This is a genomic window from Streptomyces griseoluteus, from assembly GCF_004784465.1.
Lineage (GTDB): Bacteria > Actinomycetota > Actinomycetes > Streptomycetales > Streptomycetaceae > Streptomyces > Streptomyces griseoluteus.
On record NZ_SRRU01000006.1, the window covers coordinates 401837 to 494159 of the forward strand.

A 92323-nucleotide genomic window follows, 5' to 3' on the forward strand; every position below is an offset into this window, starting at 1 on the left:
GGTGAGCGGCACCAGATCCCCGTGCCGGGGCCAGTCGGTGAGCCGGCGCCACGCCTCGGCGAGCGAGAGGGGGACGGTGCGTTCGAGCGTGAAGAGAGACACGCCCCGATCGTAGGGAATCGCCGTCCGCCACCTGGGGGTTCACCCCGGCGGGTCACCTGCCCGGCGGATGGACCGGAGTGCCGCCGGCGCACGCGGGGACCCGCACGCCCACCGGCACGCCCCCAGGAGTGACCCCTGCGGACCATGGATAGGGAGGCGCTGCGGGCCGCTCGTGGTGGCTCGCAGCGCCCCCCTGGTCATGCACCCGAGCGTGCTCGGGAAGTCTTCCGGGTCACGAGTTGACCTGCGCGGTCACCAGGCTGGAGAAGGTGGTCAGCCGGGTGTAGACCCCCGGGTAACCGGCCTCCGCGCAGCCCTCGCCCCAGGAAGTGATCCCTGCCAGGACGCCCCCGATGATCAGGGGACCGCCGCTGTCGCCCTGGCAGGTGTCGACGCCACCGGAGGTGAGTCCGGCGCAGACCATGTCGGACTGGACGAAGTCCGAACCGTAGGAGTTGCGGCAGCTGGAGTCGGACACGGTCGGCACCGTCGCGGTCCGGAGCTGGTTGGAGGAGCTGCCGCTCTCCGAGGTGGTGCCCCAGCCGAGGATGCGGGCGGTGGTGCCCGCCGCGTACACGCCGGTCTGGGAGGGGGAGACGTAGGACACCGGGGTGTACGGCATCGACGTCGACAGGGTCAGGACGGCCACGTCGTCGCCGCGGGTGGCGTCGGTGTAGTCCGGGTTGATCCAGATCTTGCTGACGCGGCTCACCGTGCCGTTGGTGCCGTTCAGGTAGGTGCGGCCACCGACCACCCGGACGCTGCTCGTGGACTCGCCGACCATGCAGTGGGCCGCCGTGACCACCTTCTTGGCGGACACCAGGGTGCCGCCGCAGAACTGGCTGCCGGACGCGTCCGTGATCTGCATGACGTACGGGTACGCGGTCGTGGTGGTGGTCGTGCCGCCCACGATGGGCTGGGGAGCGGCGCTCGCCGCGGGAGCGGCCACGAGCGCGGTCGCCGCGGCGGCGGCGGTCGCCAGCACGGTCACGGCGGTCTTTCTGGCACGTCTGAGCCCGAACATGAGTCTCCTCAGTGGGGGTTGCCGGTGGGGGTCGCGCGGGTGTGGGGGTGGTGCACGAGAACGGGGCACCCCCGGCTCCGGTGGAGCGGAGAGGGGCGGGATTCCGAACCCGTGTGCCCGGCGAGCGGCACGCCCCTCACGCTAGGACCCGGAACTCCCGCCTCCCAATGAGGGAACCCCCTAGGGGGTCAGGGGAGGGAAAACCCTCGGTCCGGCTCAGTTAACCGGGGGCGCCGTCACTTTGCGCGGCGACCTGCGGCCAATCGGACGATGTCCACCCGTGAGCGGATACCCAGCTTCCGGTAGACCCGGGTCAGGGTCGCCTCCACCGTCTTCACGCTCACGAACAGCCGTGCTGCTATTTCCCGGTTGGTGGCGCCCTCCATCACCAGCGCGGCCACCTGACGCTCCATCGCGGCCAGCCCCGCCAGCGCGTCCAGCGTCTCCGGGGCGTCCGGCACGGGCACCGGCGGCGCGGGCTCCGGCGCGCTGCGGGCCTCGTCCACCTGGCCCAGCCAGGGCAGCGCCCGGCAGCGCCGGAACAGCCGGGTCGCCTCGTCGTACACGGTGCCCCTGCGGCGGGCCCCCTCCGGGGAACGGGCGCGGAGCTGGGCCAGGGCGAACGCGGCGCGGGCCGCCTCCAGCCCGTAGCCCAGTCCCGTGAGCCGGTCCTGAGCGGACGTCAGCCGGGCCTGCGCGCCCTCCTGGTCGCCGCGGGCCGCCCGCACCAGGGCCTCCGCCCGGTCCAGGACCGCGAGCACGCTCGCCCGGCCGAGGCGCTCGGCGTGCTCCCGGCTGGTGTCGATGAGGTCCTGCGCCTCGGCGGGTTCACCGATGCGGACCAGCGCCTCCGCGAGGTCCCCCTGCCAACGGCCGCGCGCCGGGTCGGTGATGCCGAGGTCCTGCTCCAGACGGCGTACCCGGCGCAGCGCGCGCACCGTCCCGGCCGCGTCCCCGGCCACCAGTTGGGCGTATCCGAGGGCGGCGAGCGCCCGCGAGAGGTACATCTGGTCGCCGTCCTGCTCGGCGTGCTCCACCGCCTCGTGGGCGAGCGACAGCGCCCGGCCCACGTCCCCGCCGGACGCCTCGGCCATCGAGGTCAGCATGGCGGAGGCGGTCTCCCCGATCCCGGAGTCCCGCGCGAGCCTGAGCGCCTCCCGGGCCAGCTCCAGGGCGCGCCCGCAGTGCCCGGCGTGCAGCTCGGTCTCCGCGAGCCCGCGCAGGAAGTGCACCTCGCTCTCCACCGAACCCCGCCGCCGCACCTCGCCCAGCAGCGCGGTCACCGTGCCGCGCGCCTCGTCCAGCCGGTCGCCCATGACCAGCCAGCGGAACCGCGCGCTGCCCGCCCCGTTGTGATGGCACGCCACCGACGCGTCCTGGGGCTCGCGCAGCGCCCGCTTGATGGTGCGGGGTGCCTCCGGATGGCCCATCAGGGTCTCCGTCTGCGCCTGGAAGGCCAGCGCCATCAGCTCGGTTCGCCGGTCCCCGCCGTGCTCGGCCAGCGCGGCCGCGTGCGCGGCGGCGGTACGGGCCTCGGTGAAGTCGCCCTGCACGATCAGCGCCCGCCAGGCGAGCTGGTAGTTGACCAGGGCCAGCAGCCGGGGGTCCTGCCCGGCGTCGGCGAGCGCCTGCGGGAAGACGGCGTCGACCTCGGCCATGGTGTGCCCGGCGGTGTCGATGACGACGATCCAGGCCCGCACCCGTTCGGCGGCCACGGCGGTACGGCTCAGCACCTCGCGGGCGATGTCCCGGGCGAGGTCGACCTCGCCGGCCGTGATCGCGTCCTCGGCGGCCGTCAGCCGCCGCTCCTCGGCGCCGGGCACGCCGTCGGCCGGGGTGCGGCGCGCGGCCAGCAGGCCGAGCTGGGCGGCGACCGAGGGCGCGCCCCGGTCGCGGGCGAGGGTCGCGGCCCCGGCGAGCTTCGCCGCCACCTCCGGGTCGGTACCGGTGGTGGCGAGCGCCAGGTGGCGGGCGCGCTCGATCGGGTCGGAGGCGGCGGTGGACAGTGCCGCGTGCGCGGCCCGCCGCTCCGGCGCGGGTGCCTCGGCGTACAGGGCCGCGGAGATCAAGGGGTGCGCGAACCGGACGGCCGGGGCCTCCGGCTCGGTGGCGAGCAGGCCGAGTTCGGCGGCCTGGGCGCACTCCGCCTCGGCGTTCTCCCGGCCGGCCGCGTGCAGCAGGGCCGGGGTGGGGCGGGCGCCCGCACTGGCCACCAGCAGGGTGCGGCGGGCCTCCACCGAGAGCATGTCCAGCCGGCTGAGGACCAGGGCGCGCAGCGAGGTCGGCACCGGCAGCGGCTCGCCGGGCCGGGGCGGGGTCGGGCTGTCGGCGAGCGCGCGGCTCAGCTCCAGCGCGAACAGCGGGTTGCCGCCGCTGGTGCGGTGGATCTCGCGGACCGTGGAGCGGGGGAGCGCGCCGTGGCCCCGGTGGTCGAGCAGCCGGGCCACCTGGGTGCGGTTGAGGGGGCCGAGGCGGACGGCGGCGGTGTCCGGGGGACAGGCGCGCAGATGTCGGTCGTACTCCTGGCTCTCCGGACCCTCGGTGCGTACCGCGCACAGCAGTTGCACCGGGGTGCCGCCCAGGCGGCGGGCGGCGAAGCCGAGGAGTTCGGCGCTGGCCGGGTCGAGCCACTGGAGGTCGTCGGCGACCAGCAGGACCGGGCCGCGCGCGGCGAGGGCGCGCAGGGCGGAGAGCACCGCCAGGCGCAGGGCGAGACCGTCGCGCTGGAGGCTGGACTCGCCCCGGCCGGTGAGCGCCGACTCCAGCGCGGTCAGCTGGGCCGAGGGGAGGTGCGGCGCGATCTCGTCCAGGACCAGCCCGAGGAGGTCGGCCAGGGCGAGGAAGGGCAGATGCGATTCGGACTCGGTGGCCGAGCAGCGCAACACGGTGTGCGCGGTGGCACCGTATTCCTCGGCCAATGCCCGCAGGAAGGTCGATTTCCCTATTCCGGCCGGGCCGTGCACCAGCACGCTGCCGCCCGAGGCGAGCTGTTCCCTCGCGTCGGCGAACAGTTCCTCGCGGCCGATGAGCAGGTCGGGGCGGCATCGGGCAGGCTCCTGGAAGTCCCGTCGCACGGTTCGCCCGCTCCCCTCGTGTGTCGTGTCCGGGCCAAATTCTAGGCAACGGAGCCCGGAATTCGTCGAGAAGTCGTGGTGAGGGAAATAACAGCCCGTCAAGCATCGTCAAATTCAAAGCGGGCCTATGTGAATGGCATGTTTCGCCGGCGGTTGCCGGGGGACCGGAGTGTCCGGTTCCGGCCCCTAGGGAAGAACCCCGGCCCGGCGAGCCGCCGTCACCGCCTCCCCCCGGGTGTGCGCGCCAAGTTTGCGCATCGCCGCGCGCAGATAGCCCTTCACCGTCTCCGGGCGCAGGCCCAGCCGGTCGGCGACGGCCGCGTTGGTGGCGCCGGTCGCCACCCAGGTCAGCACGTCCAGCTCACGCGGGGCCAGCGCCGGACTTCCTTGCGGAGCCGGTGCGGTCAGCAGGGCGCAGGCCGCCAGCAGTTCGGCGCGCAGCTCCGGGTCCGCGATGCGCGGGGCCAGCGCCCGCAGCGCCGCGTGCGCCTCCCGTACGTCCTCCTGGCGGGCCCCCGGTTCCGGTACGGCGGGCCGGAGCGCGGCCAGCAGACCCCGCGCCTCGTCCCGTACCGCGAGCGCCCGCTCGACCTGACGCGCCGCCGCCACCGCACCGCCGAGCGCCCGGTCGCCCAGGGGCTGAGCCGAGCGCAGCGCGCCGTACAGCACCCCCCGCACCCGGTGCCGTACCACCAGCGGCACCGCGAGCACCGAGCGCAGGCCCTCGGCGGCCACCGGGGCGTCGTACTCGTGGCTGATCCGCCGGGAACTGGAGTAGTCCGGCACCGCGCAGGCCCGGCCCAGCGCCACAGCCCGGCCGCCGAGTCCGGTGCCGGAGGTCACCACCAGCGAGCGCAGCGCGGCCGTGGCGGTGCCGCTCAGCTCGCTGATCCGGATCTGCGCCGCGCCGGGGCCGACCGCTCCGCCGAACGCGACCGGCAGTCCCGTCGCGCGCCGCAGCCCGGCCAGCGCACCCCGAATCTCCGCCGTCGCCACGGCATCTGCTGCCACCTTCTCGCTCCTTCGTGCCGCCACCCCCGTTCGGGGGTGGTGAGACCCGCATCACGGATTAGACGATGGGGGAGAGCCGCCCGGCAATGGTCCGGGACGCGGGAGTGCGCCGGCGGTGGACGGCCGCGGCAGCGAGGAGGACACGGATGACGACCCCGACGGAGCTGCTCCGCAGCGCCCGCGATTTCCTGCTGGAGCACCGGGAGGACTACCAGGGTGCCTGTGACGGCTTCCGCTGGCCCGAGTTCGAGCACTTCAACTGGGCGCTGGACTGGTTCGACGTGATCGCGCAGGGCAACGACCGCACCGCCCTGCACATCGTGGAGGAGGACGGGAGCGAGACCCGGCTCTCCTTCGCCGAACTGTCCGACCGCTCCGACCGGGTGGCCAACCACTTCAAGGCGCTGGGCGTCGGCGCGGGGGACCGGGTCCTCGTCATGCTCGGCAACCAGGCCGAGCTGTGGGAGACCATGCTCGCCGCGATGAAGCTGCGTGCCGTGGTCATCCCGGCCACCCCGCTGCTCGGCCCCGCCGATCTGCGGGACCGGGTCGACCGGGGCGAGGTCGCGCATGTGATCGCGCGCGCCGAGGACACCGCCAAGTTCGACGAGGTCCCCGGCACCTACACCCGGATCTCGGTCGGCGGGCTGCCCGAGGAGGCGTGGGAGCCGTACGAGGACGCCTACGCGGTGCCCGGCGGGTTCCTGCCCGACGGGCCGACCCTCGCCGGCGACCCGCTGATGCTCTACTTCACCTCCGGGACCACCGCCCGCCCCAAGCTGGTCGAGCACACCCACACCTCGTACCCGGTCGGTCATCTCGCCACCCTGTACTGGATCGGCCTCCGGCCCGGCGACGTCCACCTCAACATCTCCTCGCCCGGCTGGGCCAAGCACGCCTGGTCCAACCTGTTCGCACCCTGGAACGCCGAGGCGACCGTCTTCGTCGTCAACTACTCCCGCTTCGACGCCGCCCGGCTGATGGCCGAGATGGACCGGGCCCGGGTCACCACCTTCTGCGCACCGCCCACCGTGTGGCGGATGCTGATCCAGGCCGACCTGACCCAGCTCGCCACCCCGCCCCGCGAGGCCGTCGCCGCCGGGGAGCCGCTCAACCCCGAGGTGGTCGAACAGGTCCGGCGGGCCTGGGGCGTGACCGTACGGGACGGGTTCGGGCAGACCGAGACGGCCGTGCAGATCTCCAACAGCCCCGGCCAGGAGCTGCGTTCGGGCTCCATGGGCCGGCCCAGCCCCGGCTACCGCGTCGAACTCCTCGACCCGGTGACCGGCACGCCCGGCGCCGCGGAGGGCGAGATCGCGCTCGACCTCTCCGCGCGGCCCGTCGGCCTGATGACCGGCTACCACGGCGACCCCGAGCGCACCGCCGAGGCGATGGCCGGCGGCTACTACCGCACCGGCGACATCGGCTCCCGCGATGCCGACGGGTACGTCTACTACACGGGCCGAAGCGATGACGTCTTCAAGGCCAGTGACTACAAGATCAGTCCCTTCGAGCTGGAGAGCGCGCTGCTGGAGCACGAGGCGGTGGCCGAGGCGGCGGTGGTGCCCGCGCCCGACGACCTCCGGCTCGCGGTGCCGAAGGCGTACGTGGTGCTCGCCGAGGGCTGGGAGCCCGGACCCGGTACCGCGAAGGCGCTCTTCGAGCACTCCCGTGAGGTGCTCGCGCCGTACAAGCGGCTGCGCAGGCTGGAGTTCGGGCCGCTGCCCAAGACCGTGTCCGGCAAGATCCGCCGCATCGAGCTGCGCGAGGCCACGGCCGCGGGCTCGGCGGACGAGTACCGCGAGGAGGACTTCCGGTGACCCTCTCCTACACGCACGGCACCGGCGGCACCGCCCTGCTCGGTGACACCATCGGCGCCAACCTCGCGCGTACGGCGGCCATGTGGCCGGAGAGGGAGGCCCTGGTCGACGTGCCCGCCGGGCTCCGGTGGACCTACGCCGAGTTCGCCGCCGACGTCGAGCGGCTGGCGTGCGCGCTGCTCGCCTCCGGGGTGGCCAAGGGCGACCGGGTGGGCGTCTGGGCGGTCAACCGGGCGGAGTGGGTGCTCGTCCAGTACGCCACCGCGCAGGTCGGCGCGATCATGGTCAACGTCAACCCGGCCTACCGCACCCACGAGGTGGAGTACGTCCTCCGGCAGGCCGGCGTCTCCCTGCTGTTCGCCTCCACCGAGCACAAGGGCAGCGACTACCGGGCCATGGTGGACGAAGTGCGCCCCAAGCTGCCGGAACTGCGGCGGACGGTGTACTTCGGGGAGCCGGGCTGGGAGGAGTTCACCGCGCTCGGTGCCGACGTCTCCGCACAGCGACTGCGCGCCCGGGAAGCCGAGTTGTCCTGCGACGACCCGATCAACATCCAGTACACCTCGGGCACCACCGGCTTCCCGAAGGGCGCCACCCTCTCCCACCACAACATCCTCAACAACGGCTTCTTCGTGGGGGAGTTGGTCGCCTACACCGAGCAGGACCGGATCTGCGTACCCGTCCCGTTCTACCACTGCTTCGGCATGGTGATGGGCAACCTCGCGGCCACCTCCCACGGCGCCTGCATCGTCATCCCGGCCCCCTCCTTCGAGCCCGGCGCCTCCCTGGAGGCGGTCCAGCGGGAGCGGTGCACCTCGCTGTACGGGGTGCCCACGATGTTCATCGCGGAGCTGAACCTCCCGGAGTTCGCGGAGTACGACCTCTCCACCCTGCGCACCGGCATCATGGCGGGCTCGCCCTGCCCGGTGGAGGTGATGAAGCGGGTGGTCGCCGAGATGCACATGGCCGAGGTGTCCATCTGCTACGGCATGACCGAGACCTCCCCGGTCTCCTTGCAGACCCGCGTCGAGGACGACCTGGAGCACCGCACCGGGACGGTCGGCCGCGTCCTGCCGCACCTGGAGGTCAAGGTGGTCGATCCGGCCACCGGTGTCACCCTGCCCCGCGGCGAGGCCGGCGAGCTGTGCACCCGTGGCTACAGCGTCATGCTCGGCTACTGGGAGGAGCCCGAGAAGAGCGCCGAGGCCATCGACACCGGCCGCTGGATGCACACCGGCGACCTCGCCGTCATGCGGGAGGACGGCTATGTGGAGATCGTCGGGCGCATCAAGGACATGATCATCCGGGGTGGCGAGAACATCTACCCCCGCGAGATCGAGGAGTTCCTCTACGCCCACCCCAAGATCCGGGACGTCCAGGTGGTCGGCGTGCCGCACGAGCGGTACGGCGAGGAGGTCCTCGCCTGTGTCATCCCGCTCGACCCGGCCGACCCGCTCACGCTGGACGAACTGCGGGCCTTCTGCCGGGACCGGCTGGCCCACTACAAGATCCCGAGCCGGCTCCAGCTCCTGGACGCCTTCCCGATGACGGTGTCGGGCAAGATCCGCAAGGTGGAGCTGCGCCGCAGCCACGGCTCCTGACGTGCTTGCGGGGCGCGGTCGCCCCCGTTGCCTTCCGGCCGAGACCGCGCCCCACAAGTCCCCCGTCCGCAAGGCCCGCCACCCCCGTCCCGGCGGGACCTCGCACTCTCAATCTGCCCTCTCCCGGCGGCGGTTGAAGCCTTTCGGGCGGTCTTCAGAGGTTGATTTGAGGTTGGCCCCCCGGAGCCGGGCGCCCCACGACTCGAGTCGCCCGGTGTCTCACAGCTCGTGCTCCGACAGCCCCGGCCAGTCGTCCGGGCCGCCGCCCACCCAGTCGATCAGGTCGCTCTCCTCGACCTCGATGCGGTCGAGGTCGGCCAGGCGGAGGATCTCGATCACGTCGTCCAGATGGGAGGCGAGGCCGAGGGTGACCTCACCCTCGGTGACCCGGCGGGAGCCGTCGAGCGCCGGGGGGTGGACCACGATGTGCGGATACCGCGTCGGATCGGCCATGGGTTCAGCGTCCTGCGGATCGGGCGGCGCCGCTACTCGACGGCGGTCCCGGGAATTCGCCCGGGATTCACCGGCCGCCGCCCCTGCCCTCTTCCCCGGCACCGGCCGGGCTTCTGGGGGTCTTTCTTCCGGATCAGGCCGGCTCCAGCCGACGGCGCCCTCTCAGATGACTCGAGCGGGGGCTGGTGCGTGCAGCTGCAAGGCGGAGGAGGGAGTCGACGCGATGGGGTCCCCCCGCGAGCGCAGCCGCGTGCGGGGCCGGTGCGCAGGGGGTGTCCACTAGGGTCGTAGGACCGAGAGCTGGGGGCAGAGTTGAGACTGCGAGTGGAGTTCACCACCGAACCCTTCGACCTGGACGTCCCGCCCGCGCACGCGGTGGCGGCCCGCGAGGTCGTGGAGGGCGGCGGGCTGGACACGGTGGACGTGGGGCCGTTCGGCACCATGGCCGAGGGTGGTGCGGACGGGGTGCTCAGTGCCGTGGACGCGCTGCTGCGGCGGAGCCTGGAGGCCGGGGCGACGCGGATATCCCTGCAGGTCAACGTGGTCGGGGAGGGCGGTAGATGACCGCCGTGGAGTCCTTCGTCGCCGCCGTGCGCCCTCTCGTGGACGCCATGGGCGGTGAACTCCTTCCGCCGGGCGAGGCGGGCCCGGACGACGTGGTGCTGGCCTGGGAGGGCGCCGAGGTCGTCGCCGTACGGCTGCCGCAGCTCGCGGAGTCCCTCGACCACATCCTCACCGCGCTGGAGCGCCGGGAGGGGCGGCCGCTGGCCGAGCTGGACCGCAAGGCCAAGCAGGGAATCGTCCGGACGCTGGAGGCGCGGGGCGCCTTCGCCGTGCGGCACGGCGTGGAGACCGTGGCGGGGGCGCTGGGCGTCAGCCGCTTCACCATCTACAACTACCTCAACCGGGACAAGAGCCGCTGAGGCCGCCCGGTAACCCAGAATTTTCAACAAAGTGTTGACGTGCCGTCGCGGTGAGGCGTTAGCTGACGGCACCCCGTCCGGCACGACGGCCCTCGCGGCCACGGAGGCGCCCGTGACATCGCCCGCCACCCCTCTGGGCCTGGCCCGGTTCAACGCTCTCGGGGACGAGGCCGCGCTCGCCGCCCTGCACGAGGTGTGCGCCTCCACCGCATGGGGCCGCCTGCTCCTGGTCGCACGCCCGTACGCCACCCCGGACGACCTGTACCTCGCCGCCGACGCGGCCCTCGCCGGACTCGGCGCCGACGACCTGGCCGAGGCGATGGCGGGCCACCCCCCGATCGGCCGCCCCAAGCCCGGCGACCCCGCCTCCACGCGGGAGCAGCGCGGCATGGCCGACGCCTCCGACGCCCTGCGCGCCGAGATGCTCGAACTGAACCTCGCCTACCAGGACCGCTTCGGCCATGTCTTCCTGATCTGTGCCACCAGCCTGACCGGCGAGCAGATGCGCGACGCCCTGACGGAGCGGCTCGGCAACACGCCGGAGCGGGAACGGGAGATCGCCCGCGCCGAACTGGGCAGGATCAACCGCATCCGCCTGGCCCGACTCGTCGCCTGAAGGACGCCCGCACCATGACCAGCACCGCCTCCGTGTCCACCCACATCCTGGACACCTCGCTCGGCCGCCCCGCGCGGGGCGTCACCGTCCGCCTCTCGGCCCGCACCGCGTCCGGCGCCGACTGGCGCCCGCTCGGCGAGGGAACCACCGACGCCGACGGCCGCTGCCGGGATCTGCCGGCCCCGCCCGGGGACACGGCGCGGGTACGGCTCGACTTCGCCGTGGAGCCGTACCTGCGGGAGAGAGGGGACGCGTTCTTCCCGGAGGTGACCGTCACCTTCGCCGTACGGGCCGGGGAGCACTACCACGTCCCGCTGCTGCTCAGCCCGTTCGGCTACTCCGTATACCGAGGGAGCTAGCTTTCATGGCAGAAACGTCCCGCCCGGCCGGGCCCGCGATCCTGGCGCAGAACCAGTACGGCAAGGCCGAGAACCGGGTCGTCCGGATCACGCGCGACGGCGCCACCCACCACATCAAGGACCTCAACGTCTCCGTCACCCTCAGCGGCGACATGGACGACGTCCACTACTCCGGCTCCAACGCCCACGTCCTGCCGACCGACACCACCAAGAACACGGTGTACGCCTTCGCCAAGCGGTACGGCATCGAGTCCGCCGAGCAGTTCGGCATCCACCTCGCCCGGCACTTCGTCACCTCCCAGGAGGCGATCCGCACGGCCCGCATCCGGATCGAGGAGTACGCCTGGGACCGGATCGGCGCGGAAGACGGCGGGCACTCCTTCGTCCGCAAGGGCCAGGAGGTACGGCTCAGCCAGGTCTTCTACGACGGCACCTCCTGGCAGGTCGTCTCCGGGCTGGGGGACCTGGTGGTGCTGAACTCCACCGACTCAGAGTTCTGGGGCTACGCCAAGGACGAGTACACCACCCTCCCCGAGGCGTACGACCGGGTGCTGGCCACCGAGGTGAACGCCCGCTGGCGGTACGGCTGGACCGGCGAGGCCGACGCGCCCGACTGGGACGCCTCCTACGCCGCGACCCGGCGCCATCTGCTGGAGGCGTTCGCCGGGACCTACTCGTACTCCCTTCAGCAGACCCTGTACGAGATGGGCGCGCGGGTGATCGGAGAGCGTGCTGAGATCGACGAGATCCGGCTTTCCCTGCCGAACAAGCACCACTTCCTGGCCGACCTCACGCCCTTCGGGCTGACCAACGACAACGAGGTGTACCTCGCCGCCGACCGGCCCTACGGCCTGATCGAGGCGACCGTCCTCCGCGAGGGCCGCGAGGCGGCGATCCCGGTGGACCTCACCAACCTCTGAGAGCGAAGGACGAACCGTGGCACCAGCCGAGCGCACCGTCATCGAGAACTGCGCGATCGCCACCGTGGACGCCGACGACACCGAGTACGCCACGGGGCACCTCGTCCTCGCGGGCGACCGGATCGAGTCGGTCGGCGCCGGCCCGGCCCCCGACGGGCTCACCGGGGTCACCCGCCGGATCGACGCCGGCGGGCATCTGGCCACCCCCGGCCTGGTCAACACCCACCACCACTTCTACCAGTGGCTCACCCGTGGTCTGGCAACCGACCACAACCTCTTCGACTGGCTGACCGCCCTCTACCCGATGTGGGCGCGCATCGACGAGGACATGGTGTCCGCGGGCGCGCGGGGCTCGCTGGCGACGATGGCCCGGGGCGGGGTCACCACCGCCATGGACCACCACTACGTCTACCCGCGCGGCACCGGCGACCTGTCCGGCGCCATCGTGCGCGCCGCCCGCGACACCGGCGTCCGCTTCACCCTGGCCCGCGGCTCGATGGACCGGGGCGAGTCGGACGGCGGGCTGCCGCCGGACTTCGCGGTGGAGAGCCTGGAGGAGGCGCTGGCCGCCACCGAGGCCACCGTCGCGGAACACCACGACCCCTCCTTCGGCGCACTGACCCAGGTCGCGGTCGCGCCCTGTTCACCCTTCTCGGTGTCCACCGAACTGATGAAGCAGGGCGCGGAGCTGGCGCGGCGGCTGGGAGTGCGGCTGCACACCCACGGCTCGGAGACGGTGGAGGAGGAGAAGTTCTGCCACCAGCTGTTCGGGATGGGCCCGACCGAGTACTTCGAGTCCACCGGCTGGCTGGGGGAGGACGTGTGGATGGCGCACTGCGTCCACATGAACGACTCCGACATCGCCGCCTTCGCCCGCACCGGCACCGGCGTCGCCCACTGTCCGTCCTCCAACGCCCGGCTGGCGGCGGGGATCGCACGGGTACCGGACCTGCTGAAGGCAGGCGTCCCGGTCGGCCTGGGCGTCGACGGCACCGCCTCCAACGAGTCCGGCGAACTCCACACCGAACTGCGCAACGCCCTCCTCGTCAACCGCCTCGGCCCGCACCGCGAAGCCGCCCTCACCACCCGCCAGGCCCTCCGCCTCGGCACCTACGGCGGCGCCCGGGTCCTGGGCCGGGCAACCGAGATCGGCTCGCTGGAGCCCGGCAAACTCGCCGACCTGGTCCTCTGGCGCATGGACACCCTGGCCCACTCCTCCATCGCCGATCCGGTGGCGGCCCTGGTGCTCGGCGCCCCGGCCCCGGTCACGGCCTCCTTCGTGGGCGGCCGGCAGATCGTGGCGGACGGGGAGCTGCTGCACGTGGACGAGGACGCGATCGCCCGGACCACCCGCGAGCAGGCGCAGCGGCTCGCGCGGAGCTGACCGGGGTCACACCCGGCGCGGGGACGCCAGGAGGTGGCGGGTTCTGGTGCGGGCCTCGGTGTACTCGCCGCACTGCCAGCCCGCCGCCTCCAGCGTGGCCGCGTACGGCTGGAGAGCCGGGCCGTACACCGCGACCGCCTCCGGCTGCGGGGTCGCGCGGACACGGTAGCCGGGGGTGCCGGTGTGCTCCGGCTGGTGGCCGGCCGCTTCCAGGGCGAGGGCGGCGGCGCGGACCAGGTGGGTGCGCTCCCAGCCGCAGGGGCGGTCGGTGGCGCTGTCGTGGTTGGTCATGCGGCGCAGCTCGATCAGGCCCTGCCAGGCATCGCGCACCTCGCGTGTCCGGGAGGCGCCGGACGGTGCCTCCTCCGCGCCGCCGACCCGCGCGGCGAAGACACCGGCGGGGGCGGCGGGTGCGGGGGTGGAAGCGGGCTCCGGCCCGGCTTCGCGCAGGCGGTGGCCGGCCGGGGTCAGGAAGTGGTCGCGGGGCGGCCGGGGGTGCCGGAAGGCGAGACCGAGCCGGACCAGCGCGGCGAGCTGGGCGTCCGTGCCCCGCAGCCGCCCGGTGCCGGGATCGGCGCCCTCGATGACGCGCCGCTGGGCGGCGGTGGGCGGTCGTGCCATCGCGGTGCTCCCTCCGGTCCGCTGCTGGTCCTCGAAGCGTACGGCCGGGCACTGACAGCCCCCTGGGGAGCTACTGCCGGTACCCGCTCAGGAAGCGGCCGATCCGGCCGATGGCCGCCTCCAGGTCGTCCGCGTAGGGGAGGGTGAGGATGCGGAAATGGTCGGGGGCGGGCCAGTTGAAGCCGGTGCCCTGGACGACCTGGATCTTCTCGCGGAGCAGCAGGTCGAGGACGAACTTCTCGTCGTCGTGGATCTTGTGCACCTTCGGGTCCAGGCGCGGGAAGGCGTACAGCGCGCCCTTGGGGCGGACGCAGGAGACGCCGGGGATCTCGTTCAGCTTCTCCCAGGCCACGTTCCGCTGCTCGTACAGCCGGCCGCCGGGCGCGGTGAGTTCGTGGATGGACTGGCGGCCGCCGAGCGCGGCCTGGATGGCGTACTGGGCGGGCGCGTTGGCGCACAGCCGCATGGAGGCCAGCATGGTCAGGCCCTCCAGGTAGCTCTTGGCGTGCTGCTTGGGCCCGGTGACCACCAGCCAGCCGGAGCGGAAACCCGCCACCCGGTAGGTCTTGGAAAGACCGCAGAAGGTGAGGACGACCAGGTCGGGGGCGAGGGCGGCGGCCGAGTGGTGGACGGCGTCGTCGTAGAGGATCTGGTCGTAGATCTCGTCCGCGAACACCATCAGTCCGTGGCGGCGGGCCAGGTCGAGGATGCCCTCGACGATCTCCTTCGGGTACACCGCGCCGGTCGGGTTGTTGGGGTTGATGATGACGACGGCCTTGGTGCGGTCGGTGATCTTCGACGCCATGTCGGCCAGGTCGGGCGCCCAGTCGGACTGCTCGTCGCAGAGGTAGTGCACGGCCTTGCCGCCCGCCAGCGTGGTGACCGCCGTCCACAGCGGGAAGTCCGGTGCCGGGATGAGAACTTCGTCGCCGTCCTCCACCAGCGCCTGTACGGCCATGGAGACCAGCTCGGAGACACCGTTGCCCAGGAACACGTCGTCGACGTCCACCTCCAGGCCGAGGGTCTGGTAGCGCTGGGCCACCGCCCGGCGGGCCGAGAGGACACCGCGCGAGTCGGTGTAGCCGTGGGCGCGGGGGAGCATCCGGATCATGTCCTGGGTGATCTCCTCCGGCGCCTCGAAACCGAAGAGCGCCGGGTTGCCGGTGTTCAGGCGCAGCACGCTGTGCCCCGCCTCCTCCAGTGCGTCCGCATGCTGGATCACCGGACCGCGGATCTCGTAGCAGACCTCGCTGAGCTTGTTCGACTGCCGGAACTCCATGCGCCGCGACCCCTCCGCCAACTGGTGTTGCTTGGTTTTACCAAGTGGGAGCTTGGAAAGTCCAACAGCATGTCTAGACTGCGTCGCATGCCACCTCGCCGACGCTACGACCAGTACTGCTCCGCGGCCCGCGCCCTCGACCTCGTCGGGGACCGCTGGACCCTGCTGATCGTCCGGGAGTTGCTGGCCGGACCCCGCCGCTACACCGACCTGCACGCGGACCTCCCCGGCGTGAGCACGGACGTACTCGCCTCCCGGCTGAAGGACATGGAGCGCGACGGACTCGCCGCCCGGCGGAAGCTGCCCCCGCCCGGCGCCGCCTACGTGTACGAACTCACCCCGCGCGGGCGGGACTTGCTGCCCGTGCTGCACGCCCTGGGGGAGTGGGGGAGCCCCGAGCTGGCGGAGCTGCGGCCCACCGACGCCGTACGCGCCCACTGGTCGGCGCTGCCGCTGCTGGCGGTGCTGAGCGCGGCGGACGTCGGGGCCGGGCTGGCCGAAGTCGGCACGGAGGAAGGCGAGTTCCATCTGTACGTCGGCGCGGAGGACGGCCCGGTGTACGGGCACGGACCGGCGCCGGTGGCCGCCGATGCCCGGCTGGTGATGGACGCGGCGACCTGCGCGGAGGTGTGCCGGGGCCAGGTGGGGATCGCCGACGCGGTGCGGGCGGGGCGGGTCACGGTGACCGGTGACGGGGCCCTCGCCAAGGCGCTGCGGGAATGACGAAGGCCCGCCACCGCGGCGGGCCTTCGTCCGGGGTCAGGCGCCCGGTGGGACGTACGCCGGGCGGCCCCGGCCCCGGGTCAGCGCGTAACCGCCGATGCCCGCGAGCGCGGCCAGGGCGCCGCCGACGGCGGTCCACACCCAGCGGCTCGACCACCAGTGCGAGGACCAGCCGTCGTCCGGTTCGATCGCGGAGAGCACGGCCGACTTCGAACCGTCCTTCTCCGCCGGGGACTCGACCGCGATACCGGGGACGAGCGGCTTGCCCAGCGAGCCGTCCACGGCCGCCGCGCCGCCGATGTTCATGGAGTCCGCGCGGACTTCCGCCCGTACCGGCAGGCCGAGGTCGGCGGAGCCGAGGTTCAGCACCGTCAGCCGGACGTAGTAGGTGCCGGGCAGCGGGTCGTTGGCCCACGGCTCGGACCAGGCGCGCACCGTGCGCAGCACACAGGCCAGATCGACGGTGGCCGTGCCCTGCTCCGCGGTGCGGGTGGCCGCGCCGTACTGGCAGGACTGGTGGCGGCGCAGGCCGTCGTAGACGTCGAGCTGCCAGGTCTGCGCCGCGTGCGCGTCCGGCAGCTTCACCGTCGCCTTGACCGTCGGACGCTGCCCGGTGTCGGCCGGGAACGACCAGTACAGGTAGTCACCGGTGGACGCGGAGGCGGTGGCGGTCTGCCCCTGGTCCATCTCGGCCGCCGTACGGAACGACGTGCCCGCCTGAGTGGGGGCCTTGCCGTCCGACGAGGCACTCGGGGAGGGGGAGGAGTCGGCCGCGGCGGGGGCGGCGGCCAGGCCCAGCGTCAGCAGGGCGGCGCTCAACACACGTAGTGCACGCATCAGTTCGTCCTCCAGACCGCGACCCGCCAGCGGGACAGCCAGCCCCACAGCAGACCCGCGACGAAACCGGTCAGCACCAGCGCGGCCAGCAGCCACCAGCCGCGGCCGAGACCGAAGGCGGCCACGTCGGAGGCGGCGGAGGTGCCGTCCACCACGTCGACCGTCAGCTCCAGCGGCATGCCCGGCGTGGTCTTCACACCGGCGGCGGCAGAGAAGGAGTTGGTCACCTGGAGGCACACCGTCTCCGGGGACGCGTTGTCGTCGTCGGACTCGGGCTTCGGGTAGCGCAGGCCGGTGGAGATCGCGTCGGTACGGCCGGTGCCGGCGCTCTCGCCGCGTACGATCTCACGGCCCTGCTGGGTCACCGCCCGCAGCAGCACACCGTAGTTGGGGTTCGTCGCGCGGTCGTCGGCGACGCTCACCGAGGCGCGCAGCTCCTGGCCGGGCCGGACGTCGACCTTGTACCAGCGCTGCTTGCCGAACTCCTCGCGGTCCGTGTACAGACCGGACTTGAGCGCGGGGGCCCCGGCGCACGAGCCGGCGCCCTCGGTGGCCACCGGCGTCACCACCGGGTCGGCGGCCCGCTCGACCAACTGGCCGACCCGGTCCGTCAGTTCCTCCTTGTGCTGCACGGAGGTGTACGTGCCGCCGGTGGCGTCCGCGATGCAGCTCAACTGGTCGCGGGTCTTGGCGTCCGGCACCAGGCCCAGGGTGTCGATGGTCAGGCCGATGCCCTTGGCGGCTATCTCGCGGGCCACCTCGCAGGGGTCGAGGGGCTGGCAGGTGTCCTCGCCGTCGCTGATCAGGACGATGCGGCGGGTGCCGTCACCGTTCCCGAAGTCGTCGGCGGCCTTCAGCAGCGCCGGGCCGATGGGGGTCCAGCCGGTGGGTGCCAGGGTGGCCACGGCGGTCTTCGCCTCGGTGCGGTCCAGCGGGCCGACCGGATAGAGCCGCTCGGTGTCCTTGCAGCCCTCCCTGCGGTCGTTGCCGCGGTAGTTGGCGCCCAGCGTGCGGATGCCCAGCTCCACCTCCTCGGGCGTCGCGTCGAGCACCTCGTTGAACGCCTGCTTGGCCGCTGCCATCCGGGTACCGCCGTCGATGTCCCGCGTGCGCATGGAACCGCTGACATCCAGGACGAGTTCGACCTTCGGAGCGGGCTGCGGCTCGGTCTCGTCCGCTGCGGCCCCGCCGGGACACGCGATCCCGGCCGCCAGGGCGGCGAGCAGGGCACAGACGCCCGCCGCCAGCCGTTGTCTTCTGATCATCGGCGGATCTTATTGATCGTACGTGTCGGGCTCCAAAACGAACGGCCCGGGAAGCTCCGTCCACAGGTCGCCGGGGGTCTCCGGAGACAGCCTCATCAGGGTCAACGCCTTGACAGGCAGCGGATTTTCACACAGCGCCGCCAGGTCGGGCGTACGGGGCAGATCCGGCAGCGCGGCCCGCAGCGCGGTGCCCAGCGCCGGGCCCGAACCGGCCGTCGCCGCCAGCGCGCCGCCGACCAGCGAGCCGAACAGCTTGCGGCGCAGGGCGAGTTCGTCGTCCGTGACCAGGCGGCCCGTCAACTCGACTGCGGATATGCCGTGTCGGGCCAGCCGGGCCGGGCTCACCCGGATGTCGGCCAGGTCGCGGTAGATCAGCCGCAGAGGGGTGTCGTCCGGCGCCAGCACGACCAGGAGGTTCTGGCCATGCGCCTCCAGCGCGACCCCCAGGTCCAGCAGGCGCAGGCCGGCCGTGAGCGCGAGCCGGGTGAACGCGGCCAGCCAGCCCGGCGATCGGGGCAACGCCGTGGTGGCCAGTGCGGCCACCGGCAGCACCCGCTCGCCCGGAGCCAGGTACGCCTCCGGCGACTCGCGCAGCAGCACCGCGAGATCGGGCGAGTGGGCCGTGGCAGCGCCGATGGTGTGCGTGACCTCCAGCAGCCCGTCCATCCGCCCGACCAGCTCAGCCGCCAGCACCGACAGCGCCGCCGACGCCCGTACCGAGTACGCGGAGATGTCCCGCACCGAGGAGGTCAGCCGGGCGCTCAGCGCGGTCTTCACGTGCGGTCCGCCGGGCAGCGCCAGCGTGCGCAGCGACATCAGCGGATGCGCCGGACGCCACGGCTCGGCGGTCCGCTTGAGCACATGCGCCGCCTGCCAGGGATGCACCGGCAGCAACAGCTCGTCACCGGAACGGAGTTCGGCCGGCCACTCGCCCGACACCAGGCACTCGCCCGCCGGTACCGCCACCATGCCCAGCTCCACCACCGGCCGGTGCTCCGGCCCGTACGCCAACTGGTCGGCCACCGAGAAGCCGGGCCGGGAACGGCAGTTGGGGTGGAAGGGGTGGCCGTCCACCACCCGCTGCTCCCACTCCCAGTCCCGCTCCGGCAACCCGGCACCCGGCTCCGCGGTGTCGGCGCGGGACAGCGCCAGCGAGGCCACGCTGTTCGCCAACTCGGCGGCGAAGGCGGCCGCGTGCGGCACCGCCAGCTCCGTCATCAGCCGCGCGGGGCCCGCGTACCGCTCCCGGTCGAGACGCACCTCGCCGACGCGGTCGCCGGTCGCGTACGGGTCCGAGTACGGGCCGTGCAGCGCGCGGCCGTCCGCCAGCCGTACCGTCAGTCCGAGCGCCCCAGGCGTCCGGGACGCGACCCACGGCAGCGGTTCGTGCGCCAGCGCCCGCCACAGCCGGGTCAGCACCGCCGCGCGGGCTCCCGGCAGCGCGGCCGTGTAGCGGTCGCGCAGGGCGGGCCGTACGGCGGCCAGCTCCTCGGCGACCTCGGCCTCGGCGGTGGGGGAGTGGTACACGGTCGGCTCCTCGGAGACTGGCAGCTCAGGGCACGATTGTCGGATACCGCAGACTTACTGGGCACGGTCGGCCCCCCGGACCGGCCCCGGCACGACGAGAACGAGTGGAACGCGTGGACCTCAACCCCCCGACCGACGCCGCGCGGCGGGCCGACGCCTACGCCTCGGCGCCGCTGCTGAACTGCCTGCTGCGCGAGGTGGCCCGGCCGTGCCCGGAGAGCGGGGACCGGCCCGTGTACCGGCTGCCCGGCACCGGGCGGCTGCTCCGGGTGCGCCCCGGCCGCCGCCCGGCCGAGCCCGAAGTACGGGCGGACGGCGCCTGGCAGCGGCTGAGCCACGCCGAACTGGTCAAACTGGTCGCCGAGGAACTGCGCGCCCACACCGGGCTGCCGGGCGACGACCTGCCCGCCGAGATGCTGGACAGCCGCGACACCGTCGCCGCCCTGCTCACGGCCCGCGCCCGCGCCCTCGCCCCCGAGGACCCGTATCTGCGCTCCGAGCAGTCGCTGATCACCGGCCATCCGCACCACCCGGCTCCCAAGGCGCGCGGCGGCGGCCCGGTCGCGGCCTGGCTGCCCTACGCACCCGAGGCGCACGCCCGGTTCCCCCTGGTGCTGCTCGGCGTCCGCGAGGACCAGGTCGCCGAAGAGGGCGACACCGGCGCCCTGGACGCCCTCGGCACCGCCCCGCCCGGCTACCGGCTGCTGCCCGCCCACCCCTGGCAGCTCGGCCTCCTCGCCCACGACCTCGCCCCCGCCTTCGCCGACCGGCGCCTGATCCGGCTCGGCACCACCGAGTCCGTGGTCCGGCCCACCGCGGCCGTGCGCACGGTGTACGAGCCCGGCCGCGACCTGTTCCTCAAGTTCAGCCTGGACGTCCGCATCACCAACGACATCCGCCGGCTGTGGCGCCACGACCTGGAGAAACTCGACCGCACCGACACCGCGGCCCGTGAGGCCTTCGCCGCGATGGGACCGCCCGGGGCCTGGCTCAGCGACCGGGGCTACCGCACCGCCGCGTTCGCCTTCGAGGAACTCGCCGTCCTGGTCCGCGACGGCCTGCGCGGCCATCTCCTGCCCGGCGCCACGCCGCTGCTCGCCGCCGGGCTCGCGGAGGGATTCGACGGCAGCCCGCTCGCCGCCACGCCCGACCCGGACGCCTGGTGGGCCGCGTATCTGCGCCAGGTCGTCCCGCCCGTGCTCCACGCCTTCGACGACCACGGGGTGGTGCTGGAGGCGCACCTGCAGAACACCCTGGTCGCCGTCGACGCCGCCGGAACGCCCGTGCAGGCGCTGTTCCGGGACGCCGAGGGCGCCAAGCTGCTGTCCGACGTCAGCCGGGAGGCCGGGTGGGAGCGGCTGGTGTACTGCCTGCTCGTCAACCACCTCGGCGAGATCGCCGCCGCCCTCGCCGAGGCCCACCCCGGCCTCGACCCCTGGCCGGCCGTCCGCGCCGAGCTGTCCCGCCACCCGCTCCCGGAGACACCGGCGCTGCTCGCAGCGCCCGCCCTGCCCGGCAAGACCAACCTGCTGCTCCGCTGGACCGGCGCGGACGGGGCGGACGCCCGCTACCTGCCACTGCCGAACCCGCTGTACGAGGGCGACGTCAGGTAACGGGGACGCGGTCAGGCGTCCGGCGCCTCGGTCGCGCCCTTTCACGCCGGGCTGTCGTCAGCGGTGCCGGGGCCGGCGGCGGCCCGCACGGCGTCGTAGCGGGTGACATGGCCGGCGTGGACCCCCGGGGCGTCGACCTTCGGCAGCGCCTCGTCGTTTTGCCCGCGGGATCGGCGATGACCCGGACGTTCACGCCGTGGCGGCGGTGCTTCCGAGAGAAGCCGGCCCGGCTGTCACCGCCCCGGTCGCACTCGGCAAGCGTTCCGTCGAGCAGGACGTGATCGGGATCGGCTTCCCGCAGGGCCCGCGGCAGGCCGGGCGCCCTGCGGGCGAGGTGGCTGACGACGGCGGTGACGTAGGCGTGGGCGGTGCCGACGGATATACCGAAGCCGGCGGCGATCCGGGTGAGCGGGTCGTGCCGACGGAGGTGGATCAGGGCGATGAGAGCACGCTGGTGGGGCGGGAGCTTGCGGCGGCGCCGGCCCTCACGGGTGACGGTGAGCATGGTTACCCGCTCGACCAGGGCGTGAGGCAGGTCGAGTGAGACAGGTTGGGGAACCAACGAGGGTCCTGCGCTGATGAGTTGAGACGTCGAACCTCTCTCAACGGCACAGGGGCCTCGGGCGTTGCGGGACGGCGACCGGTCACCCGATCAGCGGCCAGTCTGAAAGAGTTCACTGACGGTACTGGGACGAGGCCGGTCCGCTTCCAACTCCCGTGCGACAAGCGACAGTCAGCACCTCTGAAAGGGCTCACGCTTCATCGTGTTGCGGGCCCAGGTACCCGGTGCGACGGTGGGAAGTGGGCGTTGCCCAGACATCGGGCCTGTAGGGAAGCCCTGCAGGCGACGATTCGCGCGTCGATACGCGGCCATATCGCGGCCCACCGTCCCAAGGCCTGGCCCCGTGTGCGTCGGCGCGCGACCATTGGTCGGGAAAATGCACAGAAAGCGGGAATTCCATGTCGAACGCACCCCTAGACAGGCGCGCCTTCGATGACCAGCCGCCCCGAGGCAATGGGGCACCGTCGGGAGGGGGCGGGGAGTACACCGGTCGGTACGTGGTCCTGCTCGACCCGGACAATCAGGAGAGCGGACTGAACGCACTGCGTTCCGCCGCCGACATCGCGCCCGTGGAGCTGGTAAGTGGCGCCGAGACCACCAACGTTGCAGAACTCCTCGAGAATCCCAACGCATCGGTGCACTTCGAAGAACTCGGTGCCGCCGTCGTCGAAGTGCGGCCCGACCAGCGCCATGCGCTGGTGACCACGGCCGAGGCCGATCCGTCGATCATCGCGGCCGAACCGGAGCGCATGGTCTACGCCTCAGTGATCACCGCCCCGGAGCAGGCACCGACCGAGTTCTTCCCGTCCTACCGCAGCGACGAGGAAGCGGTCGAACGTCACACCCAGGCCGAGATGGCAGCTGCGCAGGGCCCGGTCATTGACGAGGAGAAGTGGACCTGGGGCCTCCAGGCAATCCGGGCCAACCTGTCCGGCCTGACCGGTCGCGGCGTGAAGATCGCCGTGCTCGACACCGGTGTGGACACCGATCACCCGGACCTCGTCGGCCGGATCGAGGACACGGCCTCCTTCGTGCCCGGTGAGACTGTCGAGGACGGCCACGGCCACGGCACGCACTGCATCGGCACAGCTGCCGGCCCGGCCAGCCCTCAGCAGGGGCCCCGTTACGGTGTGGCCACCGAGGCGCGGATACTTGCCGGGAAGGTGCTCGGCAACTCCGGCAGCGGCGCCGACGGCCAGATCCTGGCGGGCATGGCCTGGGCCGTCGCCAGCGGCGCACGGGTGATCTCCATGTCGCTCGGCGCCCGTGTCCGGCCAGGCGAACTCTTCCCACTGACGTACGAGCAGCTCGCCCAGCGCGCGCTCGAGCGAGGGACCCTGATCGTCGCCGCGGCGGGAAACGAAAGTCACCGCCCCGAATTTGTGAAGCCCGTTGGCCGGCCCGCCAACTGCCCCTCCATCCTCGCGGTGGCTTCCCTCGACCAGTCGCTCATGACATCGTTCTTCTCCTGTCAGGCCATCAACGGCATGGGCGGCGAGATCAACATCGCCGCACCCGGCCGGGACGTGCACTCGGCCGCCCCCGGCGGCGGGTACAGGACGCTGTCGGGTACCAGCATGGCCACGCCACACGTCGCAGGTGTCGTCGCACTGCTTGCAGAGGTCAGCCCCAACGACAGTGCGGATGGCCTCAAGGCCAGTCTCCTGGCCGGTGCGTTCCCGTTGACGCAACCCGCCGAGGATGTCGGCTCGGGTCTGCTCCAGGCCCCGTGAGCGAGTCTTCGTCGTTCGAACCGGTCGGGGTGATCCTCGCGGTCGACCCCGACCGGTTCGCTGAAGTGGTGGAGGCCGTGCGACGGGCCGGGCTGACCGTCACTGGCGAGCAACCGATCCTCGGCACACTGTCAGGAACCATCGCCGAGAACCGGATCCAAGCTCTGAAGAAGGTCGTCGGCGTTCTAGCCGTCGATCGGGACCGCACCATCCTCCTCCCCCCACCCGACTCCCCGATCCAGTAACTGATCGGCTCAAAGTGAATCGGGCTGGGGGACTTGGCAGTTCGGGCCGTCGACGGCTCGCCGATGCGTAGGGGGCCACCTCAGAGGGGCGTGGAGCGGGACGTGCTGAAGGCGAGCGGTGGGCAGGCCCCACCGCTCGCGTGCCGTCTCCGCCGCGAGCTGGGCTTGCCGCGCGCCGGGCGGGCCCCAGCCCAGCACGGCGGCTGCCTGGGCGGGGGTGGTGAGCAGGCGGGCGAAGGGGTGGCAGTGGGAGGCGGCGCCGAAGGCCGGCCTCCACGTGCTGCGGCACACCCACGCCTCGTTCATGCTGGAGGCGGGGGAGCCAGTGGTGACGCCGGCGCGATGGCTCGGGCATTCGTCTCCGGCTGTAACGCTTGGTTACTATGCTCACTTCATGCCGGAGGCCGGAAGCAAGGGTCGCACCGCCCTCGACGGATTGCTTGAAGCACCTCGGAGGTAGTCGTGGAACGCAAGGCAAATACGCGACGGGGCCTTCGTAAGTGCTGAGAGAGGTCACTGCCATCCGCTATGTCGAGCCCTTGCGCTCGGGCGGCTCCGTGCCCGCCGTCGTCGAGGCGGACGACCTCGGCACCTACGTCGTGAAGTTCACCGGCTCCGCGCAGGGCCGCAAGGCGCTCGTCGCCGAGGTGATCGTCGGTGAGCTGGCCCGCGCCCTGGGCCTGCGCTTCCCCGAGCTGGTGCTCGTGCACTTCGATCCCGCCGTGGCCGCCGAGGAGCCGCACCAGGAGGTGCGCGACCTGCACGACGCCAGTGCGGGCGTCAACCTGGGCATGGACTACCTGCCGGGCGCCCGTGACTTCACCCCCGAGATCGCCCGGCTCTTCCCCGTGGACCCGCTGGAGGCGGGCCGGATCGTCTGGCTGGACGCGCTCACCGTCAATGTGGACCGCACCGTCCACAGCTCCAACCTTATGGTCTGGCCGACCTTCGGCACCGCGCCTCCGCGCCTGTGGCTCATCGACCACGGCGCCGCCCTCGTCTTCCACCACCGGTGGGACACCACGAACCCCGGTCGCAAGTACGACTTCCGCCACCACGCGCTCGGCCAGTACGGCCCCGACGTGCGCGCCGCCGATGCCGAGCTGGCCCCCAAGGTCACCGAGGAGCTGCTGCGCGGCATCCTCGCCGAGGTGCCCGACGCCTGGCTCACCGACGACCCCGCCTTCGCGACCCCGGAGGAGGCCCGCGCCGCCTACGTCGACCATCTGCTGGCCCGCGCACGGCTCTCCGCCGAGTGGCTGCCCACCGACTTCCCCGACCGCGCGGAACTCGCCGCCGAGGAGGCCGCCCGCGCCGAGCGGTCCCAGCGGGGGCGCCCGGACTGGCTCAAGCGGGTCCCCGACCTGCACGGTCGCCCCGCGGCGGAACAGGATTGGTCGGTACACCTGGGATGAAGGGATCTTTGTGAGTCACCGCGTCGAGATCGAGTACTGCACCCAGTGCCGCTGGCTGCCCCGCGCGGCCTGGCTGGCGCAGGAGCTGCTCACCACCTTCGAGACCGAGCTGGAGACCCTCGCGCTCAAGCCCGGCACTGGCGGCGTCTTCGTCGTCCGGGTGGACGGCGAGCCGGTCTGGGACCGCCGTGAGCAGGGCTTTCCCGAGCCCACGGCGGTCAAGCGGCTGGTGCGGGACCGGGTGGCGCCTGAGCGGTCCCTCGGTCACTCCGAGAAGTGAGCGTGTTCAGCCGGTGAGGTGACGGTAGGCCGGCAGAGTGAGGAAGTCGGCGTACTCCTCGTCCAGCGCCACGGTCAGCAGCAGGTCGTGCGCCTCCTGCCAGTGGCCGGCCGCGAACGCCTCCGCGCCGATCTCCGCCCGCACCGCCTCCAGCTCGGCCGCCGCCAGCCGGCGGGCCAGCTCGGGGGTGGCGCGCTCGCCGTTCTCGAACTCGACGCCCGCGTTGATCCACTGCCAGATCTGCGAGCGGGAGATCTCGGCGGTGGCCGCGTCCTCCATCAGGTTGAAGATGGCCACCGCGCCGAGCCCGCGCAGCCACGCCTCGATGTACCGGATGCCGACCTGCACCGCGTTGACCAGCCCGGCGTAGGTCGGCTTCGCGTCCAGCGAGCCGATGTCGATCAGGTCGGCCGCCTTCACGTGGACGTCCTCGCGCAGCCGGTCCTTCTGGTGCGGGCGGTCGCCGAGCACCTTGTCGAAGGACTCCATGGCGATCGGCACCAGGTCCGGGTGGGCCACCCAGGAGCCGTCGAAGCCGTCGGCCGCCTCGCGGTCCTTGTCCGCCCGTACCTTCTCGAACGCCACCTTGTTGACCTCGGCGTCCCTGCGGGACGGAATGAAGGCCGCCATCCCGCCGATCGCGTGCGCCCCCCGCTTGTGGCAGGTGCGCACGAGGAGTTCGGTGTACGCGCGCATGAACGGCGCCGTCATCGTGACCAGGTTGCGATCCGGCAGGACGAACTCCGGTCCTCCGTCACGGAAGTTCTTCACGATGGAGAACAGGTAGTCCCAGCGTCCCGCGTTCAACCCGGAGGCGTGGTCGCGGAGTTCGTAGAGGATCTCCTCCATCTCGTACGCGGCCGTGATCGTCTCGATCAGTACGGTGGCCCGTACGGTGCCCTGAGGGATGCCGAGTTGGTTCTGCGCGAACACGAACACGTCGTTCCACAGGCGGGCTTCGAGGTGGGACTCGGTCTTCGGCAGGTAGAAGTACGGGCCCTTGCCCAGCTCCAGCAGGCGGGCGGCGTTGTGGAAGAAGTACAGGCCGAAGTCGACCAGGGCGCCCGGAACGGGCTCGCCGTCGGCTCCCGCGAGGTGCCGCTCGTCCAGGTGCCAGCCGCGCGGCCGCATCACGACCGTCGCCAGCTCCTCCTGCGGGCGCAGCGCGTACGACTTGCCGGTGCGGGCGTCGGTGAAGTCGACGCGGCCGGCGTAGGCGTCCATCAGGTTGAGCTGGCCGAGGATCACGTTCTCCCAGGTGGGGGAGGAGGCGTCCTCGAAGTCGGCGAGCCAGATCCTGGCGCCGGAGTTGAGCGCGTTGACCGTCATCTTGCGGTCGGCCGGGCCGGTGATCTCCACCCGGCGGTCCTGCAGCGCGGGCGGCGCGGGGGCCACCCGCCAGGAGTCGTCGGCCCGCACCCCGGCCGTCTCGGGGAGGAAGTCCAGGGTGCCGGTCCGGGCGATCTCCGCGCGGCGCTCGGTCCGGCGGGCCAGGAGTTCGTTCCGGCGGGGGGTGAACCGCCGGTGCAGCTCCGCGAGGAAGTCCAGCGCCGGGCCGGTGAGGACCTCCTCCTGCCGGGGGAGCGGCTCGGCGTCGACGACGACCGGCGGGGACGCGGGTGCGGACATGAGCGGTCACTTCCTCCGTGGCGGGCTGGTCGGACTGGGCAGCGTAATTTCCTGATCGCCGAAGCTCAATGGGCCCCGCCGGGGCGCAGCCTGCCGAGGTCGGCCCCGGTGTCGACGTCGTACGCGTCGGCCACGTCCCCGCACTCCACGAGCCGGATCTCGGCGGAGTGCGCCCGCAGATACTCCCGCGCCCCCCGATCACCCCGCGCGGCCCCGGCCACACCGGCCCAGTGGGCCACCCCGAGCAGCACGGGGTGGCCGCGCCTGCCGTCGTACGCGGCCGACACGAGGGAGGCCTCGCCGCTGAAGGCGTCCAGCACCCGCGCGTACGCCTCGGGCCCGATGCCCGGCTGATCAACGAGGCCCACGAGAGCGCCGCGCGCATCCGTACCCCCGAGGGAGCGAAGCCCGGCCCGTAGGGAGGACCCCATCCCCTCGCCCCAGCCGGGGTTGTCCACGAGCACGCACCCGCTCAACTCGGCTCGCCCGCGCACCTCTTCGGCCCCAGCTCCGAGCACCACGTGCACGCGGGCACACCCGGCGTCCCACAGAGCGCGGGCCGCCCGCTCGACCAGCAGGGCGCCGTCGTGACGCAGTAGGGCCTTGGGACGCCCACCAAGCCTCCGCCCCCCTCCGGCGGCGAGCAGCAACCCGGCGACTCGGGGGTGGCTGGGGGCCTGGTCCGGTGTCATGGGACCAGCATGCCGGGATGTGGGCAGGCATGGGGGCACCTGGGGACCTCTGGCCGCCCGCGCGGACCGCATGCCGAGTCCGGTGCTCGGACCGTCAGCCCGGTGCGGCGGCTGGTCCGCGTACGCCGACGGAGTCCCGCGTCCGGCGTTCGGCTGAAGTCTGCGTGCGGGGCGGCCCCGGCGGCTCCTTTCGGCGGCAGGGCCGGGCGGGCGCGGGGCCTCCGACGGTCCTTGGCCGCCTGCGCGGACCGTGTCGTGGGTCCGGCGCCGGACGTCAGGCCTGGTGCGGGACAGACGGGGGCCACCTCACCAGGGCGCGCCTGCCCGCAGCGCCAGGGTCGCCGGGTGACGTGCGGCAACGGCTGCGGCCGATTTACCGCGAACATCCCCTCGTCCGCTCAGGCCCCGCGGCCCCAGCGACTGGCACCCTTGACTCGTGCCGGAGCGGGCGGCGAGACTCCTTCAACAGAACGTTGAAGTCCGTTACATGCGTGTTAATACCGTTTCCCGGGCGTGAACGGCTGAGAGGGGTTCGGGTGTCCGACGACGTCGAGCTGGCGTTGCGTTCCACGCGGGTCGTCACCCCGGAGGGGGTGCGGGCCGCGACGGTCACCGTCGTCGGCGGGACGATCGAGGCCGTGCTGCCGTACGAGGTGGGGGTTCCGGCCGTCGACCTGGGGGACGACGCGCTGCTGCCCGGGCTGGTCGATACGCACGTGCACGTCAATGACCCCGGCCGGGCCGAGTGGGAGGGGTTCTGGACGGCGACCCGGGCGGCGGCGGCCGGGGGTATCACCACCCTCGTCGACATGCCTTTGAACTCCCTTCCGCCGACCACCACGGTCGGCCACCTGCGTATCAAGAGGCAGGCGGCACAGGGCCGCACCCACGTCGACGTCGGCTTCTGGGGCGGTGCTCTGCCCGGCAATGTCAAGGACCTTCGCCCGCTGCACGAGGCCGGGGTGTTCGGCTTCAAGGCGTTTCTCTCGCCGTCCGGCGTGGACGAGTTCCCGCACCTGGACAGTACACAACTGGCGTGCTCCCTAGGCGAGATCGCCGGGTTCGACGGCCTGCTCATCGTGCATGCCGAAGACCCCTCCCGCCTCACGGACGCCCCCGCCGGACCGGCGTACGCGGGCTTCCTCGCCTCCCGCCCGCACGCGGCCGAGACGGACGCCATCGCCCAACTGCTGCACCTGGCCCGCAGGTCGAACGCCCGTGTGCACGTACTCCACCTCTCCTCCGCCGCCGCCCTCCCGCTCATCGCCGCCGCCCGCGCCGAAGGCGTCCGCGTCACCGTGGAGACCTGTCCGCACTACCTCACCCTGAGCGCCGAGGAAGTCCCGGACGGGGCGAGCGAGTTCAAGTGCTGCCCGCCCATCCGCGAGGCCGCCAACCGGGACCTGCTCTGGCAGGCGCTCGCGGACGGCACGATCGACTGCGTCGTCACCGACCACTCGCCCTCCACCGCCGACCTCAAGACGCCGGACTTCGCCACCGCCTGGGGCGGCATCTCCGGCCTCCAGCTCAGCCTCCCCGCGATCTGGACCGAGGCACGCGAGCGCGGGCACCAACTGACCGACGTGGTGCGGTGGATGTCCGCCCGGACCGCGGCCCTCGCCGGTCTCGACCGCAAGGGCGCCATCGCGCCGGGCCGCGACGCCGACTTCGCCGTCCTCGCCCCGGAGGACACCTTCACCGTCGACCCCGCCCGCCTCCACCACCGCAACCCGGTCACCGCGTACGCCGGAAAGACGCTGCACGGCGTGGTGAAGTCCACCTGGCTGCGCGGCCAACGGGTCTACAGCGAGGGCGAGTTCGCCGAGCCGAAGGGCCGCCTGCTCACCCGTACCGGCTGAGCCCCGTACCCCTGCCGAAAGGACCCCGATCACCGTGACGGCGCAGCAACCCTCCGACCCGCCCCGCTTCACCGGCGACGCCGCTCCCTACGGCGGCGGTGACCCCTACGCGGACTACCGCACCGCCGACTTCCCCTTCACCCACCACCCCGACCTCGCCGACCGGCGCCTGGGGGCCGGGGTGATCGCCGCCAACGACGAGTTCTTCGCCGAGCGGGAGAACCTGCTGCTGCCCCACCGCGCGGAGTTCGAGCCCGGCCGCTTCGGTCACAAGGGCAAGATCATGGACGGCTGGGAGACCCGGCGCCGGCGCGGCCCGAGCGCCGAGGACCCCTGGCCGGGCCCCGACGACCACGACTGGGCGCTGATCCGCCTCGGCACGCCCGGTGTGATCCGGGGGATCGTCGTCGACACCGCCCACTTCCGGGGCAATCACCCGGAGGCGGTCTCCGTCGAGGCCACGTCGGCGCCCGGCAACCCGTCCCCCGAGGATCTGCTCGGCGACCACGTGAAGTGGACGACGCTCGTCCCGGTCACCCCGGTCGGCGGCCACGCGGCGAACGGCTTCCTCGTCTCCGCGCCCCAGCGCTTCACCCACCTCCGGCTGAACCAGCACCCGGACGGGGGTGTCGCCCGGCTGCGCGCCTACGGTGAGATCGTCCCGGACCCGGAGTGGCTGGCCACTCTCGGCACCTTCGACGTGGCCGCGCTGGAGAACGGCGGCCGCGCCGAGGACGCCTCGGACCGCTTCTACTCCCCGGCCGCCAACACCGTACGGCCGGGCCGCTCCCAGCGGATGGACGACGGCTGGGAGACCCGGCGCCGCCGCGACCGGGGCCACGACTGGATCACGTACCGGCTGACCGAACAGGCGCTGGTACGCGCGGTGGAGATCGACACGGCCTGTCTGAAGGGGAACAGCGCGGGCTGGGCGTCGGTGTCGGTACGGGACGGCGAGAGCGGGGAGTGGACCGAGATCCTGCCGCGCACCCGGCTCCAGCCGGACACCAACCACCGCTTCCCGCTCCCGGCGCCGGCCGTCGGCACGCGCGCGCGCGTGGACATCCATCCGGACGGCGGGATCTCCCGGCTGCGCCTCTTCGGTTCGCTCACCGAGGCCGGCGCGAGCCGCCTGGCCGCGCGGTTCCGGGAGCTGGACGGCTGAGGCGACGGGGGGACCGATGAGTTGCGGTCCCGCGCGGGGTCTGCACCGTTGACAGCAGGACCCCGCACCCGGAAGAAGGCACCTCATGGGCAAGCTCGTCTCCACCGTCTTCGTCTCGCTCGACGGCGTCTACCAGGCCCCCGGCGGCCCCGAGGAGGACACCAGCGGCGGCTTCGGCCAGGGCGGCTGGACCTTCCCGTACGCCGACGACGGCTTCGGCGGCTTCGTCACGGAGAGCTTCGGCCGGGCCGGTGCCTTCCTGCTCGGCCGGCACACCTACGACATCTTCGCCGGGTACTGGCCCAAGGTGACCGACCCGGAGAACCCGGTCGCGGCCAAGCTGAACGCACTGCCGAAGTACGTCGTCTCCGCGACCGTCGAGAACCCCGAGTGGGCCGGGACCACCGTGCTCTCCGGCGACCTCGGCAAGGAGGTCCAGGCACTGAAGGAGCGCGCCGAGGGCGAGGTCCAGATCCACGGCAGCGGGGCGCTGGTCCGCTCGCTGGTGAACCTCGGCCTGATCGACACCCTGCACCTGCTGACCTTCCCCGTCGTGCTGGGCGAGGGGCGCCGGCTGTTCGTGGAGGGCGCCGTCCCCACCCGCTTCAGGCACGCGGGTGGCACCGTCACCGGCAAGGGGGTCTCCATCCAGTCCTACGACCTGGCGGGCCGCCCCGAGTACGGGTCCTTCTAGTCGGTCGACACGACGCCAACAGGAGCCCGAACGGCTCCTGTTGGGGCAGGTTAACACCGCGAGAACTCATCGGGCCTGGCGGGAAAATCCACATCCCTCTCATTGACATGAACGCGTCTACGCGCGTCATCATGAACCCATGAGATTCCCCCCACGCACCACTCGCATCGGCGCCGCGGCGGCCCTCTTCTCCGCCCTCCTCGTCGGCGGCACCGTCTCCGCCACCACCGCGGACGCGGCCACCGCGTCGGTCGGCAGCATCTGTTACGGCTCCCTGCCCTCGCAGGCGTACGACACCCTCGGCCTCATCGCCCGGGGCGGCCCGTACCCGTACTCCCAGGACGGCGCGGTCTTCCAGAACCGCGAGGGCGTCCTGCCCAGCCAGTCCTCCGGGTACTACCACGAGTACACGGTCAAGACCCCCGGCGAGTCCACCCGTGGCGCCCGCCGCATCGTCACGGGCCAGCGGACCGAGGAGGACTACTACACCTCCGACCACTACGCCACGTTCAACCTCATCAACTACGGCTGCTGACCACTCCGTTCGACCCGCCCCGCGACCCTTCCCCCACATCAGGGGTCGCGGGGCGGGGCCTTGTCCGGGGCGGATCAGACGTACGAGGACTGCACCCGGTCGGGAACCTCCGCCAGGGCGACCGCTCTTCGTTCGCGCCGGGAGATCTCGCACGCCTCCGCGATGCGCAGGGCCTGCAGGGCCTGCCAGCCGTCGCAGGGGTTGGGCTGTTCGCCGCGGACCACGTCCACGAAGGTGCAGAGTTCGGACTCGTAGGCGGTGCCGAAGCGTTCGAGGAAGCCGGGCCAGGGTTTGTCGGCCGGGGGAGGGCCCGTCGGTTCGGTGGAGGCGACCGGGGTGCGGTCGTCCAGGCCGACGACGACCGTGTCGAGTTCGCCGGACAGCTCCATGCGGACGTCGTAACCGGCGCCGTTGAGGCGGGTAGCGGTGGCCGTGGCGAGGGTGCCGTCGTCCAGGGTGAGCAGGGCCGCGCCGGTGTCGACGTCGCCGGCCTCGCGGAACATCGCAGGACCGGCGTCGGAGCCGGTCGCGTACACGTCGATCACTTCGCGGCCGGTGACCCAGCGCAGGATGTCGAAGTCGTGGATCAGGGTGTCCCGGAACAGGCCGCCGGACAGCGGCAGCCACTCGCGCGGGGGCGGCGACTGGTCGGAGGTCAGGGCGCGCACGGTGTGCAGCCGGCCCAGCCGGCCCGAGCGCACCGCCTCACGGGCGCCCACGTACCCCGCGTCGAAGCGTCGCTGGAAGCCCATCTGGAGCACGGTCCCCGCCGCCGCGACCTCGGCGAGCGCGTGCAGCGTGCCGGGCAGGTCGAGCGCGATCGGCTTCTCGCAGAACACCGGCAGCCCGGAGCGGGCCGCGCGGCCGATCAGCTCCGCGTGCGCCGCCGTCGCCGTCGTGATCACCACCGCGTCCACGCCCCACTGGAAGACCTCGTCCACGCCTGGCGCCGCCGTCTCCCCGAGCCGGTGCGCCAGCTCCTGCGCGCGTAACGGATCGGAGTCCGTCAGGATCAGCGATCCGACCTCCCGGTGGCGGCTCAGCGTGTTGGCGTGGATGGCCCCGATGCGGCCCGTCCCGATGACCCCGATGCGCATGAGAACACATTGAGGGGGAACAACGTGCACCTGTCAATCAAAATGTCAGGACAATCGGACTTCACGACTTCCCGTCATCCGGGCACCGGACTACGCTCGGGCCCGTGCCGAAACCAGATGTGGACCCGACCGCTCCGCTCGGCCTCCGCGTGGACCGAAGCTCCCCGGTGCCGCTGTACTTCCAGCTCGCCCAGCAGTTGGAGGCCGCCATCGAGCGCGGCGCCCTCACCCCCGGCAGCCTGCTCGGCAACGAGATCGAGCTGGCGGCGCGGCTCGGCCTGTCCCGGCCCACCGTCCGCCAGGCCATCCAGTCCCTCGTCGACAAGGGGCTGCTGGTACGCCGCCGCGGCGTCGGCACCCAGGTCGTGCACAGCCAGGTCAAGCGCCCGCTGGAACTGAGCAGCCTCTACGACGACCTGGAGGCGGCCGGTCAGCGGCCCGCCACCAGGGTCCTGGTCAACACGATTGTCCCGGCCACCGCCGAGATCGCCGCCGCGCTCGGCGTCACCGAGGGCCACGACGTGCACCGCGTCGAGCGGCTGCGGCTGGCGCACGGCGAGCCGATGGCGTACCTGACCAACCACCTGCCGCTCGGCCTGCTGGACCTCGACACCGCCCGGCTGGAGGCCACCGGGCTGTACCGGCTGATGCGCTCGGCCGGCATCACCCTGCACAGCGCCCGCCAGTCCATCGGCGCCCGCGGCGCCACCCCCGCCGAGGCCGACCGGCTCGCCGAGGCCGAGGGCGCCCCGCTGCTGACCATGAGGCGCGTCACGTTCGACGACACCGGCCGCGCGGTCGAGCAGGGCGATCACACCTACCGTCCGGCCCGGTATTCCTTCGAGTTCCAGCTCCTGGTGCGCCCCTGAGCCATGCCTGGCGCGTCACATTGTCCTGACAAATGCCCTGTCGGACGCGCCCCGGACGGGTAACGAGTGTTCCGTGTGTTCGATACTGAAGTGTTTGCGTCAGAACACGGCAAGCGTTCAGAACACGGCAAGAAGGGGCACGGCCTCGTGGCACGGTTTCAGAACCGGGTAGGCATGACGGTGGCAGGAGCGTTCGCACTGCTCGCCTGCGTCTCGCTGACCGCCTGCAGCAGCACCGGCGGCAAGAAGGCCGAGGACGCCCGCAAGGCCGCCACGGCCCAGGGCAGGGCAGCGGTGACCACCCCCCGCTGGACCATCGCGATGATCACCCACTCCGGCGACGGCGACACGTTCTGGGACATCGTGCAGAGCGGCGCCAAGCAGGCGGCGGTCAAGGACAACATCAACTTCCTGTACTCGCACGACGACGAGGCCCAGCAGCAGGCCCAGCTCGTGGACGCGGCGATCGACAAGAAGGTCGACGGGATCATCGTCAGCCTGGCCAAGCCCGACGCCCTCAAGGCGGCCGTGGCCCGCGCCCACAAGGCCGGCATCCCGGTGGTCACGGTCAACTCCGGCTCGGCCCAGTCCAAGGCGTTCGGCGCGCTCAGCCACATCGGCCAGGACGAGACCATCGCCGGTGAGGCGGTCGGCGAGGAGCTGAACAAGCGCGGCCGCAAGAACGCCCTGTGCGTCCTGCACGAGCAGGGCAACGTCGGCCACGAGCAGCGCTGCGACGGCGTGGAGAAGACCTTCCACGGCAAGGTCCGCAAGCTCTACGTCAACGGCACCAACATGCCCGACGTCCAGTCCGCCGTCGGCGCCAAGCTCCAGGCCGACCGGGACGTGGACGCCGTCGTCACCCTGGGCGCCCCCTACGCCGACACCGTGGTGAAGGCCAAGGCGGACGCCGGCAGCAAGGCCGAGGTCGACACCTTCGACCTCAACGCCAAGGTCGCCGCCGAGCTGAAGGACGGCACCCTCGGCTTCGCCGTCGACCAGCAGCCCTACCTCCAGGGCTACGAGGCGGTCGACCTGCTGTGGCTGTACAAGTACAACGGTGACGTCCTCGGCGGCGGCAAGCCGGTCCTGACCGGCCCGCAGATCATCACCAAGGACCAGGCGGGCGCGCTCGCGGCGTACACCGATCGGGGCACCCGATGACCACCACCGACACCCGCGCCACCGGAGGACCGGCGCCGGGCGGCGAGCGGCCCCGCGACGAGCGGCTGCTGCGCACCTCCCCGCTGCGCAAGCTGCTGTCCCGGCCCGAACTGGGCTCGGTCGTCGGCGCACTCGCGGTCCTGGTCTTCTTCGCGGTCGCCGCCGACGGCTTCCTGCGCCCATCCAGCATCAGCACCGTGCTGTACGCCTCCTCGACCATCGGCATCATGGCCGTACCCGTGGCCCTGCTGATGATCGGCGGCGAGTTCGACCTCTCCGCGGGCGTCATGGTCACGTCCTCCGCGCTGATCTCCTCGATGTTCAGCTACCAGATGACGGCCAACATCTGGGTCGGCGCGGGGGTGTCCCTGCTGGTCACCCTGGCCGTCGGCGCGTTCAACGGGTTCATGCTGACCCGCACCAAGCTGCCCAGCTTCATCGTCACGCTGGGCACCTTCCTCATGCTCACCGGCATGAACCTGGGCTTCACCAAGCTGATCGACGGCACGGTGTCCACCAAGTCGATCGGTGACATGGAGGGCTTCCCGAGCGCGCACGCCCTGTTCGCCTCGACCCTCGGCATCGGCGGGGTCGACCTCAAGGTGACCGTGCTGTGGTGGCTCGGCCTGGTCGCCCTCGCCTCCTGGGTGCTGCTGCGCACCCGCGTCGGCAACTGGATCTTCGCGGTCGGCGGCAACGAGGACGCGGCCCGCGCGGTCGGCGTCCCCGTCGCCAAGACGAAGATCGGCCTCTACATGGGCGTCGCCTTCGGCGCCTGGGTGTCCGGCCAGCACCTGCTGTTCTCCTTCGACACCGTCCAGTCCGGCGAGGGCGTCGGCAACGAGCTGATCTACATCATCGCGGCCGTCATCGGCGGCTGCCTGATCACCGGGGGCTACGGCAGCGCCGTCGGCTCGGCGGTCGGCGCCCTGCTGTTCGGCATGACCAGCAAGGGCATCGTCTTCGCCGAGTGGAACCCGGACTGGTTCAAGTTCTTCCTCGGAGCCATGCTCCTCCTGGCGACCCTGCTCAACACCTGGGTCCGCAAGCGCGCGGAGGCCACGAAATGACCGTCACCGAAGAGCGCGTGCCCCTGGTCGAGCTGACCGACGTCAGCAAGCACTACGGCAACGTCCGCGCCCTGGAGGGCGTCTCCCTCGAGGTGCACGCCGGGGAGATCACCTGTGTCCTCGGCGACAACGGCGCGGGCAAGTCCACCCTGATCAAGACCATCGCGGGGCTCCACCAGCACGACGGTGGCACCCTCCGCATCGAGGGCGAGGAGACCCGGCTCGCCTCCCCGCGCGACGCCCTGGACCGGGGCATCGCCACGGTCTACCAGGACCTCGCCGTCGTCTCCCTGATGCCGGTCTGGCGCAACTTCTTCCTCGGCTCCGAGCCCCGCAAGGGCAAGGGCCCCTTCGCGCGCCTGGACACGGACCTCATGCGCCGCACCACCCGCGAGGAACTGCTGCGCATGGGCATCGACCTGCGCGACGTCGACCAGCCCATCGGCACCCTCTCCGGTGGCGAGCGCCAGTGCGTAGCCATCGCGCGTGCCGTGCACTTCGGCGCCAAGGTGCTCGTCCTGGACGAGCCCACCGCCGCACTGGGCGTCAAGCAGTCCGGTGTGGTCCTCAAATATGTGGCCGCGGCACGTGATGCGGGCCTGGGTGTCGTGCTGATCACCCACAACCCGCACCACGCGCATCTCGTCGGCGACCGCTTCGTGCTGCTGCGGCGCGGCGCCATGGTGGGCAACCACACACGCGACGAGATCACCCTGGACGAACTGACCAAGCAGATGGCGGGCGGAGCGGACCTGGACGCTCTGCACCACGAGCTGAAGCGCGGCTGACGGGCGCGGAGCCGCGGGGATTCGCGGCTCCGCCCCCGACAGCGCCGCGCCCGGCGTGAGCGTGAGGCACAATCGAGCCCGATGAGCACCTACCGCGACCTCGCCGCCCCCATCGGCTCCCGCCGCGCCCCCGTCCTGCGCACGGTGGGCACCCGGGAACGCCGCTCCCACCTGACCGCGCCCCGCGTGCCCACGGTCGGCATCGACATCGGCGGCACCAAGGTCATGGCGGGCGTCGTGGACGCCGACGGCAACATCCTGGAGAAGCTCCGCGCGGAGACCCCGGACAAGTCCAAGAGCCCCCAGGTCGTCGAGGACACCATCGCCGAGCTGGTGCTCGACCTCTCCGACCGGCACGACGTGCACGCCGTCGGCATCGGGGCCGCCGGCTGGGTCGACGCCGACCGCAACCGCGTCCTGTTCGCCCCCCACCTTTCCTGGCGCAACGAGCCGCTGCGCGACCGTCTCGCCGCCCGGCTGTCCGTGCCCGTCCTGGTGGACAACGACGCCAACACCGCGGCCTGGGCCGAGTGGCGCTTCGGCGCCGGGCGCGGCGAGGACCACCTCGTCATGATCACCCTCGGCACCGGCATCGGGGGCGCCATCCTGGAGGACGGCCAGGTCAAGCGGGGCAAGTTCGGCGTCGCGGGCGAGTTCGGCCATATGCAGGTCGTGCCCGGCGGACACCGGTGCCCGTGCGGCAACCGCGGCTGCTGGGAGCAGTACAGCTCCGGCAACGCCCTGGTCCGCGAGGCGCGGGAGCTGGCCGCCGCCGACTCCCCGGTCGCCTACGGGATCATCGAGCACGTCAAGGGCAGCATCGGCGACATCACCGGCCCGATGATCACCGAGCTGGCCCGCGAGGGCGACGCCATGTGCATCGAGCTGCTCCAGGACATCGGCCAGTGGCTCGGCGTCGGCATCGCCAACCTCGCCGCCGCCCTCGACCCGTCCTGCTTCGTCATCGGCGGCGGGGTCAGCGCGGCGGACGACCTGCTCATCGGCCCCGCGCGGGACGCCTTCAAGCGCCACCTGACCGGCCGCGGCTACCGCCCCGAGGCCCGCATCACCCGCGCCCAGCTCGGCCCCGAGGCCGGCATGGTCGGCGCCGCGGACCTGGCCCGGCTGGTCGCCCGCCGCTTCCGCCGCGCCAAGCGCCGGCGCGTGGAGCGCTACGAACGCTACGAGCGGTACACCCAGGGCCGCCGGGACCGGGACACCGCATGACCACCTCGCTTCCGCACCAGGCGGCCGCCCCGGCCACGCCGCACCCGGCGGGGGAGGACCCGCGCCACCGCGTCAAGCGCCGCGCCCTCACCCTGCTGATCATCGTGCTGCTCATCGGCGTACCGGCCGGCTACCTGGTGATCTCCGCCAATCAGAGCCGGGACAGCGGCAAGGACAAGGAAGCGAAGTACTCGGCCACCGGCCTCACCCCCGGCTGGCCCTCCAAGGTGCAGCGCCGCCTCTACCAGGTGCCCGTACCGCACCCCGCCGACCGGCTCGCCTACTACGAGACCAACAACTGGAAGACCAGCCGTCTGTACGTCCAGTTCCGCACCAACGGCGCGGGCCTGGACAGCTTCCTCGGCACCCTCGGCATCCGCCGCGACCAGCTGAAGCAGGGCGCCGGCACCATCGGTGCCCGCGACCGCCAGGTCTCCGGCTGGAACCTCACCGGCCCCGGCCCCTGGTCCGGCTACACCCACAAGCAGAAGAACCCGGCCCCCACCCAGGACGTGGTCGTGAACATGTCCGACCCGGTCTACCCGACGGTGTACGTGGTCAGCCGCACGGTGCCCTGAGCCCCGGGCGGAACCCGTTGTCAGACCCCACCCGTACAGTCGGACACGGCTCATCCGACAGGGACGGGAGGTGACAGGACACATGAGTGACACCGCGGCCACCGCGACAGCCCGCGCGCGCACCGAGGACACGGTCCCCGCACGCCTCGCCTGCGTGTTCCTGCCCGCGCCCCTCCCGCGCGAGGCCCGCCTCGCCTTCTGGGACCCCGACGGCGAGCCCCTCCTGGACGCCACCGACGAGCTGACGGTCGTACGGCCGCACGGTACGGGCGTACGGCGCCGTCAGGTGCCCGCGCTCACCCTCTCCCTCGCCGACGCGCTGCCCCTGCTGGTCCGGGCCCGGCACGATCCGGCCGCGCATCCGGCCACCGCCTGCTGGGGGGCCGCCGCGCTGCACGCGCTGCGCCTGACCGCGCGGGGGCGCCTGCTGCCCGGGCTCACCCCCAGCGGGCACGACGCCTGGCGAGCCGGTCCGCTGGAGCCCGACGACATCGCCCACCTGCGCGCGGTGGCCGCCGCGATGCCGCCCGAGGGCCACGCCGTGCCGCTGCCCGGCCCAGGACCCCTGACCCTGCCCGAGCCCGAGGCCCTGGTCCGCTCCTTCCTGGACGCCGTCGCGGACACCCTGCCCCGCACCCCCGCCGCCCCGCACACCAGCGGGCACCCCTTCGCCGCCCGCGAGCCCCAGCCGCTGCCGGGCGCCCGGGACTGGGCGGCCGAGGTCGCCGCGGGCATGGACGCGGGCGTACGCGTCTCGCTGCGCCTGGACCTGTCCGGGTACAGCGTCTTCGACACCGGTGACGACCAGCGGGCGCGGGCGGCCGGCGCCGCCGTCGTGCAGGTCCACAGCCTGGCCGACCCCACACTGGTCGCCGACGCGGCGGCCGTGTGGGCCGGGGACGCGGACGCTTTCGGGCCCCGCGCGCACGTGGACGCCGCCCTCGCCGTCCGGCGCGCCGCGCGCGTGTGGGCGCCGCTGGACCGGCTCGCCGAGCAGGACGTGCCCGACGTGCTGGCCCTGTCCGAGGAGGAGGTCACCGACCTGCTCGGCGTGGCCGCGAGCCGGCTCGCGGCCGCCGGGGTCGCCGTGCACTGGCCCCGCGACCTCGCGAGCGACCTCGCCGCCACGGCCGAGGTCCGCACCGCCCCCGGCTCCGCGACCGACGGCACCGGATTCTTCGAGAGCGAGGAGCTGCTCAGTTTCCGCTGGCAACTGGCGCTCGGCGGCGACCCGCTCACCGAGGCCGAGATGGACGCCCTCGCCGAGGCCCACCGCCCGGTCGTCCGGCTCCGCGACCGCTGGGTCCTGGTCGATCCCGCCCTGGTCCGCAAGGCCCGCAAGCGCGAACTGGGCCTGCTCGACCCCGTCGACGCGCTCGCCGTCGCCCTCACCGGCACCGCCGAGGTCGACGGCGAGACCGTGGAGGCCGTCCCGACCGGCGCCCTCGCGGCCCTGCGCGACCGGCTCACCGCGGGCATCGCCCCCGCCGAGCCGCCCGCCGGGCTCGACGCGACCCTGCGCGACTACCAGTTGCGCGGGCTGGCCTGGCTCGACCTGATGACCTCCCTCGGCCTCGGCGGCTGCCTCGCCGACGACATGGGCCTCGGCAAGACGATCACCCTCATCGCCCTCCACCTCAAGCGCGCCCGCACCGAGCCGACCCTGGTCGTCTGTCCCGCCTCCCTGCTGGGCAACTGGCAGCGCGAGATCAGCCGCTTCGCGCCCGGCGTCCCCGTCCGCCGTTTCCACGGCGCCGACCGCACCCTCGACGGCCTCACCGACGGCTTCGTCCTCACCACCTACGGCACCATGCGCTCCGCCGCCGCCCGGCTCGCCGAGCAGCCGTGGGGCATGGTCGTCGCGGACGAGGCCCAGCACGTGAAGAACCCGTACTCCGCCACCGCGAAGGCGCTGCGCACGATCCGGACCCCCGCGCGCGTGGCGCTCACCGGCACCCCGGTGGAGAACAACCTCTCCGAGCTGTGGGCCCTGCTCGACTGGACCACGCCCGGCCTGCTCGGCCCCCTGAAGTCCTTCCGGGCCCGGCACGCGCGTGCCGTGGAGAACGGCGAGGACGCCGAGGCGGTGGAGCGGCTGGCGCGGCTCGTCCGGCCGTTCATGCTGCGCCGCAAGAAGTCCGACCCCGGCATCGTCCCCGAACTCCCGCCCAAGACCGAGACCGACCATCCGGTCCCGCTCAGCCGCGAGCAGGCCGCGCTGTACGAGGCCGTGGTGCGCGAGTCGATGCTCGCCATCGAGGACGCGAACGGCATCGCCCGCCGGGGCCTGGTCCTCAAGCTGCTCGGCGCCCTCAAGCAGATCTGCGACCACCCGGCGCTCTACCTCAAGGAGGAGCCCGCCCACCCCGACCGGCTCTCCGCCCGCTCCGGCAAACTCGCCCTGCTGGACGAGCTGCTGGACACCGTGCTCGCCGAGGACGGCTCGATCCTGGTCTTCACCCAGTACGTCGGCATGGCCCGGCTCATCACCGCCCACCTGGCCGGCCGCGCGATCCCCGTCGACCTTCTGCACGGCGGTACTCCGGTGCCCGAGCGGGAGCGGATGGTGGACCGGTTCCAGTCCGGCGAGATCCCGGTCCTGGTGCTCTCCCTCAAGGCGGCGGGCACCGGGCTGAACCTCACCCGCGCGGGACACGTCGTGCACTTCGACCGCTGGTGGAACCCCGCCGTCGAGGAACAGGCCACCGACCGCGCCTACCGCATCGGGCAGACCCAGCCCGTCCAGGTCCACCGTCTCGTCACCGAGGGCACGGTGGAGGACCGCATCGCCGAGATGCTCACCGCGAAGCGGGCTCTGGCCGACGCGATCCTCGGCTCCGGGGAGGCGGCCCTGACCGAGCTGACCGACCGCGAACTGACCGACCTGGTGTCCCTGCGGAGGCCGGAATGAGTGCCGGGGAGCGGACCCCGGCGGAGGAGGCCCGCGAGGCGCTGCGCGCGGCGCGGGCTGGTGCGTCCGGGGAACCCGCCGAGGGGGATGCGGGGTCGGCGGACGGTCCTGCGCAGGGGGTGGCGTCCGAGGCCCGGCCCGGTGAGGTGGCCCGGGCCGCGCTGCGGGCCGCTGTGGCGGCTCGGCGGCAGGGAGAGGCGGCCTCGGAGGAGGCTGATGCCGGTCCCGATGAGCCGGCCGCGCCCGCCGCCCCCCAGCCGACCCCCGCCGGCGCCCGCCCCGGCGACGCGGCCCGCGAAGCACTCCGCGCCGCCCGCCGCGAGGCCGACCGAGGGGAGCGGCGCCCCCGAAAGACCACCCCGCACCCCGCACCCGCCCCCGCCGAGGGCCGCTCCGCCCACGCCCAAGCAGCCCGCGACATGCGGAACTTCCTCAGCACCGCCTTCCGCATGCCCGACTTGGCCGACGACCCCGAGGCCGAAGCCCCGCCGCGCACCGAGACCCCGGAACCCCCCGCCGAGCACGCCCCCATGCCACCGGCGCCCAGCACCACCCCGACCCGCACCCCCGACCACCCCGCCCCGCCCCACCACCCCTCCTCCATGGCCACCCCCCACCGCGACAGCGAACTCCGCCGCACCTTCCCCCCGTTCGCGCCGCGCCCCGAGCCGCAGGACTTCGCCACCACCTGGTGGGGCCAGGCATGGGTCGACGCCCTGGAGCACACCGCGCTGGACGTCAACCGGCTGGCCCGGGGGCGCGGTTACGCGGACGCGGGCAATGTCGACGCGATCACCGTGACACCAGGACTGGTGCTGGCGTACGTGCGGGGGAGCCGCCCCCGGCCGTACCGGGTGCAGTTGCGCCTCCGGAGGCTGAGCGACGAGGACTGGGAGCGCCTCCTGGAGGCGGCGGTGGACAGCCCCGCCGACATCGCCGCGCTGCTGGACAAGGAGCTGCCGCACACCCTGGCCGACCGGGGCGTGCCCCTGCTGCCCGGCCCCGGCGACCTGATCCCGCAGTGCAGTTGCCCCGACTCCGGCCGCCCCTGCAAGCACGCGGCCGCGCTCTGCTACCAGACGGCCCGGCTGCTGGACGCCGACCCGTTCGTCCTGCTCCTGCTGCGGGGCCGGGGCGAGCGGGAGCTGCTGGACACCCTGTCCCGGCGCAGCGCGGCGAGCGCGGCCCGTGCCGCACGGGAGCGGGGCCCGGCCGCGCTGCCCGGCGTACGCGCGTCGGAGGCGCTCGCCGGACGCCCGCTGCCCCCGCTCCCGGCCCCGCTGCCCGCGCCTGCCCACCCCGAGGCGCCCCCGGCGTACCCGGCGGCGCCCGGCGGACCCGACCCGTTCGCGCTGGACCAGCTGGCCACCGACGCGGCCGCCCGCGCGCATGCCCTGCTCACCACCGGCCGCGACCCCGTGGGCGGCCTGACGCTGTGGCAGGACGCGGTGCGCCTCGCGGCCGCCCGCCCCGGCTCCGGTCTGACCGCCGCCACCCGCAGCCTGTACGCCACCCTGGCCGCCGCCGTGGACCGCACCCCCGCCGAGCTGGCCCGCGCGGTCGCCGCCTGGCGGCAGGGCGGCCTCGCGGGGCTGACCGTGCTGGAGGAGCCCTGGGACCCGCCCGCGGGCCGTTTCGACCGGGCCCGACCGCTGCTGCTCGCCGCCGACCTGCCCGCCTTCCGCCCCTGGCGCAACCACCTCACCCACCCGGCGGGCCACGCCCAACTCCGCCTGGGTCAGGACGGCTTGTGGTACGCGTACGAGTCGGAGCCCGGCCAGGAGGACTGGTGGCCGCGCGGCGCGCCCGACCTCGACCCGGTCTCCGCCCTCACGACCCTGGACATACCGGACGCCCTCTGAGTGCGGCACACCCACCGTGAAGTCCGTGGGAGAGTCCGCCGCGCTTTCCGGAGAGCCCTCTGCCACGCACCGGGCCCCCTGGCCCGGCGAGGGCGTCCGGGCCGTTGGCGTGGTGCGGTGAGTGAGGAGAAGACTCGGGCGCCGCGGAGGACGCCGGCGGCGGAGTCGGACTGCTCGTCATGAGGGTCAGCAACCCGGGCGGCCGGCGGAGACGTCCGGGCTGCCGGCCGCCCGGCAGGGGCCGACCGCTCCACGGGAGCCTCTGGCCAGACCGAGCGGACGCGCGGCGTCGGCGGTGGCCGCTGCCCGGCCCCTACCGTGGAGACAGGACCTCCGACCCCGCCCCGAGCCACGTGCCCCGAAGCCCGCGCTGATCTTCGACGACCCGCCCTCTGGGCCGGGCGGGCTCCCGCGGCAGACCGTGCCCTAGGCGCTCAGACCCACTGCTGAAGACCCATGGTGGCCACCAGGTCCAGCTTGCTGCGGGCGTCCGTGTCGGGGCGGGGCAGAAAGACCACGAGGCGCAGGTCCGCGGGCTGGATCGTCAGGACGCTGGACTCGAGGGCGATCTCTCCGGCCTGAGGGTGCACGACGATCTTGCGCGCACTCTGGAGGTCGCCCACGGTCGGTTGGGCCCACAGCGACAGGAAGCGGGGGAGACGACGCAGCTTCGTGACGAGCGCCGCCAGCGAAGGGTCCGACGGGTAACGGCTGGTGGTCGCGCGCAGGTCGGAGACGAGAGAACTCTCGAAGGCGTCCCGTTCGGTCTTGGTCAGCCGCAGTCGGCCGGGCCCAGGCCCGAACTGGGACAGCACCAGGTTGCGGCCGTCATCGTCGGAAGAACTCGGGTCACCGAAGGTCGCCGCGAAAAGTGGGTTCCAGTGCAGTAACTGCCAGGCAGCGCTGTAGACACCCAGCGGGTTGACGGCGAGTTGTTCCATCAGCCGGTGCAGGCTCGCCGGGATCAGCAGAGGAATCCGGTCCGGTCCCGCGGCGTGGCCGGCCAGGCGCATGAGGTGTGCTTGTTCGTCGTCGGACAGCTGAAGCGCGCGGCCGACAGCCGCGCAGACCTGAGGAGAGGGGGTGAGGGAACGACCCTGTTCCAGGCGTTCCACGTACTCGGCGGAGATTCCGGCCAGCATCGCCAACTCGCCGCGGCGCAGACCTGCGACGCGGCGGGGAGAGTTGTGAGGGATTCCGACGGCCTCCGGAGTCAGGCGTTCACGCCACGCCCGCAGGACTTGTCCGAGTTCATTCATGCCCCCATGTTCGCTCACCTTCGCCGTCTCAGGGTCGTACTGGCGGTACGACGAAGATCTGTGCCTTCCTGCGAGCTCGGAGCGATTACAGGATCGACGTCATGAACACCATTGCGCAGCACTGGATCAACGGACAGTGGACCGGCTCCGGCTCGGTTCTGGAATCAGTCGACCCGGCCGACGGCACAGTCGTCGGTTCCTTCTACGACGGTGGCGAGGCAGAGGCCTCGGTCGCCGTGGACGCCGCCGCCGCCGCGTTAGCGACCACCGAATGGCCGCGCACCCCCTCGCTTCGGGCGACCGCCCTCAGTCGGCTGGCCGACGCCCTCGAGGAGCGGGTACCCGAGGTCGCGGCCATGCTGTCCCGGGAGAACGGCAAGCTGCTGGGTGAGACCACGTGGGAGGTCAGCGGTGCGGTCGGGTGGCTGCGGTACGCGGCGGCGTCTGCGCGCACCCAGAACGCCGGGCGTGCCGCTGAGACGGCACCCGGCCAGTACTCTCAGTCGGTGCCCGAGCCACTCGGTGTCGCCGGCATCATCTCTCCCTGGAACTCCCCCATCATGCTGACCGTGCGGGCATTGGGCCCGGCGCTGGCCGCCGGCTGCACCGCCGTGGTCAAACTTCCGGCTCAGACGGCGCTGACCAATGAGCTTTTCGCACAGGTTCTGGCCTCGGTCCCGGAGATTCCGGCGGGTGTGGTCAACGTATTCACCGAGTCCGGCAACACCGGGGCCCCGTTCCTGGTCTCCTCGGACAAGGTCGACGTGATCAACTACACCGGCAGTACGCCGGTCGGGCGCCAGATCGCGGCCGCGGCCGCCGCCACGCTCAAGCGGCTCGGTCTGGAACTGGGCGGCAAGGCTCCGATGGTGATCTTTCCCGACGCCGATCTGGACATGGTGATCCCGACGGTGGTGCAGGCGCTGTTGCTGATGAACGGGCAGTTCTGCTGCACCGGTTCCCGTGTACTGGTTCACCGGGACGTCGCCGACGAGGTGCGCACTCGGCTCACCAGTGCGCTCGCGCAAGTGCGGCTCGGCTCGGGCGACGACGAGAAGGCCCAGCTCGGTCCGGTGATCGACCGGGCGTCCGCCCGGCGGGTGGACGCGATCGTCGAGGAAGCCGCCTCGTACGGCACCGTACTGCTGCGCGGCGGTGTGGTCACCGACGGCCCCTTGGCCGCAGGTGCGTTCTACCGGCCGAGCCTGATCGAGGTGGACCGCACCGACGTCCGGATCGTGCAGGAAGAAGTCTTCGGTCCGGTTCAGACGTTCGAGATCTTCGACGACGAGGACGACGCCGTGACGAAGGCGAACGCCACCATCTACGGTCTGGCCGCCTCGGTGTTCAGCTCGGACTCCATGAAGGCTCGCCGAATCGCCCGGCGCATCCGCACCGGCACGGTATGGATCAACACCTGGGGAGCCGTCAGCGAGGACTTCGAGGAGGGCGGCGTCAAGGGCAGCGGTTACGGCTACCTGTGCGGCCCGCGAGCGATCGAGGAGTTTCAGGCCCTCAAGGTGTACGTGGAGCAGGACTACACCCAATCCGCTCACTGATCAGATCATGGCCTGGCCCGGCGCCCACCTGGGCTCCGGGCCTTTCCCAGCATGGGAAGGATGCACCATGGCGTCGATTCTGATCACCAGAGCGACGAACGGTGCTGGTGTCGCTCTGGCCGAGACCCGACGACTCGCGGCCGAGGTCCGCCCCAAGCCGGTTGCCCCGAGACCCGTAGGTCAGGACTTGCGAGCGCGGTAGACCGTGCGGCAGCGGCTCCAGGCCCGCCGCCCACAGCGCCCCGGTGACGTCGGTGGGGTCGAAGTACCAACCGCTGAGGGTCTGGTCCACCCGCTGGACCCTCTTCCCGGTGCCGTGCGCCCCGGAGACGCGCGGCATGCCGCGGCGGGTCTCGGTGTCCCAGACGGCGGGCGCGCCATCCGTGACGGGGGGCACCGCCCGACGCCGCCGGGGGCGACAGCAAGGCCGCTCCGATCGGCATCTGATCCGCGGATCAGGTGCTGACAAGTGTCCTCGCGTCGGCCCCTGCTCCCAGGAGCAGCTTGGCCCGCGCGAGATCCCTGTTCGTGATGACCCGTTGACGATGGTCGTCGGGCAACTTTCCACCGTCCAACAGCTTCTCGCAGCACTCCAGCGATTCACGGTACTCGCCCATCCAGTACGACGACACCGCCAGCTCGTCCAGCGCCCGCCACTCGTACCAGCCATGCTCCACGAACAGGATGTCCTTCGACGGCGGGAGCTCCACCGCGCGCCGCGCGAACATGTACGCGAGTGGCCAGCGCTCCCCGTTCAGACGGTACAGACGCGCGAGCTCGCCGAGCGGTTCGACGCGTGTGGGCCGGTACTCGTGCGCGTCCAGGAAGCGGGCCGTGACCTCCGGCATCCGGCGCTTGGCGTCCATGGCCAGCCGGGCCGCATAGAGCCGGGCGCAGAACGCCTCCTCGGCGAAGCCACCCATGCCCGCGCGCCGATCGTACGCGGCGAGCGCCTTTCCGGGTTCACCGGCGTCGCGCCAGCTCTGGGCGAGGTAGAAGACGTAACGGGCGTTGTCCGGATCCTTGGCAAGCCCCTCCTTGAGGATCGCGGCATCGCGGAGGTACTTCTGTCGCTGGCTGCCCTGGAGGCGCCCACCGCCGCCCATGATGACCATGCGAGCGCCTTCGAGGGTGGCCCGGCTGAAGCGCGTGTCGCACTCCAGGTACTCGTGCAGCACACCGACGTACCGCCAAGGCAGACGGGTCGACACCATCGTCGGACGCCAGTGGACGAGGGGGCCGTGGCGCACCTCGAAGTCGTAGCAGTCATGGGTCAGTTCCGGCATCGTGAAGCCGGGACCGGTCTCCATCACGTCGTCGGCGTCGATGAACAGCAGGTAGTGCGCGCGGTCCCGGGCCAGATCGATCGCCTCGCTGCGGCTCAGGTCGAAGCCCTTCCAAGGGCTCTCGTACAGCGCCCCGGGCAGGTCGGCGAGAGTTTCCCGGATGACGTCCTGAGTGCCGTCGGTCGAGCCCGTATCAAGGATCACCCATGTGTCGATGAGGGGGCGCACAGATTCGAGGCAGCGCCGGATCACATGCGCCTCGTCCTTGACGATCATATTAAGGCAGACCGTTTTCATGACTTTTTCTTTTCTGTAATGAAGGGGATCGGTGGGCGAGTTTACCGAGTCATAGAACTCCACACCAGGACCGCCACCAGGGGCTCGGCGTCCATACAGGTGATGCTCCGACCGGATTGGCACCCCAGTCGCCTGCACCTGTGTATAAGTGAGCAGTTCCTGCTGTAACGCATGGGAGATATTTTATGGTAATCACCGCGCAACTCCCCCTTCCACGCGAAGAAATCCAGAGCTCCGAGGCGATCACACACAGAAGACAGCGGACGGGGCTGTGGCTGTGGCCGCTCATCCTGACTTTCGGCCTGACGAGCCACGGACTGACCGCTGACAGCTGACGGCAACCTCTCGTGAAACCGTCGGGTGAGACAACCTTGCGCTGCACGATGGAGCGACCTGCCGCGGTACGAGGAGCCGTTGTCGGCAATAAAGAAGATTCGTTTTTGCGCTGGCGTAGGGTCGGTTGCCCATCACCTGCTCAACCAGTCTCATGAAAAGCACAATGTCTGTGCTCTAATCGCAGCGGCCGAAGACCTCGGCCCGGTGGATGTCGTCAGCGGCAGGTTGGCCAGGGGTCCGCCGCGCCTCCGGCCGGCCACGATGGGCGTTTACGGTCGAGATTTAGACGCTCCGGGGTCCGTGCTCCCTTTTCTTCCCCGAGCCCATGAGACGAAGGTCCATCGGAGTGCTCCGGTGAGGCTTCGTCTTGAGCTCGACTGCACTTGCGCGGATGAGACGGCGGGCTACTCGTGCAGTTGGCGTTCCTCGATGGTCGGGAGGACGCCGGATTCGGGATCGCAGCCGCCAAGACGGGATCCACGAGGCGACACGGCTCCACCGGAAGCCGGGCGGGTTCTGTCGCGTGGTGGTTGATGCGGTGTGCGCTGCTCTGGACCTGGCCCGCCGCGGAGGTCGTCACCCTGCTCGGCGCGACCCCGGCGATCCCGCCCGCGGCGTCGTCCCGGCCGTCGCCTCCGCCGGCCTTCACCTCCCACCGGGTACTCGACCGGGCAGCCGACACTGTCGTGGAGCACCGAAACGCTCGCCTGTCCGCTCGAAAACCTTGCCGGGCGGCTGCGCGGCCGAGCGAGACCGGAGGAGTGCCATGGAACCGGATGACCACATCATGCGCGGGCCCGGTGAGAGGAGAGTCGCCGAGGCGGCGGAACGGATCGTGGCCGAGGGCCGGCCACGGTTGCACCGCACCTGGACGTCCTTGGTGGCCACCTCGCTGCTGGGCGGGATCGACGTCGGTGTCGGCGTCATGGCGCTGCTGTTCGTGCGGCACGAGACTGGCAGCGAGCTGCTGGCCGGGCTGGCCTTCTCCGTGGGGCTCATCGCCTTGCTGCTCGGGCACAGCGAACTGTTCACCGAGGGCTTCCTGGTGCCCGTGGCCACCGTCATCGCGGGCGCGGCCAGCTGGCTGGACCTGGTACGTATGTGGGCCACGGTGCTGGTGATGAACCTGATCGGTGGATGGGTGTTCATGTGGCTGGTGATGCGGGCCTACCCGGATCTGCATCACACCGCGGCTGCCTCGGGCGCGAAGTTCGTCGACGGTGGGTACACGCTGGGCACCTTCTGCCTCGCTGTGCTGGGTGGCGGCGTCATCACGCTCATGACCCGTATGCACCACGGCAGTGAGTCCATGACCGCGAAGATCACCGCGTCGGTCGCCACCGCGTTCGTCCTGGCCGGGTTCGGGCTGTGGCACTCGGTGCTGGATTCCCTCATCGCATTCGCCGGCCTGCACACCGGCAGCACGTCCTACGGTTACCTCGACTGGCTGCGGTGGCTGGCCTGGGCGGTTCTCGGCAACATCGTCGGCGGCCTCCTGCTGACCACGACACTGCGACTCATCCGCAGTGCCCCCGTACTGAGCGGCGACAGCGCGCAAGCCCCTGACTCCCGATGACAACCCGTCCCGGCCGGTCGCGGCCGGGATCAGATCGGCAGGGCAGGGCTGAGCTGGGAGCGGGCAGCGACAAGCCCCGGCAATTCGAGGAGACCTGGCCCCCGCGTTTGCCGTCCGCGCAAGGGGAGACCCGGCCGACCATGAGCACTACGCGATTCCGCCGCCCCCGGATGCGGCAGAGCCGCTTCCTGCGGCTGGTGGACCGCTTGGAGCGGCAGCCCAGCGCCGCGCTCACCAGCCGCGTCAAGGGGCGGCACGCCACGGCCCGGGTCTATGGCTGCCTCGGCCTGACGGCAGTCGCGCTCGGCGGCATGCTGGGCGGTCACCTGGCCAACCGCCAGGCATCCGGCGCCAACCACGCCGAACAGGTCCCGCACGCCGTGCCCCGGGGCCGGTACCGGATCGGAGCCGTGGCCGAGTTCCCGGCCGACCGGCCGGTGCGGCGCAGCGTGGACGACGTCCCGATCCTGGGCGTCCGGGAAACCGGAGGGGCGATCCACGCCCGGGCCGAAGGGCGCAGCCACCTCGCGGGTCGCTCTCCGAAGGCAAGGTCGGCGACGGGTGCGTCCTGTGCCCCTGGCAGGGCAGCGTCCTCCGGCTCTCGGACGGCTGGCGCGTCCGCGGCCCAGCCGGCCTGCGACCCCCGGATCACCGACGGCCACGTCGAGATCCGCCCGCGCCAGCAGAAGCCGGGCGGGCAGGCGCCGGGCGAGGCAGCCGTGGGACAACGGCGTACGGAGACGGAAACTCATGAACACCGCAGCTGACGGCCGCCTCCCAGGACGTCTGCACGGGCTGCTGCAGCGGACCGGAAGGCAGTACGCGGCGGAGCACGACCGGCCGCTGGGCGGCTACCTCGCAACCATGGCGGGCTTTGCCGCGTACACGACCGCCTGGGCCACCGCCGTACGGCTCCGCGGCCGGCCGCTGCCCGACCGGCCCGAGCCGTGGGACGTCGTGCTGACCTCGGTCGCCACGTTCCGGCTCAGCCGGCTGCTGACCAAGGCGTCGGTCACCAGCCCGCTGCGCGCACCCTTCACCCGGTACGTCGCCCCCCAGGGCCCGGCCGAACTGCACGAGGAGGCACAGAGCGAGGACGGCAAGCACACCGTCGGAGAACTGGCCACCTGCCCCTTCTGCATGAGCGTCTGGGTGGCGTCCACCCTGACCGCCGGCCAGCTTCTCTGGCCGCGTGAGACACGTACCGCCATGGGCGTGCTGGCCGCCCTCGCCGGGGCTGACACGCTGCAACTGGCGTACAGCGCGCTGATCGAGAAGACGACCGGCGAGTGACCCGGCAGTGGAACGCGGTGGTTCACGGGCGTCCGTGTGGGGCGGGGCACCGACCGCGCGGGTGAAGGCGGCTCCCGCGGCTGACGGCCTGAAGAATCGGGGTGCGGTCGGCTGGGCTGGGGTGGTAGGCAAGCGACGTGACAGAGAGTCTTGAGTTCTCCGCGCTGGTGCAACTGATCGACGAGCGGTCGGCTGCGTTCCGGAGTGCGGTTGCCGCCGCGCCCAGCCTTGACGCGCCGGTGCCGTCCTGCCCCGAGTGGACGGTGTTCCATCTGGTGCAGCACCTGGGTACGGGCCAGCGCTGGTGGGCCGCGATCGTCGCCGCGGGCCCGGCCGAGGCTCCGCCGGCCAAGGATGCCGCGGAGGTGCCGCACGATCTCGAGGCGCTGCTGGCCTGGTACGCCGAGTCGAACGAGCTGCTGCTGAGTGCGCTGCGCGAGGCCGGCCCGGAGCGCGAGTGCTGGGCGTGGTGGAGCCTCGGCGTGTCCCCGGCGAATGCCCGGGGCGTTGCCCGGCGCCGGGTGCACGAGGTGCTGGTGCACACCTACGACGCCCAGCTCGCCGCAGGCGCCGTGCAGCCGATGCCTGTGGACGTCGCGATCGACGGCGTGGCCGAGTTTCTCGACACCTGCAACTCCACCCCGGCTGCCTGGCCGCACGAGGCCGCCACCATCCACTACCACGCCACCGAGGGCCGCTCCTGGCTCCTCGCGCTGGACGGCACGGGCGCTTGGCCCGCACCCCTCACGGACGACGCCGCGCCCGCCTCCGCCTCGGCCACGGGCACGGCCGAGCAGCTGCTCCTCTTCGTCTGGGGCCGCCTCACCCTGAGCGACCTGAAGATCGAGGGCGACCAGCGGGTGTTCGAGCAGCTGATCGCCTGGGAGCCCGAGGAGTAGCCTGCCGATACCGTCGGCGGACAGCCTCAACGGCGATCACACTCTGGGCGGGTGTGATGACAGGCCCGCTGATTGACCCTTCGAGACTGACCGGAGGGTAATTCCCCGCTCGCTGTCCGGAGTGCAGCCACTGCTCCGGCCAAGCAGTTTGGTTGGGACGGCCATACCCGGAAACGCGGATGTCGACGTTCCTGGGAGCCACTCGATGGAGGGAGGCCACTCATGGACACCGATCCGATGGCCGACGACGTCTACCAGCCGACCAACAACGACGTGCGTGAAGAGGACGCCGCGCGGTTGGACGACCTGGAGGACGCGGTCGAGGAACCGAGCTACGACGAACTCCTCGACGAGGGGTACTCCCCGCCGGAGAAGCCGCTCGGCGTCACCAAGTACGGCACCACCGCAGCCGAGCAGCGGGCGGGCGAGAGCCTCGACCAGCGGTTGGCCCAGGAGGAGCCGGATGTCCGGGAGCCGGAGGGTGACGGGGTGGGCGACCTGCCCGGCGGTGACGGCGAGCTCATCGACCCGGAGGCGGGTGAGGCGCGCGCCGGCCGCCTGATGGCCCCGGACGAGGGCGCACATCCCGACACCGAGGCAGACGAGGTCGCCTACGACGTTGGCATCGACGGGGGAGCGGCCAGTGCCGAGGAGGCCGCCGCCCACGTCACCGACGACGACTTCTCGCCGACCGCCCACGACCCCGTCCCTTCGGACGATCCCCTGCTGTACCCCCGCCCCCGGCGTCGGCACCGGCAGGGCTGAGGAGTCGGTCCCGCAGACGATCGACCTGCCGCCGCACGCCCTGTCCCGCCTGCTCGATGTGCGCGGGCCTCCTGCTCGGTCATGCCGGTCACCGCGATCATGCGCCGCGGTGCCCGCTGGGCCTGCGCTCGAGTCTCGGCGTGCCCGTCGGCTCCCCCGACCACTCGACCCGCCGCGGATCGTCGAGCACCTGCTCCGGGTGCGGCTGAAGGCGGCAGCGCCGGAGGCAGGCAGGGCGGTGAGCCGGGACGGACCGGGAGTTCCCCGGGCGCGTCCTGGCCCGGCACCCGCGATCCCCTTGGCATGATGGCCGCCCGGGTTCCCGAGGACAGAACGGAGCCGGTGTCGTGCCCTTCGCGGAGTCGACCGGCGGCGCGTCCGGGCCCCCAGGAGCTCCGCCGGCCGTGCGGCGGTCCGTGGCGCCGCTGCTGGCCGTGTGCACGGGATACTTCATGGTCATCCTGGACGTCACGGTCATCAACGTCGCCGTGCCCGTGGTGGGCCGGGAACTGCCGGCCTCGCTCACCGGCATCCAGTGGATCACGGACGGGTACACCCTGGTCTTCGCCGGATTCCTGATGACCGGTGGCGCGCTGGGCGACCGCCTGGGCAACCGGCGCGTCTTCAGGGCGGGCGTCTCGGTGTTCACGGTGGCCTCGGCCGCCTGCGCGTTCGCGCCGAGCGCCGCCTTCCTCATCGCGGCCCGGCTGGTGGAAGGGCTCGGTGCGGCGCTGATCGTCCCCGGCTCGCTCGCCCTCCTCCAGGAGGCGTACCCGCTGCCCGCCGCACGTTCGCGGGCCTTCGGACTGTGGGGGTCGATGGCCGGTGTCGCGGCCTCCGCCGGACCGTTGCTGGGCGGGCTGCTGGTGTCCACCGTGGGCTGGCGCTGGGTCTTCCTGATCAATCTGCCCGTCGGCGTGGCCTGCCTGTTTCTGACCTGGCGGCACGTGGCACCCTCGCCGCGTCACCCCGGCCGGTCCCTGGACTGGCCGGCGCAGTGTGCCGTGGTGGTGGCGGTGGCCCTGCTGACCGGCGCGCTGAACGAGGCCGGCCGGCGCGGCTGGTCCGATCCCCTCGTGCTCGCCGGGCTGGGCCTGGTCGTGCCCGCCGTCGCGGCGTTCGTGTGGCGCGAGCGCGTCGCCCGTTCCCCCGGCCTTCCGCCGCGCCTGCTCGGCTCCCGCACGATGGTCGGCGGGGCCGTCATCGGCCTGCTGTTCAACTTCGGCTTCTACGGCATGGTGTTCACCGCCAGCCTGGACTTCCAGCACCAGCGCGGCTTCGGCGCCCTCAGGACCGGGCTGGCGCTGTTCCCGGCCGTGGCGATGACGATGTTCGCCTCCATCCTGTCCGGACGGCTCGCCCGCCGCACCGGTCACCGTCCGCTGGTGGTCTCCGGCATGTTCCTCGGCGCGCTGGGGCTGGCCGGCTGGGCCGCGGCGGGTACCGATCCGGCCTACCCCCTGCTGGTGGCCCCGATGATGGCCGCCGGGTTCGGTACGTCCTTCGCGCTCACCGGCTCGACCGCCACGGTGATGGGTGCCGCGCCCCCGGAGTACGCGGGGGCCGCCTCCGCACTGTTCAACACCGCCCGCCAGATCGGCAGCGCGACCGGGGTGGCCCTCGGCGGCAGCCTGCTGGCCACCGGCGGCGACTACGGCACCGGACTTCGCACCAGCATGGCCATCGGAGCCCTCGCCTATCTGGCCGCGGCGGCCGTCGCGTGGGTATGCGTCCCAGCCGGGCCGAAGTCACCGCCCGAACGCCCCACTTCCCCCGCGGACCGCATGTCCCGCTGACCGAACGCCCCCCCCTCGGGCCCCCCGGAAGGGTGTGCCCGGCCGCCGCTGAGAACCGGCCGACCCGTCAAGTCAGCATGGGAGCCCGGTTCTTGCGAGCCCGGTGGATGCCCAGGCCGAGGAAGCCGACCCAGACCAGAGTGAGCAGACCGACGAGGGCATCCGCGCCCCACCCGTTGACGGCGTAGAAGTGGGTGGCGTCCATGCCGAAGTAGAGCGACGGGACGGCCAGCAGGTTGATGACTCCGACGACAACGGCACCGCGCAGGGCCCAGCGTGGCACCACCGGTGACGCGGCGCTCATGAACTGCTGCGCGGCACGGGCGAACCCGAGGAAGAACATCGCGATCCACAGGTGTGCGATCGGACCGTGAGCCAAGGCCATGGCGGCCGCCAGAGGGCCGTCCGTGGTCGGGTCCATCCCCCCCTCGACGCATTGCAGGCCGGCGCGAGCGGATACCTGCTCAAAGATGTCGCGCCGCAAGAGCTCTGCCACGCGGTTCACCTTGCCGCATCGGGAGAATCCGCGTTCTCGGCGACGGTCACCCGCCAACTCGTGGCACGCCACACTCGCACAGCCGACGATTCCGCCGGCGCCAGAGCTCAGCGGACATCGGAGGCGCTCACCGAACGGGAACGTGCCGTCGCCGAGGCTGTCGCCGAAGGCGCTTCCAACGCGACAATCGCGAAGGCGCTCTTCATGAGCGAAGGCACGGTCAAGACGCACATCTCCCGCGCGCTCACCAAGACCGGCTTGGACAACCGGGTCCAGCTGGCACTCCTGGTGTTCCAGGCGCAGCAGAACTCCTGCTGAGGTTTCCAGGGCGTAAGGCTCGAAAAGCAGAGCGAAAAGTCACGCGGGTGGGCACACACCAACGTGACCGCCACCGAGCGGTGGCATGTGAAGCCTTATGCAGAGGATCTTCGCAAGGCCGCCTCAAAATGGGATGGCCTGCACGGAGTTGAGACCCCAGTGCGTGAGAAATTGTGAGATGTGAGAGCGTGAGCAGGGTGAGTGAGAGTACGTCCAGCACCCTGCAATACCGCTTTGACGGGCCGGAAGAGGCTCCCGTACTGATCTTGGGCCCCTCCCTGGGTACCACCTGGCACATGTTCGACCGCCAGGTGCCGGAACTGGTCAAGCAGTGGCGGGTCCTGCGCTTCGATCTGCCCGGCCACGGCGGGGCCCCGGCCCACCCGGCCGGTTCGGTCGCGGAGCTGGCCACGCGCCTGCTGGCCACCCTGGACAGCCTCGGCGTGCAGCGCTTCGGCTACGCGGGCTGCGCCCTCGGCGGCGCCGTCGGCATCGAGCTGGCCCTGCGTCACCCCGAGCGGCTCGCCTCGCTCGCGCTGGTCGCCGCATCGCCCCGGTTCGGCACGCCGGACGAGTTCCGTCAGCGGGGCGTGATCGTACGCACGAACGGCCTCGACCCGATCGCGCGAAGCGCGCCCGACCGCTGGTTCACCGGGGGCTTCGCCGCCGCGCAGCCCGCGATCACCGAGTGGGCGGTGCAGATGGTCCGCACCACCGACCCCGGCTGCTACATCGCCGCCTGCGAGGCGCTCGCCGCCTTCGACGTGCGTGCGGAGCTGGGCCGTATCGGCGTGCCCACGCTGGTGCTGGTCGGCTCCGAGGACCAGGTCACCGGGCCCGCCGAGGCCCGCACGCTGGTCGCCGGCATCCCGGACGCCCGGCTCGCGGTCGTGCCCGGCGCCTCCCACCTGGTGCCGGTCGAGCAGCCCGCCGCCGTCACCGACCTGCTGGTCCGGCACTTCTCCACCGCCTGGCAGCAGCCCTTCGACACCGGCCAGACCGCGCTCCCGGCCGCCGCCGCGCCCGTCACGGTCCCGGCCGCCCCCACGCCGGTCGCCATGCCCACCCCGGCCCCCGTACCCGCCCCGGCCGCAGCCCCGCGCACCGGGCCGGTAGCCGAGATCGCCCCCGCCGCCGTGCCGCCGCAGCCGGTCGCACCGCCGGACCGGTACGAGACGGGCCTCAAGATCCGCCGTGAGGTACTGGGCGACGCGCATGTCGAGGGCGTGCTCGCGCGGGCCGACGAGTTCTCCGGCGACTTCGAGGAACTCGTCACCCGTTACGCCTGGGGCGAGGTCTGGGACCGGCCGGGCCTGGACCGCAAGTCCCGCAGCTGCGTCACGCTCACCGCGCTGGTCGCGGGCGGACACCTGGAGGACCTGGCCGTCCACACCCGCGCCGCGCTCCGCAACGGCCTCACCCCGCAGGAGATCAAGGAGGTGCTGCTGCAGGCCGCCGTCTACTGCGGTGTCCCGGCGGCGAGCAGCGCCTTCCGCGTGGCCCAGCAGGTCATCCGCGAGGAGACCACGCCCGCCGAGTGAGGCCGCCGGCCGTCCGAGGCGGCACGATGGAGACGGATAGCGGACCGACGACAGGACGGGAAGTCATGAAGTTCACCAAGAAGTCCCACTCCTGCGTCCGCCTGGAGAAGGACGGCCGGACGCTCGTCATCGACCCCGGCAACTTCAGCGAGCCGGACGCGGCGGTCGGCGCGGACGTCGTCCTCGTCACCCACGAGCACCCGGACCACTTCGACGAGGGCCGGCTGCGCGCCGCGCTGGAGGCGAATCCGGAGGCCGGGATCTGGACCCTGAAGTCGGTCGCGGACCAGCTCGCGGCCGCCTTCCCCGGCCGGGTGCACACCGTCGGCCACGGCGACACCTTCACCGCCGCCGGCTTCGACGTCCAGGTCCACGGCGAACTGCACGCCGTGATCCACCCGGACATCCCGCGCATCACCAACGTCGGCTATCTGATCGACGGCGGCAAGGTCTTCCACCCCGGCGACGCCCTCACCGTCCCCGACCAGGCCGTGGAGACCCTGATGCTGCCGGTGATGGCGCCGTGGAACAAGATCTCCGAGGTGATCGAGTACGTGCGCGAGGTCGGTCCCCGCCGGGCCTACGACGTCCACGACGCCCTCCTCACCGACCTGGCCCGCCCGATCTACGACCGCCAGATCGGCGGCCTGGCCGACGCCGAGCACCTGCGCCTGGCACCGGGGACCTCCGCCCAGCTGTGAGGCCGGTTGTCACACCCGGCGGGTAGGTTGTGGGACATGCGTATCGCCACCTGGAACGTGAACTCGATCACCGCCCGTCTCCCGAGGCTGCTGGCCTGGCTGGAGAGCAGCGGCACCGACGTGCTCTGTCTCCAGGAGGCCAAGGTCGCCGAGGAGCAGTTCCCGGTCGAGGCCCTGCGCGAGCTGGGTTACGAGTCGGCGGTCCACGCCACCGGCCGGTGGAACGGCGTGGCGGTGCTCTCCCGCGTCGGCCTGGAGGACGTGGTCAAGGGCCTGCCCGGCGACCCCGGCTACGAGGGCGCCCAGGAGCCCCGCGCCGTGTCGGCCACCTGCGGCCCGGTCCGCGTCTGGTCGGTGTACGTGCCCAACGGCCGCGAGGTCGGCCACCCGCACTACGCGTACAAGCTCCAGTGGCTCGAAGCCCTGAGGACGGCTGTCGCCGGGGACGCGGCGGGCGCCCGCCCCTTCGCCGTACTCGGTGACTACAACATCGCCCCGGCCGACGACGACGTCTACGACCGTGCCGCCTTCGAGAGCGCCACCCATGTCACCCCCGCCGAGCGCGCCGCCCTGGCCGCGCTGCGCGAGAGTGGCCTGAGCGACGTGGTGCCCCGCCCGCTGAAGTACGACCACCCCTTCACGTACTGGGACTACCGCCAGCTCTGCTTCCCCAAGAACCGGGGCATGCGCATCGACCTGGTGTACGGCAACGGCCCGTTCGCCGCGGCGGTCAAGGACGCCTACGTCGACCGCGAGGAGCGCAAGGGCAAGGGCGCGTCCGATCACGCGCCGGTGGTGGTCGACCTCGACGTCTGATGCCACGCTGGGGTCCATGAACATCCCGTTCCTGGGCCCCCGGCGCGGCAAGCGCGGTGACGCGGCGCTCCCGGCCGACCCCGAGGCCATCGCCGCGCTGCTCTCCGAGTGCGAACTGCTGCGCTCCCAGGCGGACCGGGCGGGCGTCCGCCTGGACGACACCCCGGCCTCCCTGGAGGCCCTGGACCAGCTCGTCCCGCTCTGGCGCGACGACCCCGAGACGCTGCCCTGGCTCGGCCACGACGCCGGGCTCTACCTGGGCACCGTGGTCGTGCGCACCGTACCCGGCGCCGTCTGGCGCATCAGACGGGGCGGAGAACCGGTTCTGCGGCTCCCCTCCGGCCGGGAGTTCGAGGTCACCGAGCCCGGCCGTCAGTGGGCCACCAGCGGCCTTCCCGAGCTGTCCCAGCTCTACGCGGAGATCGCCGAACCCTGATCCCCGCATGGTCCCGGCGCCGCACAACCGGGCTTAAATACGGCTAATGCCCCCAAGTGCGTGTCGTCCACATGGTCCGCCATGGTCTGGATAGTTTCGGCCACTACGACTCGGCGAGAGTGAGTAGGGCTGCGGATGGCCGTCGATCCGTTGATCGAACTGCGTGACGTCAACAAGCACTTCGGGGAGCTTCATGTCCTCCAGGACATCGACCTGACCGTCGGCAAGGGGGAGGTGGTCGTGGTCATCGGCCCCTCCGGGTCGGGGAAGTCGACGCTGTGCCGGGCCATCAACCGGCTGGAGACCATCGAGTCCGGCACCATCACGCTCGACGGGCAGCCGCTCCCCGAGGAGGGCCGGGCGCTGGCCAGGATGCGAGCCGAAGTGGGCATGGTCTTCCAGTCGTTCAACCTCTTCGCCCACAAGACGGTCCTGGAGAACGTCTCCCTCGCGCAGACCAAGGTACGCGGCCGCAAGAAGGCCGACGCCGACCGCCGCTCCCGTGAACTCCTCGACCGGGTCGGGCTGTCCGCCCACGCCGACAAGTACCCCGCCCAGCTCTCCGGCGGCCAGCAGCAGCGTGTGGCCATCGCCCGCGCTCTCGCCATGGACCCCAAGGCGCTGCTCTTCGACGAGCCCACCTCCGCGCTCGACCCCGAGATGATCAACGAGGTGCTGGAGGTCATGCAGCAGCTCGCGCGCGAGGGCATGACCATGATCGTCGTCACCCACGAGATGGGCTTCGCCCGCTCCGCCGCCAACCGCGTGGTCTTCATGGCCGACGGCCGGATCGTGGAGGACCGCAGCCCCGAGGAGTTCTTCACCGCCCCGCGCAGCGAGCGGGCCAAGGACTTCCTCTCCAAGATCCTCAAGCACTGACCGGGGGAGTGCGACCCATGTCCCGCCACACCCGCGCGCCCCGCGCCATCGCCCTGCTCCTCGCCCCGCTCGTCCTGCTGGCCGCCGCCTGCGGCAAGGACGGCAGCCCGCCCGCCAAGGGCCCCGCCCCCGACCAGCTGCCGCACTACGCGGTGGACCGGAACTTCAGGCTGCCCGGCTCCCCGACCTGGACCCGCGCCAAGAAGCGCGGCCACTTCGTCGTCGGCGCCAAGGAGGACCAGCCCTACCTCGGCGAGAAGGACCCGGCGACCGGCCGGTACTCCGGCTTCGACATCGAGATCGCCAAGATGCTGTCCGCCTCCCTCGGCTTCCCCGGCGACAGCGTCCGCTTCCGCACCATCGCCTCCGCCAACCGTGAGACGGCCCTGCAGAACGGCCAGATCGACTACTACGTCGGCACCTACACCATCAACGCCAACCGCAAGAAGCTGGTGGGCTTCGCCGGCCCGTACTACATGGCCGGCCAGTCCCTGCTGGTCCGCAAGGACACCGACGACATCCACGGGCCCGAGGACCTCGCCGGCAAACGCGTCTGCTCGGCGGCCGGATCGACCCCGTACCAGCGCATCAAGGACGACTACCCGAAGGCGGTCCTGGTCGCCTACGACACCTACTCGGTCTGCGTCGACAACCTGCTCACCTACCAGGTCGACGCGGTCACCACCGACGACGCCATCCTCATCGGCTACGCGGCCAAAGCACCCGACGAACTCAAGGTCGTCGGCAAGCCGTTCTCGAAGGAGCCGTACGGCATCGGCGTCCCGCGGACCGACAACGCCCTGCGCTTCGCCCTGGACAACGCCCTCGCCGCCCGCGAGAAGAACGGCGACTGGAAGAGGGCGTACGACGCCACGCTCGGCCTGTCCGGCGTGCCCGCGCCGGAGCCGCCGCCCATCGACCGCTACCCGGCGAGCTGACCGAGGACGCCATGAACGTACTGACAGACAACTTCGCCATCTACGCCGAGGGATTCCTCGGCACGGTCGAACTGACCGTCTACGCCTCGCTGCTGGCCCTCGCGCTCGGCTTCCTGATGGCGTCCTTCCGGGTCGCGCCCGTGGCCTCGCTGCGGGCCTTCGGCACGGTGTGGGTGACCGTGCTGCGCAACACGCCGCTCACCCTGCTGTTCTTCGCGGTGCTGCTCGGGCTGCCCCGGTTCGGACTCGTGCTGCCCTTCCAGGCGTTCGCGGTCCTCGCGCTGGGCTGCTACACCTCCGCCTTCATCTGCGAGGCGCTGCGTTCCGGCATCAACACCGTGCCCAGGGGCCAGGGGGAGGCGGCCCGCAGCCTCGGCATGACCTTCGCGCAGACGCTCGGCGTGATCGTGCTCCCGCAGGCGTTCCGCTCGGTGATCCCGCCCGTCGGCTCCACCCTGATCGCGCTGGCCAAGAACTCCGCCATCGCCGGCGCCTTCAGCGTCACCGAACTGCTCGGCACCTACAAGACGTTGAGCGAGCTGGGCTACAACATCATCTGGACCTTCGTCTGGATCGCGGTCGGCTACCTGATCATCACGCTCGCCATCAGCGCCCTGTTCAACCTGCTGGAGCGCAAGTGGGGAGTGGCCCGATGACGACCCGGACCACCGCGCTCTACGACGTCCCCGGCCCCACCACCCGGCGGCGGCACGCGGTGTACGCGGTGCTGTCCACCGCCGTGTTGCTGGGCCTGGCCGCCTGGGTGCTCCATCTGCTGTTCTCCACCGGCCAGTTCACTGCCACCAAGTGGATGCCGTTCGAGTACAAGGGCATCCAGGAACTGCTGCTGCGCGGCCTCGGCAACACCCTCAAGGCGTTCGCCATGGCCGCCGTGCTCTCCCTCGCCCTCGGTGGGGTGCTCGCCGCCGGACGCCTCTCCGACCACGCGCCGGTGCGCTGGCTGGCCACGCTCGTGGTGGAGTTCTTCCGCGCGATGCCCGTACTGGTGATGATCTTCTTCATCTTCGTGGCGCTCAAGGTGCAGCCGCTGCCCGCCCTCGTCGCCGGACTGACCCTCTACAACGGCTCGGTGCTCGCCGAGGTCTTCCGCTCCGGTGTCAACGCGGTCGAACGCGGCCAGCGTGAGGCCGCGTTCGCTCTCGGCATGAGAAAAACCCAGGTCATGTCCTATGTGCTCGTACCGCAGGCGGTACGCGCCATGTTGCCAGCGATCATCAGCCAGTTGGTGGTCGCGCTGAAGGACACGTCGCTGGGCTTCCTCATCACCTACGAGGAGTTCCTCCACGCCGGGAAGCTCATCGCCTCGAACCTCGACTACGATTTGCCGTTCATCCCCGTGGTGATGGTGATCTCGCCGATCTACATCGGGATGTGCATGCTGCTCTCGTGGTTCGCCGTCTGGGTGTCCCGCCGGGAGCAGCGCAGTCCCAAGACCGAGGCCGTGGTTGTCGCCGCGCCCGGCCCTGGGGCGCCGCTGCCGGGTGGGGAGCCACCCACGGCTCCGAAGCCGTGACGAAGGCAGCGGTCCACACGGGCCATGCTCGTCCGGCGGCGGCCGGAGATCACTGCTCGCGCAGGGGGACCGACACGTACGACGGGTCGCCCTCCGGCGAGGAGAAGGTCAGCCGCGCGCCGGACGGGTTGTGCTCGATGTAGAGCGGATCGACCGTGTCGGCCACCAGGGCCAGCCGGTGCCCGGCCGGGACGTCGTAGGCCGTGGAGAACAGGTCCAGGTCCACCCCGAACGGCTGGCCGGGCGTACGGCCGTGCCAGGTCAGGGGCGCGTGGGTGACCAGCTTGCCGATGCCGAGCGGGCCCACGTCGTACAGGTAGGCCACGAAGGTGCCGCTCTCGGCGGTCGGGGTGAGCGTGGTGTGCAGCCTGGCGGTCCCGCGCACCCGTTGGGGCGCTGCGTACCGCTCCGACTGCCAGACGGCCGCCCAGCGGCGCGGGAGCAGCGGGATGGAGGCCATCGGGGGCAGCTTGGTGAACTGGTCCACGAGGCCGGAGAGCAGGACGATCCCGCCGTCCGCGCCGGAGTCGACGTTGGTGTGGATGGTGGTGCTGCCCGTCAGCGCGATCTTGCGGTCGGTGGCGGCGACCGACTTCCAGTCCGGGTAGCCCTCGTAGCCGCCGCCGGTGCGGGACTCCAGCTGGACGGGCTGCTCGCGGTCGACGCCGTTGTCCACGCCCCGGAGGTAGTGGTCGAACCAGCGGCCGGTGTCCTTCCAGACGTCGTTGGGCAGTCCGAACAGGCCGGTCAGCTCGGGGGTGGCGTGGTCGCCGGGGCGCAACTGGAGGCGCTTGGGACCGGTCAGCTTCTCGTAGAAGCTCGCGTACTGGTTGGCCGGGAAGACCGAGTCGCTCCAGGCGTTGGCGAGCATGACGGCGGGTTTGCTCGCGTTGAGCCGGTCCAGGTACGTCACGGCGGAGCGGCGCTCGCCCCAGTCGATGAGGTTCTGCTCCTGGGAGAGGTCGGAGGCGTAGAAGCGGTCGAAGACCTGCCGGAACTCCGGGCTCTGGCGGCCGGTGACCGCTCCGGCGCCGTCCAGCAGCGCGACCGCCTGGACGTGCTGGGTGCGGCCGGAGTAGATCGAGCTGATCAGGTCGGCCCAGCCGCTGAGGGCGGCCACGGCCCTGATCCGCCGGTCGTGGGCGGCGGCGAGGAGGCTGATGCCCGCGCCGTAGGAGACGCCCGCCATGCCGATGCGGGTGGAATCGGCGGGGGTGTTGGCCAGCGCCCAGTCGATCACCTTGGAGGCGTCCGCCACGTCGGGCGCCCCGGCCACCTCGATCTCGCCGCCGGACTGCCAGAAGCCGCGCACGTTGTAGGAGAGCACCACATAGCCGGAGTCGGCGAGCTTCCGGGCCTGGGCGAGGTACTCGGCCTGCGGGAAGCCCCAGCTCGTGGGCAGCACGAGCAGCGGATGGCTGCCGGAGCCCGCCGGGGTGACGACGTTCGCCTTCAGTACGGTGCCCCCGTCACCGGGAATGTCGACGAACCGTACGGCGGGGGCCGCCTGGGCCGCGGGCGCCAGCCCGACGACCGCGCCGGCGACCAGCGCCGCCGAGACGGTGCCGACGGCGCAGGTGCGCAGGGGGTTACGAGCGGATGCCATGGTCACTCCTGACGCGTGCCAGTGCGAAAGTGACCCGACAGTAAACGCTTGTTCTTACCTCAAGTAACCCGTCGGTAAGTTACGTACGGGTAACAATAATTGAAGACGGTTGCACGCTACGGGGCGGGCGTCACCTGAGCCGGCGTCTCCTCGGTCTCCGGGAACGGGGCCTGCGCCGCCCGCGTGACGTCGGCGACCAGCTCGACCAGGTCGGGGCCGTACGCCTGGGAGTTGACCACCTTCAGCAGCAGCACGAACGAGTGCGAGCCGTGCTTGCGGGCCAACCGCTCGTGGTTACGGGCCAGATAGCGCGTCGCCGCCTGGTTGGTGATCGCCCGCTGCCCGCAGAACAGGAACACCGGCCGCGTCTGCCGGCCCGCCGCGACCTTGGCCAGCAGCACGTACTCGGTCGTACCGGGCTCCATCCGGTAGGTCTCCGTACCGATCCGGAACGCGCCCCGGTTCGGCCCCTTCTCCTTCTCGGTGTTCATCCGCACCCCCGGCAGCATCGCCGACATGTGGGCGAGCATCCGCCGGTTGGAGGCCGGACCGCCCACGCAGAACTCCGTGCGCTCGCCGAAGCCCTGGTGCGACACGTCCTGCGTCATCAACTGCATGTTCGCGCCGCAGTCCTTGATGAGCGCGGACAGCTCCAGCAGCGCGAACACGTCGAACCGGTGCACCGCCGGCTCCGTCGCCCCCGGGTCCCTGTTCACGACGAACAGCGTCTCCGAGTTGTCCGGCAACCCGAAGAACTCCTGCTTCCGCCGCAGCTTCCGCCGCCACAGATAGGTCCGGGCCACCCACCCGATCGCGGCACTGATGCCGGCGGCTATGACACCCAGGACGATGTTGCGCACGTCGTCGTTCATGCGGCGGGATGCTAGCGGGTCCGGGAATACACAAGGGCGGGGCGTGGGCCTCGTGCGCGATGCTGGGCACGTGATCGAGCTGGATGCCGCGGTGCGGATCGTCGAGGAGGAGCTGGAGCGCGAGTTCCGGCGGGAGGCCGCGCTGGGGGTGCGGCCGCATGACCTGGTCGTCGTGAGCGCCGTGCGGCACGAACTGGTGTGGATCGTCGAGGTGGCGACGGCGGAGTACGTGCGGACCCGCGACACAGCCTTCCTGCTGGTCGGAGCGGGCCCGTACCTGGTCGACCGGGTGGACGGCGGGCTGCACACGGTCGGGGCCGTCTCCTGGGCGTCGGGGGCATGGGAGACCGACTACCGGGTGCGCATCCGGGGCGAGACCCTGCGGACCGCCGTGGACGACTTGGACGACGAGGTGCGGGCGGCCACAGCGGAGCAGGGCCGGATTCCCGCCGCGCGGCTGCTGCGGCAGCGGGTGCCCGTGCTGGCGCTCGGACAGGCCCTCGCGTACGTGAGCGGGCTGAGCGGGGGAGGGGCTCCGGGGGAGCTGGTGGAGGTCGTCACGCGCGAACTGGTGGCGCCGGTCGACCCCGTGATGGCCGTGGACACCATCCGGGCGGACTGAGCCGGCATGCGGGGTTCCGGGGCGCGAGGCATACTGTCGGGGGCCTTGGGGATCTGGTTACGCTGCGCGGACAGTGGTCTCGGGAGGTTCGGATGGGTCGTCCTGGTACACGGAATGCGGCGATGCTGGTGGCCTTGGCCGCCGTCGCCTCGATGGGGGCAGCCGCCCCGCCGGCAGCGGCGGGCGGGCCCGGCGGGAAGGTGCCCGTGGCGGTCGGCTACGGCGGCGCGGTCTCCAGCGTGGACGCCGACGCCAGCGCGGCCGGTATCGAGGTGCTGCGCAATGGCGGCAACGCGGTCGACGCGGCCGTGGCCACCGCCGCCGCCCTGGGCGTCACGGAGCCGTACTCGGCGGGCGTCGGCGGAGGCGGCTACTTCGTCTACTACGACGCCAAGTCCCGCACCGTGCACACCATCGACGGCCGCGAGACCGCCCCGCTCAGCGCCCGCTCCGACCTGTTCCTGGAGAACGGCAAGCCGCTGCCCTTCGCGGACGCGGTCAGCAGCGGACTGAGTGTCGGCACACCGGGTACGCCCGCCACCTGGCAGACCGCGCTGCGCAGTTGGGGCACCAGCAGCCTCGCCCGCGTGCTGCGGCCGGCCGAGCGGATCGCCCGCGACGGCTTCACCGTGGACGACACCTTCCGCTCCCAGACCGCGGCCAACGAGACCCGGTTCCGCTACTTCCCGGACACCGCACGGCTGTTCCTGCCCGGCGGCAAGCTCCCGGTGGTCGGCTCCACCCTGAAGAATCCCGACCTGGCCAAGACCTACCAGGAGTTGGGCCGCAAGGGTGCCGACGCCGTCTACCGGGGCGACCTCGGACGGGACATCGTCGCCACCGTCAACAAGCCCCCGGTCGACCCCTCCTCGGGCTGGAACGCCCGCCCGGGCAAGCTGACCGCCAAGGACCTGTCGAGCTACCGCGCCAAACTCCAGCGGCCCACCGACACCTCGTACCGCGGTCTGAAGGTGTACTCCATCGCACCCTCCTCCTCCGGCGGCACCACCGTGGGCGAGGCGCTCAACATCCTGGAGAAGAGCGACCTCGCCAAGGCCAGCGAGACCCAGTACCTGCACCGGTACATCGAGGCGAGCCGGATCGCGTTCGCCGACCGGGGCCGCTGGGTCGGGGACCCCGCCTTCGAGGACGTACCCACCGAGCAGCTGCTCTCGCAGCGGTTCGCCGACTCACGGGCCTGCCTGATCAAGGACGACGCCGTCCTGACCAGCCCGCTCGCCCCCGGCGACCCGCGCCACCCGGCCGCCTGCGCGACCAGGGGCAAGGCCGCGCCGACCACGTACGAGGGCGAGAACACCACCCACCTCACCGTCTCCGACAAGTGGGGCAACGTGGTCGCCTACACGCTCACCATCGAGCAGACCGGCGGCAGCGGCATCACCGTGCCCGGCCGGGGCTTCCTGCTCAACAACGAGCTGACCGACTTCTCCTTCGCCCCCGCGAGCCCCGGCGTCCCCGACCCCAACCTGCCCGGCCCCGGCAAGCGCCCGCGCTCCTCGATCTCCCCGACCATCGTCCTGGACCGGCACAACCGGCCCGTGGTGGCGCTCGGTTCGCCCGGCGGCGCCACCATCATCACCACCGTGCTCCAGACCCTCACCGAGTTCCTCGACCGGGGGCTCCCGCTGGTCGACGCCATCGCCGCGCCCCGCGCCAGCCAGCGCAACGCCGCCCAGACGGAACTCGAACCCGCCCTGTACGACAGCGCGTTGCGGGAGCGGCTGGAACAGCTCGGGCACAGTTTCAAGCTCAATCCGGAGATCGGCGCCGCGACCGGCGTCCAACGGCTGCCGGACGGCAAGTGGCTGGCCGCCGCCGAGACGACCCGGCGCGGCGGCGGCTCGGCCATGGTGGTGAACCCGACGGGCTGACCCCGAGGGCGCCTGAAGCCTCAACGGGCCTCAGGCGCCCTCGCGCTGCGCCTCGGCCGGCTGGGCATCCTGGCCGTGTACCCGGAAGTCCAGCCCCCCGTCGGCCACATCGACCGTCACCTCGCCGCCCTCGGCCACCGTGCCGTTCAGCAGCAGCCGCGACAACTGGTTGTCCACCTCGCGCTGGATCGTGCGGCGCAGCGGACGGGCACCGTACTCCGGCTGATGGCCGCGCTCCGCCAGCCAGTCCACGGCCGCGTCGGTGAATTCCACGCTCACGCCCCGCGCGCTGGACAGTTCGCGGGTGCCGTTGAGCAACAGGTCGGTGATCCGGCGCAGTTGCTCCGGCGTGAGCTGGCGGAACACCACGATCTCATCGATCCGGTTGAGGAACTCCGGCCGGAAGTGCTCCCGCAGCGGCCGCAGGATCTGCTCCCGCCGCGCCTCCTCGTCCGCGTCCGCGCCACCGGGACCGAAGCCGATCCCGGCACCGCGCCGGGTGATGACGTCCGAACCCAGGTTGCTGGTCATCACGATGACCGTGTTGGTGAAGTCCACCGTCCGCCCCTGGGCGTCGGTGAGCCGGCCGTCGTCCAGCACCTGGAGCAGGATGTTGAAGACGTCCGGGTGCGCCTTCTCCACCTCGTCCAGGAGCAGCAGGGAGTACGGGTTCCGGCGCACCACCTCGGTGAGCTGGCCCGCCTCCTCGTGGCCGACGTAACCGGGCGGCGCCCCGACCAGCCGGGAGACGGTGTGCCGCTCCTGGTACTCGCTCATGTCGAGCCGCACCATGCGGTCCTCGCTGCCGAACAGCGACTCCGCGAGCGCGCGGGCCAGCTCCGTCTTGCCGACCCCGGTCGGACCGAGGAACAGGAAGCTGCCGATCGGCCGGTCCGGGCTGGACAGCCCCGCGCGGGAACGCAGTACGGCGTCCGCGACCACGTTGACCGCCTCGTCCTGGCCGACCACCCGCTCGTGCAGATGCTCCTCCAGACCGAGCAGGCGCTCCTTCTCCTCCTGGGTCAGCCGGCTCACCGGCACCCCGGTCTGCCGGGACACCACCTCGGCGATGGCCTCCGCCGTCACCTCGAGGTTCTGCCCCTCGACGACCTCCCCGTCGTCGGCCACCTCCGCGATCCGCCGCTGGATGTCGGCGATACGGTCCCGCAACTGGGTGGCCTCCTCGTACTGTTCGTCCGCCACCGCCTGGTCCTTGTCCCGGACCAGTTGCTCGGCCTCGCGCTCCAGCGCGCGCACGTCCGCGCCCTTGGTCCGGGCACCGAGCCGTACCCGCGCGCCCGCCTGGTCGATCAGGTCGATCGCCTTGTCGGGCAGCCGCCGGTCGGTGAGATAGCGGTCGGACAGCTCCACGGCCGCCGCCAACGCCTCGTCCGTGTAGCGCACCTGGTGGTGGGCCTCGTAGCGGTCGCGCAGCCCGCGCAGGATCTCCAGCGCGTCCTCGACGGACGGCTCCGGCACCTGGATCGGCTGGAACCGGCGGGCCAGCGCCGCGTCCTTCTCGATCCGCCGGAACTCCTCCAGCGTGGTGGCGCCGACGATGTGGAGCTCGCCACGGGCCAGGGCGGGCTTGAGGATGTTGCCCGCGTCCATCGCGCCGCCCTCGCCGCCGGTGCCCGCGCCGACGACGGTGTGCAGCTCGTCGATGAACACGACCAGCTGGTCCGAGTGCGCGCGGATCTCCTGCACGATGTTGTTCAGGCGCTCCTCGAAGTCGCCCCGGTAGCGGGTGCCGGCCACCACCGCGGTCAGGTCCAGCGCCACCACCCGGCGCCCCTCCAGACCCTCGGGCACGTCCCCGTCCGCGATGCGCTGCGCCAGCCCCTCGACCACGGCGGTCTTGCCGACGCCCGCGTCACCGATCAGCACCGGGTTGTTCTTCCCGCGCCGGGACAGCACCTCGATGGTCTGCTCGATCTCATTCTCCCGGCCGATCACCGGGTCGATGCGGTTCTCCCGGGCCAGCTCGGTCAGATCGCGCCCGTACTTGTCCAGCGTCGGCGTGGTCGTGGGCCGGGGGCGGTCCTGGCGGCCCTGGGCGGTCTCCGGCGCCTCGGGCGGAGCCGCTTCCGCCTTGAACCGGGCCGCGTGCAGGATGTGCCCGGCGGCCGAGTCCGGGTTCATGGCGAGGGCGCTCAGCACGTGCTCGGGGCCGATGTACCCGGCGCCGCTGGCCCGTGCCATCTCGTGCGCCTCCATCAGTGCCCGCTTCACGGCCGGGGTCAGGGACAGCGCGGTCGGCGGCACCGTGCCCGGCTGGTGCTGCACGGGTCCGGCGCGGCCGTCGATCTCGGTGGCCATCGAGTCCGGGTTCGCCCCGGACCGGCTGAGCAGACTGCGGGTGGGCTCGCTGGACAGGGCGGCGCGCAGCAGGTGCTGGGTGTCGAGATCCCGGCTGCCGTGCTCCGCCGCGTACTGCGCGGCCCCCTTGACCAGCTCGCGCGCGGGCTGGCTCAGCAGGCGGCCGATGTCTACCTGGCGGGGGCCGCCGGGCTGGCCCGGATTTCCGGTGCCGCCGAAGAAGCGGGAGAAGAACTCCCCGAAGGGGTCGCCCTCGGGGCCGGTGTAGCCGCTGGTCATCGTTTCCGTCCTTCGCAGACGACGCGTGCGGAGCGGCCGGGTACCCCGGATCGGCCACTCTTGAAACGATGGCACGCCCAGGAGGGAAGGGCACCCGCAGGCTGCGCCGGCCCCGCGGGCCCCGCGTCACGACCCCGCGCCCTGCCTCACCGGCTCGCGGGCCGTCAGGACGCGGGGGCCCGCTTCCGTGACGGCCACGGTGTGCTCTGCGTGGGCCGAGCGGGAGCCGTCGTCGGTGCGCAGGGTCCAGCCGTCGGGGTCGGGGTGGTAGCCGTTCCGGCCGCCCGCGATCAGCATCGGCTCGATCGCCAGGACCATCCCGTGGCGCAGCGGCATGCCGCGGCCCGCGCGGCCCTCGTTCGGCACGCCGGGGTCCTCGTGCATCTGGCGCCCGATGCCGTGGCCGCCGAAGCCGGCGGGGATGCCGTACCCGGCGGCGCGGCACACGGTGCCGATGGCGTGGGCGATGTCGCCGATGCGGTTGCCGACGACGGCCGCCTCGATCCCGGCTGTCAGCGCCCGCTCGGCGGTGTCGATCAGGGTCAGGTCCTCGGGGCGCGGGCGGCCGACCACGAAGCTGATCGCCGAGTCACCGGCCCAGCCGTCCAGCAGGGCTCCGCAGTCCACGGAGAGGAGGTCGCTGTCGCGCAGGCGGTAGCCGGTCGGGATGCCGTGCACGATCGCGTCGTTCACCGAGGCGCAGATCACCGCCGGGAAGGGGGTCGGGGCGAAGGAGGGCCGGTAGCCGAGGAAGGGTGACGTCGCGCCCGCCTCGCCCAGGACGGCGCGGGCGACCTCGTCCAGTTCCCGCAGGCTCACGCCCACGTCGGCGGCTTTCCGTACCGCCGTCAGGGCACGCCCGACCACCTGGCCGGCCGAGTGCATGGCCTCGATGGAGGCGTCCGTCTTGAGTTCAACCATGCCAATTACTATACCGGTATTAGAATGGGCGTCATGGTGCGCACCCCCCTGACCCCCGAAGAGCGCGAGCGCGGCGAACAGCTCGGCCGGCTGCTGCGCGAGGCGCGCGGCCCGCGGAGCATGACCCAGGTCGCCGCGGTCGCCGGCATCTCCGCCGAGACCCTCCGCAAGATCGAGACCGGCCGGGCGCCGACCCCCGCGTTCTTCACCGTCGCGGCGCTGGCGCGGGCGCTCGGGCTCTCCATGGACGAGCTGGCCGTCCGCTGCGCGCCGGTCCCGGTCTGAGCCGTTCCGCAAACTGTGCGTAGCAGGCCCGTAACACGGCTGGTGTTGCCTGGCTCCCGCAGTGCTGGCGAACGGGCGGGAGCCGGTCGATGGCGGAACAACTCACGGCGGTGGCAGGGGAGTTCGGGTTCTACCTGGACGGCCTCCTGTCCCGCCTCGACCAGGACGCGGGCTGGTGCGGGGTCTTCCGGCACCGCGACCCGGACGGCATGCGCGCCTGCCGCGAGGGGCGTGAGGTACCCCCGTGGGACGTGGTCGACGCCCTGCTGCGGGATCTCGCGGCGGCGTACGGAACCGCGCCGGCCCTTGCCGAGCGCGAGCGGGCCCGCGCGCTGCACACGGCGGCCCTCGTCGCGTACGACGCCCGTCCCGGCGCCCAGGACACCCTGACCCGGCGCCTCCACGCGACCCTCCGCGAGCGCCATGAGGCGGACGAACGCGAGGCCGCGCTGGCCCACCGTCTCGCCGGGGCGAGGACGGAGGCCGAGGCGGAGGCCCTCCGCGTCGATCTGGCGTGGGCCCGGGACGCACGGCACCGGGCGACGGCCCGCTGCGCGGAGCTGCGGGACCGGCTGTCCCGGATGGACCGCTCGGCGCCGCCGGCCGCACGGGTCCCCGGCCAGGGGGCGCCCGGCCGTACCTCCCGCCCGGCCACGTCCGCCCTCGCGCCGGACGGCCCGGCAGAGGCCGCTGCCCGCGCCCCCGAGCAGGCCGAGGGGCATCCAGCCGCCGAAGCCACCCCCTCCAAGCCCCGCAAACGCCGCCGGGGCAGCGCCCGTTTCGCCGGGCTGGACGACGAGGCTCCGGTGTCGCTGGTCCTCCCCGGCACCCCGCAGGCCACCCCCGGCCTCCGGGGCGCCCGCTTCGCCGGAGCCGAGGCGGAGGCCGAGGCCGGCGGGCAGGGGACGGCCGTCCCCGTACCCCACCCCGACGACCACCGCGCCGTAACCCAGGCCGTGGCGCAGCTCGCCGCCCTCCGCGCCGCAGGCCGCAGCGGTGAGGCGTACACGCTCCTGGCGGAAGCCGCCCGCTGGCCCGCCGTACGCCTCCCCCTCCTCGCCGACGCCCTCACCCACGCCGACTGGACCACCCTCCGCTGGGAGGCAGCCGCTCTGCCCCCGGACCAAGTGGTCACCACAGCGCAGGTGTTGACGGCAGCCGGCCACCCCGAGGAAGCCCACCGCCTCCTGCGCGAAGGCGCCGCCCGCCCCCCGGAGGAAACCGGCGCCGCCGTGGCGCGACTCCAGGAAGAAGGCCGTATCCGCGACGCCCGCACCCTCCTCGACGCCTCCCTCCGCACCCGCACCCCCGAGGACGCGGCCCGCCTCGCCGCCCCGGACCCCGACCGCCTCACCCCCCTCCTCCTGGAGGCCGCCCGGCAGGTCTCCGAGGACCACCACCGGGCCCTCCTCCACGCACTCCGCGCCGCCGGGACCACCCCCTGACCGGCACCCCGCTCACCCGCAGGGGTGTGAAACGGGACCGAATCAGCGGGTTGGCGACGATGGTCTTGGCAAGGGCGTCCAAGAGGCTTACTTTCGTCCCTCTACGGCCCGTTTCTACGGGCGTAGAGGCTCGGACGCCGCGTCGAAGGAGCAGCTCATGGCCAACGTCGTACGTGCCGCACTGGTTCAGGCCACCTGGACCGGCGACACCGAGTCCATGATCGCGAAGCACGAGGAGTACGCCCGCGAGGCCGCGCGCCAGGGCGCGAAGATCATCGGCTTCCAGGAAGTCTTCAACGCCCCCTACTTCTGCCAGGTGCAGGAGCCGGAGCACTACCGCTGGGCGGAACCGGTGCCGGACGGCCCGACCGTGACCCGGATGCGGGAGCTGGCCCGCGAGACCGGCATGGTGATCGTCGTCCCGGTCTTCGAGGTCGACGGCTCCGGGTTCTACTACAACACCGCCGCCGTGATCGACGCGGACGGCAGCTACCTCGGCAAGTACCGCAAGCACCACATCCCGCAGGTCAAGGGCTTCTGGGAGAAGTACTACTTCAAACCCGGCAACCTCGGCTGGCCCGTCTTCGACACGGCGGTCGGCAAGGTCGGCGTCTACATCTGCTACGACCGCCACTTCCCCGAGGGCTGGCGCCAACTGGGACTCAACGGGGCCCAGTTGGTCTACAACCCGTCCGCCACCCACCGCGGGCTCTCCGCCCACCTCTGGCAGCTGGAGCAGCCCGCCGCGGCCGTCGCCAACGAGTACTTCGTCGCCGCCATCAACCGGGTCGGCCAGGAGGAGTACGGCGACAACGACTTCTACGGCACGTCGTACTTCGTCGACCCGCGCGGCCAGTTCGTCGGCGAGGTCGGGGACGACAAGACCGAGGAACTCCTCGTCCGCGACCTGGACTTCGACCTCATCGACGAGGTCCGGCAGCAGTGGGCGTTCTACCGCGACCGCCGCCCCGACGCCTACGAGGGGCTGGTGAACCCGTGAACGACCTGTACGCCCGCCACCGGGGCGTCATGCCCGACTGGCTCGCCCTCTACTACGACGACCCGATGGAGATCACCCACGGGGAGGGCCGACACGTCTGGGACGCCCAGGGCAACCGCTACCTGGACTTCTTCGGCGGCATCCTGACCACCATGACCGCGCACGCGCTGCCCGAGGTCACCAAGGCGGTGACCGAGCAGGCCGGGCGGATCATCCACTCCTCGACCCTCTACCTCAACCGCCCGATGGTCGAACTGGCCGAGCGCGTCGCCATGGTGAGCGGCATCCCGGACGCGCGGGTCTTCTTCACCACCTCCGGCACCGAGGCCAACGACACGGCCATGCTGCTCGCCACCACCTACCGCCAGGGCAACACGGTCGTGGCGATGCGCAACAGCTACCACGGCCGGTCCTTCGGCGCGGTCGGCATCACCGGCAACCGCACCTGGTCCCCGACCTCCCTCTCCCCGCTCCAGACCCTGTACGTGCACGGAGGCGTCCGCACCCGGGGCCCCTACGCCGACCTGGACGACCGCGCCTTCATCGACGCCTGCGTGGCCGACCTGCGCGACCTCCTCGGCCAGACCCGGCCCCCGGCCGCGCTGATCGCCGAACCCATCCAGGGCGTCGGCGGCTTCACCTCCCCGCCGGACGGCCTGTACGCGGCGTTCCGTGAAGTCCTCGACGAGCACGGCATCCTGTGGATCTCCGACGAGGTCCAGACCGGCTGGGGCCGCACCGGCGAGCACTTCTGGGGCTGGCAGGCACACGACCAGAGCGGCCCGCCGGACATCGTCACCTTCGCCAAGGGGATCGGCAACGGCATGTCCATCGGCGGGGTGATCGCGCGCGCCGAGATCATGAACTGCATCGACGCCAACAGCATCTCCACCTTCGGCGGCACCCAGATCACCATGGCCGCCGGGCTCGCCAACCTCGCCTACCACCTCGAGCACGACCTCCAGGGCAACGCCCGCCGGGTCGGCGGCCTGCTCATCGAGCTGCTGCGCGGAGTCACCGCCGGGCTGCCCGGCGTCCGCGAGGTGCGCGGCCGGGGGCTGATGATCGGCATCGAGCTGGTGAAGCCGGGCACCGACGAGGCCGACCCGGCCGCGGCCGCCGCCGTCCTGGAGACGGCCCGCAGGAACGGCCTGCTCATCGGCAAGGGCGGCGGCCACAACACCAGCGTCCTGCGCATCGCCCCGCCGCTGACGCTCACCGTCGCGGAGGCGGAGGAAGGCGCGGCGATCCTCGAGAACGCGCTGGGGAGCACGTACTAGAGACGGGGTAGAGCGGATGACCACGACCTCGGATGTCCGGCACACGTCCTGGCGGCCGGAGGAACCGGCCCTGTCCGTCCGGCAGGTGCTCACGCTGGAGCGGGTGCTCGCCGGGGAGCCCGAGGTGGTGGCCGGGGCCGACGGGCTCGACCGTGCGGTGCGCTGGGTGCACGTGGCCGAGGCCGCCGACGTGGGCGTGATGCTCACCGGCGGCGAGATGGTGCTCACCACCGGGGTGCTGCTCGCCGGGGACGAGGCCAAGCAGGCCGCGTACGTCCAGTCGCTGCACCGGGCGGAGGCCGCCGCCGTCGTCCTCGGGCTCGGGCGCGCCTTCCCCACGCCGCCCGAGGTGATGCGCCGGGCGGCCGAGCGGTGCGGGCTGCCACTGGTCGTGCTGCACCGGCCCTTTCCGTTCGCCGAACTCACCGAAGAGGTCCAGTCCCGGCTGGTCCGGGCCAAGTTCGCCGCCGTCAGCCTCTCCGAGGCCGTCCGGACGAGCCTCACCGCGCTGATCACCTCCGGTGCCCCGCTGCAACGGCTGCTGGACGAGGTCGCGCAGCATTCCGGCTGTCCGGTCGTCCTCACCAACCTCGCGCACCGGGTTCTCGCCACGGCGGGGGAGCGGCCCGCCGTGGACGACGTGCTGCGCGACTGGGAGCGCATCGCCCGGCAGGCATGGGGGCACCATCCGGGCCTTTCAGGCACTGGGGGAGGCAGTGAGGGCGACGGCTGGGTCCGCGCCGAGCTGGGCGGGCGCGGGGAGCGCTGGGGGAGGCTGCTGCTGTGCGGCTACCGGGGCGATTCGGCGAGCGGGCGCCTGCTCGCGGACCGGGCCGCCGAGGCGCTGGTGCTGCACCGGATGCTCGGCGGTGCCTCGGGCCGCACCTGGGAGGAGCAGTCCGCGCACGGCCTGCTGACCGACCTCGCCTCCGGGACCGTACCCGCCCGCCACCTGCTGCCCAGGGCGCGGGCGGCCGGACTGCCCGTCAACCGGCGGACGTTCGTGCCGCTCGTGGTGCGCGGTGCCGAGCCTGAGCGGCTCGACCGGGTGCTGCGCACGCTGGGCCTGACCGGGCTCCTCGCGGAACTGGCCGACGGGGCGACCGCCGTACTGCTCAGCCTCGCCCGCGACCAGGACGCCGAGGCGCTCACCGGTCGTCTCGCCGCCCGGCTGCGCACCCCCGAACTGCCGGACGCCGTGGTCGCCGCCGCCGACCCGCGCACCTGCTGGGACGACGTGCCCGCCGGGCTGCGGGAGGCCCGGCACGTGGCGGACGCGGTCGCGGGGGCCGCCCTGGACCGGCCGGCCGTGGTCCGGCTGCGGGACGTGCACCTGCGCGGGCTGATCCGGCTGCTGCGCGACGACCCCCAGGTGCAGTCCTTCGCCGAACGCGAGCTGGACGGCCTGCTGTGCGGCGGCGAGGGCGAGCTGCTGGACGTGCTGCGCACCTACCTGGCGACCGGCCGCAACAAGTCCCGCACCGCCCAGCTCCACCACGTCTCCCGCCCCGCGCTGTACCGCCGGCTGGAGGCCATACAGGCGCGGCTCGGGATCGACCTGGACGACTTCGAACAGGCGGCCTCCGTGCACATCGCACTCCTCGCACATGACGCGCAACAGGGCTGAAACACGCCACGACCTGCGAAAACGGCGGTGAAACATGGCCATGGCAAGACGTGACACCGTGCCACGCCCGCACCCCGCGGACGTGACACGCTGCCACTCAAACCGGCCGCGCAACCTTCTTAGGGTTTCAGGGGCGGGCGTCGGAAGCCCTGTCTGCCGGGCGACGCCCGCCCCCGCACACCGAGCGACCCGGAGGTCCCGATGAGCCGAGTGATCCGCGCCGCCCTCTTCCAGACGGCCTGGACGGGCGACAAGGAATCCATGATCCAGGTGCACGAGCAGGCGGCCCGCGACGCCGCCGCCCAGGGCGCCCAAGTGCTCTGCTTCCAGGAGCTGTTCTACGGACCCTACTTCTGCCAGGTGCAGGACAAGGCGTTCTACGAGTACGCCGAGCAGATCCCCGAGGGCCCCACCGTCCGCCGCTTCCAGGCGCTGGCGAGGGAACTGGGCATCGTCCTGGTGCTCCCCATGTACGAGGAGGAGCAGCCCGGCGTCCTGTACAACACCGCCGCCGTGATCGACGCGGACGGCTCCTACCTCGGCAAGTACCGCAAGACCCACATCCCCCAGGTCCAGGGCTTCTGGGAGAAGTTCTACTTCCGTCCCGGCAACAGCGGCTGGCCCGTCTTCGACACCGCCGTCGGCCGGATCGGCGTCTACATCTGCTACGACCGCCACTTCCCGGAGGGCTGGCGGGCGTTGGGCCTGGCCGGTGCCGAGATCGTCTTCAACCCCTCGGCCACCTCGCGCGGACTCTCCCGCTACCTCTGGCAGTTGGAGCAGCCGGCGGCGGCCGTCGCCAACGAGTACTTCGTCGGCGCCATCAACCGGGTCGGCGTGGAGGACCTGGGCGACAACGACTTCTACGGCACCACGTACTTCGTGGACCCCGAGGCCCAGTTCGTCGGCGAGGTGGCGAGCGACAAGGAGACCGAACTGGTCGTCCGCGACCTCGACATGGCCAAGCTGCGCGAGGTCCGCGACCGCTGGCAGTTCTACCGCGACCGCGAGCCGGGCACGTACGAGCCGCTGACGGCGCCGTAGAAACGTCGGCGAGCGGTATTCAGGGGCGCGGGACTGCATCGACATGCGGCTACCGCCGCGTGAGCACGACCAGCCACAGCGAACCCGCAGCAGACCACGAAGGAGAGGACCCCATGTCCCGCCGCACGCTAATCCGGAACGGCCTCCTCATCACCGCCTCCGACGAGATCCACGCCGACGTACTCATCGAGGACGGCCGTATCGCCGCCCTGGCGGCGACCGGCACCCCCGCCGCCGAGGCCTTCAGCGCGGAAACGGTCATCGATGCGACGGGGAAGTACGTCATCCCCGGCGGCGTCGACGGCCACACCCACATGGAGATGCCGTTCGGCGGCACCTACGCGGCCGACACCTTCGAGACCGGGACCCGCGCCGCCGCCTGGGGCGGCACGACCACCATCGTGGACTTCGCCATCCAGAACGTCGGCGGCACCCTGCGCGAGGGCCTGGACGCCTGGCACCAGAAGGCCGAGGGCAACTGCGCCGTCGACTACGGCTTCCACATGATCGTCTCCGATGTGAACCAGGAGACGCTCAAGGAGATGGACCTGCTGGTCGAGGAGGGCGTGACCTCGTTCAAGCAGTTCATGGCCTATCCCGGCGTCTTCTACTCCGACGACGGCCAGATCCTCCGCGCCATGCAGAGGGCCGCCGAGAACGGCGGGCTGATCATGATGCACGCCGAGAACGGCATCGCCATCGACGTCCTGGTCGAGCAGGCCCTCGCGCGCGGCGAGACCGACCCCCGCTATCACGGCGAGGTCCGCAAGGCCCTGCTGGAGGCCGAGGCCACCCACCGCGCGATCAAGCTGGCCCAGGTCGCCGGCGCGCCCCTGTACGTGGTGCACGTCTCGGCGCAGGAGGCGGTGGCCGAGCTGACGAGGGCCCGCGACGAGGGGCTGAACGTCTTCGGCGAGACCTGCCCGCAGTACCTCTTCCTGTCCACCGACAATCTCGCGGAGCCGGACTTCGAGGGCGCCAAGTACGTGTGCAGCACCCCGCTGCGGCCCCGCGAGCACCAGGCCGCCCTCTGGCGGGGCCTGCGCACCAACGACCTCCAGGTGGTCTCCACCGACCACTGCCCCTTCTGCTTCTCGGGCCAGAAGGAGCTGGGCCGGGGCGACTTCTCCAAGATCCCGAACGGCATGCCGGGCGTGGAGAACCGCATGGACCTTCTCCACCAGGCCGTGGTCGACGGCCACATCTCGCGCCGCCGCTGGATCGAGATCGCTTGCGCCACCCCGGCCCGCATGTTCGGCATGTACCCGAAGAAGGGCACCATCGCCCCCGGCGCCGACGCCGACGTGGTGATCTACGACCCGCACGCCGAACAGGTCATCTCGGCCGAGACGCACCACATGAACGTCGACTACTCGGCGTACGAGGGCAAGCGGATCACCGGCCGGGTCGAGACGGTCCTCTCGCGCGGTGTTCCCGTGATCACCGAGCGGGAGTACACCGGCCACGCCGGGCACGGCGTCTACACCCCGCGCTCCACCTGTCAGTACCTCAACTAGGAGTGGTGCCCATGGACTTCGGTCTCGTACTCCAGACCGACCCGCCCGCCTCCCGTGTCGTCGACCTGATGCGGCGGGCCGAGCGCAACGGTTTCACCTACGGCTGGACCTTCGACTCGGCCGTGCTCTGGCAGGAGCCGTTCGTCATCTACAGCCAGATCCTGGCGAACACCGACCGGCTGACCGTCGGCCCGATGGTCACCAACCCGGGCACCCGCACCTGGGAGGTCACCGCCTCCACGTTCGCCACCCTCAACGACATGTACGGCAACCGCACAGTGTGCGGCATCGGGCGCGGCGACTCCGCCATGCGCGTCGCGGGCCGAAAGCCCAACACCCTCGCCCGGATCAGCGAGGCCATGAAGGTCATCCGCGCCCTCGGCCGGGGCGAGGAGACCGACCTCGGCGGCACAACGATCCGCCTGCCCTGGGTGCAGCCCGGCGCCGAACTCCCCGTCTGGATGGCCGCGTACGGGCCCAAGGCGCTGAAGATGACCGGCGAGGAGGCCGACGGCTTCATCCTCCAGCTCGCCGACCTCTACCTCACCGAGTTCATGGTCAAGGCCGTCAAGGACGCTGCCGTCGCCGCCGGCCGCGACCCCGGTGAGGTCACCATCTGCGTGGCCGCCCCCGCCTACGTCACCGAGGACGACTCGCCCGAGGCGCTCGCCCACGCCCGCGAACAGTGCCGCTGGTTCGGCGGCATGGTCGGCAACCACGTGGCCGACCTCGTCTCCCGCTACGGCGAGCACTCCGCGCAGATCCCGGACGAGCTCACCGACTACATCAAGGCCCGCGAGGGCTACGACTACGCCCACCACGGACGCAGCGGCAACCCCGACACCCGGTTCGTACCCGACGAGATCGTGGACCGCTTCTGCCTGATCGGCCCGGTCGAGGCCCACATCCAGAAGCTGAACGCGCTCCGGGCCCTGGGCGTCGACCAGTTCGCGGTGTACGACATGCACGACGCCCAGGAGGCCACCATCGACGCCTACGGCTCGAAGGTGATCCCCGCCGTCAACGCCTGAGCACGGCAGGCGAATCGCACTCCCCCTTCCCGCCCCGCGCGCGGAAGGGGGCCAGGACGCCCGTACGGAACCCTTACGGCGCACCCCCCCCGCACGGCCTGTCCCGACCCTCCCATCCGATTGGCCTGCACCATGACCGAAACCGCACCCACGGCCATACCACCGTCCGCCCAAGTCACCCTCGCCGACGGCCGGGTGGAGATCGCCCCCGGCGCCCCCGCGCCCAGCGGTCCCTACGCCAACGAGGACCTGCTTCCCGTACCGGCCGCCAAACGGACCTGGACGACGTACAACTTCTCCGCGCTGTGGGTCGGCATGGCCCACAACACCGCCTCCTGGACGCTCGCCTCGGGCCTGATCGCGGTCGGCATGGACTGGAAACAGGCCGTGTTCACCATCGCCCTGGCCAACCTGATCGTGCTGGTGCCGATGTTGCTCACCGGGCACGCCGGACCCAAGTACGGCATCCCCTTCCCGGTGTTCGCCCGCGCCTCCTTCGGGGTGCGCGGCGCCAACCTGCCCGCTGTCGTACGGGCGTTGGTGGCCTGCGGCTGGTTCGGCATCCAGACCTGGATCGGCGGCGAGGCCATCTTCTTCCTGGCCGGCAAGCTGATCGGCGACCGCTGGTCCGGCGCCGCGCACATCGGTGGCTACGCCTGGACCATGTGGCTCTCCTTCGCCATCTTCTGGGCGCTCCAGGTGGCCATCATCCTGCGGGGCATGGAGACCATCCGCCGCTTCGAGAACTGGGCCGCGCCCTTCGTGCTGGTCGGCGCGTTCGTGATGCTGTGGTGGATGAGCGACCAGGCCGGGGGAGTCGGCCCGCTCTTCGACCAGCCGTCCAGGCTGGGCTGGGGCGGCGACTTCTGGAAGCTGTTCTGGCCCTCCCTGATGGGCATGATCGGCTTCTGGTCCACCCTCTCCCTGAACATCCCCGACTTCACCCGCTACGGCCGCAGCCAGCGGGCCCAGACCCTCGGCCAGTCTTTCGGTCTGCCCACGACCATGACCCTGTTCGCGTTCCTGTCGGTGTTGGTCACCTCGGGTTCGCAGGCGGTGTACGGCGAGCCGGTCTGGGACCCGGTCCAGCTCGCCGCCAAGACCGACAACGTGGTGGGGCTGATCTACGCCCTGGTCACCGTGCTGGTGGCGACCCTCTCCGTGAACATCGCGGCCAACCTGGTCTCCCCGGCCTTCGACTTCTCCAACGTCGCGCCGCGCAAGGTCAGTTTCCGCACCGGCGCCCTGATCACCGCCGTCCTCGCGGTGCTGATCTTCCCGTGGCGGCTGTACTCCGACCCGCAGGGCTACATCTTCACCTGGCTCGGCCTGGTCGGCGGTCTGCTCGGCACGGTCGCGGGCATCCTGGTCGCCGACTACTGGTTCCTGCGCCGCACCCGCCTCGACCTGGCCGACCTGTACCGCGCGGGCGGACGGTACTGGTACGCGGGCGGCTGGAACTGGCGGGCGGTGGTCGCCTTCGTGGTGGGCGGCGTCCTCGCCGTCGGCGGGGCCGACTTCCACCCGCTGATCGACGGCCGCCCGATCCCGGCCCTCAGCCCGCTGGCCGACTACGGCTGGGCGGTCGGCCTCGGCACCTCGCTGGTGCTGTACGTGGTGCTGACGTTGGCGAGCGGCAAGAGGCCTGCTGCCGCCTGATGAGGAAAAGCCCCGGCGGTCGTCCACCGGCTGCCGGGGCTCCCGGTTACTCGGCGCCGCTGCGCAGGGAGGCCACCGCGTCCTTGGCCGCCTTGATGGCGCCCTTGTTGATCTCGGAGGTCTCCGGAGCCTTCTTGCTCTCGAAGTCGCTGCCGCTGTACGTGACGACCACCAGGGCGTTGGCGGCACGGGCCAGCACCACGCCCTCGCGCGTCTGCTGCTTGTCCTCCGTGTTCAGGTTCACGACGGAATAGCCGCCGTCACCGAGCCCCGGCACCGCGCCGCCGCCGCTCTTCTCGGCGACCCGCTGCTGGTACTCCTTCTCCGCCGCGTCGTCGGAGGCGGTCACCTCGTAGGAGACGTCCAGCCAGCGGTAGTCGTAGCCCTTGAGCGCGTTCCACGAGCAGGTGCGGCGCAGCTTGGAGTCGGTGGACGGTATCTCCTTGCCGGCCGTCTTCGCGCCGGGCACCAGGGACTTGACGGTGGCCACGGGCACCCCGGTACAGGGCGCGGGCGCGGCGTCGTACGTCTTCACGGCGGGCGCGGCGGAGGACGCGGCCGGGGCGGCGGAGGCACCGGCGGACGCCTGACTCGTGGGCGCCGGGCCGGAGTTGGCGGTGGCGGCGGGACCCGAGCTGAGGGCCCAGCCCGCGACGGCCAGCACGACGACCGGGGACAGACGAGCGGTGAGGGCGAGCGGCAGAGGCAGAGAACTCACGGCGCACTTCTCGTGGGAGAGGGGGGTGACGGAAGGGGTCCGCAGGGACGGGGGACGCCAGTCTCACACGAGGGGTCCGTGCCACGGAAGCCCGAACTCGCTGTGTACTTGCGCCGTGACGGGGCCCGCGTGCCGAGGTGGCACAAACCGCCCATATCTCCTCCATCTTCACGTCGGTAAGAGAGGGCGTGTGATTGGCATGGACCTGTTGCAAAGGTGCCGCTAGGCTCTGCCCCGCATTGATGAGAGCGCTCTCAGAAATCGGCTGTTCCACCCCCACCTCGTTGGAACGACGAAGGGCAACTCCCCATGAGACGCAGGAAAGTCATGCGCGCCGCCGCGGCCGCACTCCTCATGCTCGGCGGTCTCTCCGCGGCGGGCACCCTCCCCGCCGCCGCGCAGAACGCCGGCGAAGCCCCCGCCTCCAAGAGCCTGCTGACCGCGATGCAGCACGACTTCGGCCTCACCAAGTCGCAGGCCGAGGCCCGCCTCAAGGCCGAACGCGCGGCCACCGACCTCGACCCGAAGGCCCGCGCGACCGCCGGCGCGGCCTACGGCGGCTCCTGGTTCGACGCCAGGAGCAACCGCCTGACGGTGGCCGTGACCGACGACGCCTCCGCCGGCGTCCGCCAGAAGCTCCGCGACGCCGGCGCCACCGTACGCACGGTGCGCCACAGCGCCCGCGAGCTGAACGCGGCCAAGGCGCGCGTCGACCGCCTCAAGGCACCCAGATCCGTGACCAGTTGGCACGTCGACCCGAGCGCCGGGTCCGTCGTGATCGACGTGGTCCGCTCCAAGGCCGCCGACAACGATGTCCAGCGCTTCCTGGCGAGCGCCCGCGAGGCGGGCCCCGTCACCGTCAACAAGGTCGCCGAGTCCGCGAGCACCCTGGCGGCCGGCACGGTCGGCGGCGACCCGTACTACACGGGCAACGTCCGCTGCTCCATCGGCTTCTCGGTGTACGGCGGCTTCGTCACCGCCGGGCACTGCGGCCAGCCGTCCGCAGCCGTGTACGGCTGGGACCGGTCCTACGTCGGCAACTTCCAGGGCTCGTCGTTCCCGGACAACGACTACGCCTGGGTCAACGTGGGCAGCGGCTGGTGGACCGTACCGGTCGTGCTCGGCTGGGGCACCACCTCCGACCAGTTGGTGCGTGGCTCCAACGTGGCGCCTCCCGGCACCTCCATCTGCCGCTCGGGCTCGACCAGCCACTGGCACTGCGGCAGCGTGCTCGCGCTGAACGAGACCGTCAACTACAGCCAGGGCGCGGTGCACCAGCTCACCAAGACCAGTGTGTGCGCCGAACCCGGCGACTCCGGCGGCGCGTTCATCAGCGGCGACCAGGCCCAGGGCGTCACCTCCGGTGGCTGGGGCAACTGCTCCAGCGGCGGCGAGACCTGGTTCCAGCCGATCAACGAGATCCTGAGCCGGTACGGGCTGACGCTGCACACGGCCTGAGTCCCGCTCTCGCACGACGGCCCCGCGGGTGCGCTTGCTCGCGGGGCCCTCTCGCGTGGTGCCTCTTGCGTCCGCCCGTCCGGAACAAGTTCCATCCTGCGTGAGTCACCGGGCGGGAAGAGCCGGTGCGCAGAGGAGCCCGTGCAGAGAAGAGGCCGTATGTTCACCACCCGTCCCACCCTCCAGGGCACCTTCGGCATGGTGTCCAGCACCCACTGGCTGGCCTCGCAGTCGGCCATGGCGGTGCTGGAGGACGGTGGCAACGCCTTCGACGCGGCCGTGGCGGGCGCGTTCGTGCTGCACGTCGTGGAGCCCCACCTGAACGGCCCGGCGGGCGAGGTGCCCATCCTGCTCGCCCCCGTCGGCGGCCAGGTCCAGGTGCTGTGCGGGCAGGGCGTCGCCCCGGCGGGCGCCACCGTCGCGCAGTACCGGGGCCTCGGACTGGACCTCGTCCCCGGCACCGGCCCCCTCGCGGCCGCCGTCCCCGGAGCCTTCGACGCCTGGCTGCTGCTTCTGCGCGACCACGGAACCAAATCTCTGGACGAGGTGCTGGAATACGCCATCGGATACGCCGAGGACGGCCACCCGCCCGTGGAGAACGTCACCGCCACGGTGGAGAGCGTGCGGGAACTGTTCGAGACCGAGTGGACCAGCTCGGCCGAGGTGTACCTGCCCGGTGGCCGCGCACCCCGCCCCGGTGAGCTGCTGCGCAATCCCGCCCTCGCCGCCACCTGGAAGCGGCTGCTGGCCGAGACCGCAGGCGCGGGCGGCCGGGAGGCCCGAATCGACGCCGCCCGCGCGGTGTGGCGTACGGGCTTCATCGCCGAGGCGCTGCTCCGCCAGTCCCGCCGCCCCACCCTCGACTCCAGCGGCGCCCGGAACACCGGCACCCTCACCGAGTCCGACCTCGCGGACTGGACGGCGACCTACGAGGCTCCGGCCACCTACGACTGGAACGGCTGGACCCTCTGCAAGGCGGGCCCCTGGAGCCAGGGCCCGGCCCTCCTCCAGCAGCTCGCCCTCCTCCCGGCCGACCTCCCGCCGTACGGCAGCCCCGACTACGTCCACCTGCTGATCGAGGGCTGCAAGCTCGCCATGGCCGACCGCGAGGCGTGGTACGGCGACGCGGACGAGGTACCCCTCACCGAGCTGCTGTCGGCGGACTACAACACCGGCCGGCGGGACCTGATCGGCGCCGACGCCTCCTGGGAGCTGCGGCCGGGGAGCCCCGGCGGGCGCACGCCCCGGCTGCCGAGGCTCGCCCACGCGCGCGTGCCGGACGGCGCCATGGGGGTGGGGGAGCCCACGGTCGCCACGGCGGGGGTGGGAGAGCCCACCGTGGTCGCCGAACCGCGTGTGAGCGCCGACGGCACCACGCGCGGGGACACCTGCCATCTCGACGTGGTCGACCGCTGGGGCAACATGATCGCCGCCACGCCCAGCGGCGGCTGGCTCCAGTCCAACCCGGTCGTGCCCGAACTGGGCTTCCCGCTCGGCACCCGGCTCCAGATGACCTGGCTGGAGGAGGGCCTGCCGAACACGCTGACGCCCGGCCGCCGCCCCCGCACGACCCTCTCCCCGTCGCTCGCCCTACGGGACGGTGTGCCGGTGCTGGCCTTCGGCACGCCCGGCGGTGACCAGCAGGACCAGTGGCAGACGCACTTCTTCCTCGCGGCGGCCCTCAGCGCACCCGTGCGGGGCGGGCTCGACCTCCAGGGCGCCATCGACGCCCCGAACTGGCACAACGACGGATTCCCCAGTTCCTTCTACCCGCGCGGCTGGCGGGCCGGCAGCGTGACCGTCGAGTCCCGGATGCCGGAGGAGGTCGTCGCCGGGCTGCGGCGGCGGGGGCACGACGTGACCGTGGGCCCGGCCTGGTCGGAGGGCCGGCTGTGCGCGGTCGCCCGCGATCCGGCCACCGGGGTGCTGTCCGCCGCCGCCAACCCGCGGGGGATGCAGGGCTACGCGGTGGGCCGCTGAGCGGTCCCGGCCTGGCCGAGCGGCCCGGCCGGGAGGTTATCCACAGCCGGGAGGGGGATATCGCCGGCCCGTGGTCTCATGGAGACATGATCCACGACACCGGAACCATCGAGGAGTTTCTCGCCCACCACTCCGCCGACGTGGAAGAGGCGATCCGCAAGGCCGCGGCCACCGAGATCCTGCCCCGCTTCCGCCGCCTGGCCGAGCACGAGGTGGACCAGAAGAGCGGGCCGCACGACCTGGTGACCGACGCCGACCGGCTGGCCGAGCGGCGCCTCACCGAGGAGCTGAGCGCCCTGCTGCCCGGCTCGGTCGTGGTCGGCGAGGAGGCGGTGCACGCGAACCCGGCGACGTACGAGGCCATCCGGGGCGAGGCACCGGTGTGGATCATCGACCCGGTCGACGGCACCCGCCAGTTCGTGCACGGCAACGACGGCTTCTGCACCCTGGTCGCGCTCGCCCACCGGGGCACCGTGCTGGCCTCCTGGACGTACGCGCCGGTCCGCGACCAGTTCGCCACCGCCGTGCGCGGCGAGGGCGCCTTCCTGGACGGGGAGCGGCTCTTCGCCGGGCCGCCCGGACCGGGCCGGGACCTCAAGGTCGCCGTCTCGCACCCGGACTACACCACCGAGGACCAGAAGCGCGCGCTGCGGGCCCTGTGGACCGACGGGGTCGCCCCGCGCTCCTGCGGCTCGGCGGGCCTGGAGTACCTGGCCATCGCGCGGGGCGAGACCGACGCCGTGGCGTTCTCCTGGGAAGCCGCCTGGGACCACGCGGCGGGCCTGCTGCTGGTGGAGGAGGCGGGCGGCGCCCACCGCACGCTCACCGGCGAGCCGTTCCGGATAACCGGGGGCAACGCACTGCCGTTCACCGCCGCCCGCGACGCCGCCACGGCCCGCCGTGTGGGGGAGCTGCTGCGCACGGGGTGAGATGAGCGGCCGGGGCCGGTGAGAGTGCCCCGGCCTATGCTGATCGGAGTTGCCATCGGCTGACGAGGGGGTCGGAAGGTGCCGTCGATGCTGGACGCGGTCGTGGTGGGGGCGGGGCCGAACGGGCTGACCGCCGCCGTGGAGCTGGCCCGCCGGGGCTTCTCCGTGGCCGTCTTCGAGGCGCGCTCCACCGTGGGCGGCGGCGCCCGCACCGAGGAACTCACGCTGCCCGGCTTCCGGCACGACCCCTGCTCGGCCGCGCATCCCCTGGGCGTCAACTCGCCCGCGTTCCGCGCGATGCCGCTGGAGCGGTACGGGCTGCGGTGGCTGCACCCCGAGCTGCCCATGGCCCACCCGTTCCTGGACGGCAGCGCGGCGGTGCTGGCCCGCTCGGTCGCGGAGACGGCCGCGTCCTTCGGCCCGCGCGACGCGGGCGCGTACCGCAGGCTGATCACACCGTTCCTGCAGCGCTGGGACACCCTGCTGCGGGACTTCATGTCCCTGCCGCTGACCGCGCTGCCGCGCGACCCGGTCACCCTGGCTCGCTTCGGGCTGGCCGGCCTGCCGCCCGCGACGGCACTGATGAGCCGCTTCCACGACGAGCGCTTCAAGGCCCTCTTCTCCGGCCTGGTCGCCCACACGATCGCCCCGCTGAGCGGATTCGCCACCAGCGCGATCGGCCTGGTCTTCGCACTCGCCGCACACGCGCGGGGCTGGCCGGTACCGCTGGGCGGCTCCCAGTCGATCCCGGACGCGCTGACGGCGTACCTGATCGACCTCGGCGGCACGGTGCACACCGACTACGAGGTCAAGCGGCTGGACGACCTCCCGCCGGCCCGCGCCTACGTCTTCGACACCTCACCCACGGCACTGGCCCGCATCGCAGGCTTCGGCAACCACTACGACGGCTACCGCTACGGCCCCAGCGTCTTCAAGATCGACTACGCCCTGGACGGCCCAGTCCCGTGGACCGCCCCCGAGGCCCGCGTAGCCGGCACGGTCCAGTTGGGCGCGAACCGCGCCGAGATCGACCGCGCCCTGCGTGCCGCGTCCCGCGAGAACCGCGCCCCCGACCCACCGTTCCTGATAACGGTGCAGCCCAGCGTGGCCGACCCCACCCGGGCGCCCGAGGGCAAGCAGGTCTTCTGGGTCTACGGCCACGTCCCCAACAACTGGCAGGGCGACCTGACGGACGCGATAGAACGCCAACTGGAGCGCTTCGCACCGGGTTTCCGCGACCGAGTCCTGGCCCGGGCCACGGCAGGGCCGCCCGAGCTGGCCGCCCGCAACGCCAACTACATCGGCGGCGACATCGCCTGCGGCGCGGTGGACGGCCTCCAACTCCTGCTGCGCCCCCGCCCCACCCTGTTCCCGTACCGCACCCCCCACCCCGCCGTCTTCCTCTGCTCCTCCGCGACTCCCCCCGGCGCCGGGGTACACGGCATGCCGGGCCACAACGCGGCCAAGTACGTCTGGAGAAGGCTGAGGCAACGATGACCACGATCACCCTCGTCCAGGGCGACATCACCGAACAGCGCGTCGACGCGATCGTCAACGCGGCCAACTCGTCCCTGCTGGGCGGGGGAGGGGTGGACGGAGCGATCCACCGCCGCGGCGGCCCCGCGATCCTCGCCGCCTGCCGCGACCTCCGCGCCTCCCACTACGGCGGCGGCCTCCCCACGGGCGAGGCGGTCGCCACGACGGCGGGGGATCTCCCGGCGGAGTGGGTCATCCACACGGTGGGTCCCGTGTGGCAGGGTCCCGGCTCCGATCCGGCCCTGCTGGCGTCCTGCTACCGGGAGTCGCTGCGGGTGGCCGATGAGGTGGGGGCACGGACGGTCGCGTTCCCAGCGATCTCCACGGGGGTGTACCGGTGGCCGGTGGAGGAGGCGGCGCGGGTCGCTGTGGAGGCCGTACGGGCGGCCGATACGGGGGTGGAGGAGGTGCGGTTCGTGTTGTTCGACGGGGGGACGTTGGGGGTGTTTGAGGGGGTGGTGGGGTGAGGGGGGTTGGCGTGGCTGAGGGGGCAAGCGCTTAGAAGGCGCCTGGTGTGATCACTGGCGCACCCCGTCTGACCTGGCGTTGTCCGCTAGCTGAGCGTAAATCTTCGGCGCCTTCGACAGGCTTTCGCCGGGCTGGTCGTCAGACAGCGGAGCATCCTCCACGGTCGGTGCGGGTGAGTACCGAACCCAGCGGAGCCAAGTCATCGGCCTCCCTGACAGTGCAGGGGAGCGGAACTTCCTTGAGTCTGCCTTCATGCAGCATCCAGAGCCCGAAGCAGTCGTCGTCCTGGTCTCGCAGCAGGACCTGAACGGACTGGGGGAAGGGCCAGGGCATCTGCTCCAAATGAGGCAGAAGTCCCGTCCAGTTGCGTCGCCAGAAGTCGATGGCCCATGCGTCCATGCCGGGGATGGGCTCAAAGCACTGGTGCCACTCCCGATGCGCATCGGGCCTGGTGAGAGGCTCCATCACCTCTTGGGCTCCGAGAGCGATGACTATGACTTCGCAATCTCTGCTCATGCGCGCCATGATCGGGTTCGTACTCTGGAGAGGTCAACGTCCGCCCGCCTACAAGTGGCACTCCCAGGCGGCTGGCTCGCTGCCGATTGCCTGGCTAATGGTTGATCGGAATCTCGTAGACGATCTCGCAGTGCGCGGCGGGCACGACGATGTCTGCCGTCTCCACGGGGCGCCCGTGGTCGCTGTAATACGTCCGCCGGATGTGCGTGACGAGCGCGGCCTTCTGGATGCCCAGGAGCGATGCCTCCTCGGCGGTCGCCTGCCTGGGGTCCGGTTGCTCCACGGCGTGGCTGACGGTGACACCGATAGCGGCCATGCGGTTGACGACGCCTGCCCCGGCGTGTGGCCCTCCTTCGGGGAGGACGACGAGAGTGCCGGCAGTGAACGAACGCGGCCTACTGGTCGAGCGCCGGGACCGGGTGGCGTAAGGCAGCACTCGGCCTGCCGGGCGGCCTCCGAACGCCCGCCGCGCCGAAGCCGAAGGGTAGGGTCCGTGGCGACAGCCAAGGCTCGGGGAAGGGCAGGAGCTGGGGTGGGCGCGTCATCGTGGCAGTACATCGAGCCGTATGCCGGAGATGTCGCGGCGGCCTTGGCCACCGTGCGACAGCGCGAGTTCGAAAGGCTCTTCGTCCACGGAACCCACTGGGACAAGTTCCAGCGCGCAGGCCCACCGTTCACCTCTGTGGACGACCTCGATGCCCTGTGGGAAGACGAGGCCTTCGGCAGCGAGGGAACACACACGATCATCGGCGTGTGGGAGGTGATCGACGCCGAGGCGTACGACGATTCCCACACCGTGCGCCCCCTGTCGGACGACGAATCCCGCGAGATCTTCGAAACCTCGGAGCCGACCCGAGGAGATTTCGAACGAGCCCAGGAGCGCTACGACGCACGGCACCCGGGCTCGGAGGGACTATGGGACATGCCGCGTTGGTCAGCGTGGTGCAGGCCGTTGAAGGACGCCGATGGGGCGAATCCCGTGATCGCCTTTTGGGGCAGGTCTGGCGACTGACGGCCATGGCTTGATCCATAGATCTTGGCTATTACTCCGTGCGGGCTGCTTGAGGCTTGCGCACTGCCTTGAACAGGCATTCGACGCACTGTCTTCCAGGGGTCGCAGTCAGCCGTGGATGTCAGGGCCCAGCAGGGCTTGCGGATCTACTGAAGCTCTCGCCGCGCACCTGGGATACCAGGTGGCGTTTGGACATCAGCGTTTACCTGGCCGCCCAAGGTCATGACGTTCAGGGTCGCAGAATTCTCGTTGGCGATCGCGCTCTCTACGCGGGCGACTAAGGTCGTGAATGCTTCATTCTCCGAGAGTCCTGAATAGGGCCCCACCTTGGTCTCGAAGTAGATCCTTTCATGGCCTAGGAGCTGTTCAGTCGATCTGTAGTTCTTCCACTGCTCACGGTAGCGGTAGACGCTTTCCAGCGAGACAGAGCCGACAACGATCAGGCTCAGTACCGTGGCGGTAAGCTTCGCGAAGGACAGGTCGAGGTTGACTAACACGGGAACCAATGCTCCTCCTACGACGGAGATCGTCCTCATCCGGAGGTGCATCGCCTTGGTCTTGACGGCCTTCCTGTCGTACCACTCCTGGTACTGCGTCAGTCTTCCCTCTACGTAGTCCTGCGCCTCGACCACGGGCCGGGAAGCTGTGGGGGGAGCTTCGACTGACTGTCCGTCATCCGCTGCTGGCATGCGTGGTAGTACATCGGTGGCGAGACGGCACCGTCAACCCGCCACAATCCCCGTCACCACTGCCTGGAAGATCGCCCATGCGGACGTGGCCCGAGCCGGTGAGCGGCTAAGACTGCCCTGCCTGGCGAATGGCCACGCGCACGCTTTTCCAAGTCTGGGGGTCATGGCGCTCACCTTCAGGGGGACGAGGTGTTGACTGGTGAGAGGCTGCCACGCATGCAGCTCATACCGGGCCGTCTGGCTTGCGTGGCGTTCGCATACTCCGGAGAGGGTCGAACCCATGAAGGCGATCAGCTACAGCCGGTACGGCGGCCCCGAGGTGCTGGAGTACGGCGAGGTCCGCGATCCCAAGGTCGGACCCGACACGGTTTTGGTGAAGGTGCGGGCCGCGGCGGTGAACCCCGTCGACTGGAAGTGCCGCGAGGGCCACCTGGACAGCATTCTCGACGCCGTCTTCCCGGTGGTCACGGGCTGGGACGTCTCCGGGGTGGTGGTGCAGCCGGGCGCCTCGGTCACCGAGTTCGCCGTCGGCGACGAGGTCATCGGCTACGTGCGCGAGGACTTCCTCTCCCGGGGCACCTTCGCCGAGTACGTGGCCGCCCCCGTGCGCACGCTGGCCCGCAAGCCGCGCAACCTCTCCTTCGAGGAGGCGGCCGGGCTGCCGCTCGCCGGGCTCGCCGCCTTCCAGGCGCTGACCAAGGTGATGGAGGTCAAGGCGGGCGAGACCGTGCTCGTGCACGCCGCCGCGGGCGGGGTCGGCTCGATCGCCGTCCAGCTCGCCGCGCACCTGGGCGCCCGGGTCATCGGTACGGCGAGCGAGTACAACCACGACTACCTGCGCTCGCTCGGCGCCGAACCGGTGACGTACGGAGAGGGACTGGCCGAACGGGTCCAGGAGCTCGCGCCCGAGGGCCTGGACGCCACGTTGGACACGATCGGCGGCCAGACCATGAAGACCTCGGCGGACCTGCTGACGCCGGAGGGCCGCCAGGTCTCCATCGCCGACCCGGAGGTGGTCCGCTACGGCGGCCTGTACTACTTCGTCCGCCCCGACCCCCACGACCTGACACGACTGTCCGAGCTGGCCGACGAGGGCGTGGTGTCCGTGCACGTGTCGCAGACGTTCCCGCTGGAGCGAGCGGCGGAAGCGCAGCGGCTGAACCAGGAGGGGCGGACCCGGGGCAAGATCGTGGTGAAGTTGGACCGGCCCGAACCCGCCCCCGACTACGAGAGCGCCCTCTAAAGGCTGTTGCACAACGGCTGGTCGATCTTCCGGGTCTCCTTCCTGCGGCGTTCCAAGACGGCAGAAAGACGGGCACATTCGGGCAGTTGACCTTGCTGCCGATGGCTGGATCTGAGCGTGATC

General features: G+C 71.9%; 81 protein-coding genes and 3 pseudogenes (1 of these 84 only partly in view). 60 read left to right on the forward strand and 24 right to left on the reverse strand.

What is annotated here, in order from left to right:
• From E5082_RS18965 to E5082_RS18980, 4 genes are all read right to left on the reverse strand, one after another.
• Positions 1-102 carry the 5' end (the start) of an Immediate-early protein 2 gene (locus E5082_RS18965; protein ID WP_086695271.1) on the reverse strand. It extends 339 nt beyond the left edge of the window, so 102 of the gene's 441 nt are visible here — the first part of the coding sequence; its start codon is at positions 100-102; the stop codon falls past the left edge of the window.
• A gap of 232 nt (positions 103-334) precedes the next feature.
• Complete coding sequence (locus E5082_RS18970) at positions 335-1126, reverse strand: S1 family peptidase (protein ID WP_135792419.1); 792 nt, start codon at positions 1124-1126, stop codon at positions 335-337.
• Positions 1127-1362: 236 nt separating this feature from the next.
• Positions 1363-4200 (reverse strand): ATP-binding protein, encoded by a 2838-nt coding sequence (locus E5082_RS18975; protein ID WP_190045289.1) that lies wholly within the window; start codon positions 4198-4200, stop codon positions 1363-1365.
• A gap of 186 nt (positions 4201-4386) precedes the next feature.
• Positions 4387-5211, reverse strand: a complete 825-nt coding sequence (locus tag E5082_RS18980) for a LuxR C-terminal-related transcriptional regulator (RefSeq protein WP_135792420.1) — start codon at positions 5209-5211, stop codon at positions 4387-4389.
• Between the two features lie 146 nt (positions 5212-5357).
• Between E5082_RS18980 and E5082_RS18985 the strand changes: the two genes are divergently transcribed.
• Together E5082_RS18985 and E5082_RS18990 are read left to right on the forward strand one after the other, a co-directional pair.
• Positions 5358-7031 carry an AMP-binding protein gene (locus E5082_RS18985; protein WP_135792421.1) on the forward strand — a complete coding sequence of 558 codons (1674 nt, stop codon included), beginning with the start codon at positions 5358-5360 and terminating at the stop codon, positions 7029-7031.
• The gene (locus E5082_RS18990; RefSeq protein ID WP_135792422.1) at positions 7028-8632 is read left to right on the forward strand and encodes an AMP-binding protein; all 1605 of its coding nucleotides are present in this window, start codon (positions 7028-7030) and stop codon (positions 8630-8632) included. The genes E5082_RS18985 and E5082_RS18990 overlap by 4 nt, the downstream gene beginning before the upstream one ends.
• 219 nt (positions 8633-8851) lie before the next feature.
• On the opposite strand, the gene E5082_RS18995 is transcribed toward E5082_RS18990, so the two are convergent.
• Positions 8852-9085: a hypothetical protein gene (locus tag E5082_RS18995; protein ID WP_135792423.1), complete on the reverse strand. Its 234-nt coding sequence runs from the start codon at positions 9083-9085 to the stop codon at positions 8852-8854.
• A gap of 312 nt (positions 9086-9397) precedes the next feature.
• Between E5082_RS18995 and E5082_RS19000 the strand changes: the two genes are divergently transcribed.
• The 6 genes from E5082_RS19000 (at position 9398) to E5082_RS19025 (ending at position 13287) form a co-directional block, all read left to right on the forward strand.
• Entirely contained in the window at positions 9398-9649 is a 252-nt protein-coding gene (locus E5082_RS19000) for a hypothetical protein (RefSeq protein ID WP_135792424.1), read from the forward strand.
• Positions 9646-10008 carry a helix-turn-helix domain-containing protein gene (locus E5082_RS19005; protein ID WP_135792425.1) on the forward strand — a complete coding sequence of 121 codons (363 nt, stop codon included), beginning with the start codon at positions 9646-9648 and terminating at the stop codon, positions 10006-10008. The genes E5082_RS19000 and E5082_RS19005 overlap by 4 nt, the downstream gene beginning before the upstream one ends.
• 112 nt (positions 10009-10120) lie before the next feature.
• Positions 10121-10624, forward strand: a complete 504-nt coding sequence (gene uraD / locus E5082_RS19010) for a 2-oxo-4-hydroxy-4-carboxy-5-ureidoimidazoline decarboxylase (RefSeq protein WP_135792426.1) — start codon at positions 10121-10123, stop codon at positions 10622-10624.
• A gap of 14 nt (positions 10625-10638) precedes the next feature.
• Positions 10639-10983 carry a hydroxyisourate hydrolase gene (gene uraH, locus E5082_RS19015; protein WP_135792427.1) on the forward strand — a complete coding sequence of 115 codons (345 nt, stop codon included), beginning with the start codon at positions 10639-10641 and terminating at the stop codon, positions 10981-10983.
• 5 nt (positions 10984-10988) lie between these two features.
• A complete protein-coding gene (gene pucL, locus E5082_RS19020; protein WP_135792428.1) occupies positions 10989-11903 on the forward strand; it encodes a factor-independent urate hydroxylase in 915 nt (304 codons plus the stop codon).
• A 16-nt stretch (positions 11904-11919) separates the two neighbouring features.
• Positions 11920-13287: an 8-oxoguanine deaminase gene (locus E5082_RS19025; protein ID WP_135792429.1), complete on the forward strand. Its 1368-nt coding sequence runs from the start codon at positions 11920-11922 to the stop codon at positions 13285-13287.
• Positions 13288-13293: 6 nt separating this feature from the next.
• Here the strand turns inward: E5082_RS19025 and E5082_RS19030 are convergent, their stop codons facing one another.
• Positions 13294-13908: a hypothetical protein gene (locus E5082_RS19030; protein ID WP_135792430.1), complete on the reverse strand. Its 615-nt coding sequence runs from the start codon at positions 13906-13908 to the stop codon at positions 13294-13296.
• A 70-nt stretch (positions 13909-13978) separates the two neighbouring features.
• Positions 13979-15187, reverse strand: a complete 1209-nt coding sequence (locus E5082_RS19035; RefSeq protein ID WP_135792431.1) for a pyridoxal phosphate-dependent aminotransferase — start codon at positions 15185-15187, stop codon at positions 13979-13981.
• Between the two features lie 87 nt (positions 15188-15274).
• Between E5082_RS19035 and E5082_RS19040 the strand changes: the two genes are divergently transcribed.
• Positions 15275-15910, forward strand: coding sequence for a winged helix-turn-helix transcriptional regulator (locus E5082_RS19040; protein WP_135792432.1), 636 nt, complete (start codon positions 15275-15277; stop codon positions 15908-15910).
• A gap of 36 nt (positions 15911-15946) precedes the next feature.
• Here the strand turns inward: E5082_RS19040 and E5082_RS19045 are convergent, their stop codons facing one another.
• From E5082_RS19045 to E5082_RS19055, 3 genes are read right to left on the reverse strand one after another with little or no spacing between them, the layout of a single operon-like run.
• On the reverse strand, positions 15947-16747 hold the full coding sequence (locus E5082_RS19045) for a hypothetical protein (protein WP_135792433.1): 801 nt from the start codon (positions 16745-16747) through the stop codon (positions 15947-15949).
• A complete protein-coding gene (locus tag E5082_RS19050; RefSeq protein ID WP_135792434.1) occupies positions 16747-18012 on the reverse strand; it encodes a VWA domain-containing protein in 1266 nt (421 codons plus the stop codon). The genes E5082_RS19045 and E5082_RS19050 overlap by 1 nt, the downstream gene beginning before the upstream one ends.
• 9 nt (positions 18013-18021) lie before the next feature.
• Complete coding sequence (locus E5082_RS19055; RefSeq protein ID WP_135792435.1) at positions 18022-19539, reverse strand: IucA/IucC family protein; 1518 nt, start codon at positions 19537-19539, stop codon at positions 18022-18024.
• 104 nt (positions 19540-19643) lie between these two features.
• On the opposite strand from E5082_RS19055, the gene E5082_RS19060 reads away from it, so the two are divergent.
• The gene (locus E5082_RS19060) at positions 19644-21152 is read left to right on the forward strand and encodes an IucA/IucC family protein (protein ID WP_135792436.1); all 1509 of its coding nucleotides are present in this window, start codon (positions 19644-19646) and stop codon (positions 21150-21152) included.
• 157 nt (positions 21153-21309) lie between these two features.
• On the opposite strand, the pseudogene E5082_RS19065 reads toward E5082_RS19060, so the two are convergent.
• A pseudogene (locus E5082_RS19065) lies at positions 21310-21714 on the reverse strand (helix-turn-helix domain-containing protein); the annotation flags it as partial.
• Positions 21715-22211: 497 nt separating this feature from the next.
• Between E5082_RS19065 and E5082_RS19070 the strand changes: the two are divergent.
• The 4 genes from E5082_RS19070 to E5082_RS19095 all read left to right on the forward strand — a co-directional run bounded on the left by E5082_RS19070 (position 22212) and on the right by E5082_RS19095 (position 25387).
• Positions 22212-23447: a S8 family peptidase gene (locus E5082_RS19070; RefSeq protein WP_229918854.1), complete on the forward strand. Its 1236-nt coding sequence runs from the start codon at positions 22212-22214 to the stop codon at positions 23445-23447.
• The gene (locus tag E5082_RS19075) at positions 23444-23692 is read left to right on the forward strand and encodes a hypothetical protein (RefSeq protein ID WP_135792438.1); all 249 of its coding nucleotides are present in this window, start codon (positions 23444-23446) and stop codon (positions 23690-23692) included. Before E5082_RS19070 ends, E5082_RS19075 begins: the two co-directional genes overlap by 4 nt.
• 500 nt (positions 23693-24192) lie before the next feature.
• Complete coding sequence (locus E5082_RS19090; protein WP_135792440.1) at positions 24193-25107, forward strand: HipA family kinase; 915 nt, start codon at positions 24193-24195, stop codon at positions 25105-25107.
• Between the two features lie 10 nt (positions 25108-25117).
• Positions 25118-25387 (forward strand): Rdx family protein, encoded by a 270-nt coding sequence (locus E5082_RS19095; RefSeq protein WP_086692457.1) that lies wholly within the window; start codon positions 25118-25120, stop codon positions 25385-25387.
• A gap of 6 nt (positions 25388-25393) precedes the next feature.
• On the opposite strand, the gene aceB is transcribed toward E5082_RS19095, so the two are convergent.
• Positions 25394-27016 (reverse strand): malate synthase A, encoded by a 1623-nt coding sequence (gene aceB, locus E5082_RS19100; protein WP_135792441.1) that lies wholly within the window; start codon positions 27014-27016, stop codon positions 25394-25396.
• A gap of 65 nt (positions 27017-27081) precedes the next feature.
• Positions 27082-27708, reverse strand: a complete 627-nt coding sequence (locus E5082_RS19105) for a nucleotidyltransferase family protein (RefSeq protein WP_135792442.1) — start codon at positions 27706-27708, stop codon at positions 27082-27084.
• A gap of 536 nt (positions 27709-28244) precedes the next feature.
• Here E5082_RS19105 and allB point away from each other — a divergent pair.
• The 4 genes from allB (at position 28245) to E5082_RS19125 (ending at position 31961) form a co-directional block, all read left to right on the forward strand.
• Entirely contained in the window at positions 28245-29567 is a 1323-nt protein-coding gene (gene allB, locus E5082_RS19110; protein WP_135792443.1) for an allantoinase AllB, read from the forward strand.
• 28 nt (positions 29568-29595) lie between these two features.
• Positions 29596-30732, forward strand: coding sequence for an allantoicase (gene alc / locus E5082_RS19115; protein WP_167514100.1), 1137 nt, complete (start codon positions 29596-29598; stop codon positions 30730-30732).
• A gap of 85 nt (positions 30733-30817) precedes the next feature.
• The gene (locus E5082_RS19120; protein WP_135792445.1) at positions 30818-31426 is read left to right on the forward strand and encodes a dihydrofolate reductase family protein; all 609 of its coding nucleotides are present in this window, start codon (positions 30818-30820) and stop codon (positions 31424-31426) included.
• Between the two features lie 139 nt (positions 31427-31565).
• On the forward strand, positions 31566-31961 hold the full coding sequence (locus E5082_RS19125) for a ribonuclease domain-containing protein (RefSeq protein ID WP_135792446.1): 396 nt from the start codon (positions 31566-31568) through the stop codon (positions 31959-31961).
• Between the two features lie 74 nt (positions 31962-32035).
• On the opposite strand, the gene E5082_RS19130 is transcribed toward E5082_RS19125, so the two are convergent.
• Positions 32036-33058 (reverse strand): Gfo/Idh/MocA family protein, encoded by a 1023-nt coding sequence (locus E5082_RS19130; protein WP_135792447.1) that lies wholly within the window; start codon positions 33056-33058, stop codon positions 32036-32038.
• A 119-nt stretch (positions 33059-33177) separates the two neighbouring features.
• Between E5082_RS19130 and E5082_RS19135 the strand changes: the two genes are divergently transcribed.
• The 8 genes from E5082_RS19135 (at position 33178) to E5082_RS19170 (ending at position 43527) form a co-directional block, all read left to right on the forward strand.
• Entirely contained in the window at positions 33178-33927 is a 750-nt protein-coding gene (locus E5082_RS19135; RefSeq protein WP_135792529.1) for a GntR family transcriptional regulator, read from the forward strand.
• 147 nt (positions 33928-34074) lie between these two features.
• Positions 34075-35091, forward strand: a complete 1017-nt coding sequence (locus tag E5082_RS19140) for a sugar ABC transporter substrate-binding protein (RefSeq protein WP_086692474.1) — start codon at positions 34075-34077, stop codon at positions 35089-35091.
• Positions 35088-36161: an ABC transporter permease gene (locus E5082_RS19145; protein WP_135792448.1), complete on the forward strand. Its 1074-nt coding sequence runs from the start codon at positions 35088-35090 to the stop codon at positions 36159-36161. The genes E5082_RS19140 and E5082_RS19145 overlap by 4 nt, the downstream gene beginning before the upstream one ends.
• Entirely contained in the window at positions 36158-36949 is a 792-nt protein-coding gene (locus E5082_RS19150; RefSeq protein ID WP_135792449.1) for an ATP-binding cassette domain-containing protein, read from the forward strand. Before E5082_RS19145 ends, E5082_RS19150 begins: the two co-directional genes overlap by 4 nt.
• Before the next feature lie 81 nt (positions 36950-37030).
• Positions 37031-38176: an ROK family glucokinase gene (locus tag E5082_RS19155; protein WP_086692478.1), complete on the forward strand. Its 1146-nt coding sequence runs from the start codon at positions 37031-37033 to the stop codon at positions 38174-38176.
• Complete coding sequence (locus E5082_RS19160; protein ID WP_135792450.1) at positions 38173-38754, forward strand: sugar kinase; 582 nt, start codon at positions 38173-38175, stop codon at positions 38752-38754. The genes E5082_RS19155 and E5082_RS19160 overlap by 4 nt, the downstream gene beginning before the upstream one ends.
• An 82-nt stretch (positions 38755-38836) precedes the next feature.
• Entirely contained in the window at positions 38837-41665 is a 2829-nt protein-coding gene (locus E5082_RS19165) for a DEAD/DEAH box helicase (RefSeq protein WP_135792451.1), read from the forward strand.
• Positions 41662-43527 (forward strand): SWIM zinc finger family protein, encoded by a 1866-nt coding sequence (locus tag E5082_RS19170; protein ID WP_135792452.1) that lies wholly within the window; start codon positions 41662-41664, stop codon positions 43525-43527. The genes E5082_RS19165 and E5082_RS19170 overlap by 4 nt, the downstream gene beginning before the upstream one ends.
• Positions 43528-43961: 434 nt before the next feature.
• Here the strand turns inward: E5082_RS19170 and E5082_RS19175 are convergent, their stop codons facing one another.
• Complete coding sequence (locus E5082_RS19175; RefSeq protein ID WP_135792453.1) at positions 43962-44786, reverse strand: helix-turn-helix transcriptional regulator; 825 nt, start codon at positions 44784-44786, stop codon at positions 43962-43964.
• Between the two features lie 101 nt (positions 44787-44887).
• Between E5082_RS19175 and E5082_RS19180 the strand changes: the two genes are divergently transcribed.
• Positions 44888-46345, forward strand: coding sequence for an aldehyde dehydrogenase family protein (locus E5082_RS19180; RefSeq protein WP_135792454.1), 1458 nt, complete (start codon positions 44888-44890; stop codon positions 46343-46345).
• 455 nt (positions 46346-46800) lie between these two features.
• Here the strand turns inward: E5082_RS19180 and E5082_RS19185 are convergent, their stop codons facing one another.
• Positions 46801-47991, reverse strand: a complete 1191-nt coding sequence (locus E5082_RS19185; RefSeq protein ID WP_135792455.1) for a tetratricopeptide repeat-containing glycosyltransferase — start codon at positions 47989-47991, stop codon at positions 46801-46803.
• 1039 nt (positions 47992-49030) lie between these two features.
• Between E5082_RS19185 and E5082_RS19190 the strand changes: the two genes are divergently transcribed.
• From E5082_RS19190 to E5082_RS19215, 6 genes and pseudogenes are all read left to right on the forward strand, one after another.
• Positions 49031-49840, forward strand: a complete 810-nt coding sequence (locus tag E5082_RS19190) for a formate/nitrite transporter family protein (RefSeq protein WP_135792456.1) — start codon at positions 49031-49033, stop codon at positions 49838-49840.
• A gap of 544 nt (positions 49841-50384) precedes the next feature.
• Positions 50385-50607: pseudogene (locus tag E5082_RS33925) on the forward strand (Rieske (2Fe-2S) protein); the annotation flags it as partial.
• Positions 50591-51133, forward strand: coding sequence for a DUF1360 domain-containing protein (locus E5082_RS19200; protein ID WP_135792457.1), 543 nt, complete (start codon positions 50591-50593; stop codon positions 51131-51133). The pseudogene E5082_RS33925 and the gene E5082_RS19200, both read left to right, overlap by 17 nt.
• Before the next feature lie 137 nt (positions 51134-51270).
• Positions 51271-52032 (forward strand): maleylpyruvate isomerase family mycothiol-dependent enzyme, encoded by a 762-nt coding sequence (locus E5082_RS19205; RefSeq protein WP_135792458.1) that lies wholly within the window; start codon positions 51271-51273, stop codon positions 52030-52032.
• A 222-nt stretch (positions 52033-52254) separates the two neighbouring features.
• Positions 52255-52797 carry a DUF5709 domain-containing protein gene (locus tag E5082_RS19210; RefSeq protein ID WP_229918853.1) on the forward strand — a complete coding sequence of 181 codons (543 nt, stop codon included), beginning with the start codon at positions 52255-52257 and terminating at the stop codon, positions 52795-52797.
• Positions 52798-53201: 404 nt separating this feature from the next.
• Entirely contained in the window at positions 53202-54593 is a 1392-nt protein-coding gene (locus E5082_RS19215) for an MFS transporter (RefSeq protein ID WP_268255625.1), read from the forward strand.
• A 67-nt stretch (positions 54594-54660) separates the two neighbouring features.
• On the opposite strand, the gene E5082_RS19220 is transcribed toward E5082_RS19215, so the two are convergent.
• Entirely contained in the window at positions 54661-55089 is a 429-nt protein-coding gene (locus E5082_RS19220; protein ID WP_229918883.1) for a hypothetical protein, read from the reverse strand.
• Between the two features lie 60 nt (positions 55090-55149).
• On the opposite strand from E5082_RS19220, the gene E5082_RS19225 reads away from it, so the two are divergent.
• From E5082_RS19225 to E5082_RS19265, 9 genes are all read left to right on the forward strand, one after another.
• Positions 55150-55407: a response regulator transcription factor gene (locus tag E5082_RS19225; RefSeq protein ID WP_229918878.1), complete on the forward strand. Its 258-nt coding sequence runs from the start codon at positions 55150-55152 to the stop codon at positions 55405-55407.
• Positions 55408-55604: 197 nt separating this feature from the next.
• Positions 55605-56948, forward strand: a complete 1344-nt coding sequence (pcaDC, locus tag E5082_RS19230; protein ID WP_135792459.1) for a bifunctional 3-oxoadipate enol-lactonase/4-carboxymuconolactone decarboxylase PcaDC — start codon at positions 55605-55607, stop codon at positions 56946-56948.
• A 65-nt stretch (positions 56949-57013) separates the two neighbouring features.
• A complete protein-coding gene (locus E5082_RS19235; RefSeq protein WP_135792460.1) occupies positions 57014-57649 on the forward strand; it encodes an MBL fold metallo-hydrolase in 636 nt (211 codons plus the stop codon).
• A gap of 36 nt (positions 57650-57685) precedes the next feature.
• Positions 57686-58465, forward strand: a complete 780-nt coding sequence (locus E5082_RS19240) for an exodeoxyribonuclease III (RefSeq protein WP_135792461.1) — start codon at positions 57686-57688, stop codon at positions 58463-58465.
• Between the two features lie 16 nt (positions 58466-58481).
• A complete protein-coding gene (locus tag E5082_RS19245) occupies positions 58482-58901 on the forward strand; it encodes a DUF6278 family protein (RefSeq protein WP_135792462.1) in 420 nt (139 codons plus the stop codon).
• A gap of 135 nt (positions 58902-59036) precedes the next feature.
• Complete coding sequence (locus E5082_RS19250; RefSeq protein WP_135792463.1) at positions 59037-59780, forward strand: amino acid ABC transporter ATP-binding protein; 744 nt, start codon at positions 59037-59039, stop codon at positions 59778-59780.
• Positions 59781-59797: 17 nt separating this feature from the next.
• Complete coding sequence (locus E5082_RS19255) at positions 59798-60718, forward strand: glutamate ABC transporter substrate-binding protein (protein ID WP_135792464.1); 921 nt, start codon at positions 59798-59800, stop codon at positions 60716-60718.
• Positions 60719-60729: 11 nt separating this feature from the next.
• Positions 60730-61374: an amino acid ABC transporter permease gene (locus E5082_RS19260; RefSeq protein WP_135792465.1), complete on the forward strand. Its 645-nt coding sequence runs from the start codon at positions 60730-60732 to the stop codon at positions 61372-61374.
• Positions 61371-62252: an amino acid ABC transporter permease gene (locus tag E5082_RS19265; protein WP_135792466.1), complete on the forward strand. Its 882-nt coding sequence runs from the start codon at positions 61371-61373 to the stop codon at positions 62250-62252. Before E5082_RS19260 ends, E5082_RS19265 begins: the two co-directional genes overlap by 4 nt.
• Positions 62253-62301: 49 nt before the next feature.
• On the opposite strand, the gene E5082_RS19270 is transcribed toward E5082_RS19265, so the two are convergent.
• Entirely contained in the window at positions 62302-63858 is a 1557-nt protein-coding gene (locus tag E5082_RS19270; RefSeq protein ID WP_135792467.1) for a CocE/NonD family hydrolase, read from the reverse strand.
• A 116-nt stretch (positions 63859-63974) separates the two neighbouring features.
• Entirely contained in the window at positions 63975-64730 is a 756-nt protein-coding gene (locus E5082_RS19275; protein WP_135792468.1) for a hypothetical protein, read from the reverse strand.
• A gap of 70 nt (positions 64731-64800) precedes the next feature.
• On the opposite strand from E5082_RS19275, the gene E5082_RS19280 reads away from it, so the two are divergent.
• Both E5082_RS19280 and ggt read left to right on the forward strand, forming a co-directional pair.
• Entirely contained in the window at positions 64801-65352 is a 552-nt protein-coding gene (locus tag E5082_RS19280; RefSeq protein ID WP_135792469.1) for a YrhB domain-containing protein, read from the forward strand.
• A 122-nt stretch (positions 65353-65474) separates the two neighbouring features.
• Complete coding sequence (ggt, locus tag E5082_RS19285) at positions 65475-67244, forward strand: gamma-glutamyltransferase (RefSeq protein ID WP_373310049.1); 1770 nt, start codon at positions 65475-65477, stop codon at positions 67242-67244.
• A gap of 30 nt (positions 67245-67274) precedes the next feature.
• Here ggt and E5082_RS19290 read toward each other — a convergent pair whose 3' ends face one another.
• Together E5082_RS19290 and map are read right to left on the reverse strand one after the other, a co-directional pair.
• On the reverse strand, positions 67275-69842 hold the full coding sequence (locus E5082_RS19290) for an ATP-dependent Clp protease ATP-binding subunit (protein ID WP_135792471.1): 2568 nt from the start codon (positions 69840-69842) through the stop codon (positions 67275-67277).
• A gap of 126 nt (positions 69843-69968) precedes the next feature.
• A complete protein-coding gene (gene map, locus E5082_RS19295) occupies positions 69969-70763 on the reverse strand; it encodes a type I methionyl aminopeptidase (RefSeq protein ID WP_135792472.1) in 795 nt (264 codons plus the stop codon).
• 33 nt (positions 70764-70796) lie between these two features.
• Between map and E5082_RS19300 the strand changes: the two genes are divergently transcribed.
• The 9 genes from E5082_RS19300 (at position 70797) to E5082_RS19340 (ending at position 81651) form a co-directional block, all read left to right on the forward strand.
• Positions 70797-71048, forward strand: coding sequence for a helix-turn-helix domain-containing protein (locus E5082_RS19300; protein WP_135792473.1), 252 nt, complete (start codon positions 70797-70799; stop codon positions 71046-71048).
• Positions 71049-71137: 89 nt separating this feature from the next.
• Complete coding sequence (locus tag E5082_RS19305) at positions 71138-72493, forward strand: hypothetical protein (protein ID WP_135792474.1); 1356 nt, start codon at positions 71138-71140, stop codon at positions 72491-72493.
• A gap of 157 nt (positions 72494-72650) precedes the next feature.
• Positions 72651-73493, forward strand: a complete 843-nt coding sequence (locus tag E5082_RS19310) for a nitrilase-related carbon-nitrogen hydrolase (RefSeq protein WP_135792475.1) — start codon at positions 72651-72653, stop codon at positions 73491-73493.
• Positions 73490-74773 carry an aspartate aminotransferase family protein gene (locus E5082_RS19315; protein ID WP_135792476.1) on the forward strand — a complete coding sequence of 428 codons (1284 nt, stop codon included), beginning with the start codon at positions 73490-73492 and terminating at the stop codon, positions 74771-74773. Before E5082_RS19310 ends, E5082_RS19315 begins: the two co-directional genes overlap by 4 nt.
• A 16-nt stretch (positions 74774-74789) precedes the next feature.
• Positions 74790-76400, forward strand: coding sequence for a PucR family transcriptional regulator (locus E5082_RS19320; RefSeq protein WP_135792477.1), 1611 nt, complete (start codon positions 74790-74792; stop codon positions 76398-76400).
• A 201-nt stretch (positions 76401-76601) separates the two neighbouring features.
• The gene (locus E5082_RS19325) at positions 76602-77444 is read left to right on the forward strand and encodes a nitrilase-related carbon-nitrogen hydrolase (RefSeq protein WP_135792478.1); all 843 of its coding nucleotides are present in this window, start codon (positions 76602-76604) and stop codon (positions 77442-77444) included.
• 113 nt (positions 77445-77557) lie between these two features.
• A complete protein-coding gene (hydA, locus tag E5082_RS19330) occupies positions 77558-78961 on the forward strand; it encodes a dihydropyrimidinase (RefSeq protein WP_135792479.1) in 1404 nt (467 codons plus the stop codon).
• 11 nt (positions 78962-78972) lie between these two features.
• The gene (locus tag E5082_RS19335; RefSeq protein WP_135792480.1) at positions 78973-79992 is read left to right on the forward strand and encodes a TIGR03842 family LLM class F420-dependent oxidoreductase; all 1020 of its coding nucleotides are present in this window, start codon (positions 78973-78975) and stop codon (positions 79990-79992) included.
• 132 nt (positions 79993-80124) lie between these two features.
• Positions 80125-81651: an NCS1 family nucleobase:cation symporter-1 gene (locus tag E5082_RS19340; protein ID WP_135792481.1), complete on the forward strand. Its 1527-nt coding sequence runs from the start codon at positions 80125-80127 to the stop codon at positions 81649-81651.
• A 46-nt stretch (positions 81652-81697) separates the two neighbouring features.
• On the opposite strand, the gene E5082_RS19345 is transcribed toward E5082_RS19340, so the two are convergent.
• Positions 81698-82369: a hypothetical protein gene (locus E5082_RS19345; RefSeq protein ID WP_135792482.1), complete on the reverse strand. Its 672-nt coding sequence runs from the start codon at positions 82367-82369 to the stop codon at positions 81698-81700.
• 309 nt (positions 82370-82678) lie between these two features.
• On the opposite strand from E5082_RS19345, the gene E5082_RS19350 reads away from it, so the two are divergent.
• The 5 genes from E5082_RS19350 (at position 82679) to E5082_RS19370 (ending at position 88739) form a co-directional block, all read left to right on the forward strand.
• Positions 82679-83827, forward strand: coding sequence for a S1 family peptidase (locus tag E5082_RS19350; protein WP_135792483.1), 1149 nt, complete (start codon positions 82679-82681; stop codon positions 83825-83827).
• A gap of 159 nt (positions 83828-83986) precedes the next feature.
• Positions 83987-85807 (forward strand): gamma-glutamyltransferase family protein, encoded by a 1821-nt coding sequence (locus E5082_RS19355; RefSeq protein ID WP_135792484.1) that lies wholly within the window; start codon positions 83987-83989, stop codon positions 85805-85807.
• 86 nt (positions 85808-85893) lie between these two features.
• Positions 85894-86736 (forward strand): inositol monophosphatase family protein, encoded by an 843-nt coding sequence (locus E5082_RS19360; RefSeq protein ID WP_135792485.1) that lies wholly within the window; start codon positions 85894-85896, stop codon positions 86734-86736.
• 78 nt (positions 86737-86814) lie between these two features.
• A complete protein-coding gene (locus tag E5082_RS19365) occupies positions 86815-88233 on the forward strand; it encodes a phytoene desaturase family protein (protein WP_190045288.1) in 1419 nt (472 codons plus the stop codon).
• On the forward strand, positions 88230-88739 hold the full coding sequence (locus E5082_RS19370; RefSeq protein WP_135792487.1) for an O-acetyl-ADP-ribose deacetylase: 510 nt from the start codon (positions 88230-88232) through the stop codon (positions 88737-88739). Before E5082_RS19365 ends, E5082_RS19370 begins: the two co-directional genes overlap by 4 nt.
• Positions 88740-89350: 611 nt before the next feature.
• Here the strand turns inward: E5082_RS19370 and E5082_RS19380 are convergent.
• Positions 89351-89644 (reverse strand): annotated as a pseudogene (locus tag E5082_RS19380) (UTRA domain-containing protein); the annotation flags it as partial.
• A 144-nt stretch (positions 89645-89788) separates the two neighbouring features.
• Between E5082_RS19380 and E5082_RS19385 the strand changes: the two are divergent.
• A complete protein-coding gene (locus E5082_RS19385) occupies positions 89789-90268 on the forward strand; it encodes a hypothetical protein (RefSeq protein WP_135792489.1) in 480 nt (159 codons plus the stop codon).
• A 146-nt stretch (positions 90269-90414) separates the two neighbouring features.
• Here the strand turns inward: E5082_RS19385 and E5082_RS19390 are convergent, their stop codons facing one another.
• Entirely contained in the window at positions 90415-90900 is a 486-nt protein-coding gene (locus tag E5082_RS19390) for a DUF4231 domain-containing protein (protein ID WP_229918852.1), read from the reverse strand.
• Positions 90901-91237: 337 nt separating this feature from the next.
• On the opposite strand from E5082_RS19390, the gene E5082_RS19395 reads away from it, so the two are divergent.
• A complete protein-coding gene (locus E5082_RS19395) occupies positions 91238-92200 on the forward strand; it encodes an NADP-dependent oxidoreductase (RefSeq protein ID WP_135792491.1) in 963 nt (320 codons plus the stop codon).
• Positions 92201-92323: the final 123 nt, after the last annotated feature.

Coding starts and splice junctions, on each gene's coding strand:
- E5082_RS19290 (WP_135792471.1), bottom strand. CDS start 69,842: ATGACCAGCGGCTACACCGGCCCCGAGGGCGACCCCTTCGGGGAGTTC.
- E5082_RS19150 (WP_135792449.1), top strand. CDS start 36,158: ATGACCGTCACCGAAGAGCGCGTGCCCCTGGTCGAGCTGACCGACGTC.
- E5082_RS19035 (WP_135792431.1), bottom strand. CDS start 15,187: ATGGAGTTCCGGCAGTCGAACAAGCTCAGCGAGGTCTGCTACGAGATC.
- E5082_RS19250 (WP_135792463.1), top strand. CDS start 59,037: ATGGCCGTCGATCCGTTGATCGAACTGCGTGACGTCAACAAGCACTTC.
- E5082_RS19270 (WP_135792467.1), bottom strand. CDS start 63,858: ATGGCATCCGCTCGTAACCCCCTGCGCACCTGCGCCGTCGGCACCGTC.
- E5082_RS19325 (WP_135792478.1), top strand. CDS start 76,602: ATGAGCCGAGTGATCCGCGCCGCCCTCTTCCAGACGGCCTGGACGGGC.
- E5082_RS19165 (WP_135792451.1), top strand. CDS start 38,837: ATGAGTGACACCGCGGCCACCGCGACAGCCCGCGCGCGCACCGAGGAC.
- E5082_RS19210 (WP_229918853.1), top strand. CDS start 52,255: ATGGACACCGATCCGATGGCCGACGACGTCTACCAGCCGACCAACAAC.
- E5082_RS18970 (WP_135792419.1), bottom strand. CDS start 1,126: ATGTTCGGGCTCAGACGTGCCAGAAAGACCGCCGTGACCGTGCTGGCG.
- E5082_RS19005 (WP_135792425.1), top strand. CDS start 9,646: ATGACCGCCGTGGAGTCCTTCGTCGCCGCCGTGCGCCCTCTCGTGGAC.
- E5082_RS19155 (WP_086692478.1), top strand. CDS start 37,031: ATGAGCACCTACCGCGACCTCGCCGCCCCCATCGGCTCCCGCCGCGCC.
- pucL (WP_135792428.1), top strand. CDS start 10,989: ATGGCAGAAACGTCCCGCCCGGCCGGGCCCGCGATCCTGGCGCAGAAC.
- E5082_RS19305 (WP_135792474.1), top strand. CDS start 71,138: ATGGCGGAACAACTCACGGCGGTGGCAGGGGAGTTCGGGTTCTACCTG.
- E5082_RS19175 (WP_135792453.1), bottom strand. CDS start 44,786: ATGAATGAACTCGGACAAGTCCTGCGGGCGTGGCGTGAACGCCTGACT.
- E5082_RS19255 (WP_135792464.1), top strand. CDS start 59,798: ATGTCCCGCCACACCCGCGCGCCCCGCGCCATCGCCCTGCTCCTCGCC.
- E5082_RS19260 (WP_135792465.1), top strand. CDS start 60,730: ATGAACGTACTGACAGACAACTTCGCCATCTACGCCGAGGGATTCCTC.
- E5082_RS18995 (WP_135792423.1), bottom strand. CDS start 9,085: ATGGCCGATCCGACGCGGTATCCGCACATCGTGGTCCACCCCCCGGCG.
- E5082_RS19370 (WP_135792487.1), top strand. CDS start 88,230: ATGACCACGATCACCCTCGTCCAGGGCGACATCACCGAACAGCGCGTC.
- E5082_RS19335 (WP_135792480.1), top strand. CDS start 78,973: ATGGACTTCGGTCTCGTACTCCAGACCGACCCGCCCGCCTCCCGTGTC.
- E5082_RS19050 (WP_135792434.1), bottom strand. CDS start 18,012: ATGATCAGAAGACAACGGCTGGCGGCGGGCGTCTGTGCCCTGCTCGCC.
- E5082_RS19180 (WP_135792454.1), top strand. CDS start 44,888: ATGAACACCATTGCGCAGCACTGGATCAACGGACAGTGGACCGGCTCC.
- E5082_RS19130 (WP_135792447.1), bottom strand. CDS start 33,058: ATGCGCATCGGGGTCATCGGGACGGGCCGCATCGGGGCCATCCACGCC.
- E5082_RS19350 (WP_135792483.1), top strand. CDS start 82,679: ATGAGACGCAGGAAAGTCATGCGCGCCGCCGCGGCCGCACTCCTCATG.
- map (WP_135792472.1), bottom strand. CDS start 70,763: ATGGTTGAACTCAAGACGGACGCCTCCATCGAGGCCATGCACTCGGCC.
- E5082_RS19170 (WP_135792452.1), top strand. CDS start 41,662: ATGAGTGCCGGGGAGCGGACCCCGGCGGAGGAGGCCCGCGAGGCGCTG.
- E5082_RS19340 (WP_135792481.1), top strand. CDS start 80,125: ATGACCGAAACCGCACCCACGGCCATACCACCGTCCGCCCAAGTCACC.
- uraH (WP_135792427.1), top strand. CDS start 10,639: ATGACCAGCACCGCCTCCGTGTCCACCCACATCCTGGACACCTCGCTC.
- E5082_RS19360 (WP_135792485.1), top strand. CDS start 85,894: ATGATCCACGACACCGGAACCATCGAGGAGTTTCTCGCCCACCACTCC.
- E5082_RS19120 (WP_135792445.1), top strand. CDS start 30,818: ATGGGCAAGCTCGTCTCCACCGTCTTCGTCTCGCTCGACGGCGTCTAC.
- E5082_RS19355 (WP_135792484.1), top strand. CDS start 83,987: ATGTTCACCACCCGTCCCACCCTCCAGGGCACCTTCGGCATGGTGTCC.
- E5082_RS19240 (WP_135792461.1), top strand. CDS start 57,686: ATGCGTATCGCCACCTGGAACGTGAACTCGATCACCGCCCGTCTCCCG.
- E5082_RS19125 (WP_135792446.1), top strand. CDS start 31,566: ATGAGATTCCCCCCACGCACCACTCGCATCGGCGCCGCGGCGGCCCTC.
- E5082_RS19160 (WP_135792450.1), top strand. CDS start 38,173: ATGACCACCTCGCTTCCGCACCAGGCGGCCGCCCCGGCCACGCCGCAC.
- E5082_RS19265 (WP_135792466.1), top strand. CDS start 61,371: ATGACGACCCGGACCACCGCGCTCTACGACGTCCCCGGCCCCACCACC.
- E5082_RS19145 (WP_135792448.1), top strand. CDS start 35,088: ATGACCACCACCGACACCCGCGCCACCGGAGGACCGGCGCCGGGCGGC.
- E5082_RS18985 (WP_135792421.1), top strand. CDS start 5,358: ATGACGACCCCGACGGAGCTGCTCCGCAGCGCCCGCGATTTCCTGCTG.
- hydA (WP_135792479.1), top strand. CDS start 77,558: ATGTCCCGCCGCACGCTAATCCGGAACGGCCTCCTCATCACCGCCTCC.
- E5082_RS19310 (WP_135792475.1), top strand. CDS start 72,651: ATGGCCAACGTCGTACGTGCCGCACTGGTTCAGGCCACCTGGACCGGC.
- E5082_RS19200 (WP_135792457.1), top strand. CDS start 50,591: ATGAACACCGCAGCTGACGGCCGCCTCCCAGGACGTCTGCACGGGCTG.
- E5082_RS19235 (WP_135792460.1), top strand. CDS start 57,014: ATGAAGTTCACCAAGAAGTCCCACTCCTGCGTCCGCCTGGAGAAGGAC.
- E5082_RS19030 (WP_135792430.1), bottom strand. CDS start 13,908: ATGGCACGACCGCCCACCGCCGCCCAGCGGCGCGTCATCGAGGGCGCC.
- E5082_RS19300 (WP_135792473.1), top strand. CDS start 70,797: ATGGTGCGCACCCCCCTGACCCCCGAAGAGCGCGAGCGCGGCGAACAG.
- E5082_RS19040 (WP_135792432.1), top strand. CDS start 15,275: ATGCCACCTCGCCGACGCTACGACCAGTACTGCTCCGCGGCCCGCGCC.
- E5082_RS19245 (WP_135792462.1), top strand. CDS start 58,482: ATGAACATCCCGTTCCTGGGCCCCCGGCGCGGCAAGCGCGGTGACGCG.
- E5082_RS19275 (WP_135792468.1), bottom strand. CDS start 64,730: ATGAACGACGACGTGCGCAACATCGTCCTGGGTGTCATAGCCGCCGGC.
- E5082_RS19045 (WP_135792433.1), bottom strand. CDS start 16,747: ATGCGTGCACTACGTGTGTTGAGCGCCGCCCTGCTGACGCTGGGCCTG.
- E5082_RS19320 (WP_135792477.1), top strand. CDS start 74,790: ATGACCACGACCTCGGATGTCCGGCACACGTCCTGGCGGCCGGAGGAA.
- ggt (WP_373310049.1), top strand. CDS start 65,475: ATGCTGGTGGCCTTGGCCGCCGTCGCCTCGATGGGGGCAGCCGCCCCG.
- aceB (WP_135792441.1), bottom strand. CDS start 27,016: ATGTCCGCACCCGCGTCCCCGCCGGTCGTCGTCGACGCCGAGCCGCTC.
- E5082_RS19395 (WP_135792491.1), top strand. CDS start 91,238: ATGAAGGCGATCAGCTACAGCCGGTACGGCGGCCCCGAGGTGCTGGAG.
- E5082_RS19190 (WP_135792456.1), top strand. CDS start 49,031: ATGGAACCGGATGACCACATCATGCGCGGGCCCGGTGAGAGGAGAGTC.
- E5082_RS19105 (WP_135792442.1), bottom strand. CDS start 27,708: ATGACACCGGACCAGGCCCCCAGCCACCCCCGAGTCGCCGGGTTGCTG.